This window comes from Paenibacillus spongiae (genome assembly GCF_024734895.1).
Lineage (GTDB): Bacteria > Bacillota > Bacilli > Paenibacillales > Paenibacillaceae > Paenibacillus_Z > Paenibacillus_Z spongiae.
This window is the reverse complement of sequence record NZ_CP091430.1, coordinates 4,422,180-4,537,522: the sequence shown is the minus strand read 5'-3', so window position 1 is coordinate 4,537,522 and position 115,343 is coordinate 4,422,180. Positions and strand designations below refer to the sequence as shown.

Below are 115,343 nucleotides of genomic sequence, written 5' to 3'. Positions count from 1 at the left end.
TTTGTTAACGCGCATGATGGAGGAAGGCGGCGAACTGGTCACGGTTCTGACGGGCGAGCAGGCGGATGAAGCGGAAACGACGGCATTATCCGAGTGGATTTCATTGGCGTTCCCGGAGGCAGAGCTGGAAGTGCATGCAGGCGGGCAACCACTTTACCCGTATTTATTTGCAGTTGAATAGGGGGACAGTTCATGAGTGCGATTCGTATCGTGACAGACAGCACGGCAGATATTCCGCAGGACGTGCGTGAAAGACTAAACATTGAGATCGTTCCGTTGAAAGTATTGTTTGGCGAAGAAACTTTCTTGGACAGCGTTACGATCAACTCGGGTCAATTCTTTGACAAGCTGACGTCGTCAGCCGTACTGCCCACGACATCGCAGCCGTCGCCGGCCGAGTTCATGGCAACCTATGACCGGATTTTAAACGAAAGCCCCGGTGCGACAATTATATCGATTCATCTTTCTTCGGCTCTCAGCGGGACGTATCAATCCGCGGTGCTGGGGCATTCGCTCCTTGAGCGCGATGGCGATATCGTCGTAATCGATTCAAAGTCGGCTTCATATGGTTTCGGTATGCTTGTCGTCAAGGCGGCCGAGTTGGCTGCCGCAGGCATGCCAAGAGATCAAATCCTGGAAGAGATCGAAACGATGACGCGCGAGAAAAGGTTATATTTTCTTGTGGATACCCTCGAATATTTGCAGAAGGGTGGCCGGATCGGGAAGGCGGCGGCTCTGTTCGGCTCGATCTTGAATATTAAGCCGATCCTTTCCGTTGATGCCGATGGCGAAGTAACGGCAGTCGATAAGGTGCGGGGACAGAAGAAAGCCTTGCAGCGAATCATGGACTTGCTTGCCAAAGACTTTGGCAGCGATCCTGTCGACATAACGCTTGCGTGGGCCACTTCGAATGAGACTGCTCTTGAGCTGGGTGAACAGGCTAAAGCACGGTTCCAAGTACGCTCTACGAAGCATACGAGGATTGGATCCGTCATCGGAACCTATGTCGGACCCGGGACTGTGGCTATATTCATTAACCGATGAAAGGATAGTAAACATGAAGCTGGATGAAATATCGGTCCGGCAAATCAAAGGCGTGAGCGCTCCGAAAGAACAAGAGCTTCACGCCTTTGGCGTCCATTCCGTCGCCGATTTGCTGGACTATTTTCCCTTCCGATACGAGGATTACCGGATACGCGGGCTCGCGGAAGCAAAAGACGGCGAGAAAGTGACGATTCAGGGCAAAATTATGAGCGCTGCGACACTTCAGCGTTATGGCAAGGGCAAATCGAGGCTATCGTGCAAGGTAGCGGTCGATAACCTGCTCGTCACGGCGGTATGGTTCAACCGGCATTATTTGCAGGAGCAGCTTGCAGCGGGCAGGGAAATCGTGCTGACCGGCAAGTGGGAGCAGCGGCGTCTTCAGATGACGGTATCGGAATCCGAATTTCCCGACCGGGGCGCGGTTCGTTCAGGCTCCGTTCAACCGGTTTATTCCGTCGGCGGCAGCATTACGCAGACATGGATGAGAAAGACGATCCATCAGGCGCTTCTGCAGTACGGACCGATGATTGAGGAGATCCTGCCGCTGGAGCTGGTGGACAAGCACCTTTTGATGCCGCGTCGTGATGCCATTCGCTGCATACATAATCCGGGCGATACCGATGAAGGACAAGCGGCGAGACGGCGTCTCGTTTATGAGGAGCTGTTTCTGTTCCAGCTTAAGCTGCAGGCCTACCGGTCGCTAACTCGTAATAGGATGGACGGTATCGCGCATGTGGTAGATGCGGAATCGATCCGCTCCTTCGTCAAGACGCTCCCCTTCGAACTGACCGATTCGCAGAAGAAGGTCGTCAACGAGATATTAATCGATATGCGCCAGTCCTACTGCATGAATCGGCTGCTGCAGGGAGATGTCGGTTCCGGGAAAACCGTCGTGGCTGCGATTGCCTTATTCGCGGCTTATAAAGCCGGGCATCAAGGGGCGCTTATGGTGCCGACCGAAATTTTGGCCGATCAGCACATGAGATCGCTTCAGAAGGTATTTGAGGGCGTCGGCTTGGAGGTTGGGCTATTAACCGGCAGCATGACCGAGCGCAGGCGCCGGGACGTTCTGGCGGGCTTGCAGATGGGGTTGATCGATGTGATCGTCGGCACCCATGCGATTATTCAAGAAGGGGTTAACTTCCGCAGCCTAGGGCTCGTTGTTACGGATGAGCAGCATCGCTTCGGCGTGAATCAGCGAAGCGTATTACGTCGGAAGGGACTCAATCCGGACGTCCTGACGATGACGGCGACCCCGATTCCGCGCACCCTTGCCATTACGGCATTCGGCGATATGGATGTCTCTACGCTACGTGAACGCCCGCAAGGCAGGAAGGCGATCCAAACCTACTGGGTCAAGCATAACATGCTCGAGCGCGTGCTCGGATTTATTAGACGCGAGGTTGATCTTGGAAGACAAGCCTACTTCATCTGTCCCTTAATAGAGGAATCGGAGAAGCTGGACGTGCAGAATGCAATTGATATGCATGTACAGCTAATGCAGGCGTTCCCCGATCTTAAGGTCGGCCTGCTGCATGGACGGCTATCTGCTGCCGAGAAGGATGAGGTCATGCGTTCCTTCGCCGATAATGAAGCCCAGGTGCTGGTCGCGACGACGGTCGTCGAGGTCGGGGTAGACGTTCCGAATGCCACGCTAATGATCGTGATGGATGCGGAACGATTCGGACTCTCGCAGCTGCATCAGCTGCGCGGCCGAGTGGGCCGGGGCGGCCATCAATCGTACTGCGTGCTCATTGCGGATCCGAAGTCCGAAGTTGGACGCGAACGGATGAAGGTCATGACGGAGACAGACGACGGCTTCGAAGTCTCGAGGAGGGATCTTGAACTGCGGGGGCCGGGCGACTTCTTCGGTACGAAACAGAGCGGCGTACCGGATTTCAAGCTCGCCGACATGTCTAGCGATTTCGCGGTGCTGGAGGAAGCCCGCGATGACGCAGCAGACCTGACTCATCGCGAGAATTTCTGGACGGAGCCGGCTTTGGCCAGACTTCATGATCGATTGAAGAGCGATCAACTTTTTTCAGGCGATTTGTTGGACTAGATATCTTCATCCCGCTTGCGGCATATAGTAGAACGAATGGCTGTGAGCAGCCGGACGGAGGTGCTAAGCCGAGAATGAGCTATACCAAATACGGCATTCGGCCGGAATTTATCGAACGCGTTAAGGTGAAGATGAAGAATCCTGTCACGAAGGATCGCATGAAGAAAGTCGTAGAAGGCGTAACGAAGTATGATTTGCAGGACCGGACGAAGGTCCGCCGCCTGATCCGGATCTCGGCAGGCATCCTGCAGGAGAATTTAACGGAAACCCAGGAAGAGCAGCTGATTGCATTCGTCATTAATCAAAAAATCGATCCGAACAATACCCTCCATCTGTTGAAATTGTGGGCCATGTTCCGCTGACTTCCAAGTCAGCGGTTTTTTTTTGCTGAACGTTGCACAGCACCTCTACATCGGCATGGTCTCTCGCAAAAGGAAAATAGCATGCAAAGAAAACCGGGAACCGTCAGCGGCGGGAAGAACATTCTGCTAGCGCGGCGAGATGTATAATCATTGATTCAGCATATTATCAAAGTTAAACGGAAATCGGTTCGATGCAGGCAGGCTCGTCCAGCTTGACATTGCCGACTCCGGGAGCGACGGGATAAGCCTCAAGATTCTCGGCAGGATAGGGACGGAAGAGCGGGGTAAACCGCTGCGGATCTTGTAGACTCCGGTCCAGCCAGATTAGCTCATTCTCGGGACTCAATATGACCGGCATCCGATCGTGGATCGGCGCCATCAACGAATTCGGCGTCGTTGTCAAAATGGTGCAGGTGCTAAGCTTGGATCCATCCGGAGAAAGCCATGTATCATAGAGCCCTGCCATGCTGAACAGGCTTCGGTCGCGGTGAACGATTCGCATCGGCTGCTTAACTCCGCCCGCTTTTTGCCACTCATAGAAGCCGTCTGCCGGAACGATACAGCGTTTGCGGCGAATTAAAGTTTTGAATGCCGGTTTATCGGACACGGTTTCCGATCTTGCATTGAGCATTTTGCTGCCGATCTTCGGATCGTCCGCCCAAGAAGGAACCAGGCCCCATTTTAACTCGCCAAGCCGGTTGCGTTCACCGTCATTAACGATAGCAAGGATCATTTGTCCCGGAGCGACATTATATTTCGGGCGATGGTAAGGGACATTGGTTTCATTTATCCAATAGCGAAGCATCAATTCCTCGAGCGATACCGTGATGGTGTAGCGTCCGCACATCAATAATCACGCTCCTTCATGTAGTTCCACATTCGTTCCGCTTGCATCGTACTTATTATACTACGGGTCCTCCTTTGTCAAAAGCGGTCATAAAAACCGGACGAAAATGAAATGCGCTTCTCATATCTGCGAGGATAGACGGCTAACCTAATCATTGCTTGCCCATACTGAATGCTAGAAGCAAGTTTGAAGGGAGGTTAGCGATGAAGGGCGGGAATTCTGGGAATCGGCGGGATATACATACACACGATTGGTTAAACGGCTTCGTGCGTTGGTTCAAATATCAAATTCAAGCGTTTAAAGACCGGTTACTGGGTAAACGGGTTGAGCAAGCTCAATCGGACCGGTCATCCCGCTCGGCAAGACCGCTTCAGCTGCGCGAGACCGCAGTCAAGTCATTAAAAGCGGCGTGGACTGCTCTCGAAAGGGAAGCGGATCGTGACGAGGGCAGAGAACACGAGGATACGCCGGCGTTACAGCCGGAAGATAGGGAACGGTCGCTGATCGAACGGATCCGGAGGGAAACGGCCGCGGCCAATCGAAATAATGTTACGCGAACGGAAGCCTACAGGGAAATCTATTTTCGCCGTCCGGAACTGCATTGGGCGCTGCTTGCGCATATGGTTTCGCGTAACGGGGGTTTCAATATGACCGACTTGCGGGGAGAGCTGCTGCCGCGACTGTTGGACGAGCAGCAGGCGGATGCGACGTTCCAGATGCTGGAGAGAATCAATTCACTCATTTTCGCAGATGCATATCCGCAATTGCTGCTGTATGAAGCGGGGAGAAAGGAGGGCAGAGAACTGACTCATCTGCTGCCTGCATTCCATGTTTCACGCTTCATGGGACCCGTGTGGTCGCAATTCTGGCATCGTCTGGACTCGCCTGTGCTGACGACGGCCTTGATTGTGAATGAGCAGCATTTCATTGAAGATCGTATCGTACAGGACCCTTACTATCGCGAAGAAGTGTTGAAAACGATGGCGTACATGATGCAGGCGCCGATGCAGACGAATGCGGTGATCATGCCATACGGAGCGCCGCAGGCAGGGATGATGAGGCTTGCGGGTCTCATACTGGAGGACTTCAAGGATTTGAAGGAGCGGATCGAATTTGGCAAGCGGCTGTATGCCATTCTGTTCGGGGTGGAGATTGTCCGTGAAGGCGTGTTGGCTTTCGTCCGCTGTGTCCAGCATAGCGGCTCGCGTTCTGACTACGCACCCCATTTGTTTACGTCGCAACAGCCGGTTAATGAGAATATGCGCTATAAACAGAAGCTCGCCGGATGCAGGTTAATTCGCGGCAGATCGCCTTTCTACAGTCCCTCATTGGAAGCAGTATGGCCCGATCGGCCGGTAGAGGAATCCCGTTCGGACCGGGATTGGTTTACTGCCGAAGCTGAAGTGGAGCCTTATTTTCACAAGCTGCCGCTCCCGGAATTGTTCGAAGTGACGGAGGCTTACTGCCACGGATTGAATGAAATCGAGCTGGCGGTTCAAGCGGCCGAGCGGCTGGGAATGCTCGAGAAGGAATAGGGTACACCCGAGCTGATTTAAGCAGAGGGGTCTACCCTATTTGCTGCTTCGCGAACAAAATCCATATGGATGAGGAAGGCTCGGAGATGAATGTATCGTAGCCCCGTCTTTCCAGTTCAGCTGCAAGTCTGCTTATGTTCTTCGTAGACAGTCGATCCGGACTAGCTTCCTCCGGTATTGCTGCAATGGCAGCGCTCGCTGGATCGGACAGTCCTGCTAAGCAGATTCGCCCGCCGGGCAAAAGGATGCGGTCCATCTCGGCAAGAGCAAGCAGCTGCTCGCGCTGGTCCAGCGTATGGAGCGTGAACGTGCTGACGGCAAAATGAAAGGACGGCTGTTGAAAAGGAAGGGCAAGCAGGTTGCCGAGCTTGGCCTCCACGTCGGGGTGCTGCTTCCGGAGAATGGCCAGCATAGCAGGGGATTGCTCAACTGCGGTCATCATAGCGCCGTCACGAGTAAGCCTTTCTGCCAAAACGCCCGTTCCCGCTCCCAAATCGACGCCATGCTCCGCCTCGGCAGGCTCCAGCCATTGCTCCACCTGGCGATGCGCCAGTTCATACTGGCGGATATCAATGTGTGGAGCCAATGATTGAAGGACGGCCTCCTCCCGATATTGCGCGGCAAGTCCGTCGTAATCGATCCTTGCATGCCAGGAATCCCGAACAGCCGATGCCTCCCGGACATGCGAAGCTGCCGCCTCGATATCGTCTAACGTCAAGCCGCCTCGATGGAAACCGGCGCGCATAACTGAGTCAAGTGCTTGGAGGGCTTGGGACAAATTGCTCCACTCGCGATAGATGGCCTGGCGCGATTCATCCAGCTTGCTTAGGAGCAAATGCTGGTCATCCGGCGAAGCCGCAGCTTCCTTGCTGGCTATCGCTTCGCGGATCGCGGTTATAGGAAGTCCGAGCTCACGCAGGGAGACGATCCAGCGGAGCCGGTTTATATCAGTGTCCTCATAGCTGCGGTATCCGTTCTCAGGCGATTTTACAGGTGCAAGCAGCCCTTTCTCTTCGTAAAAACGAATTGCCCGGGGCGTCGTCCCGAGCAATTTCGCCGCTTCGTGTATATGCATCCGCATGGAATCCATCACCTCAGCTCTTATTGTAAACGTTGACGCAACGTCAATGTCAACGTCAATGCTTGCTATCGCCGATTAAGAAGCTCCCAGCGATAAACGTATTCGAATATAAATTCGAACGCCTCCAGGTGCCGCTTCGCCTCGAATGCATTGGCCCCCCATGCATAGATGCCGTGCTTGCGCAGCATAATGCCCGGAATGCGGGGGTCAAGCCGCTCCGTGATTTCAGGAACGATGCTCGGAATATGGGCGAAGTTCGAGACAATCGGTATTTCGATATGCGCTTCCTCTTCCCAGATATTGAAGGCTTTGATCAGCTCGACGCCATCCACCGGAATCGATTTGCGGCTCCAGAAGAGCTCGGAAACGATACTGTTGAATACGCTGTGGATATGAAAAATAGCGCCGCAGCCGGTCAGCCGGTAAATCTCGCTGTGAATGAGCGTTTCGGCGGAAGGCTTCAGGCTGGTCTTTTCGCAGGCTTGTCCGCTCTGATCGACGAACAGAAAATCCTCCGGCGTTGAAATCGACTTGTCTTTACCGCTCGCCGTAATGGCAAATTGAAAATTGTCAGCCTCGAATTCGCCGACCCGTATAGAAAGATTCCCGCTCGTACCGGGAAACCAGCCTCGCGCGGCAAACAAGCTTTTGATGTCACGAAGCTCTGCGAGCGCCTGCTGCTTTTCCTCTAATCGTACATCCTGTATGGTCATCGAACGTTTGCCTCCTGTTGCTGCAGTATTTCGACCACGTCATGAAACGTGCTGAATTCATGATACGGTAATCCCAGCTCCTTGCATTTCGCAATCAGATGGGAACGTGCAAATACGAGATCGGCCAGCTTCGCGCCTTCGAAATCCGTTACGCTGTCGCCAATCAAGATGCGTGTGTATTGCTCGGCGGGAAAACGGCGGATAATCGCCGGCTTGCACATGCCGCAATCGTTGCTGCAATGATCATCGCAAGGGTGAGGCCAGGTGATCTCGATCCGTTCGCCTGAGAAATCGCTGCCGTTGCAGAAGATGTGATCTGCCGGTATGCCATAAGGAGCAAGCAATGCATGCACGAAGAAATCGATGCCGCCGCTCGTAACATAAAAGTCGATATCGTTCGCCTTGCTGTATGCGAGAAGCTCTTCGAATCCGCCTCGGATCCGTGCGTTGCCAACCGCATAATCGATAACCTCCCGCTCCATGGAAGACGGTATCAGCCGAAACAGCTCGCCGACACCTTGCCGGACCGATTTGCGCTGGCCGATAATATCGTTAACGATCGGCTCCCAGCCTGGCGGATTGAAATGCTTGATGATTGCAATGATGTTATCGTTCTCTGTGATCGTACCGTCAAAATCGCAAAAAATGACGCGCTTCTTGTTTGCTGCGTCTGTACCACGTGATGTCATTCCTTAAACCCCCATCGTTCAATAGCTGCTTTCAACGCTTCATTGCCGGGCTGTGCTGCAGCTACAGGCAGCGATATTCCGTCTTGTGCCGCGGCAATAGCTTGACGGAACGCTTGACCGCCTGCCGCTGTTCCCATTGGATGACCGTGAATTCCGCCGCCTGCATTAACGACGACTTCATGGCCGAAATCGCGGAGAATGAGAGGGACGAGTCCGGGATGAATGCCTGCGGAAGGAACCGGGAAGCTGCTGCGAACCGGTAATGCCGGATCGATCAAGGCCGATTGGACGGCAAGATTCTCTTCCTTCGGCATGACGACCGAGCCGTAAGGCGACGGGAACAGGACGAGATCCGCTCCGGCGAGGCGCATCAGCTTGCCGAGCAGAAGAGGCGCTGCGATTCCGTAATGCGGCGAAGGATAATAAGCGCCGGCAAGAGCCGGATGCGCTGCAATCGGTACGTGAATGTCCGGATCGCTGCTCAATTCATGCAGCACGTCGTAGCCGTAGGCGAGCGCATTAAAGAGAATCGCGTTCGCGCCGGCTGCAATCGCGCGCTTGGCGTTCGCGGCGAGCTGGGACGTAGGCCCGGTCAAGTTGACGGCATACAGTAGCTTCTGGCCGGTTTCCGCTTCGGCTTGACGCGCAGCGTCCATACAGGTTTCTACCCGTTTCTCAAGGGGAGTGAGCGGGTTCTCGAACAAGATTTCGTCATCCTTGATCAGATCGACGCCTCCGAGCGCTTGACGATAGAACTGCTCCCGCAGGTTCGTCAGATCATGTCCGATGACGGATTTGAAGATGCTCATCAACAGAGGGCGATCGTGAATGCCGAGCCGGTCCCGAACGCCGCTTACGCCGAATTTGGGACCCGGGAAGGCTTCCGTGAAGGCGGGAGAGAAATTCAAATCGAGCAGCTTGATCCGTCCGTCCATCGACAGCTTGCCGAAGACGGTTACGAGCAGGGCGGGGATGTCCCGGCTGAAATTAACATCCGGATAAGCGATGGTCAAATCGGCATACCTCTCGCCGGGCTGAAAGCCTTCAGGCTCGTGCACATGAACCGAAACGACGCGGCCCAGATGCTTCTCCATCTCGGCCTTGCGCGCTTCAGGCAAATCGGTCCAGCTGCCGACCGTCAGTCCGACGGCTATACCGAGCGCTTTCTTATGAAAATCGGCTGTATCGTCATAGCAGCGGTATGTCGCTTCGCAAACAGAAGTTGTCAAGATAAGGCACTCCTTTCGATATCGGCTCCCATTTCGGAAGCGCGCTCGGCTGCCCGAGCGACGGCGCGGATGACGCCGTTCGTGAAATCATGCTTGTCGAGCGTCTCGATCGCCGCTTGCGTCGTTCCGTTAGGAGAGGTTACTTTGCGCCGCAATTCCGCAGGGTTATCGCCGGTGGATTTCACCATCTGAGCGGCTCCCAGCACGGTCTGCACGGTCAGCTCGCGAGCCGCCTCATCGGAGAGGCCAAGCTGAGTGCCGGCTTTGATCATGGCTTCCATAAGGAAGTACACATATGCCGGTCCGCTACCTGAAACGCCCGTAACCGCCTCAATTAACGGCTCGTCAACGATAGCGGTCAAGCCAATGGAGTCGAACATGGCTTGGGCCAATTGGCGCTGATTATCATCCACGGTAGATGAGAAGCTGATGCCTGTGGCACCGAGTCCGATCGTACTGGACGTGTTCGGCATCGTGCGGACGATAGAAGCCTTCTGGCCGAGCAGCTGTTGAATGGTCTGAATCGATAAACCCGCAATAACCGAAATAATCAGCTGGCTGGATGTTACTATTCCCTGCAGCTTGCGGATTGCATCGGCGGCATCTTTGGGTTTCATGCTTAGAAAAATAACATCCGCCTCGCGAAGCATCGATCTCTGCGCATTCGCGTCCTGCTCCGATGATACCTGAACCCCATATCTGTCGGCCAGCTCTTCGAGCCGGTCAACATTGCTGCGGTTCAGCATCGAGACGCGCGACGGATCCGCCAGACCGCGGTCCAGAAGTCCGCGAACGATAGCTTCAGCCATCGAGCCGGCGCCATAGAAGCACAGGCGAAGGGAATTGGTTTCCGGCTTCAACCCGGATGAAGAAGAGATCAAAGTCATTGCATACACCTCGTGAACATGTAATGGGAAGCGATTGAGAATAAGTTGAAACCCGGTTACCCGCGAATTTGACCCGCTCCGTAGATACGGTATTTCGTCGAGGTAAGGGCAGGCAGGCCCATCGGACCGCGTGCGTGCAGCTTCTGCGTGCTGATGCCGATCTCGGCTCCGAAGCCGAACTCAAAGCCGTCTGTGAACCGGGTAGAGGCGTTATGGTATACCGCAGCGGCATCGACTTCCTGAAGAAAGCGAACGGCATTCTCCTGATTCGCTGTCACGATACATTCGGAGTGCATCGTGCCGAACTGAGCAATATGCGACAGCGCTTCATCCAGATCATGAACGACGCGAATATTGAGAATATAGTCATTGTACTCCGTTGCATAATCGGCGTCGGATGCGAGGAGCGCTTCCGGTACGATTTCCATCGTTCGTGGGCAGCCGTGAAGCTGGACATCCGACTTCAAGAAACGATCCGCCAATTCATGCAGATGCTTCTTGGCGAAGGATTCGTGAACGAGCAGCGTCTCCATTGCGTTGCAGACGGAAGGGCGCTGTACCTTGGCATTGAATGCGATATCCGAAGCCATATCGTAATCCGCGCTCTCGTCGATGAACGTGTGGCATATTCCGGCACCTGTTTCGATGACAGGAACAGTGGCATTGTCCACCACGTTGCGAATGAGCGACGCGCCGCCGCGCGGAATGACAACATCCAATAGGCCATTGAGCTTCAACATTTCGTCTACAGAGGAACGGTCAGCATCCTCGATCATTTGCAGCGCATCAGCCGGGACGTCGGTAGTTTGAAGAGCGCTGCGGAGAACCTCCACGATTTTGCGGTTGGTCTCCAGCGCTGCCGATCCGCCGCGCAGCACAACGGTGTTGCCGGTCTTGAGACAAAGGCCGGCAGCATCGACTGTGACGTTCGGTCTGGCTTCGTAGATCATCCCGATCACGCCGAGCGGAACGGATATTTTCTCCACCTTCAATCCGTTCGGACGCTCGAAGGATTCCAACAATAGTCCAACCGGATCGGGGAGAGCGATGATTTGACGCAAACCTTCCGCGATTCCGGCAATTCGGCTTTCGTTAAGCGTCAGCCGGTCCAATAGGGATTCACTTGTGCCTTTCTCTCGTCCATTCATAATATCTGCCGAATTGGCATCAATAATAGCAGCTTGTTCTTTCTGGAGCGCATCCGCCATAACGCCTAGCGCGTGATTTTTCTGTTCGGTCGTCAAACGGTTCATGGCTGCAGCGGCGCTCTTAGCGAGCGTGGCCTTCGTTCTCACTTCGCTCATGGTTGATTCCTCCTTAAAGTTTTGTGAGCCCTTCGCTTCAAGGAAGCGATAACGAGCAAAACTGGCATCGAAAGCATAAGCTTAGTTTTTGTGATTAAAAATCGCTTCAAGGAAGCGATAACGAGCAAAACTGGCATCGAAAGCATAAGCTTAGTTTTTGTGATTAAAAATCGCTTCAAGGAAGCGATAACGAGCAAAACTGGCATCGAAAGCATAAGCTTAGTTTTGTGATAAACAATTGCTTCGAGGGGCGATACGAGCAAAACTGGCATCGGAAGCAAAGGCTTCGTTTTGTGAGTGCTCATCGCTTCGAGTTCTAGGAAAGCGTGACCCAATCGTCACGATGGATGACCTCGATACGGCTCACTTCGAAGCGGCGCCTCACTTCATCGGTGCTTAGACCCGCTACGGCTTTGATCTGCCAAGCATCATAGTTGACGACGCCGCGGCCGATCGTTTGCTCGCTCGTATTGGTTACTTCAACGACATCGCCGCTGTGGAAATCGCCCTCAATAGCCCGAATGCCGACAGGCAGCAGGCTGCTGCCGCCTTGGAGCAGAGCCTTCTGCGCACCGTCATCGACGATGATCCGGCCCATGGGCTGTGAGTGGAAGCCTACCCATTGCTTCTTCATGGTGAGTGTATGAAGACTAGTATCGAAATAAGTGCCTCTGCCGTACCCGTCAACGGCCAGCCGCAGATCACCTGGCTCCGTCACGCGGCCGATGAAAGCCGGTACCCCGCCTCGCATCGCGATCCGAGCTGCTTCGATCTTGGAACGCATTCCGCCTGTTCCGACAGAGGAGCCGGCACCCCCGGCAATTTTCATAATATCCTCGGAAATCTGAGCGACGCGGTCGATCCTTACGGCGGCCGGATTTTTCCGGGGATCCTCGGTATACAATCCGTCGGTGTCTGTCAGAATAATAAGGTGCTTGGCCTGGACTAAATTCGCGACCAATGCCGACAGCGTGTCGTTATCGCCGAATTTCATATGCAGCTCATCCGTCGCGACAGTGTCGTTCTCATTAATAATCGGAACGGTACGCTGGCGAAGCAGCTCTTCAATCGTCAATCTCGCATTCTTAATACGGCGCTGGTTCGAAAAGTCGGTTCGGGTCAGCAGAATTTGAGCGACTCCGTTCCCGGTGCCTCCATAAGCCTCGAATGCTTCTTGATAGGCTTGCATGAGCAGCGCTTGCCCAACTGCGGCGGCAGCCTGCTTTTGGTGTACAAGCTTCGGCCTTGATTCGTATCCGATGCGCCGAAACCCGGCTGCTACAGCGCCTGAAGTAACGAGCAGCACCTGATAGCCTCTTTCCTGAAGGGCAGCCAGTTCGTTTGCAAAGAAGGAAATCCGGTCGCGATTGAGACCGCCTTCGTCCGAGGTTAGCGAGCTGCTGCCGATTTTGACTACAATACGTTCCGTCATCGACTTTGTTCCCTTTCCCTAGGTTACCGCGAATCCAGGTCGGAAAATAAAAAAACTCCCGCCCTTTATAAATAATATAAAGGACGAAAGTATGACTTCCGCGGTACCACCTTTGTTGACAGCCGTCATGTCTGACATGGGCCATCCCGCTTCACAGCCTGATAACAGCAGGCACTGTCCGGTTCGTCACCGGCCGTTCAGGGGTGGGTGTTCGGCAAGATACACGGTAAATTCTCCCAGCTAATGAATTTACTCTCTGCGCGTGTCTTCGGCTTGCTTACTTGGCCCCATCATAACGTTTGTTGTTCAATTAATTGATAGCATATCATGTTCAATCGATATGTGTAAAGCGTCCGGGACGCTTATTGCGTCTTAAGCCGCTAACCGAACAATCCGAGCCGGCCGATACGCAGAATGGCTTCTTCCAGCCTTGCTTCCGGTGCGAGGAGCCCCAGCCGTACATAGCCTTCGCCATGCTCGCCGAAACCAATGCCGGGCGCAACGACGACATCGGCTTGCTCAAGCACGAGGTCTGCGAAGGAAGCGGAAGTGTGGCCACTCGGCACGGGAAGCCAGCAAAAGAAAGATCCGCCCGGCTTGTTCGCCTTCCAGCCAACGCGTTCCATCGCATTGAACACGGCATCTAGACGGAATTGATACATGTCCTGCAGCTCGGTCACACAGGATTGAGGTCCGTTCAACGCTTCTGCGGCGGCGGCTTGTATCCCGCCGAACAAGCTGCAGTAATAGTGGTCCTGAATTAAGTTGATGAGTCCGACTATATCGGGATTTCCGAGCGCAAAACCGACTCGCCAGCCAGCCATATTGTAGGTTTTGGACAGGGTATAGAACTCGACGCCGACTTCCTTCGCGCCAGGCGTCTGCAAGAAGCTGATCGGCTGCTGGCCGTCGAATCCGATGGCGCCATAGGCAAAATCGCTTGCGACAGCTATGCCATGCTTACTGGCAAATTCAACGGTTTTCGCGTAAAAATCCGCATTCGCTACGGCGCCGGTCGGATTGTTCGGATAATTGATGAACATGAGCTTAGCTTTATCGGCAAGCTCGGGTGGAATGGCTTCATAATCGGGCAGAAACGCATTATTGGCCGTCAGCGGCATATATTCCATCCGGCCTCCGGCAAGCGCAACGCCCGACCAATAATCCGGGTAGCCGGGATCAGGGACTAAACAGACATCGCCAGGGTTAAGCAAGCATTGGCTAATTTCGATGAGGCCGGTTTTGCCTCCGAAGAGGATGGCCACTTCTTTCTCGGGATCAAGCTCGACGCCGTAATCCTCCTTGTAGCGGTTGACGACCGCTTCCTTGAGGAAAGGGTATCCGCTGAAAGGCGGGTATCGGTGATAGAGCGGATTCTCCACCGCTTCTTGAAGGGCGCTTACAATATGGGAAGGGGTAGGACGGTCGGGATTGCCTTGCCCCAGATTGATGACATCGCGTCCTTTGGCCGCCTGTTCGTTCGCTCTGCGTACAAGCTTGGAAAAAAATTGCGTCGGCAGACCGGTCATCCGGTCTGCCGGTTGTATAGGAACATGAACGTGCTCTGTCCGGTTCATTCTCTTCACTCCACTTTCTTCGTCTGACTGGTTATGCGCTCATTATGGAAAAATCGTATTCCTAATGTAGCATGATTCCAAACCCCTGTCGAGCGCTCGGAATTGCATGGAGCGAAGAGAACGAAAGAAGCCTTTTTAGTTGATCTCCATCAGTTTCAAGAACGGTTTGATGTCCGCTTTGAATTGGAGCAAATAAGGCTTGCGGTTTTCATCGAATACAAGGAGCAGCTGTGGATGCTTCGGGCAGTAGAATAGGAACAGATCCGAAGTGCGTATGGTTGCAGCTCCGGCCTGGATGGTCTTAGGCTGGGCGAGAGGGAGCCGGAACACATATCCGCACTTGTCATCGGCTTTTACCTGCGGCGAAAGACCGGTTACCGAAGCGATCCAGGAATCCGCGATGCTCTGAAATTCGGCGTTATTCGGAATGGACTTCACCACTTTTCCGGCAACGATATCAAAAGCTTGAACGGGCCGAAGCGCCTCGGCGCCTTCATTGTCGGCATGCGCAGCCGAGGCATAGGGAAACAGAAAACAGAAGGCAAGCATAAGAACGGCTGCCAATTTGATTGTTGCAAGTCGCATCGTTATTCTCCTCCACTTCATTAGTGATGGTTCTGACGTTACGATGCCCATCTTGACAGCGAACCATGAGAAGGTATCATTAGGTAAAAGCAAGATCTATGGCACTTGAAGGAGGCGGTATTGATATGACAACCCAGACGACGCGGCTGGCACTGCTGCAAATGCACGTGGAGGCCGGCAATCCAGATGAGAATTTCCGCCGTTTAACAGAAATGCTGGAAGAGGCGGTAAATACAGAGGACAAGCCGGATCTCATCATGTTTCCGGAAATGTGGAATACAGGTTATGCGCTCGAGCAGATCGGTGATTTGGCCGACACGAACGGCGAACGGACCAAAGCGCTGCTATCGGCATTCAGCCGCAAGCATGGCGTCCAGATCATCGGAGGGTCGATTGCGGAAGGCCGGCAGGATGGCGTTTATAATACGATTTATGTTTTTGACGATAAGGGGAATGTACAGGCCGATTATTCCAAAATTCATCTGTTCCGGCTCATGGATGAAGAGAAGCATCTGCAGGCGGGGGACAAGATCGGCCGGTTCACAGCAGGCGATACGGATGCGGGGATGATGATCTGCTACGACATCCGCTTCCCGGAGCTGGCACGGAAGCTGGCTTTGTCCGGAACCAAGGCGCTGTTCGTCCCGGCCCAATGGCCCAATCCAAGGCTGCACCATTGGCGGACGCTGCTCTTAGCCAGAGCGATCGAGAATCAGATGTTCGTCATTGCTTGCAACCGGTGCGGAACGAGCGGAACGAGCACCTTCTTCGGCCATTCCATGGTCATCGATCCTTGGGGAGAGATCATTGCCGAAGCGGGCGAGGAGGAGACCATCCTCCGCGCCGAAATCGATATGTCGCTAGTCGACCAGGTTCGCCGCAAAATACCGGTATTCGAGGATCGCAGACCTGCGCTTTATGAATCGTAATGACTTTCTAACGTCGTCTTCATGGTCGTTATGAAGGCTTCCGCCGCTTTCGACAGATAGCGGCCCTTGCGGCTTGCAATGACCAGCGTCCGTGAAGGTACAGGGGCGGCTAAGGGGAGATAAACCGGCATAAATTCGCTCCTCTTGGCCCGGGCGATCATCTTCGGAACGAAGGCGATTCCCATGCCTGCCGCGACGAGCGACTGCACCGTTTCGATATTCCCGCTCTCGAAGACGATCCGCGGCTCGAAGCCGCCTTTGCTGCAAAGCTCGAAGGCGATTTGCCGGAAGCCTTGTCCTTTCTTCAAGACGATGAACGGCTCGCTGGACAAGTCGGAGAGCGCAACCGGAATGCTGCTTGCCGCAAGCGGATGCCCGGGCGGGACTGCCAGACAAATCTCCTCTTCTATTATAGGCTCCCATGATAGCGAAGGATCGGCCAGAGGCAAGGAAAGCAAGCTTAAATCGGTCTGTCCGCTGGCTGTCAGCTGCTCAAGCCGGGAAGAGGTATCCTCGACGAGCATGACTTCAATCTCCGGGTATTGCTTCGCGAAGATGGGCAGCACCAGCGGAAGCACATGGGAGCCGGTCATGGGCAGACTGCCGACGACAAGCTTTCCTTTGCGCATATGGGCAAGGTCGTCCAGCTCCTGCTTCAGCTGCTCCACGCTGTCCAGAATATGCTGAGCCTTGTTTACAAACACGGCACCGGCGTGCGTCAGTTCCACCGAATTCGTCGTTCGACGGAACAGCAGCACGCCGATTTCTTTCTCCAGCTTGGACAGCTGCTGACTTAGGGAGGGCTGCGCGATATGCAGCTTCTCCGCCGCCCGCGAAAAGTTTTTCTCCTGCGCGATTTGGATGACATATTGCAATTGACGAAATTCCATGATTACGGCTCCTTCATGTATAAGTAGAGCAGGGTATTCCTGTATCATAGGTAATACCTATCGCTGTTATAGAAATTATATCTTAGAACAATGAAGAAAGAAATGCTATGATGTCATTAACGATTTTATGAGCAGGTATCAAAGAAATTATGAGGTGATTATAATGACGAAAAAAACGATGTTTGAGAAAATCTGGGACAACCACGTCATTCATTCGGAAGCCGGGAAACCGAGCATTCTGTATATCGATTTGCACTTGGTTCACGAAGTAACGTCCCCGCAAGCTTTCGAAGGACTCCGCATGACCGGCCGCAAGGTCCGCCGTCCGGAATTGACGTTCGCCACAATGGATCACAACGTTCCTACGAAAGACCGTTACAATATTACAGATCCGATTTCGAAGCAGCAGATCGATACGCTTACTCAGAACTGTAAAGATTTCGGCGTTACGCTGTTCGATCTGGACAGCATCGACCAGGGCGTTGTCCACGTTATGGGTCCTGAGCTTGGTTTGACCCACCCGGGCAAAACCATCGTGTGCGGCGACAGCCATACGTCCACGCACGGCGCTTTCGGAGCGCTGGCTTTCGGAATCGGCACCAGTGAAGTGGAGCATGTTATGGCCACTCAATGTCTGCAGCAAGCAAAGCCAAAGACGATGGAAGTCAAATTTATCGGAAGCCGCAAGCCGGGTGTAACGGCGAAGGACTTGATTCTTGGCGTTATCGCCAAATACGGCACAGATTTCGCGACAGGCTATGTCATTGAATATACCGGCGAAGCGATCACTTCGCTATCGATGGAAGAGCGCATGACCGTATGCAACATGTCGATCGAAGGCGGCGCTCGCGCAGGCTTGATCGCGCCTGACCAAACGACATTCGAATATCTCCGCGGACGCGAATACGCTCCTCAAGACGAAGCGTATGACAGTGCGGTAGCGGCTTGGGAACAATTGACGACAGACGAAGGCGCATCTTACGATACCGTGGTCGAGTTCGATGTGGATTCCCTCATCCCGCAAGTTACCTGGGGAACGAGCCCGGGCATGGGAACCGACATTACGTCGAAGGTCCCTAATCCTGCCGACATGGCGACAGAGAACGAACGCAAAGCAGCCGAGAAGGCTCTGGAATATATGGACCTGAAGCCAGGAACGCCAATGAATGAAATTCCGGTCGATTATGTCTTCATCGGTTCCTGTACGAATGGCCGGATCGAAGACCTGCGCGCAGCATCCGAAATCGCGAAAGGCTATAAAGTCAGCGAAGGCGTAACGGCAATCGTCGTACCAGGCTCCGGCCGCGTCAAAATTCAAGCCGAGAAGGAAGGGCTTGACAAGATTTTCATCGATGCTGGTTTTGAATGGCGGGATGCAGGCTGCTCCATGTGCCTCGCAATGAATCCGGATGTTCTCCAGCCGGGACAGCGCTGCGCATCGACATCCAACCGTAACTTCGAAGGCCGTCAAGGCCGCGGCGGGCGTACGCATCTCGTATCGCCGGAGATGGCTGCAGCTGCGGCAATTATGGGCAAATTCACCGATGTTCGCGACTGGAACGTTAAGTCGGAAGTACTGAACTAATCATTCATACGAGAGAGGAGTCAATCTAAATGCAAGCATTCACTAAACATACGGGCCTTGTTGCCCCGGTAGACCGTGTCAACGTCGACACGGACGCCATTATACCCAAGCAATTCCTCAAGCGCATCGAACGCAGCGGCTTCGGCCAGTTCTTGTTCTTCGAATGGCGCTGGGACGAGCAAGGGAACGTCATCGATGAGTTCAGCCTGAACCAGCCGCGTTACCAGGGATCATCGGTTCTTCTCTCACGTGCGAATTTCGGCTGCGGATCCTCCCGCGAGCATGCGCCATGGGCCATTTTGGACTACGGCTTCCAGGTTGTAATCGCGCCGTCGTTCGCGGATATCTTCTATAATAACTGTTTCAAGAACGGCATTCTGCCGATTCGCTTGAGCGAAGAGCAAGTCGAGGATTTGTTCCAGCGCACGACGAAGAACGAGGGCTATAATCTGACAATCGATCTGGAGAACAAGGTGATTACGGACAATGCCGGTTTGGAAATTCCGTTCGACCTTGACGAGCACCGCCGCCAGTTCCTGCTGCAAGGGCTGGACGATATCGGTCTGACGCTCCAGCATGAAGACAAAATTTCCGCTTACGAAGCAAACCGAGTCGCTTTCTAAATAGCAGGTTCTCATCAATAAACCCCGGGTAACCGGGGTTTTATTGCGTATACGTACATACCGTTCCAGCTGCTGGAGCAGTCGATTGACGCGGAACAATTTTCCTGAGTACGCAACTTTTTCTGACAAAATGCGTCTAACTTTTTGTCTGTAATGTCGGCTTGTTCTAGCCTTCTTGGAGGCGAAAAATCAGTCATCGAGGTGAAAGATGAAGAAGTTTGTTACCGCTGTAATGCTGTTGTCGCTGCTGCTTACTTTAGTCATCCCCAGTGTTAGCGGGGCAGCGGCGGTCGCTCCGAAGCTCTATCTGAACGGAAAGCTGTTGGATTCCGCAGAATCGCGCTATGTCGGTCAATATACGATGGTGCCTGTGCGGACGGTTTCCGAAGGACTTGGCTTCAATGTGGATTGGTCGGACAAAACAGTCAATGTGAATGACGGCACAAACGCCATCGTCCTGACGTTAGACAGCATGAACGCTGTCGTCAACGATCGCGATGTGGCGCTGGACGCCCCGGCATTCGCCGAGAAGGGAACGACATTCGTTCCGCTGCGTTTCGTCAGCGAACAGCTGGGCTTGAGCGTATATTGGGACAAGGATACCCAATCGGTCCATCTGAATCAGCTGGACAAGCCTGAGTCTCCCGAACCACCGGGAACGTCCGGAGGAGGGACGAGCGGGGGGGGAACCGAACCCGGCGGTGGTACCGGTACAAGCGTAGACGCTACGGTCAGCGCAATCGATTTCGACGGGCTGGGAAGCATCTATCTGTCCTATGGCGGTGAAATCGGGAACATCAAGACCGAAGTTCTGCACAACCCGGAACGGGTCGTATTCGACTTGCCGAATGCCGCATTCGCGCCTCAATTCACACCCGGATTCAATGTAAGCGGGAGCTCCTCCCTGGGTGAAATCGTCGTGGATACGCATCCTTCCCTGAAGAAAATCCGTTATTCCCTTTATTCGGACAAGCCTTCAACGATTCGCGTCGTACTGGACGTATCGGCGGAAACGCCGGTCAATCTGGTTCGCGAGAACGGGCTGATCCGTCTGGATGTATTGGAACCAACCGGGCCGGTCGTACCGCCGACGCCGGAAAAACCATCCAATGGCACGTATAAAGTGGTCATCGATGCAGGACATGGCGGGAAAGATCCTGGCGCGCCTGCCGTGAACGGACGACATGAGAAAGAATTCAACCTTGCCGTCGCACTCAAAGTGAAAGCGCTGCTGGACAAAGAACCGAAGCTGAAAGCTTATATGACGCGTGCGAACGACACCTTTATCGAGCTGGACGATCGCGTCAAAATCGCCAATGACTTAAAGGCGGACGTATTCGTATCCATTCACGCCAACCGGGCCTCCAGCGCAAGCGTCACAGGCACCGAAACGTATTACAACCGCGCGAACAGCAAGGAGTTCGCGAACGTCATGCACAAACATTTGGTCGCAGCAACGGGATTCAAGGACCGCAGCGTGCGGACAGCCGGTTTCCGAGTCATCAAATATACGACGATGCCGGCGGTATTGCTTGAGGTAGGCTATCTGTCGAACAAAGGCGACACCGAGGCTCTCTATAACGAAGCGAAGCAAAACCGAATGGCCGAAGAAATCGTCGCAGGTATAAAGGAATATTTGAAGGTGAAATAGGAGGGCTTCAATGAAAAGACATATCACCTCTCGTCTGGCAATGATCTTATGCTTATTGCTGCTGGCATTGGTTGCCGCCGGATGCGGTCAGAAGGAAACAGCCGATAACCAGAGCGGCGCAGCAGGCCAGCCGGACACAACTCCTGGGGCGGAGAACCAGCAGCCTGAGCCGGAACAGCAGAAACAGCAGATTAAAGTCTATTTCACGGACGAGGAACAGACAGGACTAATCGAGCAATCATCCGAAATCGTCTATGAGAATGAACCGGAGAAGATCGAAGCGGTCTTCAAAGCGCTGCAAAGCGGCGGCTCGAACGGCGCAGTGTCGCTCTGGGAGAACGTGAAGCTGCTGAGTGCGAAGATCGAGAGCGGGGTTGTTACGCTCGATATCGACCTGCCGGATGAAGCGCGGCTCGGAGCGCCTGGCGAAGCTCTTGCTCTGGAAGCGATCGAGAAGACTTATTTTCAGCTTGAAGAAGTATCTTCCATTGATATACTTATTAATGGGGAGCAGACAGATAGCTTGATGGGTCACGAAGGGCTAGATCATCCGATTGTAAAACCATAAGGAGGAAAGGGCAATTATGCACATGCAGAACAAATGGAAAAGAATGCTCTCATCGATTACGATACTCGCATTATTGCTAACAGGGGCAGTATCGTGGGGGCAGAAGGCGGGAGCGGAGGAGGCTTCCGCCTCGTCTTTCTCCGATGTCGCACAAACCCACTGGGCATCGAAGCACATTGCCAAGCTCGCTCTCCAAGGCATTGTGAAGGGGTACAACGGCCAATTCAAGCCGAATGACAATGTAACCCAGCAGGAAGCGATCGTCATGGCGATCCGGTTCATCGGGAAGGAAGATGAAGTCGGCAAGGCGGATTCCGACTATGTTTACCCGGCTACGTTTAAGGTCGGGGAATATTTCAAGCCTTACGTCGAACATGCGATGCGCCTTAAACTGATCGATCAAGATGAAGAATTCAAGCTCGCCGAGGCCGATCCCTCAACCGATTGGGGTACTCGCAAGGCGTCCCGTGAATGGGTTACGAAGCTGATTGTCAGAGCGATTGGCGAGCAGAAGAAAGCGGAAGAAATGGCTGGCACGCCATCATCCTTCACAGATTCCAAAGACATAGGCTCGAAATACGCAGGCTACGTCAACGCGGGCGTCTCGCTCCAACTGATTAAAGGCGTGGCCGGAAACAAGTTCGATCCGAAAGGATTCATCACGCGGGCGTCCATTGCGACGATATTCAGCCGCGCGGAAAGCATCTATCCGGTTGCCTATGCCGGACAGCTTAACGGAGTGCTGACGAGCAAGACCGAATCTTCGATCGGCTTGTACAGCGATAAGACGGACAAGACCTATACGCTGACTTCAGATTCTCTTCTGTACCGGTATGATTCGGAGAAGGCGGTCAAACTGGATGATATTGCTCTACATACCGATATTCTGCTTATCGCCGACAGCGCAGGCAAAGTACTCTACTTGGAGCAAATGGCCGATACGCAGAAGGTAGAGAAGCTGTCGGGGACGGTAGCGCGCGTTATACCTAGCTCGAATGTCGTATGGCTTGCCAAGGATAACGATCCGAATCCGATCATCATCAATTATGACAACGGGGTCGTCGTAAAAGATTCATCAGGAGCTACGATCCCGGTTGCGGATCTGTCCGTGGATAGCATGGTGGAGATTACACGGGATACATACCGGGACAAGCCTGTCATCATCTCCATAACCGTTCAATCCGCGCCTGTCAACAAGAATACCCAAGGCGTGGTAACGGCTGTTAAAGCATCACCGGCTTCGATAACGGTTGCTCTCTCGGGAACTGGTCCGACGGAGACTTACAGTGTCACCAATCCGGTCGATATTATATGGCAGGGAACGATCACGCAGGACTTGTCTCAAGTCCAAGTGGGAGATACCGTTTCGTTAGAAATCAAGGCCAGCGTTGTAACCAAAATTACGGTCCAGCAAACAACGGCTAAGACGATTCGCGGACAATTCTATTCCGCAAGCACGGACAGCAAGACGATTCAATTTGTAATCAATGGCAAATTGGAAGCGAAATTTGTGACAGATATAGTCAATGTTCAAGTTGAAGGGCTGCCCAATGCGGGACTGGCCGACTTGCTTAAGGATGACCAGCTTGAGCTGACGCTGAACGATAAAGATCAAGTGACTGCGGTCAAGGTGCTCAACCGCAAGATCGAAGTGTCGAACGGAGCCATTATCGTTAGCTATGACGCAGATTTGAAGGCGCTCATCGTCCGTGATGCGGGCACGAACAAGCTTGTGCCGGTCTACTTGACGGATAGGACGAAGATCGAGAATTATGGCGTGGCCGTCAAGCTGGAAGAGGTTGCGTCGCTGCTAACCAAAAACCGCAAGGTTTCGGTCGGGTATGCGGGCGATAAAGCCATCTTCCTGGAGTTTGTCTTTAAATACTCGGGTACGGTAACTTCGCTCAATGCAAGCTCAGGCCAGCTGTCGCTGGCGCTGACGAATGGCTCGACCTTGACGATTCCGTTGGCTCAATATGTAGCCGTCGAGATTCTGGGTAAATCAAACGCGACATTATCCGATGTCAAGGTGGGATCTGTCGTATCGGCGGTGATGCTGAATAACGAACAGGATCGAGTGAATCAAATTCAAGTGCATACGACGACCCAGCATGAGATTGTTTCGGTCGATACGTCGTCCAAGAAGGTCAGGCTGAAGAATATTGCCGATCTGTCTACCGTAGAGTTGTCCGCTTCCACATGGGAGCTGTACAACGAACTCGGCGAGAAAATCAGCATCGGCAATTTGTCCGCTGGACAAATCGCCAACTTAACCTATATTGGCACGAAGCCTGCGTCGCTGAAGCTGATTCCGTTGACGGTTGGCAGAATCGCTTCCATATCACCCGATAAAGTAAGTGTTACCACGACTAACGGCACCGTTGTCGATGTTGCTCTTGGCAGCACGTATTCGGTAGTCAAAAACGGTATTACCAGCGGAAGCGCAGCGAACCTGCAAGCAGGAGACCGTGTCGATGTACGGAAGGATACGAAGGATCAGGTTCTGATTACGGTGAACAGCGGCGTATCGAGAAAGTATTGGAAATATGACGCGGCTGCGAACGAGATTTATTTCAAACGTCTCAATATTAACGACAATGAATACAAATTCAAGCTGACCTCATCCATAAAAATATTGCAGGGTGAAACCTCTATTCCGGTATCGCAGTTGAAGGACGGCGATCAGGTTCAGGTTTATTTCTCTCAAGGTGTTCTACTTGAAATTGTCAAAGTTTCGTAACGAATCGTAAAAAAGCTGTCCGGCACTTAGCCGGAACAGCTTTTTTTTATGATTTATCGTAATGTAAGCGCTATTATGAGTTGCGCATTGTGACAATTTTCGCTACACTTTGAATCGAAAGCCCATATGGGGGAGAGAGATTGATTGAAAGCGAAGGAGAAAATGAGTCATATTTTGCGAGTCATCGGCGAGATGTTTCCGGATGCTCATTGCGAATTGATTCACGACAACCCGTTCGAGCTGACGATAGCCGTGCTGTTGTCCGCGCAATGCACCGACGAAACCGTGAACAAGGTAACGGCTACTTTGTTTAAGAAGTACCGTTCGCCAGCTGATTATTTGGCGGTTCCGCAGGAAGAGCTCGAGCAAGATATCCGGCGCATAGGACTGTTCCGCACCAAAGCGGCGAACATTCAAAAGCTGTGCCGCATACTCATTGATGAATATGAAGGCCAAATTCCACGCGCGCACGAGGAGCTTGTCAAGCTGCCCGGTGTCGGCCGCAAGACGGCCAACGTCGTCGTATCGAACGCATTCGGTGTGCCGGCCATTGCGGTTGATACGCATTTGGATCGCGTCTCGAAACGACTTGGCATCGCCAAACCGGAAGACAGCGTGCTCGAAGTAGAGAAGAAGCTAATGAAGCTCGTCCCGAGAGAGCAATGGACCGATACGCACCATCGTCTTATTTTTTTCGGGCGTTATCACTGCAAAGCTCAAAACCCCGCTTGCCCGGTCTGTCCTTTGCTCGATGTGTGCAAGGATGGCCAGAAGCGAATGAAGCCGGCGACAAGGCCGACAAGTAAAGAAAACAAAACCAAATTAAACGGTAAAGGATGATCGATCGATGAAATGCATTTCCGTATACACGAAGGATTTCGGCTTGTTCTCGGATATTTACGAAGAGGTAATGGAGGCTCCGCCTGCCGAGAATGAAGAAAAAATTATCGAAGGCGTTACGGTTAGCGGAGCGGGCGAGGTGCCGGATCAATATATTGAACGTATGCGGGTTAAGCCGGAAGTGGTTGTCATGAAAGAGAAGGAGCGGAACGTAACGATTCTGCAGCATGGCGATGTGTTCGAGATTTGTCTTCCTTCAGACGAGGCGGAATAAGCCTCATTCTTCTGCCGCAGCTGAAGGGATTGGATATGGGGAGAGAGAGAAATGAGCAATCATGTCGTTGAGAAGCAAACCATTGTTCAGACGTTCGAACATGCATGGATTGAATTGGCGAAAATTATGGCCGAGAATGGCGACCAGGATCACGCGTCCCGCCTGCACGAGCTCCGTGAGAAGCTGGCGGCAGGGAAGCTGACGGTCGCATTCTGCGGCCACTTTTCTGCGGGTAAATCGACACTCGTCAACCGGTTATGCGGAACAAATTTACTGCCGTCTAGTCCGATACCGACCAGCGCCAACATCGTCTCGATTACGAACGGACAACCGAAGGCGATTCTGACGCGTCTTAAGGATGCAGCAGCGGAGACGCTGGAGGTTCCGCTCGAGCAGCTGGACGAATACTGCGCCGATGGCGAGAATGTCCGTTCTATCCGGTTGTCTTATCCGATCCCGATGCTGGGCGATCATACGGTATTGCTCGACACGCCGGGTATCGATTCAACGGATGACGCGCATCGGATGGCTACGGAATCGGCGCTCCATCTGGCGGATGTGGTGTTCTATGTGATGGATTACAATCATGTCCAGTCCGAGATCAATTTCACGTTTGCAAAACAGCTGAAGGAGTGGGGCAAGCCGCTCTACTTGATTGTCAATCAAATTGACAAGCACCGGGAGCAGGAGCTTTCCTTCCGGGATTACCAGGCAAGCGTGGAGGAGGGTTTTGCCAATTGGCATCTGGAGCCTTCGGGGATTATCTATTTGTCGCTTCGCAACCCAGATCATCCACATACGGAATGGAACAAGCTAAAGCAGCTCCTTGCTGAGCTGGCCGAGCTTCGCGGGCCACTCTCGCTTTGCAGCGTCTATGACTCGGCGAACCACTTGATACGCGAGCATCACAAGCGGCTCGAGGAGCGGGAGGCCGCAAAGCGCGAGCAGCTGATCCAGGCTGCTGGCGGCGAAGGCCAGGCCCAGGAGATTCGGGCGGAGATCGGGATGCTGGAAGCGCGTCTTGCCGAGCTCGCTGCGGAAGGCGATAAGCTTCGCGTGCAGCTGCGGCAGGATGTGCAGAGCTTGCTGGACAATGCGAACGTGACCCCGGCCGTTACGAGAGATTTGGCTCATACGTTTCTGGAGAGCCGTAAACCGGGCTTTAAGGCGGGCTTGCTCTTCGCCGGAGCGAAGACGGCTGCGGAGCAAGCCCGGCGGCTTTCGGCATTCCGGGACGAATTTGCCGCTCAAGCCGCTGCCGGCATCGAGTGGCATCTGAACGATATGCTGCGTAAGGCTGCCGACGCGGTCGGCTGGCGCGACGAATCGCTGGAGGAAGAGCTGAAGGCTGCTCTCCACTGGGAAGTGGAAGAGCAGTGGCTGATCGATCATGTGAAGCCGGGCGCCGTGTTCGGCAACGAATACACGATGAACTACAGCCGCGAGCTTGCCGCGGATCTGAAAGGGCTGTACCGCAAGCGGGCGCAGGAGTGGATCGACAAGCTTGCGGACCGCGCTGCGGCGGCGGGCGAAGCCGCCGCAGCTCCCGTGCGCGCACGGCTTGCGGAGCTGAGCTCACAAGCCGGCGCGCTGGCGCAGCTGGCCGCGCTGGATGAGCGCGCGGCTTCGCATCGGGCGCGGCTGGCGGCGCTGATGCCGCCGGCGCCGCCGCGTCCGGCGCTGCCGAAGCCGCAGGCGGCCGGCAGCGGGTCCGCGCATAGCGCGGACGCCGGCGTCGCCGGCGCTGCTGCGGCAGAGGCAGGGCCCGCGGCCCGGCCTGCCGCAGCCGTTCGCGCCGCGGCGGCTGAGGAGCCCCCTCAGCCTCTGCAGCGGTCCGCTCGCGCGAGGCAGCGCCTGCAGCAGCCGCTGATGCGCTCGCGCAAGGCGACGCCTTGGCGCCGCAGCGGCAGGCTGCGGCGCGGCTGCGCCAAGCGGCGGACCTGCTCGCGCCCTACGAGGCGCTCGCATCGTCCGTCCGCGCGATGCGCGACAAAGCCGACCGGCTGCAGCGCAGCCGGTTCACGATCGCGCTGTTCGGCGCGTTCAGCGCGGGGAAATCCTCGCTGGCCAATGCGCTGCTCGGCGATGCGGTGCTGCCGGTGTCGCCGAATCCGACAACGGCTGCGGTCAACCGCATCGTGCCGCCGACCGATGAGCGGCCGCATGGCTCGGCATCGGTCATGATGAAGTCCAAGGAAGCGATGCTGGGTGATTTGGCCTACTCGCTTGCCCTGTTAGGCGAAGACGTAACCGGCTTCAGCGAGCCGCAGCTTCTTCAAGCGATCGGCAAGCTGTCGCCGGGCGCTGTTCATGCGGGAGGACGCCCGCATTACAGCTTCCTGAAAGCGGCGGCGAAGGGGTGGCAGGAGCACGAATCACTGCTTGGCACGAAGCTTGCGGTCGATACCGCGGAATACCGGCGTTACGTGGCGGAAGAATCGCGATCCTGCTTCGTGAGCGAGATTGAGCTGCATCACGATAACCCCCTCACCGCGCAGGGCATCGTGCTCGTCGATACGCCAGGAGCCGATTCCGTGAATGCCCGTCATACCGGCGTCGCCTTCAATTACATCAAGAACGCGGATGCGATTTTGTTCGTGACGTATTACAATCATGCATTCTCCCAAGCGGACCGTCAATTTCTGCTGCAGCTTGGCCGCGTGAAGGACCAATTCGAGCTGGATAAGATGTTCTTCATCGTTAATGCCGCTGACTTGGCTGCCAGCGATGAAGAGCTGGAAGGGGTGCTGGCGCATGTCCAGCGGAACCTCCAGCAGCATGGCATACGCTTCCCTCGGATGTTCCCGGTGTCCAGCTTGGCGGCGCTTGAGGGCAAGCAAACCTCCAGCAGCGGGCTGCTCGAGCAATCGGGCATCCGCGATTTCGAAGCCGCGTTCCTCGCCTTCACGAAGGGCGATCTGGGCAGTTTGGCTGTAGCTTCGGCGGAGCAAGAGCTTGAACGGGCGCGTCATACGATCGCAGGATGGCTCAAGGCAGCAACTGGCGATGCGGCTACCCGGGAAGCCGAGCGGTCGCTGCTGGCCGGTCGCGCCGAGGAAGCCAAGGCGGTCGCGTCCACCTTGGAGAATCTTTCGGCCAATGTACAGCTGGAGCAGGAGCTGAAGGAGCTGTTGTTCTACGTCCTGCAGCGGATTCAATTCCGCTTCGGCGATCACTACAACTTTGCTTTCAACCCTTCCACACTGGAGGATGACGGCCGCGATATGCGCAAAGCGCTGTGGACCTCCTGGCTGGATCTGCAGCGTCTGCTGCAGATCGAGCTGGCACAGGAGCTGGAGGCGACCTCGCTCCGTCTGGATAATACCCTTGCGAAGCTTGGCGCGAAGAAGTATTCCGATACGGCGGAGGAGCTTGTGAAGATATTGGAGGGCTTCACGGCTTCCGCATTCCCGTCCTTGGATATTCCTTCTCCAGAGGAGCAGCCGTCGTGGCAGGCGGAGGCTATGGAGCCAAAATGGCTGTGGAGCCGATTCAAGTCACCTCGTCATTTCTTCGAAGGGGAAGGAAAGGCCGCCATGCGCAAAGCGCTGGAAGCGGAATTGGCCGACCCGCTGCAAAGCTGGCTCGGCAGGGCGGAGCTTGCATGGAAGAGCCGTTATGCGCAGCTCTGGCAGGAAACGATGCATGCAAGCGCCTGGACGATGCAAAGCGATATCGATGCTTTCGTGAAGGGCAAACAGGACTCGCTAAGCGGCAGCGCGGATGTCGAGTCCCTGCAGCAGCTTGGAGAGGCGCTTGCGGATATTTAATCGCCGCTTGATTGTCAGATGAATGAGAAAAGCCGCAACCGGTAGTTTCCAGCTACTGGTTGCGGCTTTCTTTTTATTTCCAAAAAAATAAATCATGCAAAAACAAGGGATAAATGTGCAAAAACGGAGCAATACGCATCTATTCACGTTGATTTGCGACGATATCGGAGAATACCCCCCCACTAGCTGCCAGGATGGGTAAGAAAGCGGTTATTGCCATTTATTCGCGATTCTGCGTTGTTTGCCGAAGCGGATTGATGCTGTTAATATTCATTCATATTCATAATATAGAAGCACCGGGGAGAGGAAAGAATTGGACGTCTTTAGGCAATTGAAACCGTATTTTTGGCCGGAACGCAGAAGCTTTATTGCTTCAATCGGATTTTTGGTTATCGCGACGGCGCTGGGGCTCGTTTATCCGAACATGCTCCGGTTTCTGATCGACGATGTCATCGGTCCCGAGAAGTACGAACTTGTTCCGGCGGTGGCGCTCACTGTCGTCGGAGTCGTCATTCTGAAGGGCACGATGCAATTTTTACACGGCTTATTCGGCGGCAGACTCGGCAACCGGGTCGCCTTCCGCCTGCGGAACGCCTGCTACGAGAAGCTTCAGACACTGTCGTTTCAATACTACGACACGGCTCGTACGGGCGATCTCATGTCGCGGCTGACGGCTGATCTGGAGGGTGTGCGGAACTTCATCGGATTCGGCTTTGCGCAGCTGCTCAACATGTTTCTGATGATCGTATTCGGTGCCATCATGATGTTCTCGATCCATTGGCAGCTGACATTGGTCACCCTCGTGACGATGCCGCTGCTTGCCGTAACGGCCATCCGCTTCGAGAAACGGATTCATCCGGCCTTCCGCGAAATGCGGCTGGCCATGAGTAATCTGACCACAGCGGTACAAGAGAATATTACAGGCGTGCGCACGGTGAAGTCATTCGCGCGCGAGCCGCACGAAGTCGATAAATTTTCCATGCGCAGCGAAGCGTACAAAACGAATCAGATCGGCGCTTCGAATCTGTGGGCGCGGTTCTTCCCGGTTATGGAATTGCTGGCCAGCATCAGCGTCGTCATCCTGCTCGTCGTGGGCGGAACCCTGGTTATTAAGTCTTCGCTGACGCTTGGCTCATTGGTTGCCTTCTTCAGTATGATCTGGTACATTATCGGACCCATGTGGGGAATAGGCTTTCACATTAACAACTACACGCAGGCGAAAGCGTCGGGAGAGCGCTTGACGGAACTTCTTAACGAGTACATTCACGTCAAGGACAGCGAAGCATCCGCAGCGAAGAAGCATCCGCAGATGGAAGGCTATGTCCAGTTCAACAACGTGACGTTCAACTACGCGGACAAAACGCCTGCGGTGAGCGACCTGACCATCGATGCGCCTCCCGGATCGGTTATCGGTCTGCTCGGAGGCACCGGATCGGGCAAATCGACCGTCATCCAGCTGCTTATGCGCGCTTACAATATTAAGCAGGGCTCGATCTCGATCGATGGGATCGACATCCGCGATATGCCGATCGAAGACTTGCGTTCGCAGATTGCGATCGTCTTTCAAGAAACGTTCTTGTTCTCCTGCTCCATCCGCGATAATATCGCATACGGAGTGAGCAACGTGACGGACGAACAAATTTTTCATGCGGCTAAGCTGGCCAAGGCGCACGACTTCATCATGGAGCTGCCTGACGGATACGACACGCTTGTCGGAGAACGGGGAATGGGTCTGTCCGGCGGCCAGAAGCAGCGGATCGCGATCGCACGCGCACTTATTATCAATCCGCGGATTCTCATATTAGATGATGCGACAAGCGCCGTAGATATGGAAACCGAGCATGAAATCCAGGCCGGGTTCAAGGAAGTAATGGCCGGACGCACGACCTTCGTTATCGCCCACCGGATATCTTCGCTTCGGCATGCCGACGAAATACTGGTATTCGATAAAGGCCATGTCGTGCAGCGCGGCAAGCATGAAGCGTTGATTCAAGTTCCGGGTCCATATCAGGACACGTACAATATTCAATATGCCGATCGGCCGGACCGGACAGCCGATGCGGCGAAGTTGGAAAGAAGGGTCGCACAGTGAGTGAGCAGCAATCAGCTCGTAACGACAAGCGCGAGCGGTTTATTTATAAGGATGACGACGTAATCGAGAAACCGTTTAACTGGGCGCAGCTCGCCAGACTATTCACGTACATGAAGCCATACAGCAAGCAAATGATTCCGATCGTTCTCGTTATGATGGTGCTTGGCACGGCCACAAGGCTTGCCATTCCGGCCCTAATCATATTGGCGATCGACGAAGCCATTGCGCCCAAAGTAGGCGAACCGAGCCTGAGCAAGCTCTATATGTACGCAGGACTCATGATTGCTCTCTATATTATTCAATGGGCGGCCAACACGTTCCGTATCAAGTATACGAACCTCATCGGACAGCGCGTCATCTATGACCTGCGGAAAGACTTGTTCCGCCATATTCAGAAGCTGTCGTTCCGGTTCTTCGATAAACGCCCTGCGGGCTCCGTGCTCGTCCGCGTCACGAACGACGTAAACGCGCTGCAGGACTTGTTTACGAACGGGGTCGTCAACCTGCTGATGGACTGCGTACAGCTGGTCGGTATCGTGGTCATCCTGCTTCTATGGAACTTTAAGCTCGGTCTTGCGATTATGGTGACCGTTCCGCTTATGTTCGTCGTCTCGACGGCGCTTCGCAAACGGATCCGATTCGCGTGGCAGGATGTCCGGATGAAGCAGTCCCGCATCAATGCCCACTTGAACGAATCGATCCAAGGCATGCGGGTAACCCAGGCCTATACGCAGGAGAAAGCGAATTTCAAATTCTTCAATCACGTAAACAACATCAACATTAAGGCATGGAACCGGGCTTCCGCCATGAACCAAGCGTTCGGCCCGATTATTGAAGTCACGTCGGCGATCGGGACACTCATTCTGTTCTGGTACGGCTCGCATCTCATCCAGACCGGCGCCATCACAGTCGGCTTGCTGGTCGGCTTCGCGAACTATATCGGGAACTTCTGGGATCCGATCAACCGGCTGGGTCAAATGTACGCACAGCTGTTAATTGCAATGGCTTCCTCCGAGCGGATCTTCGAATTTATCGATGAGAAGCCGACGGTAGCCGAGCTGCCGGACGCCCGTCCGCTGCCGGCGATTCGCGGCGATGTATCCTTCGAGAATCTCGTCTTCGAGTATGAGAAGGGACGCCCGGCATTGAAAGGAATCAACTTGAATGTCAAAGCCGGGCAAACGATTGCGCTTGTCGGCCATACAGGCTCGGGCAAGAGTACGATTATGAACCTGCTGTGCCGCTTCTATGATCCGGTACAAGGGGCCGTCAAGATTGACGGAATCGATATTCGCAGCGTTACGCTGGATAGCGTCCGTTCCCAGGTCGGAGTCGTCCTCCAGGACACCTTTATCTTCTCCGGTTCGATTCGCGACAATATCCGCTTCGGCCGGCTGGATGCGACGGACGATGATGTCGTGCAAGCGGCCAAAGCCGTCGATGCCCACGATTTCATTATGGATCTGCCCGATGGCTACGATACGCAGGTGCAGGAGCGCGGCAGCGTGCTCTCGATGGGACAACGGCAGCTCTTGTCGTTCGCACGGGCACTGATCGCCGACCCGCGGGTATTGATTCTCGACGAGGCGACGGCCAGCATCGATACCGAGACGGAGCTCAAGATCCAAGAGGCGCTCAAGAAGCTCTTAATGGGACGGACATCGTTTATTGTGGCGCACCGTTTGTCCACGATCCGCAATGCGGATCGGATTGTCGTGCTTGATCACGGCTCGATCGTGGAGCAAGGAACGCATGACGAGCTCATTCGCCACAAAGGCACGTATAACGGCTTGATTGAAGCGCAATATCGCTTTTTGACGGCATAATTGAACAATATGGATTGATTTTTAGAGGAAGAACCTCCACAATGGAAGAAAAACGAAACGATCGGATACGAAGCGTCCCATTTGCTTCTCCGATTAACCGGTTTTCGTCCCAGGAGGTTCTTTTTTTCATGGAAGTATTGTCAAACACGAATAAGGTACGCAGAATGATGCTCCTCGGCTCCGGCGAGCTTGGCAAGGAAGTCGTCATCGAGGCGCAGCGTCTCGGGGTCGAGACGATCGCCGTGGACCGTTACGAGGGTGCTCCAGCGATGCAGGTGGCGCACAGGTCTTATGTCATCGATATGCTGGATGCGGCTGCATTGCGAGACTTGATCTTGACCGAGCGGCCCGATCTGATCGTTCCGGAGATTGAGGCCATCGCGACCGATGCGCTAGTCGAGCTGGAACAGGAAGGCTATCATGTCGTTCCGACGGCCCGCGCCGCGAAGCTGACCATGGATCGCGAAGGTATCCGCCGCCTTGCGGCTGAGACGCTGGGTCTGCCCACGGCGCCTTACCGGTTCGCCGATTCGCTCGAGGAGCTGGGCGCCGCGGTAGCGGAGCTCGGTACGCCTTGCGTCATTAAACCTATTATGAGCTCGTCTGGCAAAGGCCAGAGCGTCTGCCGCTCCGAAGCGGAGATTGAATCCTGCTGGCAGTATGCCATGGATGGCGGCCGGGCGAAGAAACAGCGGGTAATCGTCGAAGGGTTCATTTCCTTCGAATCCGAAATTACGCTGCTAACCGTCCGTTCCGTATCGGGTACGACCTTCTGCGCTCCTATAGGACATGTACAGAAGGATGGCGATTATATCGAATCATGGCAGCCGCATGAGATGACGGAGAAGCAAATTCAACAGGCTGAAGCGATTGCGAGCGCCGTTACGGGCGAGCTAGGCGGATACGGCATATACGGCGTTGAACTATTCCTGACGGCGGATGGCGTTCTATTCAGCGAAGTGTCGCCAAGACCGCATGATACGGGCATGGTAACAATGGTCACGCAGGATTTGTCCGAGTTTGCCCTTCATGCAAGGGCTATTCTGGGATATCCGATTCCCTCGGTTCGCCAGATCGCCCCAGGTGCCTCGCATACGCTCAAAGCAGACCGCGAAGCCGAGCAATTCCGGATCGAAGGGCTGGAGGAGGCGCTATCGCTTCCGAATACACAGGTGAGAGTTTTCGGTAAACCGGCGACGAAGCCGGGACGCCGAATGGCCGTTGCCCTTAGCACGGCCGAAGACACCGAGCAAGCGCGGGAGCTGGCCAGACGGGCTGCCGAATCGCTTGCGATCGTTTACGAATAGACAAGCAACAGCCGGACCGACGTGTCGGAACTGAGCCTGCCAAGCGGCAGGCCTTTTCCCTTCTGGTCCGGTTTTTCTTTTGGGCGGTTGCAGGGAGGATTTGCATATTTTATTCCAAAGCATTATTTTAAGTACAGATGAACGTTGCAGCATCATGATAATGAGGCAAAAATGAACATGGAAATCCATTCGATTCGACTTCGGAAGGAGAGAGTACCATCGCGATGAAGGAAGTACCATCCGGCAAGCTGTGGAGAACAATCGGCATCACGGCCGTTGCGGCAACGCTGCTCATGCTGACAGGCTTCGGATATGCCGTGAAGGACATGCTGTGGCCTCAAGGAGAGACTTATATCGGCGAGTCGCCCGCAGCGCCGCCCCCGGAGACCGGCAAGCTGTCTGCGAGCAGTGAAATCCACGTAACCGCTATCGGCGATTCCTTGACGAAAGGCACGGGAGACGCCACAGGCGAAGGCTATGTCAAGCAGGTTATGGCGCTGCTCAGAGAAAAGTGGGACAAGCCGGTCAGCATGACGAACAATCTGGCTGTGAACGGGATGCGTGCCGATCGCCTGGCCGAGCTGTTGCGCAGTGACAAAGGCTACGAACACGCCATCTCGCAATCCAATCTGATCCTGTTCTCGATCGGCGGGAACGATCTGTTTCATCTGGCTACCGGCACGAGCGCGAGCGAAGCGACAGGCGAGGTCGATTTGGATCAGCTGAAGGCGCAGCTGCCAAGCGGAATCGAACGGTTCAAAGCGGTTATTGAGCGCATTCATGAGATCAATCCTGACGCACATGTCGTTTACATGGGACTGTATAATCCTTTCTATGATATCGAGGAGCTCCGTGATGGGAGCTTGACGATCCAGCAGTGGAATCAAGAGGCGTATGCGATCATGCATCAATATCCAAATATGACGCTAGTCCCGACCTTTGATCTATTCGAGAATACGATCGGCACTTACATGTCATCCGATCACTTTCATCCGAATCATGACGGCTATGCCCAAATTGCCGCCCGCATCGTCCAATCGCTGGATTAGCGGCGTTTTCGTTAGCGGGTCGCGAAGAATGAATCTCCAAGGAGGTTAGCAGATTATGGCCATCCTATCTGCGTCAGAGAGAGCTTCCGGTCGGGAATCTTCCGACCAGGATTTGATGCCTGCCGAGACGGTGCTGAACGTTCGGGGGCTCAAGAAAAAAATCCGGGGGAAGCCGATTATTCACGATGTTTCCTTCGATGTCCGCGCAGGCGAAATATTCGGCTTTCTCGGCCCGAACGGATCGGGCAAGACGACAACCATCCGCATGCTCGTCGACCTGATCAAACCGACCGCAGGCGAAATCACGATATGCGGTTACGATGTAAATCGCGATCCCGAGCAGGCGCTTCGCCATATTGGCTGTATCGTGGAGAATCCTGAGGTCTATACTTATATGACGGGGTGGGAGAATCTCGAACACTTTGCACGGATGCAGCGGGATATCGGGTCGGAACGCATACGCGAAGTGGTGGACATCGTCCGGCTGGAACAGCGTATTCACGATAAAGTCAAGACCTATTCGCTTGGTATGCGCCAGCGCCTGGGGATTGCGCAGGCGCTGCTCGGGCGTCCGAAGCTGCTCATCCTGGACGAGCCGACGAACGGCCTCGATCCGAAAGGGATCAAGGAGCTCCGGGAGTTTATTCGCATGCTCGCCAATGAAGGAATGAGCTTGTTTATTTCGAGCCATCTGCTCAGTGAAATTCAACTGATGTGCGACCGCGTCGCCATTATTAGCAGCGGACGCGTATTGGCTGTCGGGACGGTGGACGAGCTGGTCGAACAAGCCGGAAGCTATGTGGTATGGCAGTTCGATCAGCCGGAGGAGGGACGCATGCTGCTTGCCGGAGAGGCGGACGTACGATTGATCGAATCCGATGAGCATCGGATCGACGAAGGCTTGCTGGCCAATCTCGATCATCCTTTTATCACTATGATGCCTGCGGAACGGATTCCGGTACTCGTTGAGAAGGCGGTTCGGGCTAATATCGGGGTACTGTCCGTTCAACGTATAGCGCCGACGCTTGAAGAGCTATTTCTAAAGATGACGGAGGGGGAAAGCATTGGATAGACTGCTGCCGCTCATTCAGAACGAGACGCTCAAGATCTGGAAGAAAAAACGGTTCTACGTCGTAATTCTGGTCCTGCTCGTACTTATTCCGATCTTCACCTATGCACAGATGAAAATTGCGGAGAACAACCAGAAGAACTTTAAAGATTGGCGCAACCAGACGATGCAGCAGATCAGCGACTACCAGAATGCGCTGTCCAGCGAACGGATCCCGGAGGAGTGGAAACGATTTCGCCGAATCGCGGTACAGCAGCTGCAATATTATCTCGATCATGACGTAAATCCAAGATCGCCCGACGGCGTATCGTTTACACGCGGCTTCATGGCGAATTCGGTCACGTTATTCTATCCGCTGCTGGTGCTGGCGATTGCTTCGGACCTTGTATCCGGCGAACGCTCATCCGGAACGATCAAGATGCTGCTGACCCGGCCTGTCCGAAGATGGAAAATATTATTCAGCAAATTGGTTGCTCTTACGCTCTATGTATCTTTAATAGTTGTGGCCAGCGGAATTCTTTGCTATCTTATATCAGGCGCCATCTTCGGTTATGGAGGATGGACGATGCCGGTCTTCACCGGATTCGTCATCAACGGTTCAGATGTGGACAGCGCTTCTGTTCATGCCGTTCCGCAGTGGTTATATGTATTAATGCAAGCGGGCCTCATATGGTTTTCCTCGATGACTGTCGCTGTTCTCGCTTTGATGGTTTCCGTGCTCGTCCGAAGCACGGCGGCGAGCATCGTAACGATGATGGCAGCTGTCATTGCAGGTACGATTCTGGCGAATATGTCCTCGTCCTGGACAAGCGCCAAATATGTGTTTGCGGTCAATATCGATCTCACCGGTTATCTGGCCGGCTCGCCGCCGCCGATTGAGGGCATGACGCTGCTGTTTTCGCTTATAACCTTGGGGGTTTGGGCGGCTATGGCGCTGATCGTTTCATTCGTTGTCTTTACGAAACAGGACATCTTGAATTAAAATAGCTTGAAGTGACGCATAAGAGCGGCAGATCTGACAGCATGGATTTTTCCGCAAGGGAGCACGAAAGCGCAATTGTCGTGTATAATGGACGGACGGCTTGCGAGAGGACCCGTGCTGGAAGAATAGATAGGGGGACGTGTATGACTGAGCAGTTAGATGTGTTTGCGGGGGATTCTTCTTCGGCTGTCAATCGCAGCTATGATGAGGGCGACATACAAGTGCTGGAGGGTTTGACCGCAGTCCGTAAACGGCCCGGGATGTATATTGGCAGTACGAGCAGCTCGGGACTGCATCATCTCGTCTGGGAAATTGTCGACAATGCAGTCGACGAGCATTTGGCCAAGTTTTGCAACGCGATCGACGTGATCATCCATAAGGATGGCTCGGTTTCGGTTCAGGATAACGGCCGGGGAATTCCGACAGGGATTCATAAGACCGGTATTCCGACGCCGCAGGTCGTCTTCACGATTCTGCATGCGGGCGGAAAGTTCGGCGGCGGCGGATACAAGAAATCCGGCGGCTTGCATGGTGTCGGCGCTTCGGTAACGAACGCGCTGTCCGAGTGGCTGGAGGTCGAAATATACCGGGACGGCAAGATACATAAACAGCGGTTTGAATATTGGGTGGACAAGGATGGCAAGGAGCATGTCGGAGAGCCTGTTACGGGTCTGGGAGTGACAGGCAATACGAACCGGACCGGCACGAAGGTCACCTTCAAGCCGGATGCGCGCGTGTTCCACGGCAACATCGCCATTAACTATGAGACGCTATCCGAGCGTCTCCAGGAAATCGCCTTCTTGAATTCCGGTCTGAAGGTGATGGTGAAGGATGAGCGTGCAGGGAAGCAGGATATCTTTCATTACGACGGCGGGGCGAGTCAATTCGTCCAATTCCTGAACGAAGAGAAAACGGTTCTCCATGACGTGATCCATTTCATGACCGAACGCGAAGACATCGATGTGGAAGTGGCGCTGCAGTACAACGACGGCTACACGGAAACACTGGCGTCTTTCGTGAACTCCATCCCGACGCGAGGCGGAGGGACGCATGAAACGGGCTTCAAGACGGCTTACACCCGCGCCATGAATGATTATGCACGCAAGACAGCCATGCTGAAGGAGAAAGACAAGAATCTGGACGGCAATGATTTGCGTGAAGGCATGATGGCCGTCATCAATGTGAAGATGGCCGAAGTCGAATTCGTCGGGCAGACGAAGGATCAGCTCGGCAGCGCCAGCGCGAGAAGCGCGGTGGACGCGGTCGTGTCCGAGAAGATGCAGGTGTTCCTGGAGGAGAATCCCCAGGTTGCGCAGATGCTCTTGAAGAAAGCAATCCAAGCTTCGAAGGCGCGCGAAGCGGCGCGCAAGGCGCGGGAAGAAATCCGCAGCGGCAAGAAGAAGAGCGAGAGCTCCAACCTCGGCGGCAAGCTGACGCCCGCGCAATCCAAGGATTATACGCGCACCGAGCTGTTCATCGTCGAAGGAGACTCTGCGGGCGGCTCGGCCAAGCAGGGGCGCGATTCCAAATATCAGGCGATTCTGCCGCTGAAGGGGAAACCGATGAACCCCGAGAAGGCGAAGCTGATCGATATTCTTAAGAACGACGAATACAAGGCAATCATCACGGCTATAGGCTCCGGGATCGGACCTGAGTTTGATGAGGAATCTTGCAACTATAGCAAAATCATTATTATGACCGATGCCGATACCGACGGCGCGCATATCCAAGTTCTGCTCCTGACGTTCTTCTACCGGTATATGAAACCGCTCATCGATTCCGGACGCGTCTATATCGCTCAACCGCCGTTATATAAGATTACCCGCAAATCGGGCAAGCTGGAGACGGTCCGATATGCATGGACGGATGAGCAGCTTCAAAGCTATTTGAAGGAATTCGGCAAGCAGTTCGAATTGCAGCGCTACAAGGGCTTGGGCGAGATGAATCCCGATCAGCTGTGGGAAACGACCATGAACCCGGAATCGCGCACGCTGCTGCAGGTGCAGATCGAAGATGCCGCGAAGGCCGAAAGACGCGTATCCACGCTGATGGGCGACAAGGTCGATCCACGCAAACGGTGGATCGTCGAGAATGTCGACTTTACCGAATTTGAGGAATAGGAGCAGATAAGCATGAGTATCCTGGAACAGTTTCTGCCGGCGTTTCTGGAGGAGGTCGTAGGGGACCGCTTCGGACGCTATTCCAAATATATCATTCAGGAACGCGCTATTCCTGACGTTCGCGACGGCTTGAAGCCCGTACAACGGCGTATTCTTTACTCTATGTACGATGCGGGCAATACGCCGGACAAGCCTTACCGCAAATCGGCCAAGACGGTCGGCGACGTTATGGGCAACTATCATCCGCACGGCGACTCTTCGATCTATGAAGGCATGGTGAGGATGGCGCAGCCATGGAAGATGGGGCATGTGCTCGTGGACGGGCATGGCAACTGGGGCTCGCAGGATGACGACCCGGCGGCGGCTATGCGTTACACGGAGGCGCGGCTATCCCCCATTGCCATGGAGCTGCTCCGCGATATCGAGAAACGGACCGTTCTGTTTAAAGATAATTTCGATAACACGACTAAAGAGCCGGTCGTCCTGCCATCGCGATTCCCGAACTTGCTGGTAAACGGGGTCACTGGCATCTCGGCCGGCTTTGCAACGGAAATTCCGACTCACAATTTGCGGGAGGTCATTAACGCCTGCATCGCGTCCATGGACAAACCCGACATCAGCATCGAAGAGCTCATGACGATTGTCAAGGGACCGGATTTCCCGACAGGCGGCTTGATCATGGGCGAAGAAGGAATCCGCGAAGCGTATGAAACGGGCAGGGGCCGCATCTATATTCGCTCCAAAGCCGCGATCGAGGATTTAAAGGGCGGACGCCAACAAATCGTCATTACGGAGATTCCGTACCAGGTTGTCAAATCGCGGCTAGTTACCGTAATGGAGAACATCCGGATTGAGAAGAAGGTCGATGGCATCTCGGAGGTAAGGGACGAGAGCGGGCGCAACGGACTGCGGATCGTTGTCGAGCTGAAGAAGGATGCAGACGCCAAGGGCGTTCTGGCATTCCTGCTGAAGAAGACGGATCTGCAGGTTACGTACAACTTCAACATGGTGGCAATCGTCAACAAGACGCCGAAACAGCTCGGCTTGCGCGAGATTCTGCAGGCTTACATCGCCCACCAGAAGGAAGTAGTCACCTATCGTACCCGATATGAGCTGGAGAAGGCGGAGGACCGCGCTCATGTACTGGAAGGCTTGGTTAAAGCGCTGAACATTCTGGACGAGATCATCGCTGCGATCAAGGCATCGAAGAATCGCCAGGATGCACAGAACAATCTCGTGCAAAAATTCGGGTTCACCGAACGCCAGGCCGAGGCGATACTTACGCTCCAGCTATACAGGCTTACGAACCTGGAAATCACTTCTTTGGAAAAAGAATTGAAAGAAACGCAGAAGCGGATTGCATATTACCGCTCCATACTTGACAGCGAGAAGAAGCTGATCAGCGTGATCAAGGGCGAGCTTGTGGAAATCCGCGATAAATACGGCATCGACCGGCGCTCGGATATTCAGGGCGAGGTTGAAGAGCTCAAGGTCAATCTGGAAGTGATGGTACCGGCGGAAGAGGTCTTCGTAACGCTCAGCCACGAGGGGTATATCAAGCGGACCTCCAAGCTGTCCTTCGTCCGCTCGGGCGGCGAGCTGGAGAGCGCCGGGGTTAAGGAAGGCGACGTTATTCGCACCATGCTCGACGTGAACACAATCGACCAGCTGCTATTATTCACGCGCAAAGGGCAGTACTTTCAGCTTCCCGTCCATCAGATCCCGGAGTTCAAGTGGAAGGACACGGGAACGGCTGTCGTGAACGTCGTGACGATGCCGAAGGACGATTCGATCGTCAGCGTTATACCGGTGAAGGACTTCGAAGAAGCAAACCGTACGCTGGTTTTCGTTACGAAGCGGGGACAAGTGAAGCGGACGGAGCTCAAAGAATACAAATCGTCGCGTTCAACGGCAATCGCCGCGGTTAAGGTTACCGATGGCGATGAAGTGCTGCGGGTCGCCGTCAGCGAGGGCAATATGGAGATGCTGTTAGTTACCAAGCTGGGTATGAGCATCCGCTTCCAGGAGAGTGAAGTCAATCCGATGGGACGCGTTGCAGCCGGTGTACGCGGCATTCAGCTGAAGCCAGATGACGAGGTCATAGCGGCCGAGTGGGTTTCCGGGGACGAAGGGGAAGTACTTGTCCTCACCGAAATTGGCTTTGCCAAACGCTCGCTCTTGCTTGATTATCCCGTCCAGGGCCGTGGAGGCAAAGGCATTCAGACGTTTGAATTCAAGGAAGGCAAGCGTGTAAGGCCGAACGGCGAACGGCTTGTTAGTGCGTTCCACTGCAAGGAAGAGCGGGAGCTGATGCTGCTCACATCGTCGGGAGCCCAATTGACGTTCTCGACCGAGAAAGCCCCAATCGACGATCGCAAATCAACCGGTAAGGCGGTTGTCGCAGTCGATAAGAAAGACGTCATCGAAACGGCTTTCACACGTGTGACGAATTAATCGAACGGCTGTTGAGGCGGCGTATGCCGTTCTACCAGCTGCAGCATAAGCTCAAGCACGACCCACAATGGAGCCGGTTCATCGAGCCGATCGAGCCATTGTGGGTCTGCTGCTATTCCGGCGTCTTCCAGCTTTTGCAGCAGGATTCGCTTGCGGTCCTCCATCGTCCTCGCCCTCCTTTCAGGTCTTATCATTCGAGCAGGTCTAGCAGCCTGTAACGTTATTCTATGTCTAACTCTGTCAAATGGTTCTCTATTTGCGCGATTAATCGAACATAATATTAACTGCGTTAATCTTTTATTCGACATTCGTGATTGCTATAATAGAGATAAGAGATATAATTGACAGGAAGCAGGTGTTGAGAATGGTATCTGTGGAATTTGCCCGATTGTGGATGAAGTTGACTAAAGAATGGAAGATGCATCTGGAGGAAGCGCTTGCGCCGACGTTGACGGAAGGTCAGCTGCATGTCCTGGAGCTGCTGCTGCAGCATCAGCCGATGAAGCCTTCGGATCTGCTTGCCTATTTATCGACAACGCCGGCAGCGATTACGACGCTGCTTGACCGGATGGAACGCGGAGGCTTGGTTCTCAGAAGCAGAGATGACAACGACCGCAGAGTCGTGTGGGTCAGTCTGACCGAGCTTGGACAAGCCGAGGCCAAACGCGGTATGGAGCTGAGGGATGCGTACGTCAGCGAAGCGCTTGACCGGATTTCTTCGCATAATCAGCAGCTGCTCGTTTATTTGCTCGGCAAAGTGGCGAATTAACTGGCGAAGGTCTGGTTATGTAAACGCCGATTTTCGGTCTTACAGCCGTAGATTGGTTGGTGCTGCGCCAGTTTCCGGCGCTGTAAGTCCCAAAAACGGACTCACGCCTCGCTTGCAATCTCAATGTGGCGCTGTAACGCCGTTTTTCGGTCTTACAGCCGTTGATCATTAGCGTACCACCGCTCTATGCTCAGCCTTTAGATAGTCAATGATATACGAAGGGCTGCCCATCCGTCATCGAAGATGACGAAAGGGGCAGCCCTTCGTAATTATTCACCATATACTATGGGTCGAGTGTTATAGCATCTACGGTTATAGCTATGTCGGCCATCGACTGCAGCCGCTTGCTTAAAACGGATAGATTGCGCTGCAATTCGGTGTAGCCGTTCGCGGAGAAGTAGGGGATGGAACGCTTCTCGATGCTTTGCCGGAGCGGTACGATGGTATAGCGATTCGTTCCGTCTGCTTTATAACGATGGACCCAAGTCGGGATGGCTTCTACAGGACCGATCGTCGTAATGCCTGTCACATTATTTTTCTGTATACCTGCCTTGAAGATGACGCCGTAATCCTTCGTATCGCCGCGTTGATTCGAGATGAAATTTCCCATGGAATAGATAATAAGTCCCTGTCTTACGGAACCATCGGGCTCCGTTACTTCAATCGTTTCGTAAGGCTGAACGACATGCGTATGAGAGCCTGCGATAATGTCGGCGCCTGCGGCAATCAGATTACGGGCAAGCGATTTCTGCTTCTCGTTGGGCGTTGTTTCATATTCGGTGCCGAAATGGAGAGCAACGGTAATAAAGTCCGTCCCTGCTTTGCGTAGCTTATGAATATCTTGGATAATAGCCTGTTCTTCGATCAGGGACACGGAGTAGGGCTTGCCCTTCGGCAGCGGGATTCCGTTCGTTCCGTACGAGTACGCGAGAAGCCCCATCCTGATCCCGTTCTGTTCAATTATCGTATTCCGATCTGCTTCAGCCTGCGAACGCGAAGTTCCTTTGGTTATGAGGCCATGCTTCTCCAAGTTGGCCAACGTTCGTTCGATCCCTTTGAAATTGCGGTCTAACGAATGATTATTCGCATTGGTTACAATCGTGAACCCGGCATTCTTCAATGCCTCGGCGAGCTCCGGCGGTGCATTGAACTTTGGAAATCCCGTATATCCAAGGTCTTTGCCCGTTATCGGCGTCTCGAGATTGGCTAATGTCCAATCGCCTTCCTCGAGAATAGGGCGAACCTCGCTGAAGAAAGGATCGAATACATAGCGCTTCTTCTTGCTGTTATAGGCTCCTGGTAGCTGAGGCATATGCATCATTATATCTCCGACGGCCATCCAGACCCCATGGGCTATATCGTCAGGATTCGTCTGAACAGGCTGCCCGGCATCTTCAGAGGCTTGATCTTCTTCATTGCCGGTCGACGGTGAGTCTGTCTCGTCATTGTGAGATTGGCTTGGCGGATCAACATTACTTTGGGGTTCATTACTGGATGTACTGCCGCCATTGCCATCAGTGACGTTAGTGCCGTTGTTCGTTTCCTGAACATTGCCATTCGTTTCAACGGCTGGCTTCAGGACGTTCGTGCAGCCTGTAACAACTAGGAGCAGGGCAAGGACAGCGAGAAGCGCTTGTATCCGCCTTCTCATGCGTGTTCATGTTCGGGCAGGATGGTGAGGGCCCGCCTGAGCTCCTCGTCGCTCCACTGCTTCCATGGTTCTGTCTGAGGCGGGAGCGAGTGGAAGGCCAGCCAGTCCTTCGTTACCGGATGAGCGACGCCGATAGCAGCGGACCATAATGCGATATCGCGTTCTCCATCCGATGCCGGCGCCCCATACTTTCGGTCAAACACGAGAGGACAGCCGACATCCGCCATCTGTGCCCGTATTTGATGAGGGCGGCCTGTCAATAACCGAACGGCAACAAGCGAATGCGATTGACGGTTCGCTACCACGGCATAGTCAAGTATCGCTTCCTTGGATTCGTTCACCTGTTTACTGTGAACGGATACGATGTTGCGGCTGGAGTCCTTGCGCAAGAAGTGCTTCAGCCGGCCGGTTGTCTGTGGCGGATTGCCGTGAACCACCGCTACATACGTTTTATCGAAGGCGCGGGAGCGAACGGATTCCGAGAGTCTGGATGCGGCTTTCGATGTTTTGGCAAACAGCATGGCCCCGCCTACGGGTCGATCCAGCCGATGAACAAGTCCGACATAGACATTGCCGGGCTTGTTGTAACGGACCTTCAAGTCCTGCTTCAATAGCGTTACCATATCCGGCTCGCCGGTGTCGTCTGCTTGGGACAGGACTCCGGGCGGCTTGACGACGGCAAGCAGATGATTGTCCTCGTAGAGCACGGGCAGGACCGGATCAACCGATGCCGTCGTCTCCTTGATCGACATCTTATTTCGCCTCCCAGCGGCCTAGAATACCGCATGGCAGTGATAATCCGGAAGCCGTAATCGGGATTCCGATCTCTCCGCAATGGATAGAGCCGCCGAATTTACGGCCTACCGTCATATGAAGCAAGTTATGCAGCACCGACGGGGAGAGACCGGTCGTATAGGAATTGATGAGCACGAACAGCGGGTTGGGCGATAGAATCGAGGTGCAGAAGTCCAGGAAAGGGAACAGGTTTTGCTCCAGCTTCCACATCTCGCCATTCGGCCCGCGGCCGTAAGACGGCGGATCCATAATAATCGCATCGTACTGCTTGCCGCGGCGTTCTTCCCGCTGGACGAATTTGAATACATCGTCGGTTATATATCGGACCGGATGATTCTCAAGTCCGGATAGCTGCGCATTTTCTTTGGCCCATTGCACCATTCCCTTGGCGGCATCGACGTGGCAAACTTCGGCGCCAGCGGCAGCGGCGGCAATCGTTGCCCCGCCGGTATAAGCGAATAGATTCAATACGCGAATTGGCCGGCCGGCAGACCGGATCTTATCCATCATCCAACTCCAGTTGACCGCTTGCTCCGGGAAGAGTCCGGTATGCTTGAAGCTGGTCGGACGGATATGAAACTTCAGTTCCTTATATCCGATCGTCCAGCGGTCGGGCATTTGCGTTCGGAACTCCCACTGCCCGCCTCCCGAGGAGCTGCGGTGGTAGTGACCGTCTGCGGTCTTCCAGTGTCCGCCTTCGCTGGTCATCGGCCAGATCACCTGCGGATCCGGGCGGCGAAGGACATATTTGCCCCAGCGCTCCAGTTTTTCACCGTCTCCGGTGTCGAGCAATTCGTAATCATTCCATTGGTCAGCGTTGTACATGGGTAATTCCTTCCTTGAAGTTAAATTTATAGCCGACGCCGCGGACCGTAACGATAATAACCGGATTGGCCGGGTCTGGCTCTATTTTCTTGCGCAAGTTGCTGATATGCACCATGAGCGTGCGCGTATCGCCCATGCTGTCCGCGCCCCAGACGACATTATATAACTCATCCAGCGGAAAAGCACGGTTAGGCGATTGGGCCAAACAGACCAGCAGCTCGAATTCTTTGGCAGACAAGGCAATTTCTTTCTCATACACGTGGACGGTTCTCGCCTGCAAATCAATGACGACTCCTTCAAAGGCCAGCACCTCATCGGGAGTCCGTTCGCTAAGCTGCAGCTGCCGCCTTAAATGTGCTTTAACCCGGGCCACGAGCTGGCTGGGACTGAAGGGCTTCGTCATATAATCGTCGCCGCCTACATCCAGACCGTGTATAATGTCCGTATCGTCGCTTTTGCAGCTGACGAATAGAATCGGTACGCCGGATTCCAGTCGGATTTGTTTGCATACCTCAATGCCGTCGAGGCTTTTCAGCTGGATGTCGAGTATAATTAAATCGGGCTTCAGTTCTTTCGCCAGCCTTAGAGCGTCCTCGCCATTGTCTGTCGTATGTACAATGAAGCCGTCCTGTTCCAAATACAGGCCGATAAGCTCGGTAATGTCGGGCTCGTCATCAACGACCAAAATTCGATTTCCTTGCATTGTATATCCTCCCCATGAAAGCTGGCAGCCGGACTTATGCCTTGGCCGCCGATACTCCTCCTCGGTTATTATATCGAATGTATGGAGGTATGATCAATCGACGTTTTATATAATAGAGGAGGGAAGAACGATTCGCCGACTATTTCTCATTATTATTGTACTCACAGCCGCACAGCTGCTTCTTTCCGGCTGCTCCTCCAAAGCGGATACCAGTGCTCCGGAAGCCAAGCAGGGCGTTCTTGATCTAAGGAGCTGGTCGTTCCAGAACGACGGGAAGGTCAAGCTGCAAGGGCAGTGGGCGTTCTACAGCCAGAAGCTGCTCGAGCCGCAGGATCTCGAGAGAAGCGGCATTCCGCTTTATATGAATGTTCCGAAGACATGGAACAGCTATCCGAGCAGCGTTGGCATGAAAAAAGGGCAAGGAGTTGCAACCTACCGGCTGACTGTGCTCATCACCCCGGACGATCAGATGCTGTCGCTTCGTGTTCCTAACATCTTTAGCGCTTATAAGCTGTGGATCAACGGCAAGCTTCTAACCTCTGCCGGTCAGGTCGGAACGAGCCGCGAGCACTCCAAGGCGGAGCAGTACCCACGTATCGTGACCTTCAACGGGCAAACCGAGAAGCTGGATATCGTCGTTCAAGTATCCAACTTTCAACATCGAAAGGGCGGGATATGGGTCAATTTCACGCTTGGAGACAGCGGAGATATTATCAAATCGCAGATGAAGCGAACGATTCAAGAAATGATCATATTCGGCAGTCTCATGATTATCGGCATTTATCATATCGGATTATACGCGTTCAGACGTAAGGAGCAGTTCACTCTCCACTTTGGACTGCTCTGCCTCTTTGTTGCAGCGAGGAGCAGCGTGACCAGCGGTTCGTTCTTGATGCAAATGTTTACCAGCCTAACCTGGGAGAATGGCATGAAGATCGAATATATTTCGTTTGCGCTAAGTGCGGTATCGGGTTATTTATACATCAACGGCTTATTCCCGAAGGATACCTCATTGTTCGTAAAGAGGATCGTGGTCAGCTTCGGGACAGCCCTTTGTCTCGTGGTGCTGGTTACGCCAGCGATTCAATATACGCGGCTGCTGCCCGTCTTTCAGCTATTCGTCCTATTCGTCAGCTTATATACACTCCTCGTACTCATTCTTGCGCTGCTGCGCAAGCGTGAAGGGGCATGCTTCGTGCTGGCGGGAGTGGCTGTCTTCGTCGGAACCATTCTGAACGATATGCTGTTCTATAATGAATGGTTCGCCAGAAATCAGCTCGTTCCGTTAGGACTTTTCTTCTTCATCCTGATGCAGTCCTTCATTATTTCAACCCGATTTTCGAGCGCGCTGCGAAGAGTGGAGCAGGTCTCGGATGAGCTGCGTGAATTGAACGTTCATCTGGAAGAGCGGATCGAGGAGCGTACGGATACGCTTCGCTGCACGAACGAGGCTTTGGAGCGGACGAACCGGGAGCTGGCCAGATCAGAGATGTCGCGGAGACATCTGATGGCGAACATCTCCCATGATCTCCGGACACCGATTACACTGCTGCAGGGATACTTGGAAGCGATGCAGGACGGGGTCGTAAAAACCGAGGAGCAGCAGCAAAAATACATTCGCATGATGCTGGGCAAGGTCGGCGGGTTGAATCGGCTGATCGGGAATTTATTCGAGCTTACGAAGCTGGAGGCAGGGCAGCTGCGGTTTGAATTTGCCGAGGTGACGCTTGCGGAGTGGATGAATCAGCTTTGCGAGCATTACGAGCTGGATGTCAGAAGCAGGGGAATCGTGTTCGCATGCGGTTATATTCCAACTCATGATCAAGAAGGGGAGCCACTGCCTCCGAGCCGTATAATGCTGCATATCGATCAGCAGCGGATGGATCAGGTGCTTGCCAATTTGATCTATAACGCGATCAAATACACACCGGAGAAAGGGAGGATTGCTCTATCCTTTCAGTTCGAACCGACTTCCAACCGGGCCATCGTCAAAGTGGAGGATACGGGCTACGGGATCGAATCCGAACATTTGCCGTTTATTTTCGACCGTTTCTATAAGAAAGATAAGGCTCGAAACTCGGCGGAAGGAGGCAGCGGCTTAGGACTTGCAATTGCCAAAGAAATCGTAGAGGCGCATAGCGGAACGATCGGCGCGGAAAGCGAAGTCGGTCAAGGAACGATTATTACCTTTACGCTTCCTGCCGTTGTTACGTAAGCGCCGCTATTCCGCTTGCCGGAGGACGGCCATCATTTTCGCGATCGACTTCTTCCGCTCATCTAGATCCATGCTGTTCAAGATGCGGATCATCTCGATCGCTTCGGGCATTACGGGCGGATCGGCCTTGGCAGATTGCTCACCGCCGATAATGTAGTCGAGCGAAACGTTGAACAGCACAGCCAGCTTCTTCAGCGTTTCGTATACCGGTTGGCGGTTGTTTATTTCATAATGACTGTATGCGGAGCGTGTAATTCCGATTTGCCTTGCGACTTCTTCCTGCGAAATGCTTTTTCTCAGCCTTAGTTCACGCAAGCGGTCTCCCATCGTCATCGTCATGTCAGCGGCTCCTTAATCATTCATACTAAACAATAAGACCTAGTGCAAATGGTATATACCCTACTACTAGTAATTTATGATACGAAGTGTATCAATGTCAAGACTTGTAATGAAAAAATATAGGAAATTCGCGGCTTCATACCTTCCACAGCTCTTACAGATGTACTTATGTTCAAGGCGCAAGGATAGGAAGGAAAATAAAAACCAATGGTGGATGACGATGACCATTGGTTTTTTGTATGGATCATATTTACGACTCGGAAGAAAACTTGTTTCGGTAATGGGATAAAGCGAGCAGCGGCCAGACCAGCGGATAGCTTTCGTAACGGGAATAGATGTGTCCCGGGAGCCCGGCTCCGGTAGGGTAGGCCGTTATGATTCCATCCGTGAGCAGATGGCTCAGGAGGAAGTTTGCCGCCCGGTCTGCTGCCTCATGAGCCGAATCGAATACCGAGACCAGCGCATCGAGTGCCCAGGCGGTTTGTACGAGCGTGGAGTAATGGAGCGGGCTGTAGCGCATGATCCGGTCGCTTCCGCAGGATTCGCCGAAGCCGCCATCGGGTCGTTGAATCGATAGCAGCCATTCCCTCCCTTTACGGATCTGAGGATGATCCAGCGGTTCGCGGACGGCTGACAGTCCGGTCAGCGCCGCCCACGTGCCATAGATGTAACAAACGCCCCATCTGCCATACCAGGAGCCATCCTGCCGCTGCGTCCGATAGAGATAAGAAACCGCTCGTCTGACAAATGGATGCTTGCCTGTCAATCCGACCGTCCTTCCCAAATATTCAAGCGTCCGTCCCGTTAAATCGGCCGAGGAAGGATCCGTTGCCGCTGCTTCCGCTCCTTCGAGCGGGATCCATTTCATCAATGGATGATTGTTGTTTCGCTCGAAGGCAGCCCATCCGCCGTCATCATTCTGCATCGATAAGAGCCATTGCAGGCCTCGTTCCGCCGCTTCCGCCGCTTGCCAAGAGGATGACCGAAGCGGCTCGATTGCCCGAAGAGCAGCTGTCGTATCGTCGACGTCCGGATTAATGGTATTGATGTCCGAGAAGCCCCATCCTCCCGGCTCGGGGTCCTGCACCTGCAGCTGCCAGTCGCCCAGCTTCGCATGCTGTCTGCTGAGCAAGTAACGGCCTGCATTTTGTATGGAGGAATGAAGGGGAGAGACGCCGGCTTGCGAGAGAGCGTGGCTGATTAATGCGGTATCCCAAACCGTCGATGTGGTCGTCTGCAGGTGAAGTCCGCCGCTGTCCGGCCGCAGAAAGGCGTTTAAGCCTTGGAGTGCCTGTTGGATCACCGGATGGCTGCGTTCATATCCAATCGCCTGCAGGGCGTAGATCATCAGCATCGTCGAGCTGGCATAACTGTAAAGGGTACCGTCGGATTCAATCCGGTCCAGCATATACCGCTCCGCTGTTCGAACCGCTCTTTCCTTGAATGCGGCAGGGGCCGATTTCCATATCTCCGCCCACTGCTTCAACTGCTCGAGCATACCGCTGCGAAAATAAGGATCCCAGAGAGAGTCATCCAGGCTGCTATCGATCATAGACGGCTGAAATTCCTGGATGACGGGTATTTCAGGAACTTGAAAGGTTCTCTGACTATCGGCCAGAAGAAGCATAGGCGCCATATGAACGCGAGCATAGCCGGAAAATTGAAAGAAATTGATTGGTGAAGACGGGGGGAGCATAATCAGGGCGAGCGGCACGGGGAAGAACCGTGTCCATTTTATTTGTCCGATTATGGCCAGCATGAATTTGGTGATAAGGCTGTCGACACGCCGGATGCCGCCGCGGCGAACGATTGCATTCTTCGCTCGAAGCATATAGGGCTCATCGGGATGCACGCCGGCATGAAGCAGCCCGAAATAACATTCGACCGTTGCGGACAGGTTGCCGTCCGTTTCATCCGGGTATACATTCCATGAGCCGTCGGCTAGCTGACGGTTCAAAATACGGTCTGTTAATCGGCCGACAATGTCCGGTTTATCCAGTTCTAATGTGCGAATAAGGATGAGCATATTCGCATCTGTCATCATCCCGCTCTCCGTAAATCGATACTGCCACGAGCCGTTGCCCATCTGGTCGCGCTGCAGCTTCCGAATCAGGGCAGATATCCCCTCATCCATTCGTTCGCGCATACGTATCCCTCCGTTCTTAACTATTGCTAATGTATGAAGGGGCTGTATAGGTTCATGACCTGACGAATCGCCGATCGGCCGCATCCTTGCTAGTACCGTCCCAGGTAAGGGTCTAAGTAATTCCTTGCATTTCCGCCCTTTTTTCACTTTTGTCTAAATTATGAGCAATTTATGATCAAAAAGTGAAAATTATTTGAACACTTTTTGTCGGTTTGCGGTTATAATACTTATAAGAGCGGTTACACACAATGAATAACGGGGATGTGAGCGTATGATGAAAACCAACCCAATTTACGCAGGACGTTCGGAACTGGATCGGGCGAGGCGTTTATTTACAGCAATGAAATTTATGGCATGGGCTTGCTTGGCGGCCGGCATCGTTCTTAGCTTGTGGAATGTGAGCCACTTTAGCGATAAGAACTTAACCCTCATGCTCGGAATCGGATTTATGGTAGGAAGTGTATTCATTTATACCATCGGAACGGCAATCAATATGGTGGAGTCACGCAAGCTGGACGTTCATGATATGAACGAGCGGCCTGATATCGCGTAACGGTTGTGCGTGTGAACGAAGGACAGGAACCTTCCCGGTTCAAATATCGGGAGGGTTTTTTTGTCATGGTTTTCAATAATCGACGAATTGGTGAAAGATTTATTACAAAAATTTTAATATTTGTTGACGCATTTGTTAACGGTGCAGATATGTGGCGTCACATCTGTTATTGTTGTTCCGTGAGTGTTACACCGCAGTGATAGTCTCAACAATGAAAGGCCGCTAAGGAGATGAGAAAGTTGAAAATGCCCACCGCTTGGAAACGACTATCAGCACTATTGACGCTGGTTCTGACAATGGTTTTGTTGTCGGGCTGCAGCGATCCGTTGATGGTGCTGGATCCGAAAGGGCCGATCGCCGCGCAGCAGAGAGATCTGATCTTGATTTCATCGCTGTTATGCGCAGTAATTCTCGTGCCCGTACTAATCATGACTTTTGTCATCGCATGGCGTTATCGAGACAAGCCTGGCAACAAGTCAAAGTACACGCCGAAATGGGAGCACAGTACCAAGCTTGAAGCTATTTGGTGGGGGATCCCGATTGTCATTATCGGAATACTAGCCGTCATCACAGTACAGTATACGCATGCTACGGAGCCATCCAAACCATTGGAGTCGGAGAAAGAAACGATGGTCATTCAAGTCACTTCATTGGATTGGAAATGGTTATTCCAATATCCGGAGCAAGATATTGCAACGGTGAATTACTTGCAATTTCCTGCGGACGTGCCGATCCGCTTCGAGCTGACTTCGGACGCGCCGATGAACTCGTTCTGGATTCCGCAGCTTGGCGGACAGATGTACACGATGTCCGGGATGGCGATGAAACTTCATCTGTTAGCGGATGAGCCGGGCAGCTTCTTCGGCTCGGGAGCCAACTTCACCGGCCGGGATTTCGGCAAAATGAATTTTGAGGCGAAGGCGACGACTCAGGAGGAGTTCGACGCTTGGGTGAAGCAGATCAAATCGGATTCGCCTCCGCTTACATTAGATGGCTACGAAAAGCTGGCTGAGCCGGGCGTCACGCAAGAGCAGTCGTTCTCTTCGTTCCCCGAAGGCTTGTTTAACAAAACCGTAAACAAATACGCCTCTTCTCATCACCATGGGGAGAAGGAAAGCAGCGCCCAAGAGCCTGAAGGAGCCGACAAGAAAGCGGAAGAAACGGACTCAGGTGCCGGCGGCCACGATAGCCATGATGAAAATCATGCGGGACATTAACTAATGGACGAAAGAGAGGAGAGACCGCATGTTTGAGAGTATAAAGGAGTTTGCATCGGAGTTTTTCGTAACGGGCGACCCCCTCATTTATGGGGCCGATGTCGGAATCGCGTTGACGATGATTGCCATCGTGTTCGTCTTGACCTATTTTAAAAGATGGGGCTGGCTCTGGCGCGAATGGCTGACGAGCGTCGATCATAAGAAAATCGGTATCATGTATATCATCGCTTCATTACTAATGCTCTTCCGGGGCGGCGTGGATGCGCTCCTCATGCGTACGCAGCTTGTTATGCCGGATGTGGAGTTCCTAAATCCGGAACACTATAACCAGATCTTCACGACACACGGCGTCATCATGATTCTATTCATGGCCATGCCGCTGATGTTCGGTTTGTTCAATATCGTCATACCGCTTCAAATCGGGGCGCGTGACGTTGCATATCCGTTCCTCAACTCGCTCAGCTTCTGGCTGTTCTTCTGGGGCGCGATGCTGTTCAACGTGTCATTCGTCATCGGCGGCTCGCCGGATGCCGGCTGGCTGGCCTATCCGCCGCTGTCGGAGCTGTCGCATAGTCCGGGCGTCGGACAGGACTTCTATATCTGGGGCATTCAAATCTCGGGTATCGGGAGCTTGATGACCGGGATCAACTTTATCGTCACAATCTTGAAAATGCGCGCACCGGGCATGAAGCTGATGCAGATGCCGATGTTTACCTGGTCCACGCTGTCAAGCTGTATTACGATTATCTTTGCTTTCCCGATTCTGACGGTGACGCTGGCGCTGTTGTTCCTGGACCGGTATCTCGGCGCGCATTTCTTCACGCTGGACGGCGGGGGCAACCCGATGATGTATATCAACTTGATTTGGATGTGGGGTCACCCAGAGGTGTATATCGTCGTTCTTCCGGCATTCGGCATATTCTCGGAGATCGTGGCGACATTCTCCCGCAAGAAGCTGTTCGGGTATAAATCGATGGTGTTTGCTCTTATGAGCATCAGCTTCTTTTCCTTCTTCACTTGGGCGCATCACTTCTTTACGATGGGCTCGGGTGCGAATGTCAATGCTTTCTTCGCCATCACGACGATGATTATTGCCATACCGACCGGGGTGAAGGTGTTCAACTGGCTGTTCACCATGTTCCGCGGACGGATATCGTTCAAGTCACCGATGCTGTGGACCATGGGCTTCATTCCATGCTTCGTCATCGGCGGGATGACGGGCGTCCTGCTCTCCGTCGCGCCGGCTGACTTCCAGTTCCATAACAGCTACTTCCTGATTGCGCACTTCCACCAGGTGCTGATCGGCGGCGTAGCCTTCGGATACTTCGCAGGTCTCTATTACTGGTGGCCGAAGATGTTCGGCTTCAAGCTTAATGAAAAGCTTGGCAAGTGGGCATTCTGGCTGTGGAATATCGGGTTCTATGTCTGCTTCATGCCGCAATATTTCCTTGGTCTGGACGGCATGACGCGCCGCGTAAGCACGTACGGCTGGGATATGGGCTGGGGCCCGCTCAACATGGTGTCGACCATCGGCGGCTTCTTGATGGGGATCGGCTTCCTGTTCCAAGTATGGCAGATTGCGCACAGCATCAAGTTCATGGAGCGCGATACGACAGGCGATCCTTGGAACGGACGTACGCTGGAATGGTCGATTCCATCGCCGGCGCCTGTCTATAACTTTGCCACCTTGCCTCAAGTTACCGCACAGGATGAATGGTGGGAGGAGAAGCAGCGCCGCGAGCAAGGGCACAAGCCTGCACCGCAGCCGCCGCTTGAACCGATTCACATGCCTCGCAATTCGGGCATACCGTTCATCAAATCGTTATGCTGGTTCATTGCAGGCTTCGGCTTCGTATTTGATTGGCTCTGGATGGCAATACCGGGACTTGCGGGAGTTGCGATCTGCATGCTCGTACGTTCGTTCACGTACAACACGGATTATTACATTCCGGTCGATGAGGTTAAACGAACGGAAGCGGCGTTAAGGGGGTCGGTCTAAATGGAATCAACATTTTTTGAGAAACGCAAGCGCAAATTGATGGAAGCCGCGCATGCGGATGCCGGCGGACACAGCGCCGCCGGGGGTTCGCATGATGAGCATGAAGACCACGAGTCGCTGAAAACCTTCGGCTTCTGGATCTTCCTTATTACCGACTGTATTCTGTTCGGTACGTTGTTTGCGACCTACATCGTCCTTCGGGGCAACACGAACGGCGGTCCGACAGCGGAAGAATTGTTCCAGATGCCGGGCATCATCGCATCGACGTTCATCCTGCTGACGAGCAGCTTCACCAGCGGATTGGCCGTACTGGCCATGAATCGCGGCAGCGTCAAAGGTCTTATTGGATGGCTCATCGTTACGGCGCTGCTCGGGGCATCCTTTATTACACTTGAAATAACCGAATTCGTGCATATGGTTCAAGCAGAGAATGCTACGATCGGTACGAGCGCATTCCTGTCGGCCTTCTATACATTGGTCGGCACGCATGGCTTGCACGTATCTCTGGGTCTTGTTTGGATGATCGGGCTGATGATTCAGCTTTCCAGGCACGGCATTACAACGGTGACCAAGCGCAAAGTGAACGTCATCAGCTTGTACTGGCACTTCCTGGACGTGGTCTGGATCTTCGTCTTTACAATTGTTTATATGATGGGGGTGATGTAAGATGGCACATCAGCCAAACGGAACACACGGTGCTGGTGGCCACGGCCACAGCGAACACAAAGGGCACGGCTCGTTCAAGTCTTACCTCATCGGTTTCTTATTGTCGATCGTACTGACGATTATTCCGCTGGTCGCGATCTTGAACGACCTCGTTGAAGGCAATGCGGCTATGGCCGTCCTGCTGATCACGGCGGTGCTTCAGTTCTTGGTCCAATTGCTCTTCTTCATGCATCTGCGCGAAGAAGACAAACCGCGGTATAATCTGATGACGCTTATCTTCGGGCTTGTCATCGTCGTGACGATCGTAGCAGGTTCCATCTGGATTATGACGAATAATACAGTCGCTCATTAATGGTTCAATAAGGCTGTCCGCAAGTGGAAATCACTTGGGGCGGCCTTTTTTTTATTGTTAGGGAAATGTAAGCCTCCCCTTTCTTCTTTTACGCAATACTGATCTAGACAATTCCCCGACGTCTATCCGGCGTACAGAGAATCCGCACTGGGCTCAAAGCAAGGCGGGAAGAGAAGCAAGCCCAAATCGCACCGCAGACAGCCGGATTTATTCACTGGCTGTCTGCTGCGTTATTGAGGTGGAGGTTGTTGTTCTTAAACGACGGTTATATCAATCGGCATCACTTATTAAGGCTTGCTGTACGAGTATCATCGGGCAGCGTTTCCTTCTTAGGGCGGCGATGGTATTGAAAGTGCTTGAACGATGCAAGCGAAGAGCAGTATAATGAGCGGGAAGTATACATAAGCAATGGATTCATACGTACATGGAAGAAGGGTGAGTCATGAAAGCACAGTGGTCGATTATCGCAGCGCTTCTATTTGCATTGATAACGGCGGTATTCGCTGTCATAAATGTGGATGCCGTGCAAGTCAATTTTCTATTTACCAAGACGGAGAGCCCGCTTATTCTCGTCATCCTCGTTTCCACCTTGTTAGGCGGTTTGACGGTCGGCCTGTTTGGCATCGTAAGACAATATAAACTGCAGCGCCGCATTCGGGAGCTTGACCAGAAGCTGGCGGCATTGGGGCTGAAGGAGCAGGAAGGAAGCGACGTTCTTGTCAAGATTGCCGCTGACAAACCGTCGCAAGGCGACGAAGGAAAACCGGCCAGGCTTCCGAAGGAACGCTAGACTTCTGGGAAAGATTTTCCCTCACACGAGGATCATATTCGACATATGAATGTACAGGAAGGCAGCCGATCAAGGAGACGAACTCCGGATAGCGGCTGCCTTCTCGTCTGCGGAATAAGGACAGTGAAGTCTTTCGCAGCTTGTAGCTACTGTCCGACATTCGCGTGCAAATATTCTTCTGGCGACAGTCCAATAATCGATTTGAAATCGCGGATGAAATGGGATTGATCGTAATAGCCCAGATCATGCGATAGTCCCGTCCAGTCCTGGCTGCCTGCCTGGCTCATACGCTCTACGGCTTCGTGTAACCGGTAGCGCAGTATGACCCACTTGGGGCTTGCCCCGACGTAACGGTCGAACAAGCGCTGCAAGGTGCGTTGATGAAGTCCGCTTATGCGAACGGCATCGTTGACCTGGCGTATCGACCGGTCGTCACGGATCCGATAGACGAGCTCGCAAATATATTCGACATTCGAATCCTGCTGGGGCAGCCGCTCTCTAAAAAACGAGTCTATCCGCTGAGCAGCAAGCCCGATATCGTCCTGACTTTGTAAGATATCGTCACTTAGCGATAAGCCGTTCACGTCGAATACGTCCTCGACATCGATAGACTTGTTGGTCAGCCGGGATACCGGAGCGCTCCAGAACGGATAGAACCCGCCGGGTTTGAACTTGATCCCTACCACCCAGCCCTGATCCTGAAGAAGCTGGCTGTAAGTGGCGCTTGATATCCCGTATATGCGTGTTTTGTCTTTCTCAATGACCATATTGACATTCGGGTGGGAGATAACGGTTTGGCGGTAAGGCGCCTGACCTCGCAAATCCCATTGGATAATCCAATAGTTCTGGATAAAGAAGCCTGTCTCAATGGAAGGCGGAAACCGGTCCAAAGAAAACTTCGTATCGCCTATGCCGGGATGCAGAATTCCTTTCCGGTGTGCGTTGTTAGTTGGATTCATCCGTTGTCCTCCCATGCAGTTTCAACTGGAAATCATCTTTGTCGCATTTTTACAATACATGCCCGTCCTTGTCAAGTAGTATTAGGGCAGCGATCGAGAATTCGATTGGCATGATGAACATGAATCTGTGGAGGTAGAATGATGGATCTTACTTATGAAATCTATGTTGGCGCGAAGCCTGAAGAGGTATGGCAAGTCCTGATCGCCGACGAAGCCGTCAAGCAAACGATGTTCGGATGCACGATTCGCTCGACGTTCCAGGTAGGCGATGATTATGCTTATGTTGGACCTGGCAATGATGGCGATGAGACCGTTCATGTATATGGCAAAATATTAGCTTTCGAACCTAGCCGGGTGATGAGCTATACGGAGCATGCCGGCCCGTCCTACCGCGAGAATCATGAGGAGCTGGAGACGCGTGTCACGATGGAGCTCGAGCCCGTCGGCGCGTGCACGAAGCTGACGCTGGTGAACGATCTTTGGCCGGATGATCATCCATCATACGAGAATACGAAGAAGTCTTGGCCGATGATCCTTTCGAATATTAAGACCTTTGCGGAAACCGGAAAGACGCTGGATCTAGGCTGGTAAGCTGGCGTAGCACTGTTCAGAGCCCCGATCAAAGCCCCGATCAGACGAAGAAGCATCCCGTGCAGCTTCGTCTGATCGGGGTTTTTTCGCAAGATCTGAAAGACTAGGTTGTGCGCTTTCGCTGCAGAAGACGGCGAAATCGGTTTCTTCTTCTTACAGCTTCGCTTTGACCGATCTGGCATACTCCGAAGGGGACATGTCCGTGACCGATTTGAAATGCCGGGAGAAATTGTGAATGTTGCTGTAATTTAACATGAAGGCGATCTGGGAGAAGTTATGCTGCTCTTCGCGGATCATCCTCTTGGCCTTGGCGATCTTGAGCGATTTGAAATATTTCATGATGCTTTGGCCTGCCCGTTCCCGGAACAGCGTAACCGCATAGCTCCTGCTGAGATTAAATCGCTTGCAAATATGGTCGAGCGTAATCGGATCATCCACATGTTGTTCCATATAATGCGTCATCATCTTAAACAGCTCCAGCTCGCTGCGCTCCTTGGTGGCGAAGGAGAGCGGCTGTTCCCGCTGCTTGGCATCGCCGCTCTGCAATAGACTTACCAGAAGCAGCTCCAGATAGATTTTGATTAATTGCTCGGTTCCGGCGGGAGCATTCGAGCGCTTGACTAACGTATGTTCGTGCGGATCGTCGAATGGAGGCTGGAAGGCCAAGTAACCGTTCTTCAACACTTGCGCCAGCATTTCCCGCTGACGTGTATCGAGGCTGAATATTTTGTCATGGAAAAAAACCATCGCAGCCGACGTGCATACGAAGCTGACGACGATAACGTTCGGAGCGGTTCTCCGGTTCGCCCGTACGCCATGGAACTCGTTCGGCTTGTGAAAGATCGCCTCGCCCTGCTTCAGCTTGTACCCATCCTCACCGGCGAACACCTCGACCTCGCCTTTATCCACGTACAGAAACTCCCAGAAATCATGCCGCTCCCCTTGAAAAGAAAAGTCCTTTGAAAATTCGAAATCATGCAAAGAAATGAGGTTTTGGATACTAATAATCTCGTTTAGCTCCGTTTGGACGAATTTCATTTCTTCGACTCCCGGCTTGATCGAATAGACGAAGGATTCGTTCATTCGATCTTGGATCATTTGTCCCTATTATAACGTTTCTTCCCGGCAGTGAGAATAAGAAGAGCGGCAGATTAGATACATATTCTGCTCATTTTGATAAATATTTAGCGGCTTAAAGACGTTATGATGAACGTGAATACACCTAATGGAAGCAGACAGGCGTTCAAAAACAGGGTCGGCTGAGGAGAGGAGTATAGAAAGCATGGCAAAAATGAGCATTCTGGCCGTGGGCTGTCATCCGGACGATCTGGAGATCGGCTGTGGCGGAACATTGGCGAAGCTGAGCAGTCTGGGTCACCGTGTAACGATGTGCCATGTCGCCAATGGAAACAAGGGTCATGTGGTGATTCAGCCGGAAGAGCTGCGCGTCATACGCGCACAGGAAGCGAAGGATGCAGGCCGGCTGATCGGTGCGGAGGTTCATTCGCTCCATGTGCCGGACCTGCAGGTCAAGTCGGAGAATGAAGAGATGGTCCATGATCTGATCCGCCTTGTCCGCGAGGTCAAACCGGATTATATCATTACGCACAATCCGGAAGATTACATGAAGGATCATCAAGAGGTGAGCAAGGCGGTGTACGATGCCAGCTTCTCGGCTACCGTCCCGCACATGCTGCCCGATGTGCCAGCTTACGGACGAATTGTGCCCATCTACTATATGGACACCTTGGCAGGGGTCAATTTCGTACCGGAAGAATATGTGGATATTACCGATATGATCGACATTAAGCTTCAGATGAACAACTGCCACCAAAGTCAGCTTGCCTGGTTGAAGGAGCATGACGGCATTGATTTTCTTGAATTCGTGCAAAGCTGCTCCAGGTTCCGCGGTATTCAATCCGGCGTAACCTATGCGGAAGGCTTCAGGCGCTGCCAGGCATGGCCGCGCATGACGACGCAGCGGCTGCTTCCGTAGGCAGCATAAAATTACCACCATTTATGTTAGGAGTGATCGCATGGACTTTCTAAGCACGAAGCATGGTTCGCTGCTCGATACCTTCTTCCCGGCAGGCTGGGACTTGGAAAAGATCGATCAGTGCTGCAGCCATCCCCCTGAAGCGATTATAGAGCGCCAATCATTCTGGCATCCCGACTTCGAACCGGTAGTTTGTGAACAGATTCATGATTTCGATATGATGCTGGGCCACGAAATTGCGCTGGAAATTAAACGATCCGCAGATGAAGGCCGCCAGCTGGCGCTTATTCTTCCCGTCGGACCGATGGGCATGTACAAGTGGGCCGTCTATTTCCTGAAGGCGTGGAACGTTTCATGCAGCCATGTGCATGGCTATAACATGGATGAATGGAGCGATCAGGAGGGCAATACGCTGGAACCGACGAATCCCGGCGCCTTCCAGAACGCCATGCTAAGCGCATTCTATGGTCCGCTGGGCGAGCTGACGGTACCGGCAGAGCAGCGTAATTTTGCCACGAAGACGAATTTACCGACATATGCGGACAAGATTGCCAAGCTCAAATCGGAAGGCGCCAAGTTAGTTACGATCTTCGGGATCGGACGGATGTGCCATATCGCCTTCTGGGAGCCGCACTTCGCAGCGGAGTACGAAACCGAAGAGCAGTGGAAGGCGCAGGCTTACCGGATCGGCGCCAAGCTTCATCCGCTTACGATCGAGCAGAATGCGATAACAAGCTTCAAGAGCCGGACCACGCTTGTCCCATGCACCGCGAATACGATTGGGCCGGCGTTGTTCCTGCAATCCGACCGTATTATCGGGGGATGCGACGGTGCATTGGGAAGAGGAATGCAGTGGCAGGGAATGTCGTTGTGGACGACGCTTCGCTACGGTCCCGACATCTGGATTCCTTCTACCTACATGCCTACGCTTCCAGGCAAACTGTTCTTCCTCAAGGAGCTGGCGGGACCGCTGGAAGCAGATTGCAATTAACCTTTTGAACAGCATTTATGTCAGCAAACAAGCGGCAGAACGGGCCTAATCGAAGGTCTTTTCTGCTTTTTTTAATTTTGGGGGTAGAGGAAATTTCGTCATGCTGGTAGAATAGCATTATTACGTACTATAAACGCTGTTTAAAAAAATATAAGCGGTGTGAAATTAGGAGGATGTCCAGTGGAAACAAAACGCAGCCAAGAGCTTTATGAGGAAGCCAATCTGTATACTCCCGGCGGTGTGCATACATCGATTCGCAACGTCGATCCCCACCTTATCTTTACGAAAGCTGAAGGCGCATACATTTATGATGCGGACGGCAATAAATATTTGGATTATCAGGCGGCGTTCGGTCCTTATATTCTTGGACATAACCATCCGTATGTGAACGGCAAAGTGATCGAGGCGATTCAAAGGACCGATTTGTATGGCGTCGGCACGACTGATCTGGAAATTGAACTGGCCCGGATGATCTGCCGCAACGTTCCGTCTGCGGAGCAGGTGCTGTTCTGTAATTCGGGCTCCGAAGCAACCTATCATGCCATCCGTTTGTCACGGGCGGTTACCGGTCGAACGAGATTGATCAAATTCCAGGGATGCTACCACGGCTGGCACGACTATGTGGCCCGTAATATGCTGAGCAAGTGGGATATGATCGGGAAGCGGGATCCGGGCTCCGCGGGGATGATGGATGAAGCGATCGACAATACGCTCATCTGCACGTACAACGACCTGGAGGATGTTGAACGGACCTTCAAGGAGAATGACGGACAAGTTGCCGCGCTGATTGTAGAGCCGATTCCGCACAATATTGGCTGCATTTTACCGCAGGACGGGTTTTTGCAGGGGTTGAAGGATCTATGCGAAGCCTACGGCGCCTTATTGATATTTGACGAAGTCATTACCGGCTTCAGGCATGATATCGGCGGCTTCCAGAAGGTGGCAGGGGTAACGCCTGATTTAACGACAATGGGCAAAGCGATGGCGAATGGATATCCGATTGCAGCCGTCGCCGGGAAGAAAGAATATATGCAGCGCTTCAACACGTATCCGGGCGGCGACGTGTGGTTTGCCGGTACGTACAACGGCCACGCGGTCGGTACGGCCGCTGCGATTGCGACGATCGATCTGATGGAACGCGAACCCGTACACGAGCATGTATTCCGACTTGGGGAACGGATGCGCAGCGGAATAAGGGAGATTCATGCTAGACTAGGAATGAAGGCGGTTGTAGCCGGTTTCGGATCCGTCTGGACGACGTACTTCATGGATTTCATGCCGCAAAACTATACGGATCTCCAGCATAACGACGCGGACTTCTACGTTCGTTACCGGAAGAAGCTCCTCGAGAGAGGGATTTATAAAATGCCGATGAACCTGAAACGGAATCATGTCGGCTACAGCCACACGGAGCAGGATATCGATCATACGCTGGAAGTCATTGAGTCCGTATTGAAGGAAATGCTGGCAGAATAAAAGATTGCGAGGGCAGTGAACAGATCGAATTCGAAAGGGGAACATCATGAAATTACGAAGCAGCGAATGGTTTGAGAACGAGAACGCCGAATTAACCTTTCAACATCGTACGGCTATGCGGGCGATGGGCCATAATCCCGATACGTTCGTCGGGAAGCCGATTATCGGCATATTCAATGCATGGAGTGATTTGAACAGCTGCAATTATCCCCATAAAGAGTTTGTTGAATACGTAAAGAGAGGCGTATTGCTCGCCGGCGGTTATCCGATCGAGATGCATACCATTTCGACGCCGTCCGACTTTATGAAGCCTTCGGACCTGCTGTACCGGAACCTGCTCTCGATGGATCTGGAGGAAAGCGTCCGTTCGCAGCCGATTGACGGCATCGTGATGCTGTGCGAATGCGACAAGACCGCGCCCGGCCAGCTCATGGCTGCCGCAAGCTGCGATCTGCCTGCGCTGCAGTTTGCCGCCGGACACCGCAAATCGGGCACCTTCCGCGGCAAGACGGTTAACTACGGAACGGATCTGTGGAAGTATTCGGATGATTACAAAGCGGGGCTTCTATCGGAGGAAGACTGGAAGGAGCTCGAAACATCCATATCGTGCAGCCTGGGCGGCTGTCCGGTCATGGGATCGGCTTCGACGATGAAAGGGCTTTCGGAGATGCTTGGCATGATGCTCCCGGGCACATCCAGCATTCCGGCGACCGATTCCCGGCGCAAAATAGCGGCCGAAGCGACCGGCATGCGGATCGTCGAGATGGTCCGGGAGAATCTTACGCCTTCGCGCCTGATGACGGAGTCTGCGTTCAACAATGCAATCAAGCTGCTCGCGGCGATGGGCGGCTCCACCAATGCGGCGATTCATCTGACGGCCATTGCCGGCAGACTCGGAATCCGCATTCCGATCGAACGCTATGAGGAGCTGACGCAGAATATTCCGCTGATTGCCAATCTGCAGCCAGCCGGCTCATACAGTATGGACGACTTTCATAAAGCCGGCGGATTGCGCCGCGTCATTCACAATATTCTGCCGCTGCTCGATCAAGATTGTCTCGGATGTACGGGAGAGACCATTGGCGAAATCTATGGACGGGAAATGCCCGAATATGAATCATCGGCAGAGGTGATCGCCTCGCTGGAGACCCCTTTCAAGGCCCGCGCCGGATTGGCGATCTTAAAGGGCAATCTTGCGCCGCAGGGGGCCGTCATCAAAAAATCGGCCGTCTCGCCTCATCTGTTCAAGCACCGCGGTCAAGCCGTCGTATTCGAGAGCTACCAGGACATGCTGGCGCGTATCGACACGGACGATCTAGAAGTTACCGAAGAGAGCGTATTGGTCCTCAAGCACTGCGGACCGGTCGCGATGGGAATGCCCGAGTGGGGCTCGATCCCGATTCCGGCGAAGCTGCTTCGTCAAGGCGTCCGGGACATGGTTAGGATCAGCGATGCGCGCATGAGCGGAACCAGCTACGGTGCCGTAATTCTACATGCTGCGCCGGAGGCGGCCGTTGGCGGACCTCTGGCGATCGTAAGAGAAGGCGACTGGATTGAGCTCGATATTGAAGCTTCAACGATACGCCTCGATCTGGAAGATGGCGAAATCGCTGAACGGCTGGCAGCCTGGCAGCCGCCGAAGCCCCAGCATAAGCGCGGATATCCGAGGCTGTTCGCCGACCATACGCTGCAAGCTCCGGAAGGCTGCGATCTGGATGTTCTTCGTCCTGGCAGCAAGGAAGATGCCGTATTCGTTCCGCCGATTGTCGGCAGAGGATAGAAGGTCGGCCGCCGCAGCCTGATTCACCTGATTCTCGAATGCGTTTTCATTGCTTCGAACAAGGAATGCAACTTATTTTGGCGAGGGAGGACGAATGATCATGTCATTACAGACCATCCTGGATAAAGTGGACGCGAAGCGCCTCATCCGAGACACGCTGGAGCTTGTGAACATTGAGAGCATTACCGGAAACTCGAAGGACGTTGCCGATCGTTACGTACAGATGTTGGAGGAAGTCGGCTGCTCAGTGGAACGCTATGAGTATTATCCGAACAACCCGACGCTTGTTGCGGTATATGGGGAGAAGAATGCAGGGAAAACAATTATTTTCAACGGTCATATGGATGTCATTCCGCTTGCCCATGAAGATGCGGCGGTGAAGGAAGGTCGCATATATGGCAGAGGCACATGCGACATGAAGGGCTCTCTCGCATGCATGGTGGAAGTGCTGCGCTGCCTGCAGGAAACGAACACGAAGCTGCCGGGCAATATTGTGGTAATCGCCAACAGCCTGCACGAAAGCCCGGGTGGCCGAGGAGAAGATCTCACGGCTCTGGTCGAGCGGGTGCCGCTGACAGCGGACGCGGTCATCGTAATGGAAGGCGCAACGACAGACTGCACGGTCGCCCAGCTGGGCTCGGCAACGTTCGAAATTGCGATCGAGCGTGCCGGCGAGACCTGCCATCAGCTGAAGGCGCCGGTTGGCACACCGCATCCGATTACGATCGCTGCGGAGGTCGTTCAGCTGTTCGAGGAATGGAACAGGGAGCTGGAGAAGACGGAGATCGAGGATATCGGATACGCTTCCTACTTCATTGGCGCGATCGAAAGCGGCAAATTCTATAATCAGTTCCCGGCAACCGCTTCGATTACCGGCGTCAGACGTTACGCGCCTTCGGAGAAGTTCGAGGACGTGGTTCAGGCAACGAGAGAAGGATTGGATCGGATCGCGGCCAAGCATGGAGTCGAGATCAAGCTGGATATGAAGAAGGTACGCGACGGCTATCGGATCGATAAAAATAGCGAGGCTCTCCATGCTCTGAGCCGGGCCGTCGTTGCAGAGCGGAACATCGAATACCCGCTGGTAGGCAAGAAGATCGTTACGGATGCGGGCATCTTCGGTCAAGCCTTTGGAGTCCCCGTATTATGCCACGGGCCCGACGCCCTTACCGCTCACGGCGATGTGGAGTATGTCGAGATTCGGGAACTGGAGACGATAACGAGATCGTACCTGCGGTTTATCGATGATTTTCTCGCTGTAAAGGCATAATCGTCCAGTGATGTTGCATTGAAGGCAGACCCTTCCGATTGCGGAAGAGGCCTGTCTTTTTTGCTTGCGGCCACCGCTAAGCTGGTGTAAGAAATGCCCGTTTGGATGGCCGGGGTCATCTAATTAATTTACTCACTGAATTATATCTGCTATACTAGGGAGAACGATTGAAACGAACAACCGCCGGACAGGCGGAATGTTCTTCCTGCCCCACTCGTTAGAAAGGATGAAAGGAATGAAGTTAAGCCCGTCGGAACTGCTTGTTCTCCAAACCATACAACAAAGCGGCGGCATCTCCAGAAAAACAGTGGCCGACAAAACCGGGCTGTCTCAGGCGTCCATTACGAAAATAAGCAAAATGCTGCTCGAGCAGCGGTTTATCGTCGAAGGCAACCGGATCGGCAGCGGTCAGGGGAGGAAGGAAGTGCTCCTCTATCCGAATCCGGACAAATTTTATTTTCTGGGCATTGACATCGGTGGTTACCGCGTTCGCCTGGCACTGGCGGACTATAATCTCGAAATAAGCCATGAACATGAATATCTCATGACGGAATTTGATGAACGCGAGGACGTTCTTCAAGAGCTGATGATGCGGATCGACGCCTTCTTGAACGAATCCGGCCGGACGCATATCGATGCAATCGGCATCGGCGTTACCGGGATCGTGGATTCCGGGCGGAGCCGAATCTTGAATATACCCAACTGCAACGGCTGGGACAATCTGAATATCGTGCATGAGATGGAGCGGCGGTACCGCTGCCCCGTCTATCTCGAGGAGAGCGGGCGGGCGATGGCCTGCGGGGAGAAGATCCTAGGCAAAGCCCGTGATATCGAGGATTTTATCGTCGTCCATATTGCTTTCGGCGTGGTAGCGGGCGTCTTCATTAACGGTCAGCCTCTCCGGGGCTTCAACAATGTAGCCGGCCTGCTGGGGCATATAACGGTGGACGATAAAACCTACCGCTGCTTATGCGGCAATTACGGATGCCTGGAGACCACCGTCACCTATCCGATGCTCGAAGAGGAATACCGCAATAAGCAGGGAGACGGTCCCCGAATGCTGGATGCTTACGGCATGAACAATAAGAATGCGCTGGATGTATGCATTACGGCCGGGAAATCGATCGGAGTCGTGCTGAGCAACGTCATCAACTTATTTAATCCGGCTATGGTCTTCGTCGGAGGCCCCGTATTCGATCATTTTCCGCTCATATTCGAAGAGGTCAAGCGAACGATTCTGCTCAGAGCCAACCGCTTTGCAACGGTAGGGATGAAGCTTGCGAAAAGCTCGTTTCATGACCGGCAGGGCATAATGGGAGCGTTGGCACTGGCCGGAAGCCGCTGCTTGACCGAAGAAATCGAACGGCTGGAGGTAAGAGGATCATAACCATTTGAATGCAGCGAATAAGCCCATCCGGTTCCGGATGGGCTTGTTATATGTTGCAGAAAAACATTGGATTTTTTAGGATAAGAAAGGGTTTACATCGGCAGATTCGTAATATATAATTCATCTCGTAAAGTAAATACAGTCATATTAGCCGCAATTATTTCACTTGGGGCGAGTACGAAACTCTGCCTGATGATTGGGAGACGGAAAATGAGGTGAGTCATAACGAATGATGTTGAAAGCCGCTTTTCGCAAGGTGAGAATCACGCCGGAGGAGCCCGCGCCTCTGCAGGGGTATGACCCGAACGTCCATATTGCTGAATCCGAATCGGACATCCTCGACGATTTATACGCCCGCGTAATCGTCCTGGAAAACGGAGGGAGCCGCAAGGTTATCGTAAGCGTCGATTGCTGCCTGACGAATGAGCAGACCTTCCAAGCATCCGATCCTGGGGGGAAAGTGGGGACATATCGTCATCTGCTGCAGACCTTCCCAGTGGGAACCCGCCGGCAATGGGCGGAATCAGCTGGAGTTCAGGAGGAGTCGGTTTCCGTACATGCCACGCATACGCACAGCGCGCCGGAGCATTTTGGGGCGAAGTATACCGCAAGGATTGCGCAAGCCATCTCCGAGGCGGCGAGCCATCTGCAGCCGGTTCGTATTCGTGCGGCATCGGGAAGCAATATGATCGCTGTCAATCGCCGGCCGCATCTTCAGCATAATGAGGAGCTTCCGGTCGACAGGGCATTGAACGTAGCCGTATTTGAGGATGAAGAAGGCAAGCTGATCGGAGCTCTTGTCAATTGCGCCGTTCATCCTACGCTGCTGACAAATCCGCTCAACCGGGTTTCCTCCGAATTCGTAGGATTGGCCATGAGTGAATGGGAAGAGCGCGAAGGGCATGGATTTACTGCGTTGTTTATTCAGGGTTTTCTGGGCGATGTCGGACCTTACGGTCATTACCGCAATGAGGAGTCGGACACCTATCCTTGGGTGAAGCGCATAGCTCATGAGCTATTCCAGCAGATAATGGAAGCGGTTAAGCAGTCGGTACCGGTCGGCGGGATGCCGCTGTACAGCTTGGAACGCACAGTGGAGCTGCCGACACGCAAAGGATACTTCCTGCCCTCTATCCCCGTCGTATTGCACGGGAACCGGATCGGCGACCTGGTCATTCTCTCCGTGTCCTGTGAAGTGTTCAACGGCTATGTGAATATTCTTCAAGCCGAGTCCCCTTTCCCATCGACGTGGTTCTCCGCGGTAGCAAACGGCTACTGCGGCTATCTGCCTACAAGCAGCGCATACCGGGATGGACTGGGCGGTTACGAGATGAATACGACACCTTATAGCGAAGAGGCTAGCGGCATCTTCGTTCAGGCGGCCAAGCAATTCCTTCAAGAGCTAACATAATATCGGGACGGGAGAATAAATATGATCAACGTAGGAGCAAGCATGGCAAGCACGTTGACTTGCCTGGGCGATTGGGGGCTTACAAAATGAGCACGGACAGCACCTTCCAACCCGTTCGAACGAAGCCATGGGATTTCGGAATGCTGAGCACGGAGGAGTTTGGGGAGCGCGAGAAGGAGCTTGTTCTTCAGGTATTGGAGAAGAAGCGGGTGTTCCGTTATTATGGCGGGGATAAAGAGCAGTCGGAGTGTTACCGGCTGGAAAAGCTGTATCGCGAAACAGTCGGCACGCAATATGCGCTCGCCGTCAATTCCGGAACATCGGCGCTTGTCGCCGCGCTGATCGGTGCCGGTATCGGGCCGGGAGATGAAGTCATCGTCCCCGCTTACACGTATATTGCTACGGCGGCGGCCGTGCTCACAGCCCGTGCCGTTCCGGTTATTGTGGAAGTGGACGATTCGTTGACGATGGATGCACAAGCGTTCGAAGCGGCCATCACCTCGCATACCAAAGCGGTTATTCCGGTTCATATGCGCGGCGTTCCATGCCGGATGGATGCCATCTTGGATGTCGCTAGCAGGCATAACCTCATTGTCATCGAGGATGTCGCACAGGCGAATGGAGGTTCCTACCAAGGAAGGCCGCTGGGCTCCTTCGGTCAGGCAGGCTGCTTCAGCTTTCAGCAATATAAGCTGATAACGGCCGGCGAGGGCGGCATGCTTCTGACCAATGATGAGAAGACGTACGCCAGGGCCAATATTTATCACGATTCCGCATTCGTCTATTGGGATATGAATGGCGGCATTCAGGAGCCGCCGTTCCCCGGAGAAAACTACCGGCTAAGCGAGATCAATGCAGCGCTTGCGCTCGCGCAATCGGAACGGATTCATGCCATTATAGCAAAGCTTCAGCATATCAAATCCGTCATAACGGCCGGCATCGGCCATTTGGAAGGGATACGGCTGCAGACGATTCCCGATCCGAAGGGCGACGTCTCTTACAGTCTAGTCTTCTATTTGCCGACTGCGGAGCAGTCGCAAGCCTTTTCGAAGCAGCTGTCCCGAGAAGGCATTCCGAATGGGACGATCAATAATAACGGATTTGCGGATCGTCACATCTATAAGAACTGGACGTATGTGATGGAGAAAAGAGGAGCCTCCGAGAACGATACGCCTTGGAACTGTCAGAGTTACAAAGGCAATGTTCAGTATTCAAGGGATATGTGTCCCGTTACGCTGGATTTGCTGAGCAGAGCGATTTCCATCGGGCTTCATCAACATATGACGGATGATGATTGCGACGATGTCATACGTGCTATCTGCAAAACAGCGGGCTCGCTATGAATAAAGCGATCCATTAATTGGCCTTTCTCTCATTTCATATTACAAGATCAGTCATTGGAAGACACAACCTTGGTTACTGCACACAGAGCAAGTTTTGCCACGACCTAGCGGTCGAAGGTGACAAAACTTTTAAGGAGCGTGATCAAATGACAGCCAAACGTAAGATACGTGTCGGTATGATCGGTTATAAGTTTATGGGGAAAGCCCACAGCCATGCCTATCGAGATCTCCCCTTCTATTTTGATCCCGAAGCAGAGCCTGTCATGCAGGCGATCGCAGGCCGCGACCAGGAAGGCGTCCGCGGCGCCGCGGAAAAAATGGGATGGGCGTCATATGAGACGGATTGGCGCCGGCTTATCGAACGGGACGACATCGATATGATCGATATATGCACGCCTAACAATGCTCACGTGGAGATTGCCATCGCCGCAGCAGAAGCGGGCAAGCATATTCTGTGCGAGAAGCCGCTTGCGATGAACGTCGAACAAGCCGGCCGGATGCTCGACGCGGTTAATAAAGCCGGTGTCGTTCACATGATCTGCCACAACTATCGCTTCGTGCCGGCCATCCGCTATATCAAGCAGCTCATTGACGATGGAAGGCTCGGAACGATTTATCATATACGCGCGAACTATTTGCAGGACTGGATCATGGATCCCAATTTCCCGCTCGTTTGGCGGCTTCGCAAAGAAGTGTGCGGCTCGGGAACTCACGGCGATCTGATGGCCCATTCGATCGATCTGGCCCGGTATCTCGTCGGTGAAATATCGGAAGTGAGCGGCATGATGAATACATTCATTAAGCAGCGTCCGCTCGGAGAGATGAGCGGCGGGCTGAACGCTCAAGTACAAGGCGACCGCATGGGCGAGGTGGATGTCGATGATGCTGTGGCGTTTCTTGCCCGCTTTGAAGGCGGCGCGATGGGCGTCTTCGAAGCATCGCGGTTCGCCAAGGGCAACCGCAACGGCAACCGGTTCGAGATCAACGGATCGAAGGGCTCTGTACGCTGGGATATGGAGAATATGAACAACCTGTCGGTGTATATGGAAGAGGACGAGAAGGGGCTTCAAGGCTTCCGCACGATTAATTGCACCGAAGAAATTCATCCCTTTACCGGGGCTTACTGGCCGGCAGGCCATATCATCGGTTACGAGCATACGTTCATTAATCTGCTGCATGAGTTGATGGGTGGCATTGCCCAGAACAAGAGCACGATGCCGAATTTCGAAGACGGCTACCGCAACCAGCTCATATTGGATGCCGTAGAGCGTTCCTCGGAAACCAGACAATGGGTTCCAATCCCATCCAAAGGAGAGGTATAACGATGACGTTTCGATTCTCATTCGGACCCTGGAATATTCACGAAGGGAGCGACCCTTTCGGAGCTCCCGTCAGGTCCTCTTATTCGTTTCAGCAAAAGCTGGCCGTATATCGCGAGCTCGGATTCGAAGGTGTTCAATTCCATGACGACGATGTCGTCCCCGATATCGATGGAAAATCGCATGCGGAAGTCGTCAAGGAAGCTGCCGCTATGAGGCGTATGCTGGATGAGCATGGACTTGTAGCGGAAATTCTGGCACCAAGGCTGTGGGATAACAGCAAAGGGATCGACGGGGGATACACCTCCAACAATGCGCAGGAACGCGCGTATGCCATCGACCGGTCGAAGCAGACGATCGACATCGCCAGGGAGATGGGAACAGACAGGCTTGTGCTCTGGCTGGCAAGAGAGGGAACCTATATCCGCGAAGCCAAGAATCCGGCCGCTTCCGTTCACTATCTGATCGATGCGATCAATCAGATGCTGGAGTATGATCCCGCCATTCGAATTCTGATCGAGCCGAAGCCGAACGAGCCGATGGATCATGCCTATATCCCGACAATCGGACATGCGCTGTCATTGGCATATTCCACGATCGATCCAAACCGTGTCGGCGGACTGATCGAATCCGCGCACTGCATATTGGCCGGACTGGACCCTTCTGACGAGATGGGATATGCGCTCGCGCTGAATAAGCTTTGGAGCGTTCATCTGAACGATCAGAACGGCTTGAAGTATGACCAGGATAAAGCTTTCGGGTCGGACAATCTGCGCAGAGCGTTCAACCAAGTGCGCGTGCTCGTCGATAACGATTACGGCAAGAACGGGGAATTTATCGGCCTCGATGTAAAGGTCATGCGTACCCAGCCTCAAGAGATATCGTTCAAGCATCTGGAGAACAGCAAGAAGACGTTCCTTCGTCTGGCGGACAAAGTGCGGACGTATGACAGAGAGAAGGAGCGGGCATTTGTCGAAGCGCGGGATTACGAAGGCTTGGATGCCTACGTGCTCGACCATTTAATGGGTGAGTCACGCCGATGACGGCAGTGAAACAATATCTATTTGAAGACTCCCGTCCTTTCGCCAGCTGTCATGCTTCCACGCTGGTCGCGCTTGCGGACGGCTCGATTCTGGCGGCATGGTTCGGCGGAACCGATGAAGGAGAATCCGATGTCGACATCTGGTGCTCGCGCCGAATGGACGGGCACTGGTCGGCTCCGGAACGGATTGCCGGGGAACCCGGTATCGCCCACTGGAATCCGGTGTTGTTCCAAGGCGACAATGGCATCCTTTATTTATACTATAAAGTAGGCCATACGATTCCGAGGTGGTACACCCGTGTGATCGAATCGCGGGACGAAGGCGCTTCTTGGGGTGAGCCGTACGCGCTTGTGGAAGGGGACGAGGGCGGCAGAGGTCCGGTCCGCAACAAGCCGATCATTTCGCAAAACGGAACGTGGCTTGCTCCGGCCTCGCTGGAGTCAGAGGTCTGGGACGCCTTCGTCGATATCAGCCGCGATCAAGGGCAGAGCTGGACCATGAGCGAAATCGTACCGCTGAACCGTGAAGGACTGCGAGGCAAAGGGGTCATTCAACCTGCTATGTGGGAGTCTGAGGCGGGACAGATCCATATGCTGCTCCGCAGTACAGCGGGATCGATCTACCGGAGCGATTCAGCGGATACCGGCGCGACCTGGAGCGAAGCCTACGCAACGGATCTGCCCAATAATAACAGCGGCATCGATCTCGTGAAGCTGGGTGAAGGCAAGCTGGCGCTGGTCCATAATCCGATAAGCGATTCGAGGCTTCGAACGCCGCTCGTCGTCAGCCTGTCCGAGGATGACGGAGCCACCTGGCGCGAATGGTTTGTATTGGAGAATGAGCCCGGCGAGTATTCTTATCCGGCTATCATTAAGAGGGACGGTAAACTGCTCATCACATATACGTGGAAGCGTGAACGGATTGTCTTCTGGGAGATCGACTGCAGGTAGACAATAAGATGAGTTAACGTTGTTAACGTTAGATCAAGTATGAATCGATAACATGGACAGGGGCGCTCTGACGGTGAACAACGGAATCATAGAGGCAGAAGTAAGGAAGCAGCTGGGCAAAGAAACGGGAGAGCTAACGGATTCGGATTTGTTATCCATCACCCATTTAAAGCTGAATAATAGGGAGCTCGAAGAGATCGGCGATCTTGCCAAATTTCATAACCTGGTCGATCTCGAATTGCAGGACAATTGGCTGACCGATCTATCTCCGCTGCGTTCGCTCGTACGCCTTGAAAGACTTTTTGTCTCGAATGATCCGTTTCTGCCGGAAGACATGAAGCCCGCGCGCAAAAATACGTTCTCCGGCCTGGAGTTTATAACCGGACTTGTAAATCTGCGGGATATCAGCTTTGTCGATTGCGGGATATCGGATATTTCGCCGTTACATGCCCTGCACAATCTGGAGAACGCGTGGTTGTATGTATCTGAAATTAGCGATCTATCGCCGCTGCGGGGATTGAAGAAGCTGCACAAGGTCTATTTCTATCACTCCAAGCTGCGTGAGATTAGCGTATTCAAGGACTTGCCGCATATCAAAGGGATCGCAATCAACGCAAACGAGGTATCGGATTTAACGCCGATCAAGGATTGCGTGGAGATGACCTACCTGGACGCGCACACGAATCGCATCCGCGATATCGCGCCGCTTGCGAAGCTGACCAATCTGATCTACCTTACGCTTGCCGAGAATGATATCTCGGATATTAGCGTCTTGGAATCGATGCAGGGGCTGAGACATCTTACCTTATCGTCGAATCCTAATCTGAAGGACGTCAACGTCGTGAAGCAGCTCAAGTCCTTGCGCCATCTGGAGTTAATCGACCTCGATTTGAGCGATGACGTAATTGCGGATTTGAAAGCAGCGATGCCGGAATGTCATTTCATGCTCAGCTATGATTAGAGCGGGGTGCCTCAGGTAGCCGCTTCTTGATATGACAATAGATTCATTCGAAAAACGCCGTTCTGCTGCCTTGAAGGCAGAAAGAACGGCGTTTTAGTTAACAATAGAAAGATTTTTCGATACGTTTCTTAATTTCCCAGGGAAGAAGCGTTGTTCGCTGCCAAACCCGGCGTTTGCCATTTCTTTTTCTCTGCCGCGGCCGTAGAGATGGTTTGATGCGTGGAGGAGTGATAGAATGAAGAAACTTAGGCACTAATGCGAAGAACATAGTGTATTCTGCCTGCGAAACGGCTTGTTCTAATCATCGGACTAACCAAAGACAGGCGGTTAAATAAAGGATGGATTTTCAACCATGAGTATTCAGTTAACAGAGCAGGATGTGATCGGGCTGTGCGGCGAACTCGCGTATAAGAAGGGGCTGGCTTCCCTTCGACGGGGAAAAGTCGCGATTACGTCAAGTAATGCCGAATGGACCCGATTCGATGCGAAGGTAAACGATAATGGATTCGATCAAGTCAGCATCGAGTTGGATCAGGACGGAGTCGTGGAGGCGCGATGCAGCTGCTCGGCTTTATTCACATTTGATAAGTATTGTAAACATATCGCAGCCGTATTGCTGAATATTCAAGCGCTTCGGCGAGGCAGCGAGACAACCAAGCAGGCGGATACTTCGCTTCTTCAGCCTGGAGATCATAAGCACGGCCATCAGGATTCAAGTACCGACTCAGATAATTTGCAGCTATTGAACGGCCTGTTGGGGCTGTTCGGAGGGAGGCCGCTGCGGCCGAGAAGCGCAGCGCATCGCTTCGATACCAGAGAGCCGCTGGATGTGGAGTTCATGTGCAAACCTTATTTCTGCGGCTATCGTAAGCTGATGTTCGGCATCGAAATGAAGGTCGGACCCAAGCGGCTGTATATCGTACAGGACATCAGAGCGTTTCTGGACCGGATCGACCGCGGAGAAGTCTATACGTTCTCCAGACATTTTACCTACGATCCTGAGCTCCACAGCTTCCCGAAAGAAACCGATGCGGTGATCAGGCAGTTGATTCATATTATTCAGAACGAAACGATGTATCTTGATACTGTAAGTTCTTATCCTATTCATTCGGCATCCAATAAGGGAAGCGATCGGATACTGCCGGTTCCCCCTGTCTCGTGGGAAACGCTTCTGCCGCTGTTGATCGATGCCCCTTCGGTACGCGTGGAACAGGAGAGCGGCATCTATGAAGGCATTCGGATAACGGACGAGCGGCTTCCGCTCCAATTCGAGTTTGACCAGGACGCAGCCAATGGTTACCGATTGGACATCAAAGGATTGGATGGAATTACCGTCATGGAATCTTACAGCATCGTCCTCTTCGAAGGAAAGCTGTTAAAGCTGCCCGCCGAGCAATGCAAGCGCTTGACCGAACTGAAGGGGATGCTGGATACGTCCGCCAGGCAGCAAGTGAAGATTCGGCCGGAGATGATCGAGACCTTCATGGAGAAGGTTATCCCTGGACTTATGAGGATGGGCAAGGTTCATATTGCCGAGGCCGTTTCGAACCGTATTATTCAAACGCCGCTGAAGGCGAAGCTCTACCTGGACCGTGTCAGGGACCGGCTGCTCGCCGGACTCGAATTTCAATATGGCAGCATCATCATAAATCCGTTAGACGACAATGCTCAGAAGCGACATGGAGGGCATATCCTCATGCGGGACGGGGAGCTTGAACGGCGAATCTTGGAGCTAATGGACCAGCATACGATCACCAGAACGGAAGCCGGTTATTTCATGGACGATGAAGAAGCGGAATTCGATTTTCTGCACAATACCGTTCCGCAGCTGGAGAAGCTGCTGACGGTATATGCGACGTCGGCCGTGAAGGTAAGGCTCCATAAAGGTCCTGTACACCCGAAGATAACGGTAGATGTAGATGAGCGAACCGATTGGCTGGAAATTAAGTTCGATATGGGCGGCATTCCGGAGACGGAGATTCGCAAGCTGCTGCAGTCTCTCGAGGAGAAGCGCCGGTATTACCGTCTGCCAAACGGTGCTCTATTGCCGCTGGAGGCCGAGGAGCTACAAGAAATGATCCGATTCCTTAACGAGGTCGGCATTCGGAATGAAGATATTGTAGGGTCCCAATTCCGACTTCCCGTTGTCCGGGGCCTGCATATGATGGATGCCGACCGTTCGGGGAATACGGTGAAGCTGGGCCGATCGTTCCGCCGGCTGCTGGACAACATGAGAAGTCCGGACAATCTGGACTTTCCTGTCCCTGGCAATCTCGAGCCTATACTCCGCGATTATCAGAAGTATGGCTACCAATGGCTGAAGACGCTCGCTCATTACCGCTTCGGAGGCATTCTTGCCGACGATATGGGCCTCGGCAAGACGCTGCAGAGCATCGCCTTTGTCGTGTCTGTCCTGACGGAGATCAGGCAGGAAGGCCGTCCGGCTATCATTGTCGCCCCGGCTTCTCTCGTCTACAACTGGCGCAACGAATTTGCGAAATTCGCACCCGGAATTAAAACGGTTATTGTCGATGGCAGCCGAACAGAACGCAGCCGCTTGCTCAAAGATATGACTCACACGGATGTCGTCATCACATCCTATCCGCTGCTGAGGCGCGATGCCGAGCTGTATGTGAAACATGCCTTTCATACGCTCTTCCTGGATGAGGCACAGATGTTCAAGAACCACACGACGCAGACGGCCCAGACGGTGAAGCTGATTCAGGCGAGATACCGGTATGCCCTTACCGGAACGCCGATGGAGAACCGGCTGGAGGAGCTATGGTCGATCTTTGACGTGATCTTCCCCGGGCTGTTCCCGGACCTGAAGGGGTTCCATGATTTATCGCGTGAGGCAGTGGCCAGGCGGATCAGGCCGTTTCTCCTGCGTCGGCTGAAAAGCGATGTACTGAAGGAGCTGCCGGACAAGATCGAGACGCTGCAAGCATCCGAGCTGCTGCCAGAGCAGAAGAAGCTGTATGTGGCGTATCTGGCTAAGTTAAGGCAGGAAACAGTGAAGCATCTGAATGATGACAGCTTCCAACAGAACCGGATCAGAATTTTAGCGGGCTTAACCCGGCTGCGGCAGCTCTGCTGCCATCCCGCTCTATTCGTGGACGATTATGCAGGCAGCTCGGCCAAATTCGAACAGCTGCAGGAGATCGTCGAAGAGTGCCGGAACGCGGGCAGGAGGGTACTGGTTTTCTCGCAATTCACACAGATGCTTGGCCTGATTGGACGGGAGCTCGGCGTTCAAGGCGTTCCTTATTTCTACTTGGACGGTCAAACGCCCGGCTCGGAGCGCGTAGAGCTATGCACCAGATTTAACGATGGGGAGCGCGAGTTGTTCCTCATCTCCTTGAAGGCAGGCGGTACCGGGCTGAACCTGACAGGCGCAGACACCGTTATCCTCTACGACTTATGGTGGAATCCGGCTGTCGAACAGCAGGCCGCCGACCGAGCACATCGGATCGGGCAACAGAACGTCGTTCAAGTAATCCGTCTCGTCGCCCAAGGGACTGTCGAGGATAAGATGTTCGATCTGCAGCAGCGGAAGATCAATCTCATCGATGAGGTGATCCGTCCGGGCGAGGAAGCATTGTCCGGACTGACGGAGCAGGACATCCGGGAAATTCTGATGATCGAATAATAGGGCTTCGGCGGCCAGCATCGGATTCTCGCAGCGAAGTCGATGCCAAAAAAGACGACTCCCGGCAGCGGGAGTCGTCTTCCTATTCAGGGCGTATGTGCTATACTTCCATCATCCAGCCGAACGGATCCGGAAGTGTTCCGGATTGGATGCCGGTTAACGATTCGTACAGCTTGGCCGACAGCTCGCCGGTCTGACCGTTGTTAATGACGAGCTTATCGCCGCGCCAATTGAGCTCGCCAATCGGGGAGATGACGGCGGCGGTACCGGTGCCGAATGCTTCCTCGAGCATGCCTTTCTCGTGGGCTTCGTACAGCTCCTCAATCGAAATCGTCCGCTCTTCGACCGGAATATTCCAATGCTTCAGCTGATGAATGATAGAGTTGCGCGTGATGCCGTCCAGAATGCTGCCATTGAGTGCAGGCGTATGAACCGTTCCGTTAATCTTGAAGAAGACGTTCATGCTGCCGACTTCCTCGATGTACTTCCGGTGTACGCCATCCAGCCAGAGCACCTGCTCATAGCCCTTCGCTTTCGCTTCCTCCTGCGCGGATAGACCGGCTGCGTAGTTGCCGGCTGTCTTGGCTTCGCCGACTCCCCCAGCCACTGCGCGTACATAATGGGACTCCACGTAGATTTTGACCGGATTGACACCGTTCGCATAATAAGCGCCGACAGGCGACATGATGATCATAAATTTGTACTGCGTAGATGGAGCTACGCCAAGTGCCGGTTGAGTGGCAATGATGAATGGACGGATATACAGCGAAGTGCCGGGAGTTGAAGGAATCCAATCCCGATCGACATCGATCAGCTTCTGCAGGGCGTCAATGAAGATTTCCTCGTCGAGATAGGGAATGCTCAGACGCTCATTAGATTTGTTCAGACGCTGGATATTCTTCTGCGGTCTGAACAGGAGGACTCGTCCATCCTCGGTTCTGTAAGCCTTCAATCCTTCGAAGACCGTTTGCCCGTAATGAAATACTTTTGCCGCGGGGTCCAGCGTAATCGGCTGATAGGGGACAATGCGGGGGCTATGCCAGCCGCTTTCCACGGAATAATCCAGAATAAACATGTGATCGGTGTAATAAACGCCAAATCCAAGCTTCTGCTCGGACGGTTTTTCCTTCTTCGTTACTGTTCGCTGGATCTCCACTGCTTGAACCAAATGGATCATCTCCCGTTACCTATTGTAAACTCTAATTGAATGATAGCAGTTCATGGGATATATTTAAAGTATCTATATTATTTAACTGTCATACCTTTTAGGTATAGGGGTGTACGAGTGTGGATATGCGACAGCTGAAATATTTTTTGACCATTGCCAGGGAAGGCCAAATTACGCGCGCAGCGAAGCTGCTTAATATGGAACAGCCGCCCTTAAGCCGTCAGCTCAAGCTAATGGAAGAGGAGCTGGGCGTCAAATTATTCGACCGCCATGGCAAAGGGTTAAAGCTGACCGATGCCGGCGAGCTTCTCAAACAGAAGGCGGAACAGCTATTCATCCAATTCAATGAAACGCTGCAGGAGGTCAAAGAAACGGAAGAAGGCGTACGCGGCGTTCTGTCGATCGGCTCGGTCGTGTCCTGTATTTCGCTTCTGCCCAAACGGATCGAACGGTTCCGGGTCAGGTTTCCGCGCGTAACGTTCAAGATTTTGGAAGGCGATCATTTTTACTTAGGGGAACAGCTGGAGAAGCGGGCAATCGATCTGGTCGTGGCTCGTTTGCCGTTCGAGGCGTTGACGGACCCGAAGCAATTCGCCGTTCTGCCGCTGCCTTCCGATCCGTTCGTCGTCGTCATTCCGAGCTCATGGGAGCAGTATTCGGGCAAGCATGCCATCCGCATGATCGAATTAGCCCAGTTCCCGTTCATCGCACTGAAGTCGGATCAGACGACCCGGATGCATGAGCAGGTCGTTAGCGAATGCAAACGTCATGGCTTTGAGCCCAACATCGTATGCGAATGCTCCAGCGTTGCCATCATCATGTCGCTTATTGCGGAAGGGATCGGGGCTACCGTGTTTCCCAAATCGGTTATGTCCTCATTTCCCTCTACCGTGGTGAAGATGCTGAATATCGAAGATGCGGATTTTCAATCCGGCGTGGGCATCCTGTGGTTGAAGGATCATTATTTGCCTAAGAGCGCCCGTTTCTTTATCGATAGCTTTGAGGTTGAATAAGCCCAGGAGGGTGTCCGCCGGACCGACTAGCGAGTTATCCGTTAAAATTCTCTCTTGTGAATGAGATCCACTGCCGCGTGGCCAGTGAAAGATAACCTTCACGCCTCCATACCATTACGAGCCGCCAAGGAATGGCGGGACTGACGAGAGGGACGGATCGGACCTTGTCCGGATGTAGCGCGGCGCATATCCGGCTGGGCAGCATCGCGATGCCCAGGTTCTCGGCGACCATCTCTCCGATGAAATCCCATTGCGAGCTTTCATATACAATACGGGGAGTAAACCCGGTAGAGATACATTCCTTAATGATTCGATTGTGTAGAGCAAATTCGGTATTGAACAAAATGAACCTCTCCTCAGCAAGCTCACCCAGCCCGATCATCTCCCGGGAAGCGAACGGGTGAGACGGATGAAGGATGACCTTCAGCCGGTCTTCCACAAGCGGGAACGAGTCGAAGATGTCCGGATCCGCCGGCCACAGTACAACTCCTACATCAAGCGTTCCTTCTGCGACGCTTTCCTCTACTTTGCGGGCGCCATCCTCCACCAAGGCGAGCGTTATTCCAGGGTAACGATCTTGGAATTTCTTAATAACCCCAGGGAAGAACCGGGAGCCGGCCATGGGCGGCAATCCGATGCGGATGCTCCCTTTCTTCAAATAAGTCAGATCGTCGATCTCGGCTTGCAGGTTGTCGAATAACTGCAGAATCGGTCCGGCATAGTTATGTATGGCCTTGCCGGCATCCGTCAGCTTGATCTGCTTCCCGCCACGGATAAACAGTTCAATGTTCAGCTCGTTCTCCAGGTTCTTGATCATCTTGCTAATGGTTGGCTGGGTAATATGCAGAGCGTCGGCAGCCTTAGTAAAGCTGTTATAGCGGACAATTTCAGTGATATATTGCAAGTGCCTGATTTCCATAGCAGGACGGGCTCCTTCCATAGATGAATGGAATGTAAATCATGATGTAAATTCATTTTACTCATGATTCGCAAGTCTGTATACTTTGGACATGGAAGGAGTAGAGCTATTGTGAATAAAATGCTCGTTACGATTGCTCAAGTCGCGCTGCTGATCGTTATTGCCCAGGCTTCGGACGCCTTGGTCCGCTGGCTGCATCTGCCGATACCCGGCAGCATTGCGGGAATCATATTGTTATTTCTGCTGCTTCAATTTCATATCATCCGGCTTGAATGGGTTGAGCGGGGTTCCAAATTTCTCGTGGCGGAGATGCTCTTATTCTTCATTCCGGCAACGGTCGGCATCATCAATTACAAGAGCCTTGTCATCGACAGCGGCCTATCGATTACCCTCACAATCATTGGCAGCACTTTCGCCGTCATGCTGTGCGCGGGACTGATCGGTCAATGGATAACCGGACGCAAAGAAAAGGCGGCTTCTTGATGGGAACGGCATTATTGTGGTTAATCGTGACGATTGTCATTTATATGGCTGCCAAGAAGTTATACCGCGCTTATCCGAAGGTATTTTTAACGCCGATTCTTGTGGCGCCAATAATGGTTATCGTTGTTATTCTGGTCTGCGGAGTATCATTCGATACGTATGACGAAGGCGCCGGTTGGCTGACCAAGATGATCGAGCCAGCAACGATTGCATTAGCGATCACGCTGTATAAACATGTCGATATCCTGAAGAAGAATGCTTACGCTATTCTAGCAAGCGTCAGCTTCGGCGCTGTCGCCGCGATCATAACCTCGGTCGGTTTTGCCCGCATGTTCGGGTTAAATGAAGAGATTATGGACAGTCTCGCCCCGCGCTCGGCCACGACGCCCATCGCGGTCACCATCTCCCAATTTAATGGCGGCGTGCCGACGATAACGGCAATAGCAACGCTTATAACAGGGCTTCTGGGCATGATATTGGGGCCTCTTATTGTAAAATGGTTCGGCATCCGCAGCTCAATTGCGCGTGGAGTGCTGTTCGGGACAAGTGCTCATTCGGCAGGCATCAGCAAAGCATTGGAGTATGACGCCGTAACCGGGTCGGTAGCCGGAATAGCGATGATGTTCACTGCTTTCGTTACGTTATGCGCTGCGCCTTGGCTGATTGCTTGGCTAGCGTAGTCATTCCTCTCCGCCTTTAGGCGGATTTTTTTGTTTCTGCAGCTTATTGATGCCATAAGCTAAGCAGGCCAAGCCAATCTAAAGCCGATGGAGGCAGCTAAACGATTATAGAACCGCTTAAATTGGAAAGATGAGTATGCAAACGCGAAGAAGCCGCACCGGGTTGGAGGGGCATTATTACTTGGCATAAGTGCCGAATCAGGCCGTAATTGAGTACGGAGCAAACAATGCGATACCGAATATCCGACACTGTGCGGAACCGGCACGTTATGAAGGGCACCTCCGGTACTCGCTGATTTCGCGGGTACCGGAACATTCCGGTGCTTCTCCCTTATCAGTCATGTAATACGATATTCAAATAATGATGTCGGATATTTCCCGAGTATCATGGTGTCTTTCACCTTATCAAATCCTTGTCTTATATAGAAATCGCATAGACGGGCTCTGTCGGAAGCGCAATCAAGCTTCAGATACTTTTTGCCGAGATGCTTGGCGTGTGATTTTGCCCAGCATACCATCTCTAGCGACACACCCAGTCCCGCATATTTTCTTCGGATACATAGTTTATGCAAGTACAACGACTCATGAACGGGATCATCCGGCCATACCCCCGGATCCTCCGCTTGGAGGATCATGACCGCTGCAGTCTCGTCGTTCTTGAATCCCATGTACATTTCATCGATGGGGTTATTGATCAACAGCGTATGGGCGGATATTTGAGCTTCACTCCACATCGGCATTCCGCTATCGGACAACCATACTGCGCCTTCCTTGAGAATGGCGGTGAAAGATTCCAATTCCTCGGATTGGATTCTCCGAATAGACAGGCTCATAGCTCACTTCCTTGCATTCATTAATCGGATGATACCGTGCCTTTTCTCAATCAATCTATTAAGCAGGATAAGTCTTTCTTGAACGTGACACGATGGTAGCCGGGCATGTAATAGTCCGGTTCTTCGTTGACTTCCTGGAACCCGATCCGCCGGTAGAAGGTTAACGTATCGCGATTGCCGATGTGACCCAGCGTATAAAGAATAACCTCGGTGCCCCCTAATGTTACGATTTGGCCGCAGAGGGCGTTAATAATCGAAATGCCGATTCCTTGGCGCTGCCGATTCTTCTTCACGACGATGCCGACAAGCTCGAATTGGTTCGTAAGATCATGATGGATATATCCGCCATGACCCAGGATAGTATCGGCATGGGCAACATAGTAACCGCTTCGCGTTGTATCCAGGTTGCCAAGCATTCACGCCAACGTATCGGATATTGATCAATAATGAAGGAGGGGAACTGGAGAGGGTGCTCAGCCATCATTTGCACCACTTGACAGGTATCGCCGACCTCAAGCGGTCGAATGTTAATCATGCCAATTCGCCTCATGATAATATTCGTATTCCATAGTGCGGGCAGCTTCTAAAGCGCGTTCTTCACCCAGCAATTTGCCCACCACATATAAGGACATATCGATACCTGCCGATACGCCTGCAGAAAGTATGATTTTTCCATTATCCACATAACGTACATCAGTGACAATCGTAGCCGAATCGGGTGCCGCCTTCTCCAGCTCACCGATGGCTGAACGGTTCGTCGTAATTTGAAGTCCTTCTAACAGGTTCGCTTTTGCTAAGAGCAAAGCGCCTGTGCATACCGATAAGACCAGCTCCGCTTGCTCCGCAACCATGCGAATCCAGTTGAGAAGGGTCTCGTTGTCCATCTCTCTCCTCGAACCGAATCCGCCCGGGACGATTAACAGGTCCGGGGTGGGGCAGTCAAGGATCGTATAGCTGGGATTGATACTCAAACTGCCTACGGCTAGAACCGGTTCATGACGTTCCGCCACCGTAAATACATTGAAGTCGCTGCCGCGGTCGCTGCCGCGGTCGCTGCCGCGGTCGCTGCCGCAAAGAAAGACTTCGAACGGTCCTGTGAAATCCAATGGTTCAACCTGATCGTAAATCAAAATCGCAACATTCCTCGTCTGCCGTAGATGTTCCATAAGGCGCATCCCCCTTAAATAAAATAAAAAGCATTCAGTCGGATGACCGAATACTTTGCCCAGGCGAACGGCTGTATGAAGGTATGCGCTCCCTCGTGGTTCTCCACGTTTTCGCCAGTAACACATCCCGTAAAGATATAATTCATATATATCAGAATTGTTAGAAAATTACAATGTCGAAATATTGTTTCTTATAAAAACGGACAAGAAAGTCGAGTATTAGCCTCGTAAGCAAGAAGGTGCCAAAGTGTACAAAATTAGCTGTTCAAACAGATGATTACGCAGATTAACGAGAGCTCCAGGGAATTTTCTTCACAGGGAACATGCGAATCATTCATTTCCTTCAACCATTATCCGAATCGTACCACTCATAAAAAATGGAGTTCTTCTGCGGCAGAGAAGAAGCTCCATGTTCGAATGTTGTTCATGATCATTGCGGGGCGCAACGGATGAAGCAGTATGTTGGATCGCTGCAACCGACTGTTAACGGCCACCAAGTCCGTTATTTTAGATTATGGATGGTTTTTGCTAGAGCTACGGACATGGTAGCCGCTATTTGATGGTAATCGGCCTCGAATTCCTCTATTTTCGGCAAATAGAGAATCAGATGTCCGCAATGATCATATATGGAGCCGAATTCAGCAAATAAAGGATCCCATGTCCGTAACCAATGTACAACCAGTCCGTAACACCATAACCAGCGGTCTCCTGCAGGCGCAGTAACTTTCGTCAAATCCACGGATTCGCAATCGTACACTTATCTGTACAACGGGCCAATATTGCAAGCCGGACCGCTGCGGAGAAGAAGCCGGATTTCCAGGATCTCATCGATGCGATTCACTCACATGAGCTTCACACGCATGCGCCATACTGAACTAAATGCCTTCACCGTTATCGTAATTGAACTGCCATTCGATGCCGAACTTGTCTTTGAGGCTTCCGTAGCACTTGCTCCAGAAGGTTTCTTGAAGCTCCATGCCTACCGTGCCGCCTTCTTTGAGCTTGTGGAAGAATGATTTGAGTTCATCCAGGTTGGTATGGACAATCGCGAGGCTGATGTTATTCCCTGCAACAAATGGCATGCCGGGAAAGACATCGCTAAACATCACATTGCTTCCGAGGATATCAAGACGCGCATGCATAATTAAGTTCTTGGCTTCCTCTGGAAGCGGATATTCCGGGTTAGGGGGCGCTTCGCCGAATGTCGTCATCATCCGTACATCAGTTCCAAATACTTGTGCGTAATACTCGACAGCTTCCCGGCAGTTACCGTTAAAATTAAGATAAACATCGATCGACATGATCTTCAACTCCTCTAATGTGAATGTGGAACTATTCCCTATTGTACCATTTGTCCATCTGCAATCATAATCGCTTAATTGAAGAGACAAATGAATTACAAATCGGACAACTGATTGTTGCAAGCTGTTTATTATCGGCTATCGTTATTACTTATGTATAGGCTATCGGCTGTGACGATCGCTGAATAAACCACTAAATCAATAGGAGCGTACAAGCATGCCGCTGACTTTTGCTCATCCAGCAGCAGTTTTCCTTAAAGAGTTATGGAATATTAATTGTCAGGATTATAGATTCTTCTTTGGTAAGCTTATTCATGGTTTCCTTATATGTTAAATACCGATGGGATTGACAAGGTTGAGGGGAGCCGAGAAGGGGAAAGTAAAGAAGCAGAGGAATAGCCTCTGCTTTGGGAATGCTTCCAAGCAAGCACGCTGTACGTTCGTGCGTTCAATCTTTATCCATGAACCAGAGATGGTCATTACAATCGACCTCACCGTTATAATTAATCAGAATTTCTTCGCCCGCACGAATATCCGTGTAAGCATAGAAGTCGAAGGTATGATTGTCAAAGTTAATCTCATACGTGGCATTAGGCGTATACGAATGATTAAACAAGCTGCCATAACCTAAGAGGACGGCAGTGTGGTTCTTCCCATATTCGTACACATAATCGGCAAGGATGGTCTTCTCAATAAATTCATGTTCTTCATTGGGATAAGGGATGACAGGAGCTTCGTGGATGAGTTCGCCCTTGGCGATATCGCGCGTTGCGAATACGCCTCTATTAAACTCCCCGTTGCTAAGGGGCGAGATCTTTATTTCAATCATCATGGTCACCTTCGTGTTCTATAGATTATGGCGTTCACTGAGAAACGGATTGCCTGAGGGATTAGTTTAACTCACTCTCGGTCATACAGCAAGCTTCTAGGCGGATTCGCATGTTTCTTGTTGTAACGGATCCAGCAATATCTCGCATAAGCGGCCGGGAATAATGTTCCCGGCTTTTTTGCATGTTCAGCAGCACCGGTTTGAGGCTATAATTGACGCAGACAAACAAAGTGGAAAAATAGTCCATTTCGAGGTGAATAGAATGATGTTATCTATTCGAAGGCTGCTGGCATATTGGATTGATTTTGTTCTATTGGCTGCAGTCCTAATCGGATTCCAGATGCTGCTCTATAACATGACCGGCGGCTTCCCTTTCGATTATTTTAGTAAAGGCTACCAGATCGAGCTGTGGGTGCTCGGGACGATGTCATTGCCGGTATGGCTGTATTTTGTGCTGTGTGAGCGGCTGCGTCAGACGACAATCGGTAAACGTATATGCATGCTAAGCGTATCGGACCGGGAAGGAGCGAATATTAACTGGAGACAGTCGTTGACCCGAACCGCCGTAAAGCTGCTTCCTTGGGAGCTGACGCATATGCTCATCTTAATCCCCGATCCGTGGTGGTCAATAGAAGAGCCTGCCAATCCTTATCTGATCTTGATTCCAAATGCGGTGATGCTGCTCTATATGATTGTGCTCTTCATCAATAAAGGCGTCATCGGCGTTCATGACTTGCTGGCGCAGACCAAAGTCAATGACGTGAAAGCCCGTTGACATTGTGCCTTGGCACAGTGCCAAAACTGATATAAATGAGCATTGACATTGTACCTTGGTACAGTGCCAAAGCTAATATAAGTGAGCATTGACATTGTACCCTGGTACAGGGTTTATACTTGCATCCGAGGAGGTAGCCATGGAAGGATTAACCGTAAGCCAAGTTGCCCGCGCGGCCAAAGTGCGTATTGAAACGGTAAGATACTATGAACGGCGGGGGCTAATCGCGATGCCTCCCCGTACCGGGACCGGTTACCGCATGTTCGCTTCCGGCACTGTCGATGATATCCGTTTTATTAAGCGGGCGCAGCAGATCGGGTTCACCCTGGAAGAAATCAAATCGATTATCGCCCTGTACAAGAAAGAGGAGTTCTTGCCAACCGAAGACATGTATCAATTCGCGGCAGGTAAGATTCAACAAATCGATGAGCAAATCAAAAAGCTGCAGCAATTCAAATCGTTGATGGAAATCATCGCGAAACGTCCGGCAGCGACGCAGCCCGTATCCGCATCGCAATGTCCGGTTATTCAGCTATGTGCCTTAAAGGAGGAATAACATGGGAGCGACAATTGAAATATTCGCGGACGGCAGTCCGTCAAGCAGCAGAATCATCGATGAAGTGAAAGCATTGGCGTGTTCCAAATGTGAAATCATCGTTTATCATCTTCATGAACAGAGCGGGGCCGCCGAAGGCAAGGAGAAGGCGAAGGCTTACGGTATTCTTGCTGCCCCCGCTGTAACCTTAAACGGAAGAATCGTAGATGTCGATAAATGGAATAAAGAGAAAACCGACAACCATATCGAATCGGAATCGGTGTAGCAAAATGATAAAGCGACGTATCCGCAAAATAGCGGCCGCCGCTTTTTTTTGTTATGAACGTAATTGGCTGGAGAGACCCATCAAGCCAAGAGCTCGATTTCGTTTGTTAGCAGCCTTCGGGTATACTTTCTAATGAGGATCAATTCAGCTATTGCCATGTGAATGAAGGAGATGCTGCAGATGAATAACCAATGGAACATACGGTTTCAGGATGAGAACTACATATATGGGACAGAACCCAATGCTTTTCTATCGGAGATGCACAGAAGGCTTCGATTAACAGGCGATGCGCTGGCGATTGCCGAGGGTGAAGGCCGTAACGCTGTTTTCTTAGCAGAAGAAGGGATGAATGTCACGGCCTGGGACTATGCCGAATCCGGATTGAACAAGGCGAATAAACTTGCCGAAGCAAGAGGGGTTAGAATTCAAACCGAGCTGGTCGACTTGAATGAGGCGCGCTTTGCTAAGGATCGGTGGGATGAAGTCGTATGTGTATTCGGACATTTCCCCAAGGAGCTGAGAATGAAAACATTGCTTGGCGTGAAAGATGCGGTAAAGCCGGGCGGTTATTTTATAACGGAAGTCTATTCGCATTATCAAATTCCATATCAAAGCGGCGGACCGCAAAATTTGGAGCTGCTGTATGCGCCGGAAGAAATATGCCAAACATTCGCAGACTGGCGCATTGTTCATTTCTTCATGGGTGAGGTCGAGCGACATGAAGGGACGCTGCATAATGGCTTGTCCCATGTCATTCAGTTTGCCGGACAGAGGCCGGTTCAATAGAGGCAGTCAACGCATTCGAACCAACAAGAAGGCTGAGGAGTGAAGTTCAACGGATGGAGTTCGAAGATGTGCGAAAGGTTGTGAAGGAATTACCTGATGGGGAAGCGGGCTCGCTGCTGTTTCAAATCTATCTGCGGTTGATGATGGTTAAGGAAACGGAGTATTCGGAATCGGCGTTCGTACACGATGTGGAGAACATATACAAAACAATGATGAAGGTAACGAATAGAAGGGCAGAAGCAAGTCAGCCAGGGAGTATACGACGGATGCATATTCTACTCGGCGAATCGCCTGCGGGATCGTTAAAAATAGCTCTGAAACAATTGAAATTATGCGATGTGGAGGGTGTCGTTTCCTTACACGATCTTTTCTCTATTGGTCCAATCTGGAGGCTGTACGAGAAGTCAGGAGAGGAAGCCAGATGGCATTGGATGAGAAATGTAATAAATGATGAATATGACGGATTTCATGCCTATAAGAAAAGCTTCGATCATTCGGTCAATCAAATCTTAGCCATTCCGGAAGAGATGCCAATTATGATATGGGCAGGCGACAACGCTCATGAACAGACGGGATTGCGATATGTTCTGCATCTGTTACAGAACAGAACGAATGAAATATTTGTCATTAACACGCCGCTAGAGATGTATCTGGAACATGATAACAAAGAGTACAGATGTACGTTCAAGCATATGGGAGAAATAGGTCCGAATCATATGCAAGAGATCTATGTGGAAAATATAACAAACGCTCCATTAACGCAGCATCAGCGAATGGAGCTTGCTCAAGAATGGCTGGCGCTCACCGAATCTCAGGATGTTCTGCGGATCTGGCGGAACGGGGAGATCAAGCCGGTTCCCGAAGACTTCTACGACGGCTTTATCATCGAGAGAGCTAAGCTGCTGCACGAAAATCCAATGCTGAAGGGCTTCATGAAATCAGCAAGACTAGTTGGCGACGTGCTTGGGAATTTAGATCAATACATAGGGGATGAATTCCTTGAATACCGGTTAAGAGCTCTAATCGATAAAGGCATGTTCGAGATGAAAGGCAGTTTGAAGACGATGAGTCACTACAGTGTAAAACTGCATCAAATTGGCGATGACTAAGGTACCGGACTGCAGCGACGCTTAAAGGAGTGGAATGATGAGAGACGCTGTTATCGCTGCGATTACGAAAGCAAGCAGCAGAAAGTCGCTCTATCATTTTACACGAGCGAGGAATTTGCCGACTATTGCGTATTTCGATGCGCTCATGTCCAGTTCTAAGATAAATCCGCACGCTGCCGGCGAGCGGCGGCAAGAGGTTCATGAAGTGATCTATAGCGGATGCGCCATCACGATCAATGCGCATCTAAGGATCCCTGACCAGATGATGGATGCTTCATGTACGCAGGAACAATTCCGGACGCATCTGGACCGGCATGTGTTTTTTTGGCCAACATGGAGGGATTGTCAGACAATGATGGAATCGTACGCCCGCAGAGAGCCGGATGAACGGTTTGCTGTTCTGAAATTCGATGCGTACCCCTTACTAGCTGCGTGCTACTCTGCCGTGAAACTATCGAAATACGACTCGGGCAGCTCGCCGCGGTATCCTAAGCACTGCAATTATAAGAAGAGTCCGCGGATGTTTCTGCCTATAAATATCTTCAATAGCCAATCGAAATCGAACAGCCCGGTGCCGACAAAACCGTCCGAAATACGGGAGATCCTGATAGAAGATCAGGTTATGAACGTATCCAGGTACTTGCAAGCTATTTATGTCGAGCATGACGATGATGTCCCTGTACGTTGGAGGGAGCTGGCGAAGCATCAAGCAGATTTGCGAGCCGAGGCGATTAAGCAATAAAAAAGACCCGCCGCGAAGTCGGGTCTTTTTCTGATGGGAGGAATTATACAGTAATCGAGTAGGAGGATACTAGAGGCTAATTATTAGCCCCAGCGCATGCAGCTACAAGCAACAATCACCAACAAAATAAAGAGTACAAGGATCGTTCCCGTGCTTGTGAAAGCTCCACCAACTAATCCGGACATTTGCATTGCACCTCCCTACCTACTGGGTATTCTTCAAGATATGCACGATCTTTATGGTGTGATTGGGTGTTTGTTACCGAGAGACAAATTCCATATCAACAGCCTATGAAACGTAAATTACATGGAGGGTTGCATGGATGGAATAGAGTTCACATCGGACGTCGTTAAAAGCCGCCAAATATTCCGCAGCTGCAAGCGATAATCACTAGTAAGATGAAGAGGACCAGGATCGCCCCAGTGCTTGTGAAAGCTCCACCAACTAAACCAGACATGTTACATGCACCTCCTTGTTGTTTCGTGCCTTATAGTTTATTCACGGTTAATATGAGCTGATTGGGTGTTTGGTATAGAGATCTTTAATCCACGTGATGTGCCTGGCGATCGAATTCTACCCGCAGGATTGACTAGGAGAACATGGAATGCTATCTTTACCTTGCAATTATTGCCATCAGGAAAAGGCTTACAGTGCAGCGATGTGAAGCGAGCGATCGATATAATGGCCAGTATGGGGAGGATGAGAGATATGAAATTGAAAGCAGTGCTTGTCGGTACGAAAGGCTGGGCTGAGGCACATGCCAAAGCGTACCAAGTATGCGAGAGTATAGAGCTAGCGGGCATATGCGGTCACTCGAACGTGGAACGGCTGAACCACCTTGCAGATCAGTATCGGATCAAGCACCGTTCCTTGGATTTAGCCCAATTGCTGCTCGATACGAGCCCTGACGTGGTCGATATTGTCAGCAGCGCCGATGCAAGGCTTGAGCTGGTGAAAGCCGCGGTCCAGTCTCCCGGCGTCAAGCTCATCAATATCGAGAAACCGTTAGCGCTTACACCCTCTGAAGCCTATGAGATTGCCGATATTTGCCACGCACATGGTAAGTTGGTGCTGGTCAATCACCAGCATAAGTATTTGCCGGCATGGAGCAAGGCCCGCAGATGGTTGCAAGATGGAGCCATCGGGTCGATCGAATATATACGCGCCTCCACGAAAGTGAACATTATGGAGCAAGGCTCGCATCTCATCGATATGGTCATGTTCTTTAATGATTTTAGTCCTGTTCGCTGGGTGATGGGGCAAACGGGCGCGTACGAAGGAAAGGACAGCTCTTCGATCATCGCACCGGATGAATCGATGGCTTCCGTACTATTCGATAATGGCGTGCGAGCATCATTCGAATGCGGAGCGTTCGCGAGGTCGATCCAAGGGGAGACGAATCCGTTCTATCATATTGGTATTGATGTGTATGGTTCGGATGGGCATTTGAAGATCGATCTCAATCAGAAGCTGGAATTGCGGAATTACATCACACAACAGCATCTGGTCGAGAAGTCGAGCTGGGAAGAAAGCTATATGGATGCACTGATCGCTTATATGGAATCGATCCATGGTTATGTGTCTAATCCCGGGGCCGGACATATCTGTGATTTGGAACATTCCATGCTGTCCTATCAAGTGATGATGGCTATTTATCATACCGCCAAATACGGAGGAAAGGCCATATTGCCGCATCGGTTCGAGGATAGCATTGTGGAACGGTATATCGACGAAGCATCACGTTCAGCGGGCATGCAATAAGGAGTAGGTGAGCTTCGTCAATAGAGGCGTTCTCTTCGGAATCGGCTGATGACGGATCCAGCCAGCGTGCCGGATTCGATAATGGAACGTGCCGGAATAACGCAAGCCCCAATCGATCGCACGGCAGATTGTTCGCCGACGGTTCGGTTGGGGCTTGCGCTGTGTTCGTATTAATATACTTTAATCGTCTATACCCAGCCTAGAGCTCTGACCGTCTGGGCGATGACGAAAGTAACAAGCACGGCAATCGACAACGGAATCAGAGCGCTCAGCACGGTCCATTTTGCGCTCTTGGTTTCCTTGTAAATGTTGAATAGCGTCGTGCCGCAAGGGTAATGGAGCAAGGAGAACAGCATCATATTAAGTGCTGTGAGCCAAGTCCAGCCATGGCTTAGGAAGATGTCTTTAATTCCCTCGAGACCGTCGGCATCGACCATCGCTCCGGAGGACAGATACCCCATGAGCAAGATCGGCAGGACGATTTCATTGGCGGGCAGACCAAGAATGAAGGCCATCAGAATATAGCCGTCCAGACCGATAGCGTGCGCGAACGGATCGAAGAATGCTGCCATATGGGCCAGAACGCTTTCCCCGCCAACCATTATATTGCCCAGTATCCAAGTGAGGATTCCTGCCGGAGCAGCCACGATAACGGCACGTTTCAAGACGCTCCAAGATTTATCGCGGGAAGCGAGCAGAATCGTCTTCGTAATCTGCGGCTTTCGGTATGGCGGCAGTTCGAGCGTATAATGCGTCGGCACGCCGCGGAGCATCGTTTTGGACAGCGCCCAGGATACGGTGAGGGTAACGACGATGCCGAAGAGCACCATTCCCATGACAACGAAAGCGGTCGCTACGGTTTGCAATCCGCTCGCAACACCGGCCGCCATGAACAACGATGAGAGCAAAATAAGCGTCGGCCACCTGCCGTTGCATGGGACGAAGTTGTTCGTCAGGATCGCCAGCATCCGCTCCCGCGGCGACTCGATAATCCTTGTCGACAAGATCGCGGCCGCATTGCAGCCGAACCCCATCGACATCGTCAGTGCCTGTTTGCCGTGTCCGCCGGATTTCTTGAATAACCGGTCCATGTTAAAAGCGACACGAGGCAAATAACCGAAGTTTTCCAGCAGGGCAAATGTCGGGAAGAAGATCGCCATCGGAGGCAGCATGACGCTGATCACCCAAGAGGTGCCCCGGAAGAAGCCGAGAACAAGAATGCCGTGCAGCCAGGCCGGAGCGTTAACCGCCTGGAAGCCCGCGGTCAAATACGATTCGATGATGCCGAAGAAATCGGCGATCAAGCCGGAAGGTACGTTCGCGCCTGCGATGGTAAGCCAGAACACGAACCCCAGAATGAGAAGCATAATCGGGAATCCCCACAGCTTGGAAGTTACGATCTGATCGAGCTTATAGGCGCCTGCAAGTTTCCTCTTATCTTCATATTGAACCGACTCGTTGCATATTCCGCGGCTCATTCTATAGATGTCGCTAACAATCCCGTCTCGTATCGTGTTACCATCCGAAACATTTCTCGCTATATCAAGGAGGTCATCGATCCGGTTAGAGGTCTTAATGGCAGACTGTATGTCCATGAGGTATAACCTCCTTGCTTGATTGGGAAGTCCCGGGCAGGGCATCCATATTCGCTTTTAACGATTGCAGCAGGCTCTCGTCTCCGTCCAGGAGCCGCAGAGCAATCCACCTTGTCGGGTACCGCGTCCCTAACGTCTCCAAAATATAAGGCTCCAGTTCCTCGATCTTCCGTTCGATATCTTCGTTATACGGAATTTTGACGGGCTGCGGCACAAGTGCGCCGGAAGCGACCAGCTCCACCTGCGTGAACAATGCATCGATTCCCGTCTTATTGCGGGCGGAGATGGCTACGACAGGCACGCCGAGCCGTTTTTTCATTTTATCCAGATCGATGCGGATGCCAAGCTTCTTCGCTTCGTCCATCAGATTGACGCACACAACGACCCGATTCGTCATCTCCAGCACCTGCAGCGCCAAATTAAGGTTCCGTTCCAACGATGTGGCATCGATTACGACAATCGTGACATCCGGCTGTTCGAAAATAATATAGTCTCGCGCCACTTCTTCGTCGGCCGAGTTGGAGTACAAGGAATATGTGCCCGGCAGGTCGATGATTCGGTACGATGTCCCGCTGCGGGTAAATTCGCCTTCTGCTCTGACGACGGTTTTCCCCGCCCAGTTGCCGGTATGCTGGCGCATGCCGGTCAATGTGTTGAATAACGTACTCTTGCCTGTGTTCGGATTTCCTGCCAAAGCAAGTGTATAAGTCATCGTGCATCGCCTCCTACAGGCTCTCCGAATATGAGTGAGCTTTCTTCCTTCCGCAGAGCGATCATCGTGTTGTTGACACGAAATGCAGTCGGATCGCCGAGCGGACTTCTCTGCACGACTTCTACTACATTCCCGGGGACGAACCCGAGATCCAGCAGCCGACGCCGCAATACGCCCTGTACCTCGATCCGGCTAAGCAATATCTGACTTCCAATTGCGGCTTCGGATAAAGCATTGTCCATTGCAGACATCACCATCACCATCCTGAATTTACTGTGTGACAAACTGTTTACCGAGCGCAACATTTATAGTAAAGTATGCCGAGATTTTGACCTATGTTCCTTATTTTTTAGTATAGGGCACAAGTCTTTCCCTGGCAACAAAAACTTTCACTAGGGCAAAACAGGCTGTATGGCGCGTGGAATGTATACTGGAGGGAGAGATTGTCGGGATCTTGGCCTGTTCCAATAACCGGCGGCGGGCGATGACGGTCGATAAGCCTTCCTTGAAGCAGGCATTCGGTTTTCTTAAGGGGAACCTGGCCTATGACTCGCTGGATAAAGAATTTAATGCTCCACTGCCATTTGAAGATGAAACGGGCTACATCGAATGTGTCGCCACATCGGAAAGAGCGCGCGGCAAAGGCGTCTCTACGGCGCTGTTCAAGCATGTGATGCAAGAGCTGCCGTATCGAAATTACATCCTTGAGGTAGTCGACACCAATTCAACTGCGATAAGGCTGTACAAAAAACTGGGATTCGAAGAATTTAAACGTAAACGCGAGAAGCTGTCCAGATTGAAAGGGTTCAAAGAGCGCATTTACTTGCAGTGGATAAAGGGGTAGGAAAAAATATGGCGGTACGAAACTAGGCGGAGCTTATTTATTTAATAAGCTGCGTCTTCTTCTTGTAATGAGCACTACGATTTTTACTACCAATTAACGAAAATATTGTAAACGCCTGTGAAAGGGAAGCAGGCTTATTTTTATCTTCATTTGCAACCGCTTTATGTCATTCGAATCATTCTCCGATTGCCTGAAGTGTGAACGAGTAGTTACATTGGTGCATAAAACACCATTATTTTAAGCTTTCGCCTGTCGAATTCATCTAAATAATACCAAATAAGACCTATGTTCATTTACATATTCCTTCATTCTAGTTTAATACGGGTCTGACACCGGCTTAATACAACAACGATTTAATTGATGAGAATCCACTGCAAAGGAGACAAATAATGGACCAGGACAAATTGATTAACGATTTAACGAAACGGCTGCGGGAGGGCAAGATGGACCGCAAAGATTTTCTTCAGGCAACAGGAAAGATTGCGATTGCTGCGCTTGGCATGACGGTCATCGGTTCGCTAACGGGAGGCTCTGTCGATGCGTCGCCGAAGTTTACGGCTTATCCGTTTACTTTAGGGGTAGCATCCGGCGATCCTTGGCCGGAGAGCGTTGTGCTGTGGACCCGCCTTGCGCCCGACCCGTTGAACGGCGGAGGCATGCCGGGCAGCGACGTTCCGGTCAAATGGGAGATGGCAACCGACGATAAGTTCCGTAAAGTCGCACATCAGGGGACAGGCTATGCCCGAGCTCAGCTTGGGCATTCGGTGCATGTCGAGGTGAATGGACTTGAGCCGAACCAAGTCTATTATTACCGCTTCAAGGCCGGAAAGGAAATCAGCCCCATAGGCCGGACAAAAACACTGCCTGCATACGGAGCGCATGTGGAGAAAATGAGCTTTGCTTTTGCTTCCTGCCAAAACTATCCGACGGGATACTTTACCCCTTACCGCCATATGGTATCGGAAGATTTGGACCTCGTCTTTCATCTGGGCGATTACATCTATGAGGGTCCCGGCCCCAAACCTGAAACTCCAAGCCCGCGGTACCATAACGGTCCCGAAATATTTACGCTTGACGATTATCGTAACCGTTATGCGCTGTATAAAAGCGATAGCGATCTGCAGGCCGCTCATGCCCGCTTCCCATGGGTGGTTTCAATGGATGATCATGAAATCGAGAATAATCATGCCGGTCTGATTCCGGAAGGCAATCAGCCGATCGAACCCTTCCTGGCTCGAAAAGCGGCGGCATTCCAGGCCTATTATGAAAACATGCCGTTAAGAACCTCTTCGTTGCCTAGCGGGTTCACTATGCAGCTGTACAGACATTTCAATTACGGCAACCTGGCCAATGTCCATGTACTTGACACCCGCCAATTCCGGGATGATCAAGCCAGCGGCGACGGGAGAAAGCCGCCAACCCCCGAATCCGCCAGCGTCGACCGCTCGATTATGGGTGAAGAGCAGGAACAGTGGCTGCTTTCAGGGCTGAATCAATCGCAGGCGCCGTGGAACATTATTCCGCAGCAGGTGTTTTTCTGTAAGAGGGACTTTCTGATCGGCGACGGAGAAGAATACAGCATGGACGCATGGGACGGTTATTCGGCCAATCGCGACCGGATTCTCAACTTTGCCAAACAAAAAGGCCTCTCCAATCTCGTTATCCTGACAGGGGACGTACACTCGAACTGGGCTTGCGAAATCAAGAGCGATTTCAACAATCCGGATTCCGAGATCCTTGGAGCCGAATTTGTCGGCACCTCGATTACCTCCGGAGGAGACGGATTTGATATTAAAGACGATCAGAAAGCGATACTTGCAGAAAATCCGCATATCAAGTTCTACAACAGTCAGCGCGGCTATGTGCTCTGCACGGCTACGCATGAGAGCTTTCAGGCAGATTATAAGGTCGTCCCGTACGTCACTCGTCCCGGCGCTCCTGTCACGACACGCGCATCCTTCCTTATGGAAAAGGGCGTACCGGGCTTGAAGCAAATTTACGATGCTGCAGTAATGGCATAAGCAGCAGATAAGGGGCTTTAAAGAAGTTGCCAGCGGTGACATCCTTATGTCAATGGTTCGGGGTGTATGACGGAAAGTATATCTCTTATTTTATCGGGGAACATATGTCAGGAGTATCCATTACTTCACTTGATGAACGAAGACGGAGGCATACGGATATGGGCAGACTACCCGATAAAGTTGCGGTTATTACAGGCGGTGCCGGCGGCATCGGCAAAGTAACGGCGGAACGGTTTCTCAAGGAAGGCGCCAAAGTCGTATTGGTGGATTTATTCCAAGAACCGCTGGACCAAACAAAAGATGAGCTGAAAGGATACGGAGAAGTGGTTACCGTACAAGCAGACGTATCCAAAGAGGAAGATGTACAGAACTATGTCAAAACAGCCGTCGAGAATTTCGGGAAAATCGATATTTACTTCAATAATGCGGGCATCGAAGGCAAAGTCGCTCCGCTTACCGAACAGAAAGTCGAAGATTTCGATAAAGTAATCAGCGTCAATGTGCGGGGCGTCTTTCTGGGATTGAAGCATGTTCTCCCCGTTATGATCAAACAAGGCGGCGGCAGTGTCATTAACACTTCTTCTGTGGCCGGTTTGGACGGCAGCCCCGGCGTATCGCCTTATATCGCGTCCAAGCATGCCGTCGTAGGACTTACCAAGACGGCGGCACTTGAAGCGGCGAAAGCGAATGTGCGTGTGAATTCCATTCACCCTTCGCCTGTTAACACAAGGATGATGCGCTCATTGGAAGCTGGCATGAATGTGGAGCAAGAAACGCTGGCCAAGACCATTCCGCTAGGACGTTACGGTGAAGCGGGCGATATAGCGAACTTGGTTCTCTTTCTTGCTTCCGACGAAAGCAGCTTTATTACAGGGGCACAGTATCGGGTAGACGGCGGTATGGGAGCGTCGTAAACGCAGTTGAAGCTGATATTGCGCCGCCTGCAACCAATCTTTACTAGAAATATGGCCGCGATCTTAATCGCGGCCTTTATTTTTTGGAATAATCGCTAGGTTGAAAGGTGCTTGACGAACGAAGGTTTAGCTATGTAATCGCGTCCAGGAGGTTTCAGAAGAAGCCCTTCAGATTCCGGATCAATACGACGGATGACAGAATCAAGCAGAACAAGGCTGGAATTGCGGTCACTAGCGGTTGATTGGCGCGAACGAGATGGGCTTGAATAGCCCCCAGCAGTAGAATGACAAGTAGTACGCTTGCCCCGGCTGGATTCGATTAATTGGTGCAAGCGGAGACGAAATTCGTCGATCAATTCATTAAAAATGGCATCTTTGCTTTGAAAGTAAAGGTAGAATGCAGGTTGAGTCAAATCGGCTCGCGCAACAATCGTACTAATATTTGTGGAGGAGAGAACGTCGATTTACATGAACATCATCTCTGCTTGATCATCAATTAATACTTCTTCAATAGACTGTTGCTTATGCACGTTTCAATCGGTGCATGTCAAATGCTATTTTAGGAGGAACATTATGAAACAAATTCCGGAGCACATGGAATCCATGCTCAATCGTCCTATCGACCGGCGCGGTTTTTTGAAAGCGGCAGGCGGGATTGTAGGGCTAACCGTTCTATCATCGTTCACAGGCGGGACGATCGGCTCCGCGAAGGAAGAGGAGTTTGCCTTCGCTGTACTTGCAGATACCCACATCGATCCGAACAGTCCGAAGCACAGCGGCAATTTGTCCCGTATCTTTACCGATCTGACCGATGGACAGAAGCCGGCGTTTATTCTGCATGTCGGAGATGTCGTCGAATCCGGATTTCAGGAGGAATATCAAGAGTATGCGCGGCTTGTGCCTTCGACGTTGAAGGACCTTATCCACGCTGTGCCCGGTAATCATGAAGCCCGCTGGGATGAATGGGGCAAAGAGTTTTATACGCAAATGTTCGGCACCGGGAATTATTCATTCGACCGCGGCGGCGTCCATGTGATCGCTCTTGATCCGACCTCATTGCTGCAAGAAGGCGGTTATTTCGATCCGATCCAATTGGAATGGCTGCGCAGCGATCTCCAGAAAACCGGCAAAAAAACGCCGATCGTCATTTACCTGCATTATCCGATCGGCAAAAACTTTTACTATATCAGCAATCAGGAAGATTTCTTCAGCATCGTAGAACCATATAATGTACGGGCGGTCTTTACCGGGCATATTCATCGCGAAGAAGTATGGAAACAGAACGGGATTACGATTATTTCCCTGCCGGGCATCAAAGACGCGCCGATCTACCATTGGGTGGAAAAGAAATCATTGCCCCTGCAGCCGTCCGTTCTCGCCGTTTACCATGCGGAGTTTACGAGCGGAGCGTTGTCCGACAAAAAGCTGCTCGTGGAAATTCCGCTCTCCGGCGAGAAGCCGGCGGAGAATGAGAAGCCGCAGCAGGTTCATCTTGATGAGTCCGCATCGGAGCCCGTTCTAAGCGTTAAGCTGCATCCCCATGCAAGAGCGGTTAGCGTCCGTTACCAGTTTTGGCCGGATGTTACATATGCGGGTTCGAATAACGGCAGCTGGAAGGAGCTGCTTCCGACGGGACAGGGCAACCGTTTTGAAACGGTTGTGGATACGGCGGGTCTGGCGCCGGGCGTCTATCGGATTCAGGTTCGGGTCACGAATGAAGCCGGCGAGTTCTGGGATGAAGTCGCCGATATGGAAATCCCTGCAGCAGGGAGCCCTGCGGCCGTCTCCCGCATCGAATGGGAGCACAAGCTGGACGCTTCCGTTCAGGCCGGGGTCGTCATTGCGCAGGAGAATACGGCAATCGTAAGCCAGCTGGACGGTACGGTGACGGCGCTTGAATTATCGGCCAAAGGGGCGCAGCGGAAGTGGGCGTATCGAACCCAAGGCGCAATTATCGGAACGCCGGCGCTGAACGCGGACGGCAGCCGGGTCTATCTCGGATCGGCGGATCACCGGGTCTATGCATTGAATACGGCAGACGGCCGCCCGGTCTGGTCCTACGGCGGGGCTCAACCGGTTCTGAGCAGTCCGTTATGGATCGATGCATCCCATGACGGCAAGGAAAGCGTAATCGTTGCCGTCGGGCGTACGCTGTTGAAATTGGACGCGGCAACCGGAGCCGTCCTATGGACGGCGAATATCGGCGGATTCTTCGCCGGTCGTCCCGAAGTTCTGAACGGGGCGGTATTCGTGGCCGCGGGTGACGGCAAAGCTTATGCGCTGGACATCCGTACCGGGGCGCTGCTGTGGCAGAAGACGCTGTTCACCCATGCAAGTCCTTATCGTACGTTGTTGTACAGCCCGTGGTATTGCAATCCGACTATCCTGCCGGACAAGCAATCGGTGCTCTTCTCGACGGTATCGAACGCAATCGCTTTGAATGGCGCGACCGGAAACAATGTATGGACGCTTAAGGGCGGCTATATGTACTCGGGTTATTCCGTGCAAGTCCCGGGACCGGAACCATTGCTCGTGCTGCCGGACGAATGGGGCGCTACGACGGCCGTCAACCCTGCAAACGGCAGCGTACGGTGGACCAACAAGACCAAGCAGCGAATTTTCCATGCCGCACCCGTCTTGCATGAAGGAATCGTATATTTGGCTTCCGTCAACGGGCTGCTGACCGGACTTGACGCTGTTACCGGCAATGTGGTCGAGGAACTCCAGTTCTCAACCAATTATGTATTTTCTTCCCCGGCTGTATCCAATGGGCGACTGATCGCAGCGGGTCATGACGGTATCGTTCGCGGCATACGGTTAGGCTGAGCGCACGGGCAATCGAACCGACAAGAGGCGGGTCCCTAACCGGATCGGCCTCTTTCTGCTTCTGAGCCGTTGGAAGCCGTTCTCGGTTCTGTGACTGGAAATAAATTGAAACCCTCTCATTCCATAGATCGTATATCTTATGCGAGTCTGGGTTCTTGTGGCATCAAGGCCATGGGGGCATGCGATCGATGAGTGGTAAAGTCTAACGAAGAGGTGGATGGCAGGATGAAGAACATTGTCATGATTTGGGGAGCAAATTTTGCTTCTGAAGAAGAGCTGTACGCTTACGTCGAGTCCCGGTATGATGATGACGGGGATGTGCTGCCTTCCGGTTTCATGGCAAGCATAGGAGGTTCGTGGATCGATGACGACTTCCTCGAGGCCCATTTCCTCGTCGACGATGTAGAGCGCGGAGAGTTCACTGTATATTTGCATGAGGAGTATTCGCCTCACGAGCTGTTCGCGGAACAGCTGCCGAATGCATTCGAAGCAAGTATCCGTGCATATAATTCGATCATTCTCCTGTACGGCAACGATTCGCCCTACGGCGCAGTTAACGAAGTTTTGTTTGCGATCGAAGCAGTAGGGCGGGAAGGCTCGGCGGCCGTTCTTCTTGCAAGTATTGAATACGAAACCGAGGATCGGTAGATGGCTGGGGTTGAAGTTTGCCCTTGATCGGTATGCTGCCTTGCAGCCGGATACGGATGTGCTGGATATGGAGATAAGCCGTGCTCAATCGTTGTTAGATCGGATGGAAGAACAGTGACGTAAGCAGACTTATAGAAACAGCGGGCCTATCGCCAGTCGATAGAGCCCGCTGTTTTGGCGTGGGGATACATTTCCGGCCGCTATACTTCATCCTTAGACTTGAGCAAATCCCCTTGCCGCAAGCCGTCGACAAACTGCTGAAGCCACTCGTAATATTTCTTGGCATGACGCAGCTTATGGAGGTCTTGAAGGGCGATCTTCCGTTCCTCGTCGGCAATATGCTCTTCCAGGATGAGCTCGGTCAATTCGGGCAAAGCGGCGTCGATCGCCTCGTTCATAACATCGATTTCACGCTGCAGTTTATGCGAGAAGAACTTTTGAAACGCTGCGAAAAAATCGGTCTCGGCGGCATACAGCTCTTTGCGTTCCTGCTTTTCATCGAGCTTGGTTACCATCTGCGATTCCACCAACGAACGGACTGCATAACTCATGTTGCTTTTGCTCATATTCATGTGCTGCTTCATCTCGTCGAGCGTCATCGGCCTGTTCTCGAAAAACATAATCCCGTACAGCTGGCCCGAAGAATGGGTGGCGCCGTACAGATCCATCGTTTCTGCAATTGCTTCGATCATTTTCTTTCTAATGCGCATGCGTGCTTCCGATTGCGCCTGTTCCTCGTTTCCGGACACTTGAAAAATTCACTTCCCTTATATAACATTTTCGATCGGATTTTTTCTATGTACAAAATATTTTGTATGAACAAGATCATTATAGCAAAAAAAACCATATCAATGGAGCGAATTGTTATGAAACCGTGCATTTACATAATCAAAATATTTAGTTAACAGTCATTTGACACAAAGTACAAGGGATGAATATACAATAAATTTTGTACAAAATGATTATATACATCATTTGGGGGGTAACTCGTATAAGATTAAAAAAAAATTGAATTATTAAACCGGTTAATTAAATAGCGATCAACTCCAGTTATTTGTGGAAGAGGAGACTGCTCAATTGGAAACAGAAATCAATCACGACAACTGGAGGAAACGTTGAATGAAAGCTGAAGGCAGCTGGGGATGGATCCTTCTGTTCCTCGCCATCCTGTTTGAATTGTCGGGTACAACTTCAATGAAGCTGTCCGCTGGGTTTACGAAGCTGTGGCCGTCCATTCTCATGTTTGTCCTATACGGCATCAGCTTTACGCTGCTTAACTTCGCGTTGTCGTATATCGACGTTGGCGTTGCTTACGCGATCTGGTCGGGCGTCGGGATCGTCCTAATTACGGCGGTCGGAATTGTTATGTTTAAAGAGTCGATCAACATGACGCAGCTGCTCTGGATTTCGCTCATCGTCATCGGCGTAATCGGTCTGAAAGTATCCAGCAAATCGTAATAATGATGCTTCCCATTTTACATGATAGAGGTGCTTGGTTTATGTTGAAATCCGCAAGTAAATCTTTGTCTATGATGCTCTGCATCGCAATTGCTTTCATGACGATCCTTCCGTCCATACCTCCCCAAGTCGCTGACGCAGCCGGTCAGACGGTGACGATGGATAAACCTGCATTCGCGGTAGGCGAGCCCATTACACTGACCTTCACCGGTGCTTCTAATAATGACTGGATCGGCTTGTATCCGAAAGGAGCCGTTCCGCAAGGCAGCAGTCCTTCCCTCACGTGGAAATACACGAAAGATTTGAGTCAGCCTGACGGCAAGATGACATTTACGAAAGCGTTAGCTTCTGGCGAATACGAGGCCATCTACATGGAGAATGGCGGCTATAACATTTTTCAGCGTGTTCCTTTCTCCATTGTAGAGGAATCGGCGCCGGGGAACGGGGAGAAGCCGCTTGTCAGCTTCGAGGTTATCACCGACATGCATGTGACCCACGACAAGAACCATGTCCATAACAAAAACTTTGATGATGCGTTGAAAGATATGGTAGCTTTGAATCCCGACAGTGACGGCCTTATGACGATCGGCGATAACACGGAAAACGGGACTGAAGCGGAATATAAGGAACTGCACCGAATTTTCAACCTGTACAAGAACGACCTCCCGGAAACATATTTCGTCCAAGGGAACCATGACGTCCGTTGGGGCGACTGGACCAAGTTTTCCGAATTGTTCAAGAAGTACACGAACATGCAATCCAATTATTATGATGTTTGGATCAAGGGGTATCATTTTATTTTTCTCGGTACGGAAAAAGGCTTGAAGGACTACTCCTATCTGTCGGAAACGCAATTGAAATGGCTGGATGAGAAGCTGTCCGAGAACGAGTCCAAAGACAAGCCGGTATTTATCTTCCATCATCAGCCTTTGAAAAATACAGTGTCCGGAGCGAATGACGGTTTTCTCAAATCGAATTATTGGTATGGCGTGAGACAAGATACGGAACTGAAAACGATTTTGGCGAAGCATCCTCAGTCCATAATGTTCAGCGGGCACACCCACTGGGAATTGGGCGCGCCAGATACCATGTACAATGATAAGTACGCAACGATGTTTAATGCCGCGGCGACGTCCTATTTGTGGACGGATGCCAACACGGGCAAAGACGGAAGCCAAGGCTATTTTGTAGAAGTGTACGGCGATAAAGTACTGGTCAAAGGAAGAGATTTCAAGAATAACAGCTGGATCCCGAATGCTCAATTTGAAGTAAGCGTACCGGCAAATATTCCGGTAGTCGATCCGACGACCGATCCTGATCTGACGCTGAGTAATCCGACGATTAAGATGGTCAAAGAAGGATATGCACCGGCTGAGGACATTCAAGTTGCCTATACGAGCTCGGTCCGTGAAGATTGGATCGGTATTTTCCCAGCCGGAACCGTGCTGAATAAAACTGCACAAGCGATCGCGAAGAAAAAAACGAGCAGCGTGAAGCATCCTGACGGAACGATGACCTTCTCAGGCTTGAATCTTGCGCCGGGCAAGTACGATGCGATCTATGTGGGAGAAGCGGAATACCGCACGGATAACGACAACCTGGAGCTTGGCCGCGTAACGTTCGAAGTGGGCGAGCAGCTTGACGCTCCGCAAGCGGTGGCATTTACGGATACGGACAAGAATGCCGGCAAAATTGGCGGCGACGTCACGATTACACCGGCAGCGAATGAATCGAACATCGAGCAATATGTCTTGTACTGGGGCAATGACAGCGGCAAACTGGCCGGACTGGCTCCGATTGCTTCGGTAGCGAAGACAGGCAGCAGCGTTATCTGCACGATCCCTGCGGGAACAAGCATTCCAGCCGGTGCTACGAAAATGCTCGCTTTTTCGAAGAACGCCGATAAGCTATCCACTGCATTTGCAGTAACCGCTATTACCGATACGGTCGACGCTCCTTCGTCCGAGTATCCGTTCATCGTAACGAGCTCATCCTTAGCAGATACGGCGATGGTCGATGCTACCGTAACAGTGAAGCCGGCTGCGCAGCAGAACAACGCTGTCGTCGTCTTCCAGCTGATGAAGGGAAATACGCCTGTCAGCATCGCGTCGTATCAAGCGCAAGTATCCGCTGACGGCAGCACCTTCAACGCCAAATTCAACGTTAACCGCAACGATGGTTACCGGGTTCATGTATTGGTCGTTTCCGATTTCAGTGCTGATTTGACGAATGTCGGCACGCTGCTTGCCGAACCTGTAACGCTGCAATAAACGACTTCAGCAGGCTCGCAGCCTAGATAAACAAAGAAAGAGGAGATTACCGTGGCAAGCAAGAAAAGGTTCATTTCCTTTCTATTGATGACGATGCTCGTGACGTCGGTTCCGGTTTCGGCAGGCACGGAAGTTGTGCCGGCATTGAAGCTGGACGCCACAGGGAAATATCCGGGGGATACGATCCATATTACCGGTAAGTCGCCGCTGGGCGACGTCATCGTCAAGATTGTTCGTCCGGACGGGGTTGTATTGTACTTCAACGCGGTGAAAGTCGAGCAGGGGGCATATGAAGCCGCGATTACACTGCCAGCCGATGCAATGCCGGGCAGCTACACGGTGATCGCCGGTCAAGGAGGCCTGGAGACATCGGCGAAGCAAACGTTCACGGTTGCGAAGAAGCCTGACCCGGGCGGCAACGGGGGGACTCCGGGCAATTCCGGCAGCAATGGCGGCTCAGGAGGGAGCGGCAATTCAGATGGCACGACTCCGCCTACCGACCCGGGCACTTCGCCGGTTACAGCGGATGGCGCCTCGATTACAGCATCGGTTCCGGCCTCAGCGGTGAATATAACCAAGGTGAATGAGAACGGAGACGATCTGGTCAAAGTTACGATTGATAAGACGGCGTTAACGAATGCTTTCCAAACGTTGAAGGCTCAATCGAACGATAGCGGGAAAAAGCTGGTCGTTGCCGTCGCCGTTCCTGGTCGTGATGATGTCGACGGAGCTAAAGTCGAGCTGCCGGCGGAAGCGTTGAAGGCAGGACAAAGCGCGGCTCCGAATGCGTTCATCTTGATCCGCTCGAACGGCTTATCCATCGAACTGCCGCTCAAGGCGATTTCCATCGCAGGGCTGGAGAGCTCCCTGAACGCTGCGGCATCCGATATTAACATGGTTGTGACCCTGCAAGAGATGCGTGATCTGTTCACGGAGAAAGACAACCAATCGATGGCGACTCGCGGCATCGTCGCACAGACCGGCCCGGTTTCCTTCAACGTATCGGCTGTCGCGAAGGGCAACCAAGTGATGCTGAAGACGATCGGGGACGGCTTTATTGACAAAACGTTGTCCGCCGCTACCAAGCTCGACCCGAAACGCTCGACGGCCGTAGCGATCGATCCCGTAACGCACGAGCTGCGCTTCGTTCCATCCGTATTCCAAGCTTCGGCGGATGGAGGTACGACCGTGCTCATCAAGCAGCAATCGAATGAAATGTACATGATCGTAACTTCAAACCCGTCATTCCGGGATACGGCCGGCCATTGGGCAAAGTCATCGATCGAGCACTTAGCCTCCAAGCTGATCGTCAATGGAGTTGGATCGGGTGCTTTCTCTCCCGATACCCATGTGTCACGCGCCGAATTTACCGCAATGCTCGTCAGAGCATCCGGGCTATCCCTCGAATCGGTATCATCGGGCTTCAAGGACGTTCAGGCAGACGACTGGTTTGCCGGCGCGGTGCAGACCGCGAAAGCGCGCGGTTGGGTAAACGGCATGGCGGATGGTACGTTCCAGCCTCATGCTGAAGTAACGCGCGAACAAATGGCGGTCATGGTTGAGCGATTTATGGCATTCAGCGGTTCGAAGCCGCAATCGAAGCCCGCTGAGCTGGAAAACCGCTTCAAGGATTCGGGTGATATCGGTCAATGGGCGAAGCCTTCGATGGAGCTGCTCGTTTCCAGCAAGCTGATGGAAGGCGTATCACAAGAAAAGCTTGCTCCGAAGAAGACGGCAACGAGGGCGGAAGTCGTCGCGATTCTCGAACGATTCCTTCGTTATGCGAAGCTGATCAACGAATAATGATACGGAACAACAACAACAAGCGCGGGCTGCAGGCCCGCGCTTGTTGTGTCAGGTGTGGGGAAATATTCGTTAACCGGGCGATCATCCCGCAGCGGAAACTTAACTTGGTAGATTGCGCAGGTATTCTTTGTATTCGGCCGTAAATTCGAGGGCTTGCTCGAAGTCGGGCGACAGGAGAGAAAGAGCTTTGACCACATCCTCCTTGCCGTATTCACTCAGCGCAATAATTCGAGGCTGGCGGGGAACGCGAAATTGCGTATGGTCGTGAAACACAATGGTGACGATGGTGCCGACAGTCCCCCCGTTCAGTGCATGAACGCTGCTCCACATCCATCGCTGTTGGTCTGTTTCGTCTTCGTTCCCCCATTCCCGCGAAATGTTAAAGTCGCCTGGGAATTTGGGCGTTGGACGTAACCCGGCTTCTTTCAGCTGTGTATGAATAGGTGCGAATAACAAGTTCAAATACGTTCCATATGCCGCATCCCCTCCCTCGTTATAGGCCTTCAGCAGCTTATCTTCATTTTTGACAAGTACCGCCTGCCAATTCTCGTTGATTTGGTCTCCTATGAATCTCCCGATAGCGTCAATGCGATTCTCCGAGAATAGTTCCAGATATCTTTGCAGAGGCTTCAGTTGTTTCATGGTTAACTCCTTCCATGCTTTGGATTTTGAATTTACGATTACATCGTACAACATTCATGCAAATGGTAAGGTTCGTAACCAATTATGTTCGAAAAAGAAGAAAAACCATATCAGGCGGTTAAAGTTTCTATGATGTAGGAATATTTACCCTGTTCTAGAGACAATCTACAATGTAGCATTCATAACATTGCAGGGGGGCGATATTGTGGGCTTTTTTAGGACAATGCTTAATAACAACCAAAGAAAGAGCAGACCGCTGACGAAAAAGTCCACGCTAAGCCCCCGGCCGGTTTATCCCACCGTGGAGGAAAATATTCATTATTTAAAAGAGGCGCTGTTTCATACGGACGATTTAGTACGCCAAGCCGTATCGATCCCGGGGTATACGGCTGAGTTTCTCTTTATGTACACCATGTGCGAGCAGCGTAAAATTCGTGAGGAAATCCTGCAGCCGATTTCGGACAACAAAGACGGTGAGCTGGAACAAATTCTGATCTCGATGCGGGCGAACAAGCATGATGATCTTGAGAAAGTGGTTGATTTAGTAGTCAAAGGAAATGCCGTGCTATTTATCGACGGCATAGAAGAGTGCTTTGTTATCGAAGTGAAATCGGATCATGCCCGTAATGTCGCCGAACCGAATAATGAGCGGGTCGTGGAGGGCTCGCATGAAGGTTTTGTGGAATGCATCAGCATTAATCTCCAGCTAGTCCGCAAGCATATCGAGAATCGGAATTTGGTTGTAAAGCGGTATAAGCTGGGCAATGAAACGAAAATTGAAACGGTTATCGTCTATTTGCAAAATCTGGCCAATCCCAAGCTAATCGATGAAGTTGATCGCAGAATACAGAATATTGATGCGGACAATATCTCAACTTCCGAATTCATCGAAGAATATATCGAAGACAAATCGTTCTCGCCCTTCCCGCAGCTGCTGCATACGGAAAGACCGGACCGGGTCATTGGGAATTTGCTTGAAGGCAGAGTCGCACTGTTGGCCGAAGGCAGTCCCACTGCACTAATTATGCCGGCGACTTTCTTCGCTTTCTATCAATCTCCGGACGATTATAGCTTTCGTTCACTTCAAGGGTCGTTTATCCGGTTCATCCGGATGTTTAGTTTTGTCATCGCCATCGGTCTCCCGGCTTATTATATTGCGGTCGTTTCTTATCATTTTGAAGTGATCCCTCAGGAGCTGCTGCTGCCGATTAAAAGCAGCATTGAGCACATTCCGTTCCCGCCGATCCTGGAGGCGCTGTTTATGGAGCTTACCATCGAATTGCTTCGCGAAGCAGGCATCCGCCTCCCGGGTCCCGTGGGACAAACGATCGGAATCGTTGGCGGTCTCGTTATCGGAGATGCGGTAGTCAAAGCGGGGCTGGTATCGAACGCCATGATCATTGTCGTCGCATTAACGGCGATCGCTTCGTTCGTTGTGCCTTCTCATGAGATGAGCGCATCGGTCCGAATGCTGCGCTTCCCTGTCATGGTTGCCGCATCGTTATTCGGATTTATCGGGATCGTCTTTAGCCTGATGATCATTCTCATCCATTTGTGTCGATTAGAATCGTTCGGGACGCCCTATTTTGCCCCCGCCGCACCGTTTCGTTTGAAGGATTGGAAGGATGCGATCATTCGGCTGCCTCAGTGGATGTTGAAGCAGCGTCCGAAAGACCCGGCTCCTCAAAAACGAAATACGCAGTCACATCCAGTGAAGGAAGAGCAGAGAAATGATAAATGAGAGGGATCGAGTTACGCCAGGACAGCTCGTATTTTTGGTCCTCCAAACTCAAATCGGCATCGGACTGTTAATGCTGCCTGCCAAAGTGCATAACGTAGCCAAAGGGGATGCATGGATATCCGTCCTTATCGCCGGATTAGCGGTTCAATTCTTTATAGTCGTCATGTGGTGTTTAAGCAGGAGATTTCCTTCGCTTACATTGTATGACTATTTGCCGGCTTTATTAGGCAGATATATAGGAAAACTTGTTTTGCTCGTGTATGCGGCATACTTTATTCTCGTATCAAGCTATATCATTACGCAGTTTGCCAATATCATCCGAGACTGGGTACTGGTCGATACGCCCAAATGGATCATTATGGGCATGATGACGGGCGTATGTACCTATTTGGTCCGAGATAGCCTGCGTGCGATTGCCCGTTATTTTATTCTTGTCTTTTTCTGCAACATCGCGGTGATCATCATCGTGATTTGCGCTTATACCCACGTTAATTTTCTCTATGTATTCCCGGTGGGACAAGCAGGACTATGGAATATTTCGAAGGGCGTTCACGAAACCATGACTTCTTTATCCGGGTATGAGATGCTGTTATTTTGTTATCCCTTCGTGGAGGGAGGAAGCAGCGGGAAAATCAAAGCGGTATCCTTGGCCAATCTATTCGCCACCTTGTTATATGCGTTCGCGGTCTTTACTTGTCTGATCGTCTTTAGCCCGCCCGAGATCGAACTGCTTCCTCAACCTTTGCTTTACATGGTCAAGGCATTCTCTTTCAGTTTGTTCGAACGGCCGGATCTTTATTTTGTCTCCCTGTGGGTAGTCGTTGCCGCCACTTCGGCCATGGGTTATATGTTCATGGCGTCCAAAGGCATCGCGAATCTCTTTCGGCGGGGGAGCGATCATCGTAGGGCAGTGCCTTATACGGCGGCTCTAATATTTATCCTGGCTCTCTTCATTCAATCTCCGCTCTTGTCCGAAACGCTGGAAAACATGTTAACCTTCGCGGATTATTTGTTTGTATTAGGCATTCCCATGGTTCTGCTCATGATTTCCGTTCTGTTCAACGTTAAGGAAGCAGGGGGGGCGACCAGGTGAGAAGGGAATTGATCTTATTATTAGCCTGCTTCATGTCGGGAGTTGTTCTAGCGGGTTGTTGGGACCAGCAATTGCTGAAGGACACCAGAGTCGTAGATCTCGTCGGGCTTGATCTGGGTCCGGAAGGGAAGCTTCAGGTCACTTCCTCGGTAATCGATGTAAGAGGTTCGCAATCCCAAATGAAGGATCTGGACGAATTCCATACGGCGACTGGAATTACGTCCAGGCATTTGCGGGATATTCTTGACCGCGAGATATCCGGCGTATACTCGTCTTCCAAGCTTCGTGTCATTCTAATCGGCGAGGCGCTGGCAAGACGAGGTATTTATCCGTATCTCGATGTATACTACCGTGACCCCAGAAGTGCGTTGAATGCGATGATTGCTATCGTTGAGGGCTCGGCTCATGATATCATCACGACCACAAAAACAGGAACAAAGCTCATTGGCGAGCATTTTAACAAGCTTATTCAAAGTACAGAGCATAGAACGGTTGTCCCTGCGGTCAACCTTCAGCTTATCTGTCCGATCATGCTGGATCCAGGGGATGATTTTGCCGTTCCCTATATTTCAAAGGGGAAGACGAAGCCTACGGTATACGGAGTCGCATTATTCAAAGGCGATCGAATGACAGGCAAATTAAAATCGGAAGATTCCATATTATACTTGATGATGGACGATAAATTGGCCAAGATCGCCAGCTTGACGCTTCAAGTACAGGAGGGGGAAAGTCATGACCCGAATAAATATATCGCGGTAGACTTTCAAAAACTAAAAAGGAAGCTGACCGTAAACGTTCAAGACAACCGTACGATTAAAGTGAATCTCGATTTGAATATAAAAGCAACTGCAATTGAATACGCGAAGGATCATCTAAAAGACAAGCGGAACCTGAATCGGTTGGATAAGAAGGTATCGGATGAACTGACAAGCAGGGCGAAGGCGATTACGGCAAAAATGCTGCAGGCCAATCATGACGGGTTTGGGATCGGCCGAAGGCTGATGGCCTACTATCCGGATATATGGAAGAGGCTTCAATGGAATCAGGATTACCCGAAAGTGGAGTTTATTCCTAATGTGAAGGTTGAGATTACGAACCACGGTATCATGTACTGAGATTGGAGTGAAGTCTCATCGTACCGATTTTGCGGTAATGCTAAAGTCTTTGATTCCGTCGGTTATAACTTTACGTTGATTCATGAAGATGAATTCAATGCGAACAAAGCTGCAAGCATCAAGAAGATCGCTGCCCATATAGCAACACGCACCTGGCAAAACTGCTCTCACGCTGACTTTAAACGGCACAACTTATCGGCTGCCGAACTAAAGCTAGCTTTTTCCGAAGTAAGGTAAAGAAAACGATCGCCTAGCCCCCTATACTGATGAAAGGAGTGTTATACGCTTCGGATCATCCGGACAGGGGGCTTACTTCGTATATGACCAGAACAATCGGACTTGACGGTCAATGGACATTGTATTACTTTCCGCAAGGGGATCATCAGATTTCAGACCCCGAACATTTGAAAACGCTTTCTTTACAGTCCGTCGCGGGCAAGGTCCCCGGCAATGTGGAGCTGGATCTCGTTGAAGCGGGATTATTGCCCGATCCGTACGTCGGAGAAAATATTTACGAGCTTCGTCAATATGAGACCTACGAGTGGTGGTATGAAAGGGAGCTTCAGGTGGACGAACCGATCGGCAGCCGCCGCGTCGAGCTGGTTTTTCACGGCGTCGATTGCATGGCGACCTATTGGCTGGATAACGAACGGATCGGACAATCGGACAATATGCTCATCGAGCACCGCTTCGATGTGAGCGGCCGGATCAAACAGGGACAGAAGCATAAGCTGACCGTCCGCATCCAATCGGCGGTTATCGAAGCGATGTCGAAGCGGTACGATCCATCGAGCCGCGCGATGCAAACAAACTACGAGCAGCTGTGGATTCGGAAGGCGCCCCATATGTATGGCTGGGACATTATGCCTCGTGCGGTTTCCGCAGGCATATGGCGATCCGTCGAGATTGCTGTGCATGAAGCGAACGAAATCTGCGATCTGTTCTTCTCCACGATGGAAGCAAACACACGGCAAGCAGTTGTGCAGCTGTTCTATCAATTGCACGCAGAGCCGCGCCGATTGCAGAATTTGCAGCTCAAACTGACAGCAGTTTGCGGAAGCTCGCGGTTCGAACAAACCTATCCGCTGCATTTTACATACGGTCATCTTCGCTTCGCTATTCCGCATCCCGTGCTGTGGTGGCCAAGAGGCTATGGCGATGCAGCCATGTACGAGATAACGACCGAGCTTCTCAGCGGCGATGAAGTGCTCGATGCGCGAGTGGACAGCATCGGGATTCGTACCGTAGAGCTCATTCGAACCGATATCTCGACGATCGAGCATCCCGGACAGTTTATGTTCAAAGTGAACGGGGTTCCTATCTTGATCAAAGGCTCCAACTGGGTGCCGCTCGACATGTTCCACAGCAAGGATGCGGGCCGGGTGGCCGAAGCGATTGCGTTGGCGGTCGATCTAAATTGTAATATGCTGCGCTGCTGGGGCGGCAGCGTGTATGAGGATCATGATTTCTTCGAGCTTTGCGACCGGAACGGTATTCTCGTCTGGCAGGATTTTGCCATGGCTTGCGCGATGTATCCGCAGGACCCTGCGTTCCAAGAGACGCTTCGGAAGGAAGCGGAGAGTGTCGTGCGCAAGCTGCGCAATCATCCTTCGCTGGCGATCTGGTGCGGCGACAATGAGTGCGATGACAGCTACGTATATATGGGACTCGATCCGAATGATAATGTGCTCACGCGAAAGGTGCTGCCAAGGGTATTGTTCCAGCATGATCCTTACCGCCCTTATGTGCCAAGCTCGCCATACATCTCTCCGGAGGCCTACCGGCTGAAAAATGAAGATGCATATCCTGAGCGGCATCTGTGGGGCGCACGCGATTACTTCAAGAGCGGCTTCTACTCCATGGCCAAGTCGCATTTTGCCGGGGAGATGGGCTATCACGGCTGCACGAATCTATCCTCGATCCTACGATATATCGATGAAGATCATGTATGGCCATGGAAGGATAACGAGCAGTGGGTAACGCATGCCACCGCCCCGGTACGCGGACCGGATTCGGCCTACCGATACCGTGTGCAGCTGATGGCGGATCAGATTAATGAGCTGTTCGGCGAATATCCGGAGCGGATTGAAGATTTCATTATCGCATCGCAAATCTCGCAGGCGGAAGCGAAGAAGTATTTTATCGAGCGTGTCAGGATGCGCAAGTGGCATACGACAGGGGTGCTGTGGTGGAATCTGATTGACGGCTGGCCGCAATTCTCCGACGCCATCGTTGATTACTATTACAGTAAGAAGCTTGCCTACCATTATATCAAGCGTTCCCAGCAGCCTGTCTGCATTATGGTCGACGAACCGGACAGCTGGCATGTTCGGGTCAAGATCGGCAATGACAGCAATCAAGCGGCCAAGGGAACATTCCGCGTATGGGATGCGGACAGCAACGAGACCTTGCTTCAGGGGCCATTCGCGATCGAAGCGAATGGAATTGGCGAGCTGGGCGCAATTCGCGCCCCCCGCAGCCAGCAGCGTCTGATCCTGATACGCTGGGAAATCGATGGGACCGAGTATGGCAATCATTATTTGCAGGGAACGCCGGGTTTCTCGTACGAGCAGTACAAGGCATGGCTGGAGAAGATTGCGCAGCTGCCTCTATCGTTTCAAGCCGACCAGGTCGGCGTATAGCTTGCGAGTCATGGGTCAACGCGAATAGAGAGAAGGATGGTTATCGAATCGGGGGGTCAACGCGAAAATGAGAAAAGTCGGTTTAAGCACTTTGGCTGCTTGGCTTGTATGGCTGCTTGTGTTATCGGGATGCTCATTATTGGATAAGGAGCCGGATACATTGGGACTGCGTGTGAATGAAGAAGGAATATTGACGCGTGACGGCAAGCCGTATCACGGCGTAGGTCTTAATTTTTTCAGTATGTTTAACCGTACCCTGGATGATCCGAACGACAAGAGCTATGCAGAAGGATTGAAGGAAATCGGCAGCTTCGGCATACCGTTCGTCCGATTCGCCGCAAGTCCTTATTGGCCGGTGAGCTTCAAGC

At 52.3% G+C, this 115,343-nt stretch carries 101 protein-coding genes, 1 pseudogene and 1 riboswitch (2 of these 103 cut by a window edge); of the genes and pseudogenes, 68 read left to right on the top strand and 34 right to left on the bottom strand.

Translation table 11 applies throughout. The annotated features are described in order from the left end of the window. The 4 genes from fakA to L1F29_RS20520 form a co-directional block, all read left to right on the top strand. Positions 1-181 carry the 3' portion of a DAK2 domain-containing protein gene (gene fakA / locus L1F29_RS20535; protein ID WP_258383916.1) on the top strand. Its footprint begins 1,619 nt before the window's first position, so the window shows 181 of its 1,800 coding nt (coding positions 1,620-1,800); its start codon lies beyond the left edge, outside the window; its stop codon occupies positions 179-181. An 11-nt stretch (positions 182-192) separates the two neighbouring features. Further along, on the top strand, positions 193-1,044 hold the full coding sequence (gene fakB / locus L1F29_RS20530; protein ID WP_258383915.1) for a DegV family protein: 852 nt from the start codon (positions 193-195) through the stop codon (positions 1,042-1,044). A 13-nt stretch (positions 1,045-1,057) separates the two neighbouring features. Then, on the top strand, positions 1,058-3,106 hold the full coding sequence (recG, locus tag L1F29_RS20525) for an ATP-dependent DNA helicase RecG (RefSeq protein ID WP_258383914.1): 2,049 nt from the start codon (positions 1,058-1,060) through the stop codon (positions 3,104-3,106). A gap of 74 nt (positions 3,107-3,180) precedes the next feature. Continuing rightward, positions 3,181-3,468, top strand: a complete 288-nt coding sequence (locus tag L1F29_RS20520; protein WP_258383913.1) for a stage VI sporulation protein F — start codon at positions 3,181-3,183, stop codon at positions 3,466-3,468. A gap of 172 nt (positions 3,469-3,640) precedes the next feature. Here the strand turns inward: L1F29_RS20520 and L1F29_RS20515 are convergent, their stop codons facing one another. After that, entirely contained in the window at positions 3,641-4,315 is a 675-nt protein-coding gene (locus L1F29_RS20515) for an SOS response-associated peptidase (protein ID WP_258383912.1), read from the bottom strand. A 203-nt stretch (positions 4,316-4,518) separates the two neighbouring features. On the opposite strand from L1F29_RS20515, the gene L1F29_RS20510 reads away from it, so the two are divergent. Further along, on the top strand, positions 4,519-5,850 hold the full coding sequence (locus tag L1F29_RS20510) for a DUF2515 family protein (RefSeq protein ID WP_258383911.1): 1,332 nt from the start codon (positions 4,519-4,521) through the stop codon (positions 5,848-5,850). Positions 5,851-5,881: 31 nt separating this feature from the next. On the opposite strand, the gene L1F29_RS20505 is transcribed toward L1F29_RS20510, so the two are convergent. From L1F29_RS20505 to L1F29_RS20465, 9 genes are all read right to left on the bottom strand, one after another. Further along, the gene (locus L1F29_RS20505) at positions 5,882-6,931 is read right to left on the bottom strand and encodes a MerR family transcriptional regulator (RefSeq protein ID WP_258383910.1); all 1,050 of its coding nucleotides are present in this window, start codon (positions 6,929-6,931) and stop codon (positions 5,882-5,884) included. A 65-nt stretch (positions 6,932-6,996) separates the two neighbouring features. Next, on the bottom strand, positions 6,997-7,644 hold the full coding sequence (gene mtnB / locus L1F29_RS20500) for a methylthioribulose 1-phosphate dehydratase (RefSeq protein WP_258383909.1): 648 nt from the start codon (positions 7,642-7,644) through the stop codon (positions 6,997-6,999). Continuing rightward, entirely contained in the window at positions 7,641-8,333 is a 693-nt protein-coding gene (locus tag L1F29_RS20495; protein WP_258383908.1) for a 2-hydroxy-3-keto-5-methylthiopentenyl-1-phosphate phosphatase, read from the bottom strand. The genes mtnB and L1F29_RS20495 overlap by 4 nt, the downstream gene beginning before the upstream one ends. Next, positions 8,330-9,562 (bottom strand): 2,3-diketo-5-methylthiopentyl-1-phosphate enolase, encoded by a 1,233-nt coding sequence (locus tag L1F29_RS20490; RefSeq protein WP_258383907.1) that lies wholly within the window; start codon positions 9,560-9,562, stop codon positions 8,330-8,332. Before L1F29_RS20490 ends, L1F29_RS20495 begins: the two co-directional genes overlap by 4 nt. After that, positions 9,559-10,449 (bottom strand): pyrroline-5-carboxylate reductase, encoded by an 891-nt coding sequence (proC, locus tag L1F29_RS20485; protein WP_258383906.1) that lies wholly within the window; start codon positions 10,447-10,449, stop codon positions 9,559-9,561. The genes L1F29_RS20490 and proC overlap by 4 nt, the downstream gene beginning before the upstream one ends. 56 nt (positions 10,450-10,505) lie before the next feature. Continuing rightward, the gene (locus L1F29_RS20480; protein WP_258383905.1) at positions 10,506-11,753 is read right to left on the bottom strand and encodes a glutamate-5-semialdehyde dehydrogenase; all 1,248 of its coding nucleotides are present in this window, start codon (positions 11,751-11,753) and stop codon (positions 10,506-10,508) included. A 316-nt stretch (positions 11,754-12,069) separates the two neighbouring features. Continuing rightward, a complete protein-coding gene (proB, locus tag L1F29_RS20475) occupies positions 12,070-13,185 on the bottom strand; it encodes a glutamate 5-kinase (protein WP_258383904.1) in 1,116 nt (371 codons plus the stop codon). 380 nt (positions 13,186-13,565) lie between these two features. Next, the gene (locus L1F29_RS20470; RefSeq protein WP_258383903.1) at positions 13,566-14,762 is read right to left on the bottom strand and encodes a pyridoxal phosphate-dependent aminotransferase; all 1,197 of its coding nucleotides are present in this window, start codon (positions 14,760-14,762) and stop codon (positions 13,566-13,568) included. Between the two features lie 135 nt (positions 14,763-14,897). Next, entirely contained in the window at positions 14,898-15,347 is a 450-nt protein-coding gene (locus tag L1F29_RS20465) for a hypothetical protein (RefSeq protein ID WP_258383902.1), read from the bottom strand. 125 nt (positions 15,348-15,472) lie between these two features. Here L1F29_RS20465 and L1F29_RS20460 point away from each other — a divergent pair, with 125 nt between their 5' ends. Beyond that, positions 15,473-16,276 (top strand): carbon-nitrogen family hydrolase, encoded by an 804-nt coding sequence (locus L1F29_RS20460; RefSeq protein ID WP_258383901.1) that lies wholly within the window; start codon positions 15,473-15,475, stop codon positions 16,274-16,276. Here the strand turns inward: L1F29_RS20460 and L1F29_RS20455 are convergent. Further along, on the bottom strand, positions 16,264-17,166 hold the full coding sequence (locus L1F29_RS20455; RefSeq protein ID WP_258383900.1) for a LysR family transcriptional regulator: 903 nt from the start codon (positions 17,164-17,166) through the stop codon (positions 16,264-16,266). The two genes, L1F29_RS20460 and L1F29_RS20455, sit on opposite strands and share 13 nt — an antisense overlap. 163 nt (positions 17,167-17,329) lie before the next feature. Between L1F29_RS20455 and leuC the strand changes: the two genes are divergently transcribed. From leuC to gyrA, 17 genes are all read left to right on the top strand, one after another. Further along, positions 17,330-18,751 (top strand): 3-isopropylmalate dehydratase large subunit, encoded by a 1,422-nt coding sequence (gene leuC / locus L1F29_RS20450; protein ID WP_258383899.1) that lies wholly within the window; start codon positions 17,330-17,332, stop codon positions 18,749-18,751. A 29-nt stretch (positions 18,752-18,780) separates the two neighbouring features. Continuing rightward, complete coding sequence (leuD, locus tag L1F29_RS20445; protein ID WP_258383898.1) at positions 18,781-19,374, top strand: 3-isopropylmalate dehydratase small subunit; 594 nt, start codon at positions 18,781-18,783, stop codon at positions 19,372-19,374. Between the two features lie 208 nt (positions 19,375-19,582). Next, entirely contained in the window at positions 19,583-21,025 is a 1,443-nt protein-coding gene (locus tag L1F29_RS20440) for an N-acetylmuramoyl-L-alanine amidase (RefSeq protein ID WP_258383897.1), read from the top strand. 10 nt (positions 21,026-21,035) lie between these two features. Then, positions 21,036-21,593, top strand: coding sequence for a GerMN domain-containing protein (locus L1F29_RS20435; RefSeq protein ID WP_258383896.1), 558 nt, complete (start codon positions 21,036-21,038; stop codon positions 21,591-21,593). Between the two features lie 16 nt (positions 21,594-21,609). Continuing rightward, a complete protein-coding gene (locus L1F29_RS20430; protein ID WP_258383895.1) occupies positions 21,610-24,333 on the top strand; it encodes an S-layer homology domain-containing protein in 2,724 nt (907 codons plus the stop codon). 162 nt (positions 24,334-24,495) lie between these two features. Then, complete coding sequence (nth, locus tag L1F29_RS20425) at positions 24,496-25,173, top strand: endonuclease III (protein ID WP_258389754.1); 678 nt, start codon at positions 24,496-24,498, stop codon at positions 25,171-25,173. A 7-nt stretch (positions 25,174-25,180) separates the two neighbouring features. Beyond that, complete coding sequence (locus L1F29_RS20420; protein ID WP_258383894.1) at positions 25,181-25,447, top strand: NAD/NADP transhydrogenase alpha subunit; 267 nt, start codon at positions 25,181-25,183, stop codon at positions 25,445-25,447. A 51-nt stretch (positions 25,448-25,498) separates the two neighbouring features. Further along, positions 25,499-27,631: a dynamin family protein gene (locus tag L1F29_RS20415; RefSeq protein WP_258383893.1), complete on the top strand. Its 2,133-nt coding sequence runs from the start codon at positions 25,499-25,501 to the stop codon at positions 27,629-27,631. Further along, positions 27,523-29,217 (top strand): dynamin family protein, encoded by a 1,695-nt coding sequence (locus L1F29_RS20410; RefSeq protein ID WP_258389753.1) that lies wholly within the window; start codon positions 27,523-27,525, stop codon positions 29,215-29,217. The genes L1F29_RS20415 and L1F29_RS20410 overlap by 109 nt, the downstream gene beginning before the upstream one ends. A 313-nt stretch (positions 29,218-29,530) precedes the next feature. Continuing rightward, positions 29,531-31,309: an ABC transporter ATP-binding protein gene (locus L1F29_RS20405; protein ID WP_258383892.1), complete on the top strand. Its 1,779-nt coding sequence runs from the start codon at positions 29,531-29,533 to the stop codon at positions 31,307-31,309. Next, entirely contained in the window at positions 31,306-33,135 is a 1,830-nt protein-coding gene (locus tag L1F29_RS20400; RefSeq protein WP_258383891.1) for an ABC transporter ATP-binding protein, read from the top strand. Before L1F29_RS20405 ends, L1F29_RS20400 begins: the two co-directional genes overlap by 4 nt. A 128-nt stretch (positions 33,136-33,263) precedes the next feature. After that, positions 33,264-34,442 carry a formate-dependent phosphoribosylglycinamide formyltransferase gene (gene purT, locus L1F29_RS20395; protein WP_258383890.1) on the top strand — a complete coding sequence of 393 codons (1,179 nt, stop codon included), beginning with the start codon at positions 33,264-33,266 and terminating at the stop codon, positions 34,440-34,442. 224 nt (positions 34,443-34,666) lie between these two features. Next, on the top strand, positions 34,667-35,491 hold the full coding sequence (locus L1F29_RS20390) for a GDSL-type esterase/lipase family protein (RefSeq protein WP_258383889.1): 825 nt from the start codon (positions 34,667-34,669) through the stop codon (positions 35,489-35,491). Positions 35,492-35,606: 115 nt separating this feature from the next. Continuing rightward, complete coding sequence (locus tag L1F29_RS20385) at positions 35,607-36,563, top strand: ABC transporter ATP-binding protein (RefSeq protein WP_258389752.1); 957 nt, start codon at positions 35,607-35,609, stop codon at positions 36,561-36,563. Continuing rightward, a complete protein-coding gene (locus tag L1F29_RS20380) occupies positions 36,556-37,542 on the top strand; it encodes an ABC transporter permease (RefSeq protein WP_258383888.1) in 987 nt (328 codons plus the stop codon). Before L1F29_RS20385 ends, L1F29_RS20380 begins: the two co-directional genes overlap by 8 nt. A 143-nt stretch (positions 37,543-37,685) precedes the next feature. Next, positions 37,686-39,662: a DNA topoisomerase IV subunit B gene (parE, locus tag L1F29_RS20375; protein ID WP_258383887.1), complete on the top strand. Its 1,977-nt coding sequence runs from the start codon at positions 37,686-37,688 to the stop codon at positions 39,660-39,662. 12 nt (positions 39,663-39,674) lie between these two features. Further along, the gene (gene gyrA, locus L1F29_RS20370) at positions 39,675-42,116 is read left to right on the top strand and encodes a DNA gyrase subunit A (protein ID WP_258383886.1); all 2,442 of its coding nucleotides are present in this window, start codon (positions 39,675-39,677) and stop codon (positions 42,114-42,116) included. On the opposite strand, the gene L1F29_RS20365 is transcribed toward gyrA, so the two are convergent. After that, the gene (locus L1F29_RS20365; RefSeq protein ID WP_258383885.1) at positions 42,113-42,280 is read right to left on the bottom strand and encodes a hypothetical protein; all 168 of its coding nucleotides are present in this window, start codon (positions 42,278-42,280) and stop codon (positions 42,113-42,115) included. The genes gyrA and L1F29_RS20365 overlap by 4 nt on opposite strands. 200 nt (positions 42,281-42,480) lie before the next feature. On the opposite strand from L1F29_RS20365, the gene L1F29_RS20360 reads away from it, so the two are divergent. After that, the gene (locus tag L1F29_RS20360; RefSeq protein ID WP_258383884.1) at positions 42,481-42,885 is read left to right on the top strand and encodes a MarR family winged helix-turn-helix transcriptional regulator; all 405 of its coding nucleotides are present in this window, start codon (positions 42,481-42,483) and stop codon (positions 42,883-42,885) included. 283 nt (positions 42,886-43,168) lie between these two features. Here L1F29_RS20360 and L1F29_RS20355 read toward each other — a convergent pair whose 3' ends face one another. From L1F29_RS20355 to L1F29_RS20340, 4 genes are read right to left on the bottom strand one after another with little or no spacing between them, the layout of a single operon-like run. Then, positions 43,169-44,536, bottom strand: coding sequence for a CapA family protein (locus tag L1F29_RS20355; RefSeq protein WP_258383883.1), 1,368 nt, complete (start codon positions 44,534-44,536; stop codon positions 43,169-43,171). Continuing rightward, positions 44,533-45,288 (bottom strand): RluA family pseudouridine synthase, encoded by a 756-nt coding sequence (locus L1F29_RS20350; protein WP_258383882.1) that lies wholly within the window; start codon positions 45,286-45,288, stop codon positions 44,533-44,535. Before L1F29_RS20350 ends, L1F29_RS20355 begins: the two co-directional genes overlap by 4 nt. Position 45,289: 1 nt before the next feature. Continuing rightward, complete coding sequence (locus L1F29_RS20345) at positions 45,290-46,156, bottom strand: class I SAM-dependent methyltransferase (protein ID WP_258383881.1); 867 nt, start codon at positions 46,154-46,156, stop codon at positions 45,290-45,292. Then, positions 46,143-46,859: a response regulator gene (locus tag L1F29_RS20340; RefSeq protein WP_258383880.1), complete on the bottom strand. Its 717-nt coding sequence runs from the start codon at positions 46,857-46,859 to the stop codon at positions 46,143-46,145. The genes L1F29_RS20345 and L1F29_RS20340 overlap by 14 nt, the downstream gene beginning before the upstream one ends. On the opposite strand from L1F29_RS20340, the gene L1F29_RS20335 reads away from it, so the two are divergent. Further along, on the top strand, positions 46,816-49,074 hold the full coding sequence (locus tag L1F29_RS20335) for a sensor histidine kinase (protein WP_258383879.1): 2,259 nt from the start codon (positions 46,816-46,818) through the stop codon (positions 49,072-49,074). The two genes, L1F29_RS20340 and L1F29_RS20335, sit on opposite strands and share 44 nt — an antisense overlap. A 6-nt stretch (positions 49,075-49,080) precedes the next feature. Here the strand turns inward: L1F29_RS20335 and L1F29_RS20330 are convergent, their stop codons facing one another. Then, positions 49,081-49,413 (bottom strand): helix-turn-helix transcriptional regulator, encoded by a 333-nt coding sequence (locus tag L1F29_RS20330; RefSeq protein WP_309252318.1) that lies wholly within the window; start codon positions 49,411-49,413, stop codon positions 49,081-49,083. A gap of 250 nt (positions 49,414-49,663) precedes the next feature. After that, positions 49,664-51,559, bottom strand: a complete 1,896-nt coding sequence (locus tag L1F29_RS20325; protein ID WP_258383878.1) for a terpene cyclase/mutase family protein — start codon at positions 51,557-51,559, stop codon at positions 49,664-49,666. Positions 51,560-51,830: 271 nt separating this feature from the next. Between L1F29_RS20325 and L1F29_RS20320 the strand changes: the two genes are divergently transcribed. The 6 genes from L1F29_RS20320 to L1F29_RS20295 all read left to right on the top strand — a co-directional run bounded on the left by L1F29_RS20320 (position 51,831) and on the right by L1F29_RS20295 (position 57,136). Next, positions 51,831-52,112, top strand: coding sequence for a hypothetical protein (locus L1F29_RS20320; protein WP_258383877.1), 282 nt, complete (start codon positions 51,831-51,833; stop codon positions 52,110-52,112). A 245-nt stretch (positions 52,113-52,357) separates the two neighbouring features. Next, positions 52,358-53,329 carry a ubiquinol oxidase subunit II gene (gene cyoA, locus L1F29_RS20315; RefSeq protein ID WP_258389750.1) on the top strand — a complete coding sequence of 324 codons (972 nt, stop codon included), beginning with the start codon at positions 52,358-52,360 and terminating at the stop codon, positions 53,327-53,329. 28 nt (positions 53,330-53,357) lie between these two features. Continuing rightward, positions 53,358-55,328: a cbb3-type cytochrome c oxidase subunit I gene (locus L1F29_RS20310; RefSeq protein WP_258383876.1), complete on the top strand. Its 1,971-nt coding sequence runs from the start codon at positions 53,358-53,360 to the stop codon at positions 55,326-55,328. Between the two features lie 39 nt (positions 55,329-55,367). Then, on the top strand, positions 55,368-55,994 hold the full coding sequence (cyoC, locus tag L1F29_RS20305; protein WP_258389749.1) for a cytochrome o ubiquinol oxidase subunit III: 627 nt from the start codon (positions 55,368-55,370) through the stop codon (positions 55,992-55,994). Position 55,995: 1 nt separating this feature from the next. After that, positions 55,996-56,346, top strand: coding sequence for a cytochrome o ubiquinol oxidase subunit IV (gene cyoD, locus L1F29_RS20300; RefSeq protein ID WP_258383875.1), 351 nt, complete (start codon positions 55,996-55,998; stop codon positions 56,344-56,346). 442 nt (positions 56,347-56,788) lie between these two features. After that, positions 56,789-57,136: a LapA family protein gene (locus L1F29_RS20295; protein WP_258383874.1), complete on the top strand. Its 348-nt coding sequence runs from the start codon at positions 56,789-56,791 to the stop codon at positions 57,134-57,136. Positions 57,137-57,282: 146 nt separating this feature from the next. Here the strand turns inward: L1F29_RS20295 and L1F29_RS20290 are convergent, their stop codons facing one another. After that, a complete protein-coding gene (locus L1F29_RS20290) occupies positions 57,283-58,095 on the bottom strand; it encodes an AraC family transcriptional regulator (RefSeq protein ID WP_258383873.1) in 813 nt (270 codons plus the stop codon). 141 nt (positions 58,096-58,236) lie between these two features. Here L1F29_RS20290 and L1F29_RS20285 point away from each other — a divergent pair, with 141 nt between their 5' ends. After that, complete coding sequence (locus L1F29_RS20285) at positions 58,237-58,686, top strand: SRPBCC family protein (protein WP_258383872.1); 450 nt, start codon at positions 58,237-58,239, stop codon at positions 58,684-58,686. A gap of 153 nt (positions 58,687-58,839) precedes the next feature. Here the strand turns inward: L1F29_RS20285 and L1F29_RS20280 are convergent, their stop codons facing one another. Further along, positions 58,840-59,724, bottom strand: coding sequence for an AraC family transcriptional regulator (locus tag L1F29_RS20280; RefSeq protein WP_258383871.1), 885 nt, complete (start codon positions 59,722-59,724; stop codon positions 58,840-58,842). 244 nt (positions 59,725-59,968) lie between these two features. On the opposite strand from L1F29_RS20280, the gene L1F29_RS20275 reads away from it, so the two are divergent. From L1F29_RS20275 to L1F29_RS20215, 13 genes are all read left to right on the top strand, one after another. Next, on the top strand, positions 59,969-60,682 hold the full coding sequence (locus L1F29_RS20275; protein ID WP_258383870.1) for a PIG-L deacetylase family protein: 714 nt from the start codon (positions 59,969-59,971) through the stop codon (positions 60,680-60,682). A gap of 40 nt (positions 60,683-60,722) precedes the next feature. Beyond that, on the top strand, positions 60,723-61,673 hold the full coding sequence (locus L1F29_RS20270) for a 6-phosphogluconolactonase (protein ID WP_258383869.1): 951 nt from the start codon (positions 60,723-60,725) through the stop codon (positions 61,671-61,673). A 180-nt stretch (positions 61,674-61,853) separates the two neighbouring features. After that, on the top strand, positions 61,854-63,149 hold the full coding sequence (locus L1F29_RS20265; RefSeq protein WP_258383868.1) for an aspartate aminotransferase family protein: 1,296 nt from the start codon (positions 61,854-61,856) through the stop codon (positions 63,147-63,149). A gap of 46 nt (positions 63,150-63,195) precedes the next feature. Further along, positions 63,196-64,929 carry a dihydroxy-acid dehydratase gene (locus L1F29_RS20260; protein ID WP_258383867.1) on the top strand — a complete coding sequence of 578 codons (1,734 nt, stop codon included), beginning with the start codon at positions 63,196-63,198 and terminating at the stop codon, positions 64,927-64,929. A 100-nt stretch (positions 64,930-65,029) separates the two neighbouring features. Then, positions 65,030-66,199 (top strand): M20 family metallopeptidase, encoded by a 1,170-nt coding sequence (locus L1F29_RS20255; RefSeq protein ID WP_258383866.1) that lies wholly within the window; start codon positions 65,030-65,032, stop codon positions 66,197-66,199. A 235-nt stretch (positions 66,200-66,434) separates the two neighbouring features. Next, positions 66,435-67,586: an ROK family transcriptional regulator gene (locus L1F29_RS20250; RefSeq protein WP_258383865.1), complete on the top strand. Its 1,152-nt coding sequence runs from the start codon at positions 66,435-66,437 to the stop codon at positions 67,584-67,586. Positions 67,587-67,815: 229 nt separating this feature from the next. After that, positions 67,816-68,997, top strand: coding sequence for a hypothetical protein (locus L1F29_RS20245; RefSeq protein ID WP_258383864.1), 1,182 nt, complete (start codon positions 67,816-67,818; stop codon positions 68,995-68,997). A gap of 86 nt (positions 68,998-69,083) precedes the next feature. Further along, the gene (locus L1F29_RS20240) at positions 69,084-70,340 is read left to right on the top strand and encodes a DegT/DnrJ/EryC1/StrS family aminotransferase (RefSeq protein WP_258383863.1); all 1,257 of its coding nucleotides are present in this window, start codon (positions 69,084-69,086) and stop codon (positions 70,338-70,340) included. Between the two features lie 146 nt (positions 70,341-70,486). Further along, positions 70,487-71,662 carry a Gfo/Idh/MocA family protein gene (locus L1F29_RS20235; RefSeq protein ID WP_258383862.1) on the top strand — a complete coding sequence of 392 codons (1,176 nt, stop codon included), beginning with the start codon at positions 70,487-70,489 and terminating at the stop codon, positions 71,660-71,662. A gap of 2 nt (positions 71,663-71,664) precedes the next feature. Beyond that, a complete protein-coding gene (locus tag L1F29_RS20230) occupies positions 71,665-72,702 on the top strand; it encodes a TIM barrel protein (RefSeq protein ID WP_258383861.1) in 1,038 nt (345 codons plus the stop codon). Next, positions 72,699-73,652: a sialidase family protein gene (locus tag L1F29_RS20225; RefSeq protein WP_258383860.1), complete on the top strand. Its 954-nt coding sequence runs from the start codon at positions 72,699-72,701 to the stop codon at positions 73,650-73,652. Before L1F29_RS20230 ends, L1F29_RS20225 begins: the two co-directional genes overlap by 4 nt. Before the next feature lie 73 nt (positions 73,653-73,725). Beyond that, on the top strand, positions 73,726-74,613 hold the full coding sequence (locus tag L1F29_RS20220) for a leucine-rich repeat domain-containing protein (protein WP_258383859.1): 888 nt from the start codon (positions 73,726-73,728) through the stop codon (positions 74,611-74,613). Positions 74,614-74,965: 352 nt separating this feature from the next. After that, entirely contained in the window at positions 74,966-78,262 is a 3,297-nt protein-coding gene (locus L1F29_RS20215) for a DEAD/DEAH box helicase (RefSeq protein ID WP_258383858.1), read from the top strand. A gap of 100 nt (positions 78,263-78,362) precedes the next feature. Here the strand turns inward: L1F29_RS20215 and L1F29_RS20210 are convergent, their stop codons facing one another. Then, a complete protein-coding gene (locus tag L1F29_RS20210; protein ID WP_258383857.1) occupies positions 78,363-79,430 on the bottom strand; it encodes a branched-chain amino acid aminotransferase in 1,068 nt (355 codons plus the stop codon). 119 nt (positions 79,431-79,549) lie between these two features. Between L1F29_RS20210 and L1F29_RS20205 the strand changes: the two genes are divergently transcribed. Next, positions 79,550-80,443: a LysR family transcriptional regulator gene (locus L1F29_RS20205; protein ID WP_258383856.1), complete on the top strand. Its 894-nt coding sequence runs from the start codon at positions 79,550-79,552 to the stop codon at positions 80,441-80,443. 34 nt (positions 80,444-80,477) lie between these two features. Here the strand turns inward: L1F29_RS20205 and L1F29_RS20200 are convergent, their stop codons facing one another. Next, complete coding sequence (locus tag L1F29_RS20200) at positions 80,478-81,362, bottom strand: LysR family transcriptional regulator (RefSeq protein ID WP_258383855.1); 885 nt, start codon at positions 81,360-81,362, stop codon at positions 80,478-80,480. A gap of 120 nt (positions 81,363-81,482) precedes the next feature. Between L1F29_RS20200 and L1F29_RS20195 the strand changes: the two genes are divergently transcribed. After that, positions 81,483-81,845, top strand: coding sequence for a CidA/LrgA family protein (locus L1F29_RS20195; protein WP_258389748.1), 363 nt, complete (start codon positions 81,483-81,485; stop codon positions 81,843-81,845). Next, the gene (locus tag L1F29_RS20190) at positions 81,845-82,525 is read left to right on the top strand and encodes an LrgB family protein (RefSeq protein ID WP_258383854.1); all 681 of its coding nucleotides are present in this window, start codon (positions 81,845-81,847) and stop codon (positions 82,523-82,525) included. The genes L1F29_RS20195 and L1F29_RS20190 overlap by 1 nt, the downstream gene beginning before the upstream one ends. Positions 82,526-82,863: 338 nt before the next feature. Here the strand turns inward: L1F29_RS20190 and L1F29_RS20185 are convergent, their stop codons facing one another. The 5 genes from L1F29_RS20185 to L1F29_RS20165 all read right to left on the bottom strand — a co-directional run bounded on the left by L1F29_RS20185 (position 82,864) and on the right by L1F29_RS20165 (position 86,654). Then, complete coding sequence (locus tag L1F29_RS20185) at positions 82,864-83,358, bottom strand: GNAT family N-acetyltransferase (RefSeq protein ID WP_258383853.1); 495 nt, start codon at positions 83,356-83,358, stop codon at positions 82,864-82,866. Between the two features lie 50 nt (positions 83,359-83,408). Beyond that, complete coding sequence (locus L1F29_RS20180) at positions 83,409-83,774, bottom strand: GNAT family N-acetyltransferase (protein ID WP_258383852.1); 366 nt, start codon at positions 83,772-83,774, stop codon at positions 83,409-83,411. 111 nt (positions 83,775-83,885) lie between these two features. After that, entirely contained in the window at positions 83,886-84,524 is a 639-nt protein-coding gene (locus L1F29_RS20175; RefSeq protein ID WP_258383851.1) for a DJ-1/PfpI family protein, read from the bottom strand. 50 nt (positions 84,525-84,574) lie between these two features. Beyond that, a riboswitch (ZMP/ZTP riboswitch) is annotated at positions 84,575-84,656 on the bottom strand. 743 nt (positions 84,657-85,399) lie between these two features. Beyond that, positions 85,400-85,825 (bottom strand): VOC family protein, encoded by a 426-nt coding sequence (locus L1F29_RS20170; RefSeq protein ID WP_258383850.1) that lies wholly within the window; start codon positions 85,823-85,825, stop codon positions 85,400-85,402. 448 nt (positions 85,826-86,273) lie between these two features. Continuing rightward, positions 86,274-86,654 carry an SET domain-containing protein gene (locus L1F29_RS20165; RefSeq protein WP_258383849.1) on the bottom strand — a complete coding sequence of 127 codons (381 nt, stop codon included), beginning with the start codon at positions 86,652-86,654 and terminating at the stop codon, positions 86,274-86,276. Positions 86,655-86,916: 262 nt separating this feature from the next. Between L1F29_RS20165 and L1F29_RS20160 the strand changes: the two genes are divergently transcribed. The 6 genes from L1F29_RS20160 (at position 86,917) to L1F29_RS20135 (ending at position 90,887) form a co-directional block, all read left to right on the top strand. Continuing rightward, on the top strand, positions 86,917-87,429 hold the full coding sequence (locus L1F29_RS20160; RefSeq protein ID WP_258383848.1) for an RDD family protein: 513 nt from the start codon (positions 86,917-86,919) through the stop codon (positions 87,427-87,429). Positions 87,430-87,568: 139 nt separating this feature from the next. After that, the gene (locus L1F29_RS20155) at positions 87,569-87,985 is read left to right on the top strand and encodes a MerR family transcriptional regulator (protein ID WP_258383847.1); all 417 of its coding nucleotides are present in this window, start codon (positions 87,569-87,571) and stop codon (positions 87,983-87,985) included. 1 nt (position 87,986) lies between these two features. Continuing rightward, positions 87,987-88,250: a glutaredoxin gene (locus tag L1F29_RS20150; protein ID WP_258383846.1), complete on the top strand. Its 264-nt coding sequence runs from the start codon at positions 87,987-87,989 to the stop codon at positions 88,248-88,250. A gap of 180 nt (positions 88,251-88,430) precedes the next feature. Then, positions 88,431-89,036: a class I SAM-dependent methyltransferase gene (locus tag L1F29_RS20145; RefSeq protein ID WP_258383845.1), complete on the top strand. Its 606-nt coding sequence runs from the start codon at positions 88,431-88,433 to the stop codon at positions 89,034-89,036. Positions 89,037-89,089: 53 nt separating this feature from the next. Further along, positions 89,090-90,145: a DUF1835 domain-containing protein gene (locus tag L1F29_RS20140; protein ID WP_258383844.1), complete on the top strand. Its 1,056-nt coding sequence runs from the start codon at positions 89,090-89,092 to the stop codon at positions 90,143-90,145. Positions 90,146-90,182: 37 nt separating this feature from the next. After that, on the top strand, positions 90,183-90,887 hold the full coding sequence (locus L1F29_RS20135; protein WP_258383843.1) for a DUF7002 family protein: 705 nt from the start codon (positions 90,183-90,185) through the stop codon (positions 90,885-90,887). Positions 90,888-90,970: 83 nt separating this feature from the next. Here L1F29_RS20135 and yjcZ read toward each other — a convergent pair whose 3' ends face one another. After that, a complete protein-coding gene (gene yjcZ / locus L1F29_RS34210; RefSeq protein ID WP_309252317.1) occupies positions 90,971-91,072 on the bottom strand; it encodes a sporulation protein YjcZ in 102 nt (33 codons plus the stop codon). 523 nt (positions 91,073-91,595) lie between these two features. On the opposite strand from yjcZ, the gene L1F29_RS20130 reads away from it, so the two are divergent. After that, positions 91,596-92,648 (top strand): Gfo/Idh/MocA family protein, encoded by a 1,053-nt coding sequence (locus L1F29_RS20130; protein ID WP_258383842.1) that lies wholly within the window; start codon positions 91,596-91,598, stop codon positions 92,646-92,648. Positions 92,649-92,836: 188 nt separating this feature from the next. On the opposite strand, the gene L1F29_RS20125 is transcribed toward L1F29_RS20130, so the two are convergent. The 3 genes from L1F29_RS20125 to L1F29_RS20115 are packed head-to-tail and all read right to left on the bottom strand — an operon-like array spanning position 92,837 to position 95,206. Beyond that, positions 92,837-94,243 (bottom strand): nucleoside recognition domain-containing protein, encoded by a 1,407-nt coding sequence (locus L1F29_RS20125; RefSeq protein WP_258383841.1) that lies wholly within the window; start codon positions 94,241-94,243, stop codon positions 92,837-92,839. Further along, on the bottom strand, positions 94,221-94,955 hold the full coding sequence (locus L1F29_RS20120) for a FeoB small GTPase domain-containing protein (protein WP_258383840.1): 735 nt from the start codon (positions 94,953-94,955) through the stop codon (positions 94,221-94,223). Before L1F29_RS20120 ends, L1F29_RS20125 begins: the two co-directional genes overlap by 23 nt. Next, positions 94,952-95,206 (bottom strand): FeoA family protein, encoded by a 255-nt coding sequence (locus tag L1F29_RS20115; protein WP_258383839.1) that lies wholly within the window; start codon positions 95,204-95,206, stop codon positions 94,952-94,954. Before L1F29_RS20115 ends, L1F29_RS20120 begins: the two co-directional genes overlap by 4 nt. A 167-nt stretch (positions 95,207-95,373) precedes the next feature. Here L1F29_RS20115 and L1F29_RS20110 point away from each other — a divergent pair, with 167 nt between their 5' ends. The 3 genes from L1F29_RS20110 to L1F29_RS20100 all read left to right on the top strand — a co-directional run bounded on the left by L1F29_RS20110 (position 95,374) and on the right by L1F29_RS20100 (position 98,734). Then, entirely contained in the window at positions 95,374-95,799 is a 426-nt protein-coding gene (locus L1F29_RS20110; RefSeq protein WP_258383838.1) for a GNAT family N-acetyltransferase, read from the top strand. Between the two features lie 389 nt (positions 95,800-96,188). Beyond that, complete coding sequence (locus L1F29_RS20105; protein WP_258383837.1) at positions 96,189-97,820, top strand: alkaline phosphatase D family protein; 1,632 nt, start codon at positions 96,189-96,191, stop codon at positions 97,818-97,820. A 158-nt stretch (positions 97,821-97,978) separates the two neighbouring features. Then, a complete protein-coding gene (locus L1F29_RS20100; RefSeq protein ID WP_258383836.1) occupies positions 97,979-98,734 on the top strand; it encodes an SDR family NAD(P)-dependent oxidoreductase in 756 nt (251 codons plus the stop codon). A 311-nt stretch (positions 98,735-99,045) separates the two neighbouring features. On the opposite strand, the pseudogene L1F29_RS20095 reads toward L1F29_RS20100, so the two are convergent. Next, a pseudogene (locus L1F29_RS20095) lies at positions 99,046-99,180 on the bottom strand (helix-turn-helix domain-containing protein); the annotation flags it as partial. A gap of 127 nt (positions 99,181-99,307) precedes the next feature. Here L1F29_RS20095 and L1F29_RS20090 point away from each other — a divergent pair. Together L1F29_RS20090 and L1F29_RS20085 are read left to right on the top strand one after the other, a co-directional pair. Further along, complete coding sequence (locus L1F29_RS20090; protein ID WP_258383835.1) at positions 99,308-101,560, top strand: outer membrane protein assembly factor BamB family protein; 2,253 nt, start codon at positions 99,308-99,310, stop codon at positions 101,558-101,560. A gap of 225 nt (positions 101,561-101,785) precedes the next feature. Continuing rightward, positions 101,786-102,208: an immunity 22 family protein gene (locus L1F29_RS20085; RefSeq protein WP_258383834.1), complete on the top strand. Its 423-nt coding sequence runs from the start codon at positions 101,786-101,788 to the stop codon at positions 102,206-102,208. A 200-nt stretch (positions 102,209-102,408) separates the two neighbouring features. Here the strand turns inward: L1F29_RS20085 and L1F29_RS20080 are convergent, their stop codons facing one another. Beyond that, positions 102,409-102,918, bottom strand: a complete 510-nt coding sequence (locus L1F29_RS20080; RefSeq protein WP_258389747.1) for a GbsR/MarR family transcriptional regulator — start codon at positions 102,916-102,918, stop codon at positions 102,409-102,411. A gap of 409 nt (positions 102,919-103,327) precedes the next feature. Between L1F29_RS20080 and L1F29_RS20075 the strand changes: the two genes are divergently transcribed. Genes L1F29_RS20075 through L1F29_RS20065 form a run of 3 tightly spaced genes read left to right on the top strand, consistent with a single transcriptional unit; the run spans position 103,328 to position 107,739 of the window. Then, entirely contained in the window at positions 103,328-103,666 is a 339-nt protein-coding gene (locus tag L1F29_RS20075; RefSeq protein WP_258383833.1) for a DMT family transporter, read from the top strand. 41 nt (positions 103,667-103,707) lie between these two features. Further along, a complete protein-coding gene (locus tag L1F29_RS20070) occupies positions 103,708-105,936 on the top strand; it encodes a metallophosphoesterase family protein (RefSeq protein WP_258383832.1) in 2,229 nt (742 codons plus the stop codon). A gap of 51 nt (positions 105,937-105,987) precedes the next feature. Beyond that, positions 105,988-107,739, top strand: coding sequence for an S-layer homology domain-containing protein (locus L1F29_RS20065; RefSeq protein ID WP_258383831.1), 1,752 nt, complete (start codon positions 105,988-105,990; stop codon positions 107,737-107,739). 102 nt (positions 107,740-107,841) lie between these two features. Here L1F29_RS20065 and L1F29_RS20060 read toward each other — a convergent pair whose 3' ends face one another. After that, positions 107,842-108,384 (bottom strand): DUF6022 family protein, encoded by a 543-nt coding sequence (locus L1F29_RS20060; protein WP_258383830.1) that lies wholly within the window; start codon positions 108,382-108,384, stop codon positions 107,842-107,844. Positions 108,385-108,589: 205 nt separating this feature from the next. Between L1F29_RS20060 and L1F29_RS20055 the strand changes: the two genes are divergently transcribed. The 5 genes from L1F29_RS20055 to L1F29_RS20035 form a co-directional block, all read left to right on the top strand. Then, complete coding sequence (locus L1F29_RS20055) at positions 108,590-110,125, top strand: spore germination protein (protein WP_258383829.1); 1,536 nt, start codon at positions 108,590-108,592, stop codon at positions 110,123-110,125. Then, positions 110,115-111,218 (top strand): GerAB/ArcD/ProY family transporter, encoded by a 1,104-nt coding sequence (locus tag L1F29_RS20050; RefSeq protein WP_258383828.1) that lies wholly within the window; start codon positions 110,115-110,117, stop codon positions 111,216-111,218. Before L1F29_RS20055 ends, L1F29_RS20050 begins: the two co-directional genes overlap by 11 nt. Beyond that, the gene (locus tag L1F29_RS20045) at positions 111,215-112,333 is read left to right on the top strand and encodes a Ger(x)C family spore germination protein (protein WP_258383827.1); all 1,119 of its coding nucleotides are present in this window, start codon (positions 111,215-111,217) and stop codon (positions 112,331-112,333) included. Before L1F29_RS20050 ends, L1F29_RS20045 begins: the two co-directional genes overlap by 4 nt. A 320-nt stretch (positions 112,334-112,653) precedes the next feature. Continuing rightward, positions 112,654-114,975 (top strand): glycoside hydrolase family 2 protein, encoded by a 2,322-nt coding sequence (locus L1F29_RS20040; RefSeq protein WP_258383826.1) that lies wholly within the window; start codon positions 112,654-112,656, stop codon positions 114,973-114,975. A gap of 67 nt (positions 114,976-115,042) precedes the next feature. Next, positions 115,043-115,343, top strand: the start of a protein-coding gene (locus tag L1F29_RS20035; protein WP_258383825.1) for a cellulase family glycosylhydrolase. Its footprint extends 881 nt past the window's final position; only the first 301 of its 1,182 coding nucleotides appear in the window; it begins with the start codon at positions 115,043-115,045; the stop codon falls past the right edge of the window.

What these genes read in the sequence shown, in the direction of transcription:
- L1F29_RS20515 (WP_258383912.1), bottom strand. Translation starts at nt 4,315, where the DNA reads ATGTGCGGACGCTACACCATCACGGTATCGCTCGAGGAATTGATGCTT.
- L1F29_RS20120 (WP_258383840.1), bottom strand. Translation starts at nt 94,955, where the DNA reads ATGACTTATACACTTGCTTTGGCAGGAAATCCGAACACAGGCAAGAGT.
- L1F29_RS20235 (WP_258383862.1), top strand. Translation starts at nt 70,487, where the DNA reads ATGACAGCCAAACGTAAGATACGTGTCGGTATGATCGGTTATAAGTTT.
- L1F29_RS20350 (WP_258383882.1), bottom strand. Translation starts at nt 45,288, where the DNA reads ATGTCGATCAAGGAGACGACGGCATCGGTTGATCCGGTCCTGCCCGTG.
- L1F29_RS20510 (WP_258383911.1), top strand. Translation starts at nt 4,519, where the DNA reads ATGAAGGGCGGGAATTCTGGGAATCGGCGGGATATACATACACACGAT.
- L1F29_RS20230 (WP_258383861.1), top strand. Translation starts at nt 71,665, where the DNA reads ATGACGTTTCGATTCTCATTCGGACCCTGGAATATTCACGAAGGGAGC.
- L1F29_RS20430 (WP_258383895.1), top strand. Translation starts at nt 21,610, where the DNA reads ATGCACATGCAGAACAAATGGAAAAGAATGCTCTCATCGATTACGATA.
- leuC (WP_258383899.1), top strand. Translation starts at nt 17,330, where the DNA reads ATGACGAAAAAAACGATGTTTGAGAAAATCTGGGACAACCACGTCATT.
- L1F29_RS20385 (WP_258389752.1), top strand. Translation starts at nt 35,607, where the DNA reads ATGCCTGCCGAGACGGTGCTGAACGTTCGGGGGCTCAAGAAAAAAATC.
- L1F29_RS20435 (WP_258383896.1), top strand. Translation starts at nt 21,036, where the DNA reads ATGAAAAGACATATCACCTCTCGTCTGGCAATGATCTTATGCTTATTG.
- L1F29_RS20185 (WP_258383853.1), bottom strand. Translation starts at nt 83,358, where the DNA reads ATGAGCCTGTCTATTCGGAGAATCCAATCCGAGGAATTGGAATCTTTC.
- L1F29_RS20105 (WP_258383837.1), top strand. Translation starts at nt 96,189, where the DNA reads ATGGACCAGGACAAATTGATTAACGATTTAACGAAACGGCTGCGGGAG.
- L1F29_RS20345 (WP_258383881.1), bottom strand. Translation starts at nt 46,156, where the DNA reads ATGTACAACGCTGACCAATGGAATGATTACGAATTGCTCGACACCGGA.
- L1F29_RS20310 (WP_258383876.1), top strand. Translation starts at nt 53,358, where the DNA reads ATGTTTGAGAGTATAAAGGAGTTTGCATCGGAGTTTTTCGTAACGGGC.
- L1F29_RS20330 (WP_309252318.1), bottom strand. Translation starts at nt 49,413, where the DNA reads ATGACGATGACGATGGGAGACCGCTTGCGTGAACTAAGGCTGAGAAAA.
- L1F29_RS20040 (WP_258383826.1), top strand. Translation starts at nt 112,654, where the DNA reads ATGACCAGAACAATCGGACTTGACGGTCAATGGACATTGTATTACTTT.
- L1F29_RS20135 (WP_258383843.1), top strand. Translation starts at nt 90,183, where the DNA reads ATGAGAGACGCTGTTATCGCTGCGATTACGAAAGCAAGCAGCAGAAAG.
- fakB (WP_258383915.1), top strand. Translation starts at nt 193, where the DNA reads ATGAGTGCGATTCGTATCGTGACAGACAGCACGGCAGATATTCCGCAG.
- L1F29_RS20090 (WP_258383835.1), top strand. Translation starts at nt 99,308, where the DNA reads ATGAAACAAATTCCGGAGCACATGGAATCCATGCTCAATCGTCCTATC.
- L1F29_RS20460 (WP_258383901.1), top strand. Translation starts at nt 15,473, where the DNA reads ATGACAACCCAGACGACGCGGCTGGCACTGCTGCAAATGCACGTGGAG.
- gyrA (WP_258383886.1), top strand. Translation starts at nt 39,675, where the DNA reads ATGAGTATCCTGGAACAGTTTCTGCCGGCGTTTCTGGAGGAGGTCGTA.
- L1F29_RS20480 (WP_258383905.1), bottom strand. Translation starts at nt 11,753, where the DNA reads ATGAGCGAAGTGAGAACGAAGGCCACGCTCGCTAAGAGCGCCGCTGCA.
- L1F29_RS20180 (WP_258383852.1), bottom strand. Translation starts at nt 83,774, where the DNA reads ATGCTTGGCAACCTGGATACAACGCGAAGCGGTTACTATGTTGCCCAT.
- L1F29_RS20150 (WP_258383846.1), top strand. Translation starts at nt 87,987, where the DNA reads ATGGGAGCGACAATTGAAATATTCGCGGACGGCAGTCCGTCAAGCAGC.
- L1F29_RS20275 (WP_258383870.1), top strand. Translation starts at nt 59,969, where the DNA reads ATGGCAAAAATGAGCATTCTGGCCGTGGGCTGTCATCCGGACGATCTG.
- L1F29_RS20355 (WP_258383883.1), bottom strand. Translation starts at nt 44,536, where the DNA reads ATGAGAAGGCGGATACAAGCGCTTCTCGCTGTCCTTGCCCTGCTCCTA.
- L1F29_RS20520 (WP_258383913.1), top strand. Translation starts at nt 3,181, where the DNA reads ATGAGCTATACCAAATACGGCATTCGGCCGGAATTTATCGAACGCGTT.
- nth (WP_258389754.1), top strand. Translation starts at nt 24,496, where the DNA reads ATGAGTCATATTTTGCGAGTCATCGGCGAGATGTTTCCGGATGCTCAT.
- L1F29_RS20165 (WP_258383849.1), bottom strand. Translation starts at nt 86,654, where the DNA reads ATGATTGAAATAAAGATCTCGCCCCTTAGCAACGGGGAGTTTAATAGA.
- L1F29_RS20100 (WP_258383836.1), top strand. Translation starts at nt 97,979, where the DNA reads ATGGGCAGACTACCCGATAAAGTTGCGGTTATTACAGGCGGTGCCGGC.
- L1F29_RS20285 (WP_258383872.1), top strand. Translation starts at nt 58,237, where the DNA reads ATGGATCTTACTTATGAAATCTATGTTGGCGCGAAGCCTGAAGAGGTA.
- L1F29_RS20085 (WP_258383834.1), top strand. Translation starts at nt 101,786, where the DNA reads ATGAAGAACATTGTCATGATTTGGGGAGCAAATTTTGCTTCTGAAGAA.
- L1F29_RS20390 (WP_258383889.1), top strand. Translation starts at nt 34,667, where the DNA reads ATGAAGGAAGTACCATCCGGCAAGCTGTGGAGAACAATCGGCATCACG.
- L1F29_RS20270 (WP_258383869.1), top strand. Translation starts at nt 60,723, where the DNA reads ATGGACTTTCTAAGCACGAAGCATGGTTCGCTGCTCGATACCTTCTTC.
- recG (WP_258383914.1), top strand. Translation starts at nt 1,058, where the DNA reads ATGAAGCTGGATGAAATATCGGTCCGGCAAATCAAAGGCGTGAGCGCT.
- L1F29_RS20295 (WP_258383874.1), top strand. Translation starts at nt 56,789, where the DNA reads ATGAAAGCACAGTGGTCGATTATCGCAGCGCTTCTATTTGCATTGATA.
- L1F29_RS20245 (WP_258383864.1), top strand. Translation starts at nt 67,816, where the DNA reads ATGATGTTGAAAGCCGCTTTTCGCAAGGTGAGAATCACGCCGGAGGAG.
- L1F29_RS20250 (WP_258383865.1), top strand. Translation starts at nt 66,435, where the DNA reads ATGAAGTTAAGCCCGTCGGAACTGCTTGTTCTCCAAACCATACAACAA.
- L1F29_RS20415 (WP_258383893.1), top strand. Translation starts at nt 25,499, where the DNA reads ATGAGCAATCATGTCGTTGAGAAGCAAACCATTGTTCAGACGTTCGAA.
- L1F29_RS20060 (WP_258383830.1), bottom strand. Translation starts at nt 108,384, where the DNA reads ATGAAACAACTGAAGCCTCTGCAAAGATATCTGGAACTATTCTCGGAG.
- L1F29_RS20190 (WP_258383854.1), top strand. Translation starts at nt 81,845, where the DNA reads ATGGGAACGGCATTATTGTGGTTAATCGTGACGATTGTCATTTATATG.
- proC (WP_258383906.1), bottom strand. Translation starts at nt 10,449, where the DNA reads ATGACTTTGATCTCTTCTTCATCCGGGTTGAAGCCGGAAACCAATTCC.
- L1F29_RS20215 (WP_258383858.1), top strand. Translation starts at nt 74,966, where the DNA reads ATGAGTATTCAGTTAACAGAGCAGGATGTGATCGGGCTGTGCGGCGAA.
- L1F29_RS20170 (WP_258383850.1), bottom strand. Translation starts at nt 85,825, where the DNA reads ATGTCGATCGATGTTTATCTTAATTTTAACGGTAACTGCCGGGAAGCT.
- L1F29_RS20360 (WP_258383884.1), top strand. Translation starts at nt 42,481, where the DNA reads ATGGTATCTGTGGAATTTGCCCGATTGTGGATGAAGTTGACTAAAGAA.
- L1F29_RS20075 (WP_258383833.1), top strand. Translation starts at nt 103,328, where the DNA reads ATGAAAGCTGAAGGCAGCTGGGGATGGATCCTTCTGTTCCTCGCCATC.
- L1F29_RS20145 (WP_258383845.1), top strand. Translation starts at nt 88,431, where the DNA reads ATGAATAACCAATGGAACATACGGTTTCAGGATGAGAACTACATATAT.
- proB (WP_258383904.1), bottom strand. Translation starts at nt 13,185, where the DNA reads ATGACGGAACGTATTGTAGTCAAAATCGGCAGCAGCTCGCTAACCTCG.
- L1F29_RS20280 (WP_258383871.1), bottom strand. Translation starts at nt 59,724, where the DNA reads ATGAAATTCGTCCAAACGGAGCTAAACGAGATTATTAGTATCCAAAAC.
- L1F29_RS20195 (WP_258389748.1), top strand. Translation starts at nt 81,483, where the DNA reads ATGCTCGTTACGATTGCTCAAGTCGCGCTGCTGATCGTTATTGCCCAG.
- leuD (WP_258383898.1), top strand. Translation starts at nt 18,781, where the DNA reads ATGCAAGCATTCACTAAACATACGGGCCTTGTTGCCCCGGTAGACCGT.
- L1F29_RS20155 (WP_258383847.1), top strand. Translation starts at nt 87,569, where the DNA reads ATGGAAGGATTAACCGTAAGCCAAGTTGCCCGCGCGGCCAAAGTGCGT.
- L1F29_RS20225 (WP_258383860.1), top strand. Translation starts at nt 72,699, where the DNA reads ATGACGGCAGTGAAACAATATCTATTTGAAGACTCCCGTCCTTTCGCC.
- parE (WP_258383887.1), top strand. Translation starts at nt 37,686, where the DNA reads ATGACTGAGCAGTTAGATGTGTTTGCGGGGGATTCTTCTTCGGCTGTC.
- L1F29_RS20050 (WP_258383828.1), top strand. Translation starts at nt 110,115, where the DNA reads ATGATAAATGAGAGGGATCGAGTTACGCCAGGACAGCTCGTATTTTTG.
- cyoA (WP_258389750.1), top strand. Translation starts at nt 52,358, where the DNA reads ATGCCCACCGCTTGGAAACGACTATCAGCACTATTGACGCTGGTTCTG.
- L1F29_RS20465 (WP_258383902.1), bottom strand. Translation starts at nt 15,347, where the DNA reads ATGCGACTTGCAACAATCAAATTGGCAGCCGTTCTTATGCTTGCCTTC.
- L1F29_RS20420 (WP_258383894.1), top strand. Translation starts at nt 25,181, where the DNA reads ATGAAATGCATTTCCGTATACACGAAGGATTTCGGCTTGTTCTCGGAT.
- L1F29_RS20255 (WP_258383866.1), top strand. Translation starts at nt 65,030, where the DNA reads ATGTCATTACAGACCATCCTGGATAAAGTGGACGCGAAGCGCCTCATC.
- L1F29_RS20440 (WP_258383897.1), top strand. Translation starts at nt 19,583, where the DNA reads ATGAAGAAGTTTGTTACCGCTGTAATGCTGTTGTCGCTGCTGCTTACT.
- L1F29_RS20140 (WP_258383844.1), top strand. Translation starts at nt 89,090, where the DNA reads ATGGAGTTCGAAGATGTGCGAAAGGTTGTGAAGGAATTACCTGATGGG.
- L1F29_RS20130 (WP_258383842.1), top strand. Translation starts at nt 91,596, where the DNA reads ATGAAATTGAAAGCAGTGCTTGTCGGTACGAAAGGCTGGGCTGAGGCA.
- L1F29_RS20290 (WP_258383873.1), bottom strand. Translation starts at nt 58,095, where the DNA reads ATGAATCCAACTAACAACGCACACCGGAAAGGAATTCTGCATCCCGGC.
- L1F29_RS20260 (WP_258383867.1), top strand. Translation starts at nt 63,196, where the DNA reads ATGAAATTACGAAGCAGCGAATGGTTTGAGAACGAGAACGCCGAATTA.
- L1F29_RS20240 (WP_258383863.1), top strand. Translation starts at nt 69,084, where the DNA reads ATGAGCACGGACAGCACCTTCCAACCCGTTCGAACGAAGCCATGGGAT.
- L1F29_RS20175 (WP_258383851.1), bottom strand. Translation starts at nt 84,524, where the DNA reads ATGGAACATCTACGGCAGACGAGGAATGTTGCGATTTTGATTTACGAT.
- L1F29_RS20320 (WP_258383877.1), top strand. Translation starts at nt 51,831, where the DNA reads ATGATGAAAACCAACCCAATTTACGCAGGACGTTCGGAACTGGATCGG.
- L1F29_RS20325 (WP_258383878.1), bottom strand. Translation starts at nt 51,559, where the DNA reads ATGCGCGAACGAATGGATGAGGGGATATCTGCCCTGATTCGGAAGCTG.
- mtnB (WP_258383909.1), bottom strand. Translation starts at nt 7,644, where the DNA reads ATGACCATACAGGATGTACGATTAGAGGAAAAGCAGCAGGCGCTCGCA.
- L1F29_RS20455 (WP_258383900.1), bottom strand. Translation starts at nt 17,166, where the DNA reads ATGGAATTTCGTCAATTGCAATATGTCATCCAAATCGCGCAGGAGAAA.
- L1F29_RS20070 (WP_258383832.1), top strand. Translation starts at nt 103,708, where the DNA reads ATGTTGAAATCCGCAAGTAAATCTTTGTCTATGATGCTCTGCATCGCA.
- yjcZ (WP_309252317.1), bottom strand. Translation starts at nt 91,072, where the DNA reads ATGTCCGGATTAGTTGGTGGAGCTTTCACAAGCACGGGAACGATCCTT.
- L1F29_RS20505 (WP_258383910.1), bottom strand. Translation starts at nt 6,931, where the DNA reads ATGCGGATGCATATACACGAAGCGGCGAAATTGCTCGGGACGACGCCC.
- L1F29_RS20115 (WP_258383839.1), bottom strand. Translation starts at nt 95,206, where the DNA reads ATGTCTGCAATGGACAATGCTTTATCCGAAGCCGCAATTGGAAGTCAG.
- L1F29_RS20365 (WP_258383885.1), bottom strand. Translation starts at nt 42,280, where the DNA reads ATGGAGGACCGCAAGCGAATCCTGCTGCAAAAGCTGGAAGACGCCGGA.
- L1F29_RS20200 (WP_258383855.1), bottom strand. Translation starts at nt 81,362, where the DNA reads ATGGAAATCAGGCACTTGCAATATATCACTGAAATTGTCCGCTATAAC.
- cyoC (WP_258389749.1), top strand. Translation starts at nt 55,368, where the DNA reads ATGGAAGCCGCGCATGCGGATGCCGGCGGACACAGCGCCGCCGGGGGT.
- L1F29_RS20495 (WP_258383908.1), bottom strand. Translation starts at nt 8,333, where the DNA reads ATGACATCACGTGGTACAGACGCAGCAAACAAGAAGCGCGTCATTTTT.
- L1F29_RS20160 (WP_258383848.1), top strand. Translation starts at nt 86,917, where the DNA reads ATGATGTTATCTATTCGAAGGCTGCTGGCATATTGGATTGATTTTGTT.
- L1F29_RS20470 (WP_258383903.1), bottom strand. Translation starts at nt 14,762, where the DNA reads ATGAACCGGACAGAGCACGTTCATGTTCCTATACAACCGGCAGACCGG.
- cyoD (WP_258383875.1), top strand. Translation starts at nt 55,996, where the DNA reads ATGGCACATCAGCCAAACGGAACACACGGTGCTGGTGGCCACGGCCAC.
- L1F29_RS20335 (WP_258383879.1), top strand. Translation starts at nt 46,816, where the DNA reads ATGTCGGGCTCGTCATCAACGACCAAAATTCGATTTCCTTGCATTGTA.
- L1F29_RS20080 (WP_258389747.1), bottom strand. Translation starts at nt 102,918, where the DNA reads ATGCGCATTAGAAAGAAAATGATCGAAGCAATTGCAGAAACGATGGAT.
- L1F29_RS20340 (WP_258383880.1), bottom strand. Translation starts at nt 46,859, where the DNA reads ATGCAAGGAAATCGAATTTTGGTCGTTGATGACGAGCCCGACATTACC.
- purT (WP_258383890.1), top strand. Translation starts at nt 33,264, where the DNA reads ATGGAAGTATTGTCAAACACGAATAAGGTACGCAGAATGATGCTCCTC.
- L1F29_RS20125 (WP_258383841.1), bottom strand. Translation starts at nt 94,243, where the DNA reads ATGGACATACAGTCTGCCATTAAGACCTCTAACCGGATCGATGACCTC.